General features: G+C 35.7%; 90 protein-coding genes and 1 tRNA gene (2 of these 91 running past the window's edge). 26 read left to right on the forward strand and 65 right to left on the reverse strand.

What is annotated here, in order from left to right; translation table 11 throughout:
• Positions 1–2168, reverse strand: the 5' portion of a protein-coding gene (locus ACSVH7_RS04960; RefSeq protein ID WP_438065583.1) for a tetratricopeptide repeat protein. 133 nt of this gene lie to the left of the window's left edge; 2168 of the gene's 2301 nt are visible here — the first part of the coding sequence; its start codon is at positions 2166–2168; its stop codon lies off the left edge, out of view.
• A gap of 1013 nt (positions 2169–3181) precedes the next feature.
• Between ACSVH7_RS04960 and ACSVH7_RS04965 the strand changes: the two genes are divergently transcribed.
• From ACSVH7_RS04965 to ACSVH7_RS05015, 11 genes are all read left to right on the forward strand, one after another.
• Positions 3182–4624: a metallophosphoesterase family protein gene (locus ACSVH7_RS04965; RefSeq protein WP_438065584.1), complete on the forward strand. Its 1443-nt coding sequence runs from the start codon at positions 3182–3184 to the stop codon at positions 4622–4624.
• 33 nt (positions 4625–4657) lie between these two features.
• A complete protein-coding gene (locus ACSVH7_RS04970) occupies positions 4658–7120 on the forward strand; it encodes a DUF5010 domain-containing protein (protein ID WP_438065585.1) in 2463 nt (820 codons plus the stop codon).
• Between the two features lie 231 nt (positions 7121–7351).
• Positions 7352–10252, forward strand: a complete 2901-nt coding sequence (locus ACSVH7_RS04975; RefSeq protein ID WP_438065586.1) for a DUF5010 domain-containing protein — start codon at positions 7352–7354, stop codon at positions 10250–10252.
• 409 nt (positions 10253–10661) lie between these two features.
• A complete protein-coding gene (locus ACSVH7_RS04980) occupies positions 10662–11519 on the forward strand; it encodes a metallophosphoesterase family protein (RefSeq protein WP_438065587.1) in 858 nt (285 codons plus the stop codon).
• Positions 11520–11597: 78 nt separating this feature from the next.
• Positions 11598–14012, forward strand: a complete 2415-nt coding sequence (locus tag ACSVH7_RS04985) for an Ig-like domain-containing protein (RefSeq protein WP_438065588.1) — start codon at positions 11598–11600, stop codon at positions 14010–14012.
• Between the two features lie 184 nt (positions 14013–14196).
• Positions 14197–17826, forward strand: coding sequence for a glycoside hydrolase family 2 protein (locus tag ACSVH7_RS04990; protein ID WP_438065589.1), 3630 nt, complete (start codon positions 14197–14199; stop codon positions 17824–17826).
• Positions 17827–17847: 21 nt separating this feature from the next.
• Positions 17848–19026 (forward strand): alkaline phosphatase, encoded by a 1179-nt coding sequence (locus tag ACSVH7_RS04995; protein ID WP_438065590.1) that lies wholly within the window; start codon positions 17848–17850, stop codon positions 19024–19026.
• A gap of 71 nt (positions 19027–19097) precedes the next feature.
• Positions 19098–20558, forward strand: coding sequence for a sialate O-acetylesterase (locus ACSVH7_RS05000; protein ID WP_438065591.1), 1461 nt, complete (start codon positions 19098–19100; stop codon positions 20556–20558).
• 176 nt (positions 20559–20734) lie between these two features.
• A complete protein-coding gene (locus ACSVH7_RS05005) occupies positions 20735–22135 on the forward strand; it encodes a sulfatase-like hydrolase/transferase (protein ID WP_438065592.1) in 1401 nt (466 codons plus the stop codon).
• 63 nt (positions 22136–22198) lie between these two features.
• Positions 22199–23797, forward strand: coding sequence for a sulfatase-like hydrolase/transferase (locus ACSVH7_RS05010; RefSeq protein ID WP_438065593.1), 1599 nt, complete (start codon positions 22199–22201; stop codon positions 23795–23797).
• Between the two features lie 8 nt (positions 23798–23805).
• Positions 23806–25737, forward strand: coding sequence for a sulfatase family protein (locus ACSVH7_RS05015; protein ID WP_438065594.1), 1932 nt, complete (start codon positions 23806–23808; stop codon positions 25735–25737).
• Positions 25738–26165: 428 nt separating this feature from the next.
• Here ACSVH7_RS05015 and ACSVH7_RS05020 read toward each other — a convergent pair whose 3' ends face one another.
• The 29 genes from ACSVH7_RS05020 to ACSVH7_RS05160 all read right to left on the reverse strand — a co-directional run bounded on the left by ACSVH7_RS05020 (position 26166) and on the right by ACSVH7_RS05160 (position 46629).
• Complete coding sequence (locus tag ACSVH7_RS05020) at positions 26166–26423, reverse strand: Txe/YoeB family addiction module toxin (RefSeq protein WP_438065595.1); 258 nt, start codon at positions 26421–26423, stop codon at positions 26166–26168.
• A 1-nt stretch (position 26424) separates the two neighbouring features.
• A complete protein-coding gene (locus ACSVH7_RS05025; protein ID WP_438065596.1) occupies positions 26425–26679 on the reverse strand; it encodes a type II toxin-antitoxin system Phd/YefM family antitoxin in 255 nt (84 codons plus the stop codon).
• 530 nt (positions 26680–27209) lie between these two features.
• Positions 27210–27533: a type II toxin-antitoxin system PemK/MazF family toxin gene (locus ACSVH7_RS05030; protein WP_438065597.1), complete on the reverse strand. Its 324-nt coding sequence runs from the start codon at positions 27531–27533 to the stop codon at positions 27210–27212.
• Positions 27524–27769 (reverse strand): AbrB/MazE/SpoVT family DNA-binding domain-containing protein, encoded by a 246-nt coding sequence (locus tag ACSVH7_RS05035; protein ID WP_438065598.1) that lies wholly within the window; start codon positions 27767–27769, stop codon positions 27524–27526. Before ACSVH7_RS05035 ends, ACSVH7_RS05030 begins: the two co-directional genes overlap by 10 nt.
• Before the next feature lie 343 nt (positions 27770–28112).
• Positions 28113–28406: a type II toxin-antitoxin system RelE/ParE family toxin gene (locus ACSVH7_RS05040; RefSeq protein WP_438065599.1), complete on the reverse strand. Its 294-nt coding sequence runs from the start codon at positions 28404–28406 to the stop codon at positions 28113–28115.
• Positions 28399–28650 carry a type II toxin-antitoxin system ParD family antitoxin gene (locus ACSVH7_RS05045; RefSeq protein ID WP_438065600.1) on the reverse strand — a complete coding sequence of 84 codons (252 nt, stop codon included), beginning with the start codon at positions 28648–28650 and terminating at the stop codon, positions 28399–28401. The genes ACSVH7_RS05040 and ACSVH7_RS05045 overlap by 8 nt, the downstream gene beginning before the upstream one ends.
• Positions 28651–29151: 501 nt before the next feature.
• On the reverse strand, positions 29152–29442 hold the full coding sequence (locus ACSVH7_RS05050) for a DUF3368 domain-containing protein (RefSeq protein ID WP_438065601.1): 291 nt from the start codon (positions 29440–29442) through the stop codon (positions 29152–29154).
• Between the two features lie 158 nt (positions 29443–29600).
• A complete protein-coding gene (locus ACSVH7_RS05055; protein WP_438065602.1) occupies positions 29601–29828 on the reverse strand; it encodes a UPF0175 family protein in 228 nt (75 codons plus the stop codon).
• 526 nt (positions 29829–30354) lie between these two features.
• Positions 30355–30654: a type II toxin-antitoxin system RelE/ParE family toxin gene (locus ACSVH7_RS05060; protein WP_438065603.1), complete on the reverse strand. Its 300-nt coding sequence runs from the start codon at positions 30652–30654 to the stop codon at positions 30355–30357.
• Positions 30654–30899 carry a type II toxin-antitoxin system ParD family antitoxin gene (locus tag ACSVH7_RS05065; RefSeq protein WP_438065604.1) on the reverse strand — a complete coding sequence of 82 codons (246 nt, stop codon included), beginning with the start codon at positions 30897–30899 and terminating at the stop codon, positions 30654–30656. Before ACSVH7_RS05065 ends, ACSVH7_RS05060 begins: the two co-directional genes overlap by 1 nt.
• 531 nt (positions 30900–31430) lie before the next feature.
• Positions 31431–31583, reverse strand: a complete 153-nt coding sequence (locus ACSVH7_RS05070; RefSeq protein WP_438065605.1) for a hypothetical protein — start codon at positions 31581–31583, stop codon at positions 31431–31433.
• Positions 31570–32154: a zeta toxin family protein gene (locus tag ACSVH7_RS05075; RefSeq protein WP_438065606.1), complete on the reverse strand. Its 585-nt coding sequence runs from the start codon at positions 32152–32154 to the stop codon at positions 31570–31572. Before ACSVH7_RS05075 ends, ACSVH7_RS05070 begins: the two co-directional genes overlap by 14 nt.
• 512 nt (positions 32155–32666) lie before the next feature.
• Complete coding sequence (locus ACSVH7_RS05080; protein ID WP_438065607.1) at positions 32667–33218, reverse strand: hypothetical protein; 552 nt, start codon at positions 33216–33218, stop codon at positions 32667–32669.
• Positions 33219–33410: 192 nt separating this feature from the next.
• The gene (locus ACSVH7_RS05085; RefSeq protein WP_438065608.1) at positions 33411–34028 is read right to left on the reverse strand and encodes a hypothetical protein; all 618 of its coding nucleotides are present in this window, start codon (positions 34026–34028) and stop codon (positions 33411–33413) included.
• Positions 34029–34187: 159 nt separating this feature from the next.
• Positions 34188–35033: a hypothetical protein gene (locus ACSVH7_RS05090; protein WP_438065609.1), complete on the reverse strand. Its 846-nt coding sequence runs from the start codon at positions 35031–35033 to the stop codon at positions 34188–34190.
• Between the two features lie 166 nt (positions 35034–35199).
• Positions 35200–36060, reverse strand: coding sequence for a hypothetical protein (locus ACSVH7_RS05095; RefSeq protein WP_438065610.1), 861 nt, complete (start codon positions 36058–36060; stop codon positions 35200–35202).
• A gap of 187 nt (positions 36061–36247) precedes the next feature.
• The gene (locus ACSVH7_RS05100; protein ID WP_438065611.1) at positions 36248–36667 is read right to left on the reverse strand and encodes a hypothetical protein; all 420 of its coding nucleotides are present in this window, start codon (positions 36665–36667) and stop codon (positions 36248–36250) included.
• On the reverse strand, positions 36657–36926 hold the full coding sequence (locus ACSVH7_RS05105; RefSeq protein ID WP_438065612.1) for a hypothetical protein: 270 nt from the start codon (positions 36924–36926) through the stop codon (positions 36657–36659). The genes ACSVH7_RS05100 and ACSVH7_RS05105 overlap by 11 nt, the downstream gene beginning before the upstream one ends.
• A 174-nt stretch (positions 36927–37100) precedes the next feature.
• Complete coding sequence (locus ACSVH7_RS05110) at positions 37101–37292, reverse strand: hypothetical protein (RefSeq protein ID WP_438065613.1); 192 nt, start codon at positions 37290–37292, stop codon at positions 37101–37103.
• 7 nt (positions 37293–37299) lie between these two features.
• On the reverse strand, positions 37300–38016 hold the full coding sequence (locus tag ACSVH7_RS05115; RefSeq protein WP_438065614.1) for a DUF3667 domain-containing protein: 717 nt from the start codon (positions 38014–38016) through the stop codon (positions 37300–37302).
• Between the two features lie 219 nt (positions 38017–38235).
• The gene (locus tag ACSVH7_RS05120) at positions 38236–38823 is read right to left on the reverse strand and encodes a hypothetical protein (RefSeq protein WP_438065615.1); all 588 of its coding nucleotides are present in this window, start codon (positions 38821–38823) and stop codon (positions 38236–38238) included.
• A 179-nt stretch (positions 38824–39002) separates the two neighbouring features.
• Positions 39003–39314 (reverse strand): helix-turn-helix domain-containing protein, encoded by a 312-nt coding sequence (locus ACSVH7_RS05125; RefSeq protein WP_438065616.1) that lies wholly within the window; start codon positions 39312–39314, stop codon positions 39003–39005.
• A gap of 4 nt (positions 39315–39318) precedes the next feature.
• Complete coding sequence (locus ACSVH7_RS05130) at positions 39319–39657, reverse strand: type II toxin-antitoxin system RelE/ParE family toxin (protein WP_438065617.1); 339 nt, start codon at positions 39655–39657, stop codon at positions 39319–39321.
• A 215-nt stretch (positions 39658–39872) separates the two neighbouring features.
• Complete coding sequence (locus ACSVH7_RS05135; protein WP_438065618.1) at positions 39873–40901, reverse strand: serine hydrolase domain-containing protein; 1029 nt, start codon at positions 40899–40901, stop codon at positions 39873–39875.
• 178 nt (positions 40902–41079) lie between these two features.
• Positions 41080–41550: a hypothetical protein gene (locus ACSVH7_RS05140; protein ID WP_438065619.1), complete on the reverse strand. Its 471-nt coding sequence runs from the start codon at positions 41548–41550 to the stop codon at positions 41080–41082.
• Positions 41551–42348: 798 nt separating this feature from the next.
• On the reverse strand, positions 42349–43059 hold the full coding sequence (locus ACSVH7_RS05145) for a hypothetical protein (protein ID WP_438065620.1): 711 nt from the start codon (positions 43057–43059) through the stop codon (positions 42349–42351).
• Positions 43060–43231: 172 nt separating this feature from the next.
• A complete protein-coding gene (locus tag ACSVH7_RS05150) occupies positions 43232–44812 on the reverse strand; it encodes an AAA family ATPase (protein WP_438065621.1) in 1581 nt (526 codons plus the stop codon).
• 192 nt (positions 44813–45004) lie between these two features.
• Entirely contained in the window at positions 45005–45796 is a 792-nt protein-coding gene (locus tag ACSVH7_RS05155) for a peptidase MA family metallohydrolase (RefSeq protein ID WP_438065622.1), read from the reverse strand.
• Positions 45797–45978: 182 nt separating this feature from the next.
• Complete coding sequence (locus ACSVH7_RS05160; protein WP_438065623.1) at positions 45979–46629, reverse strand: DUF4241 domain-containing protein; 651 nt, start codon at positions 46627–46629, stop codon at positions 45979–45981.
• A 377-nt stretch (positions 46630–47006) separates the two neighbouring features.
• Here ACSVH7_RS05160 and ACSVH7_RS05165 point away from each other — a divergent pair, with 377 nt between their 5' ends.
• Positions 47007–47555 carry a 3'-5' exoribonuclease domain-containing protein gene (locus tag ACSVH7_RS05165; protein WP_438065624.1) on the forward strand — a complete coding sequence of 183 codons (549 nt, stop codon included), beginning with the start codon at positions 47007–47009 and terminating at the stop codon, positions 47553–47555.
• 914 nt (positions 47556–48469) lie between these two features.
• Complete coding sequence (locus ACSVH7_RS05170) at positions 48470–48736, forward strand: hypothetical protein (RefSeq protein ID WP_438065625.1); 267 nt, start codon at positions 48470–48472, stop codon at positions 48734–48736.
• 660 nt (positions 48737–49396) lie between these two features.
• On the opposite strand, the gene ACSVH7_RS05175 is transcribed toward ACSVH7_RS05170, so the two are convergent.
• The 10 genes from ACSVH7_RS05175 to ACSVH7_RS05220 all read right to left on the reverse strand — a co-directional run bounded on the left by ACSVH7_RS05175 (position 49397) and on the right by ACSVH7_RS05220 (position 66367).
• Positions 49397–50350 carry a hypothetical protein gene (locus tag ACSVH7_RS05175; protein WP_438065626.1) on the reverse strand — a complete coding sequence of 318 codons (954 nt, stop codon included), beginning with the start codon at positions 50348–50350 and terminating at the stop codon, positions 49397–49399.
• 914 nt (positions 50351–51264) lie between these two features.
• Positions 51265–52176: a hypothetical protein gene (locus tag ACSVH7_RS05180; protein ID WP_438065627.1), complete on the reverse strand. Its 912-nt coding sequence runs from the start codon at positions 52174–52176 to the stop codon at positions 51265–51267.
• A 735-nt stretch (positions 52177–52911) separates the two neighbouring features.
• A complete protein-coding gene (locus ACSVH7_RS05185) occupies positions 52912–53403 on the reverse strand; it encodes a hypothetical protein (RefSeq protein ID WP_438065628.1) in 492 nt (163 codons plus the stop codon).
• 228 nt (positions 53404–53631) lie between these two features.
• Positions 53632–54135 (reverse strand): hypothetical protein, encoded by a 504-nt coding sequence (locus ACSVH7_RS05190; protein ID WP_438065629.1) that lies wholly within the window; start codon positions 54133–54135, stop codon positions 53632–53634.
• 176 nt (positions 54136–54311) lie between these two features.
• The gene (locus ACSVH7_RS05195) at positions 54312–55352 is read right to left on the reverse strand and encodes a tyrosine-type recombinase/integrase (protein ID WP_438065630.1); all 1041 of its coding nucleotides are present in this window, start codon (positions 55350–55352) and stop codon (positions 54312–54314) included.
• A gap of 1001 nt (positions 55353–56353) precedes the next feature.
• Positions 56354–58639, reverse strand: a complete 2286-nt coding sequence (locus ACSVH7_RS05200) for a GH92 family glycosyl hydrolase (RefSeq protein ID WP_438065631.1) — start codon at positions 58637–58639, stop codon at positions 56354–56356.
• 334 nt (positions 58640–58973) lie between these two features.
• Positions 58974–60251 (reverse strand): glycoside hydrolase family 71/99-like protein, encoded by a 1278-nt coding sequence (locus tag ACSVH7_RS05205; protein ID WP_438065632.1) that lies wholly within the window; start codon positions 60249–60251, stop codon positions 58974–58976.
• A 166-nt stretch (positions 60252–60417) separates the two neighbouring features.
• Positions 60418–61107 carry a DUF3823 domain-containing protein gene (locus ACSVH7_RS05210; protein WP_438065633.1) on the reverse strand — a complete coding sequence of 230 codons (690 nt, stop codon included), beginning with the start codon at positions 61105–61107 and terminating at the stop codon, positions 60418–60420.
• A gap of 163 nt (positions 61108–61270) precedes the next feature.
• Positions 61271–63166 (reverse strand): RagB/SusD family nutrient uptake outer membrane protein, encoded by a 1896-nt coding sequence (locus ACSVH7_RS05215; RefSeq protein WP_438065634.1) that lies wholly within the window; start codon positions 63164–63166, stop codon positions 61271–61273.
• A gap of 15 nt (positions 63167–63181) precedes the next feature.
• Positions 63182–66367 (reverse strand): SusC/RagA family TonB-linked outer membrane protein, encoded by a 3186-nt coding sequence (locus ACSVH7_RS05220; protein ID WP_438065635.1) that lies wholly within the window; start codon positions 66365–66367, stop codon positions 63182–63184.
• A 646-nt stretch (positions 66368–67013) separates the two neighbouring features.
• On the opposite strand from ACSVH7_RS05220, the gene ACSVH7_RS05225 reads away from it, so the two are divergent.
• The 3 genes from ACSVH7_RS05225 (at position 67014) to ACSVH7_RS05235 (ending at position 73483) form a co-directional block, all read left to right on the forward strand.
• Complete coding sequence (locus ACSVH7_RS05225; protein WP_438065636.1) at positions 67014–69563, forward strand: Kelch repeat-containing protein; 2550 nt, start codon at positions 67014–67016, stop codon at positions 69561–69563.
• A gap of 353 nt (positions 69564–69916) precedes the next feature.
• Positions 69917–72208 (forward strand): GH92 family glycosyl hydrolase, encoded by a 2292-nt coding sequence (locus ACSVH7_RS05230; RefSeq protein WP_438065637.1) that lies wholly within the window; start codon positions 69917–69919, stop codon positions 72206–72208.
• Between the two features lie 915 nt (positions 72209–73123).
• On the forward strand, positions 73124–73483 hold the full coding sequence (locus ACSVH7_RS05235) for a HepT-like ribonuclease domain-containing protein (RefSeq protein ID WP_438065638.1): 360 nt from the start codon (positions 73124–73126) through the stop codon (positions 73481–73483).
• A gap of 203 nt (positions 73484–73686) precedes the next feature.
• Here ACSVH7_RS05235 and ACSVH7_RS05240 read toward each other — a convergent pair whose 3' ends face one another.
• From ACSVH7_RS05240 to ACSVH7_RS05265, 6 genes are all read right to left on the reverse strand, one after another.
• Complete coding sequence (locus ACSVH7_RS05240) at positions 73687–75078, reverse strand: MFS transporter (protein WP_438065931.1); 1392 nt, start codon at positions 75076–75078, stop codon at positions 73687–73689.
• Positions 75079–75180: 102 nt separating this feature from the next.
• Positions 75181–76593, reverse strand: coding sequence for a glucuronate isomerase (gene uxaC, locus ACSVH7_RS05245; protein WP_438065639.1), 1413 nt, complete (start codon positions 76591–76593; stop codon positions 75181–75183).
• A 5-nt stretch (positions 76594–76598) separates the two neighbouring features.
• Positions 76599–77759, reverse strand: coding sequence for a mannonate dehydratase (gene uxuA, locus ACSVH7_RS05250; RefSeq protein WP_438065640.1), 1161 nt, complete (start codon positions 77757–77759; stop codon positions 76599–76601).
• A 21-nt stretch (positions 77760–77780) separates the two neighbouring features.
• Positions 77781–78605 (reverse strand): SDR family oxidoreductase, encoded by an 825-nt coding sequence (locus tag ACSVH7_RS05255; protein ID WP_438065641.1) that lies wholly within the window; start codon positions 78603–78605, stop codon positions 77781–77783.
• Positions 78602–79270 (reverse strand): bifunctional 4-hydroxy-2-oxoglutarate aldolase/2-dehydro-3-deoxy-phosphogluconate aldolase, encoded by a 669-nt coding sequence (locus tag ACSVH7_RS05260; RefSeq protein ID WP_438065642.1) that lies wholly within the window; start codon positions 79268–79270, stop codon positions 78602–78604. The genes ACSVH7_RS05255 and ACSVH7_RS05260 overlap by 4 nt, the downstream gene beginning before the upstream one ends.
• A 20-nt stretch (positions 79271–79290) precedes the next feature.
• Positions 79291–80298 (reverse strand): PfkB family carbohydrate kinase, encoded by a 1008-nt coding sequence (locus ACSVH7_RS05265; RefSeq protein WP_438065643.1) that lies wholly within the window; start codon positions 80296–80298, stop codon positions 79291–79293.
• 160 nt (positions 80299–80458) lie between these two features.
• Between ACSVH7_RS05265 and ACSVH7_RS05270 the strand changes: the two genes are divergently transcribed.
• On the forward strand, positions 80459–81463 hold the full coding sequence (locus tag ACSVH7_RS05270; RefSeq protein ID WP_438065932.1) for a LacI family DNA-binding transcriptional regulator: 1005 nt from the start codon (positions 80459–80461) through the stop codon (positions 81461–81463).
• A 126-nt stretch (positions 81464–81589) separates the two neighbouring features.
• Here the strand turns inward: ACSVH7_RS05270 and ACSVH7_RS05275 are convergent, their stop codons facing one another.
• Positions 81590–81826, reverse strand: a complete 237-nt coding sequence (locus tag ACSVH7_RS05275; RefSeq protein ID WP_438065644.1) for a hypothetical protein — start codon at positions 81824–81826, stop codon at positions 81590–81592.
• Between the two features lie 80 nt (positions 81827–81906).
• Positions 81907–83085: a THUMP domain-containing class I SAM-dependent RNA methyltransferase gene (locus ACSVH7_RS05280; protein WP_438065645.1), complete on the reverse strand. Its 1179-nt coding sequence runs from the start codon at positions 83083–83085 to the stop codon at positions 81907–81909.
• Between the two features lie 111 nt (positions 83086–83196).
• Between ACSVH7_RS05280 and ACSVH7_RS05285 the strand changes: the two genes are divergently transcribed.
• The 8 genes from ACSVH7_RS05285 (at position 83197) to ACSVH7_RS05320 (ending at position 88723) form a co-directional block, all read left to right on the forward strand.
• The gene (locus ACSVH7_RS05285; RefSeq protein ID WP_438065646.1) at positions 83197–83961 is read left to right on the forward strand and encodes a class I SAM-dependent DNA methyltransferase; all 765 of its coding nucleotides are present in this window, start codon (positions 83197–83199) and stop codon (positions 83959–83961) included.
• A 248-nt stretch (positions 83962–84209) separates the two neighbouring features.
• Positions 84210–84878, forward strand: a complete 669-nt coding sequence (locus tag ACSVH7_RS05290; protein WP_438065647.1) for a ZIP family metal transporter — start codon at positions 84210–84212, stop codon at positions 84876–84878.
• 201 nt (positions 84879–85079) lie between these two features.
• On the forward strand, positions 85080–85478 hold the full coding sequence (locus ACSVH7_RS05295) for a hypothetical protein (RefSeq protein ID WP_438065648.1): 399 nt from the start codon (positions 85080–85082) through the stop codon (positions 85476–85478).
• Between the two features lie 379 nt (positions 85479–85857).
• A complete protein-coding gene (murQ, locus tag ACSVH7_RS05300) occupies positions 85858–86691 on the forward strand; it encodes an N-acetylmuramic acid 6-phosphate etherase (protein ID WP_438065649.1) in 834 nt (277 codons plus the stop codon).
• Between the two features lie 41 nt (positions 86692–86732).
• Complete coding sequence (locus ACSVH7_RS05305) at positions 86733–86951, forward strand: DUF6095 family protein (RefSeq protein WP_438065650.1); 219 nt, start codon at positions 86733–86735, stop codon at positions 86949–86951.
• Entirely contained in the window at positions 86951–87523 is a 573-nt protein-coding gene (locus tag ACSVH7_RS05310; RefSeq protein ID WP_438065651.1) for a pentapeptide repeat-containing protein, read from the forward strand. The genes ACSVH7_RS05305 and ACSVH7_RS05310 overlap by 1 nt, the downstream gene beginning before the upstream one ends.
• Before the next feature lie 12 nt (positions 87524–87535).
• Positions 87536–87910 (forward strand): DNA topoisomerase IV, encoded by a 375-nt coding sequence (locus ACSVH7_RS05315; protein ID WP_438065652.1) that lies wholly within the window; start codon positions 87536–87538, stop codon positions 87908–87910.
• 45 nt (positions 87911–87955) lie between these two features.
• Positions 87956–88723, forward strand: coding sequence for a TerC family protein (locus tag ACSVH7_RS05320; RefSeq protein WP_438065653.1), 768 nt, complete (start codon positions 87956–87958; stop codon positions 88721–88723).
• A 56-nt stretch (positions 88724–88779) separates the two neighbouring features.
• On the opposite strand, the gene ACSVH7_RS05325 is transcribed toward ACSVH7_RS05320, so the two are convergent.
• The 7 genes from ACSVH7_RS05325 to bshB1 form a co-directional block, all read right to left on the reverse strand.
• The gene (locus ACSVH7_RS05325) at positions 88780–90453 is read right to left on the reverse strand and encodes a formate--tetrahydrofolate ligase (protein ID WP_438065654.1); all 1674 of its coding nucleotides are present in this window, start codon (positions 90451–90453) and stop codon (positions 88780–88782) included.
• Between the two features lie 120 nt (positions 90454–90573).
• Positions 90574–93273: a DNA gyrase/topoisomerase IV subunit A gene (locus ACSVH7_RS05330; RefSeq protein WP_438065655.1), complete on the reverse strand. Its 2700-nt coding sequence runs from the start codon at positions 93271–93273 to the stop codon at positions 90574–90576.
• Between the two features lie 11 nt (positions 93274–93284).
• Entirely contained in the window at positions 93285–94451 is a 1167-nt protein-coding gene (locus ACSVH7_RS05335; protein WP_438065656.1) for a PDDEXK nuclease domain-containing protein, read from the reverse strand.
• 82 nt (positions 94452–94533) lie between these two features.
• Positions 94534–94716: a hypothetical protein gene (locus ACSVH7_RS05340; protein ID WP_438065657.1), complete on the reverse strand. Its 183-nt coding sequence runs from the start codon at positions 94714–94716 to the stop codon at positions 94534–94536.
• 10 nt (positions 94717–94726) lie between these two features.
• Entirely contained in the window at positions 94727–96589 is a 1863-nt protein-coding gene (locus tag ACSVH7_RS05345; RefSeq protein ID WP_438065658.1) for a DNA topoisomerase IV subunit B, read from the reverse strand.
• 165 nt (positions 96590–96754) lie between these two features.
• Positions 96755–96828 (reverse strand) — tRNA-His (locus ACSVH7_RS05350).
• 77 nt (positions 96829–96905) lie between these two features.
• Positions 96906–97622 (reverse strand): bacillithiol biosynthesis deacetylase BshB1, encoded by a 717-nt coding sequence (gene bshB1, locus ACSVH7_RS05355; protein WP_438065659.1) that lies wholly within the window; start codon positions 97620–97622, stop codon positions 96906–96908.
• 686 nt (positions 97623–98308) lie between these two features.
• On the opposite strand from bshB1, the gene ACSVH7_RS05360 reads away from it, so the two are divergent.
• Entirely contained in the window at positions 98309–98953 is a 645-nt protein-coding gene (locus ACSVH7_RS05360; protein WP_438065660.1) for an endonuclease III domain-containing protein, read from the forward strand.
• Between the two features lie 126 nt (positions 98954–99079).
• On the opposite strand, the gene ACSVH7_RS05365 is transcribed toward ACSVH7_RS05360, so the two are convergent.
• The 10 genes from ACSVH7_RS05365 to ACSVH7_RS05410 all read right to left on the reverse strand — a co-directional run.
• Entirely contained in the window at positions 99080–99223 is a 144-nt protein-coding gene (locus ACSVH7_RS05365; RefSeq protein ID WP_438065661.1) for a hypothetical protein, read from the reverse strand.
• Positions 99224–99290: 67 nt separating this feature from the next.
• Positions 99291–99875: a sigma-70 family RNA polymerase sigma factor gene (locus ACSVH7_RS05370; protein WP_438065662.1), complete on the reverse strand. Its 585-nt coding sequence runs from the start codon at positions 99873–99875 to the stop codon at positions 99291–99293.
• A gap of 557 nt (positions 99876–100432) precedes the next feature.
• A complete protein-coding gene (bglX, locus tag ACSVH7_RS05375; RefSeq protein ID WP_438065663.1) occupies positions 100433–102718 on the reverse strand; it encodes a beta-glucosidase BglX in 2286 nt (761 codons plus the stop codon).
• A gap of 203 nt (positions 102719–102921) precedes the next feature.
• Positions 102922–104370 (reverse strand): MFS transporter, encoded by a 1449-nt coding sequence (locus tag ACSVH7_RS05380; protein WP_438065664.1) that lies wholly within the window; start codon positions 104368–104370, stop codon positions 102922–102924.
• Between the two features lie 81 nt (positions 104371–104451).
• Positions 104452–105705 carry a glycosyl hydrolase family 17 protein gene (locus ACSVH7_RS05385; RefSeq protein WP_438065665.1) on the reverse strand — a complete coding sequence of 418 codons (1254 nt, stop codon included), beginning with the start codon at positions 105703–105705 and terminating at the stop codon, positions 104452–104454.
• Position 105706: 1 nt separating this feature from the next.
• On the reverse strand, positions 105707–109108 hold the full coding sequence (locus tag ACSVH7_RS05390; protein WP_438065666.1) for a hypothetical protein: 3402 nt from the start codon (positions 109106–109108) through the stop codon (positions 105707–105709).
• A 79-nt stretch (positions 109109–109187) separates the two neighbouring features.
• Entirely contained in the window at positions 109188–110450 is a 1263-nt protein-coding gene (locus ACSVH7_RS05395) for a glycosyl hydrolase (protein WP_438065667.1), read from the reverse strand.
• A gap of 229 nt (positions 110451–110679) precedes the next feature.
• Positions 110680–112326, reverse strand: coding sequence for a family 16 glycosylhydrolase (locus tag ACSVH7_RS05400; protein WP_438065668.1), 1647 nt, complete (start codon positions 112324–112326; stop codon positions 110680–110682).
• Between the two features lie 11 nt (positions 112327–112337).
• Entirely contained in the window at positions 112338–113957 is a 1620-nt protein-coding gene (locus ACSVH7_RS05405) for a hypothetical protein (RefSeq protein ID WP_438065669.1), read from the reverse strand.
• A gap of 12 nt (positions 113958–113969) precedes the next feature.
• Positions 113970–115343, reverse strand: the 3' portion of a protein-coding gene (locus tag ACSVH7_RS05410) for a RagB/SusD family nutrient uptake outer membrane protein (RefSeq protein ID WP_438065670.1). 105 nt of this gene lie beyond the right edge of the window; the window shows 1374 of its 1479 coding nt (coding positions 106–1479); its start codon lies off the right edge, out of view — the gene reads right to left on this strand; its stop codon occupies positions 113970–113972.

Raw genomic sequence — 115343 nt, forward strand, 5'->3', positions numbered from 1 at the left:
GCTAGCGCATAGTACAATTCAGAAGCATAGGGAGTTATAGTAATCCCTTTAGAAATAACACGTTGGGCTTCTTCTATTTTTTGGGACTGCAATAACAACAAGCTGTAATTGTAGTAAAGCTTTGGATTTTTAGACCCCAAAAGCAGTGCTTTATCAAATGCAGCTACTGCGGCTTTGGGTTGGTTCATTTCACTATACAATAATCCTAAATTATAAAAGATCCGTTCATTTTTCGGGTCATTTTTAGCGGCCTTTACTAAGGAAGCTAAAGCCTGAGTATTATTCCCTTGCGCATTATAAACAGCCGACAAATTGAGCCAAGCATAATTCATTTGGTCATCTTTTTTCAGTCCTTTGAGATAATAAATTTTTGCTTTTTCTAATTCATTTGTTTTCATGTAATAATCCGCAAGCAAGACATTCCCCGCTGAAAAATCGGTTTGATAATGTAAAAACTGTACTAATTCGTTTTGAGCCGCTTTGAAATCACTTTGAAATGTAGCAGGCAATGTGGCTAAGGGAATCGACACAACCAAATCAGCGGCGGCAATGCGCACCGCTCTCACCTTATCCTTTAGCAAGGGAAACACGTGAGGCATCCACTGTTCGGGTGGAAAATTTTGCAGACTTCTGATGGATCGATAGCGTACTTGAGCCTCCTGACTTTTCAAACAAAACAATAGGGCTGCTACACTTTTGGGGGTTTGTATGGAGGATAGGTAAAAAGCAGCCGTAGCCTTTATTATTTGGGGAACTTTCTTACCATAAATTAAGCGTAAAAGATGGGGCTCACTCATCTCATTTAGCGCACTTCCGGGCACTAAATCTTCTGCGAAGTGGTAGGCTCTTTTTTCTCCATACCATTGTACAACGGTCTTGGCTAATTCGGCATTAGTTTTGTTTTTATGACAATTAGAACAAGCGTTGGGAGTACCATAGCGCTGGGATAAATCAGGTCTTGGCGCTTTGAAATTATGATCGTGTCTGTAATCATTTCCCATATAAAATCTGCCCGGCATGTGACAACTCACGCACTTTGCCCCTTCTCCATCTGTCGCATGAAAGGTGTGTTTTCGGGTATCATATTGAGAAGCTACATGGCATTTCGTACAGGTTTGATTTCCTTGACGCTTCAGTTGCGTGGTATGAACGTCGTGACAATCACTACATTTCACTCCTTTGTTATACATTTTACTTTGCAAAAATGAAGCATAAATATAATCCTCCTCTTTGATTTGACCATCTTCAAAATAATATTCTTTGTCGGGAATTTGCGGAATGTAATTATCTAACAATTCTGTACTTTCAATATGCGTAGGTGCGATTTCAGTGGCTCTAGCATGACAGGGAGCACACGTATTTATCTCTTCCTTTTGCGAAGAATTTTTGGCTAATTTTAGAAAACTCCCTTTCATTCGTTCTCCGCTTTGATAGGCGGCTCCTTTAATGTAGTCCAAATGAGACGCTCCTGGTCCATGACAGCTTTCACAACTTACATTGATGACATCAAAGGTAGTTTGATAGGAATCCGTAGCACTTGAATATTTTTTTTGAAGGTTCGTGGAATGACATGTAGCACACATTGTATTCCAATTTTGAGAATTCCCCGTCCAATGTAACCAATCATGAGAAGCAATTTTTTGCCCCGAATATTGATGGTACCACCTTTTTTTCTCGGTGTCCCAACTCACCCTCGGAACTTGCATTCGTCCACCAGGAAAAGCTACTAGGTATTGTTGTAATGGGGTAAAACCAAAAACATACTTGACTTCATAATCATGATTTTTGCCATCTTCCCCCTCGGTGTTGATGAAAAATTTAGTACCTTTTTTAAAAAAATGACTAGTAACTCCGTCAGCAGTATAAGTGCTAGTATTAAAATCCCCTTTTACCGTTTCAGGAGTGGGCAATAACATAGATTTATAATGATGGGAAGTCGTCCATTGTTGGTGTGTAGCACGATGACAATCGATACATTTTGAATCACCTACATAAGTGCCATGACTTGGCTTGATTGCGGTAAATACTTCGTAATTTGAAGAATCTTCCGTGTAAAATAAGTACCCTAAAAAAAGGAGTAGTAGTACTAAAAATAAACCTACATAGCCGTAGAAACGTTTCAAATTAGAGAGATTACTGTTACTGATTAATAAAGAAAACGCGACCAAAACCTGTTTTGAATAGTGCTTATTCCGATTTTTAGAGACATTCCATCCCGACAAATATTGATAAATTAATAGCTAAATGCAAATTATTTGTGGCTAAAATTGGTTAGTATTTTATTTCCCTAAAAAAGGTGTTCTCCAAAATAGCACTAAAATTCTAACCTCTTGCTATACAGGTTTTTACCCAAAAAAATCGGAATAAAAAAATTCCATCACTTATTGCTACCTAGAAACGCTTTTAGAAAAATGACTGTCTGCTAAGTGTACCACATTGCAACAATGGAACGCAAATGATACGGATTGTACTGATTTTCAATGATCAAGTAAATTAAAATTTATTTATTTTTTTAACCATTAAGGTAGTAAGGTTCATTAAGTCTATGAAATGAGCATGAACAAAAATTGGTCGCAACAACCAATGATGCTATGCGATTCGAGTGAAGCGAATCGGCGAAGCAATTAGATATGACCGCTAAAAAATAAATTTTACATATAGGAAAACTAAATTTTTCTTCTTCTCTTAATGGTAAAAAAAAAATTAACTGTCCGCTATCTGTACCACATTGCAACAATGGAACGCAGATGACACGGATTGTACTGATTTTCAATGATCAAGTAAATTAAAATTTATTTATTTTTTGAACCATTAAGGCAGTAAGGTTCATTAAGTCTATGAAATGAGCATGAACGAAAATTGGTCGCAACAACCAATGATGCTATGCGATTCGAGTGAAGCGAATTGGCGACAATTAGATATGACCGCTAAAAAATAAATTTTACATATAGGAAAACTAAATTTTTCTTCTTCTCTTAATAGTAAAAATTTTTTTATGACTGTCTGCTATGAGTACCACATTGCTACAATGGATTTTAAAAAAAAGTGCATTAGTAATTTGCTAAAAATTCCTTCAAAAAAAAATATTTTAATTAATTAAAGCCACATTAATTCATAATTAATAAAATTTTAACCCCTGCCCCTACTTTTGAGGGAAACATTACACAACAAAAGAAAACAATTGGAAACACTACACTCTTCTTATCCGGACACTAGTTATCAATCTTTTACACAAAAAATCAAGCAAATCTTATTGCTGTCAGGGCTCTCATTTTTGATTGGCTTTGCCACCTTTGACCTACAAGCCCAGCAGATCGTATATCCTTGGCGAGCCACAACTGCTATTGTTAAAACAGGAGATAGCTTTGAAATTTGGTTCAACGCTTCCGAAGGACAAAAGGTAACCTCCGTTATAGTACAAAGTGACTACGTAAGCTTACACCCAAAATTCGCTGTGGAAACTGCCAATTGGGAATATGATAGCACTTCACATAATACCTTTACTACCAAAATTAGGGTGACCATCCCCAAAAAAACACCCGCAGACCGATACACCATTCACCTCAACACCAATAAAGGAAGGGTAAGCTCGCCTGCCGCAGTTAAAATTATCACTAATTATGCCAAAAGATATTATGTTTTGCATCTCTCGGATATCCATGCGTTTCAAAATGGGTATCCTACTACTATGGCTAAACTAAATACCCTGATTGAAGTAGCCAATATTATTAATCCTGAAATTGTTTTCAATACCGGAGATAATTTGTACCGTCCCACTGAGGAACGCATGCAACTCCTTTTTGAAGGAAATAGTGCCAAAAATGAAAAAGGATTGAATGCCCTCACTGCAGCCCAATTTACAACCGTTGGCAATCATGATACCGATTTTGATCATGTTCCAGAAAACGGCTACTATACTGAAAAATCCAAATGGTGGAACCAATGGTGGGGTTTACAAACCCATCAATTTTCATATGACAAAGCGCACTACATGATTCTTAATAATGCTTGGGTGGGATTTGATCCTTCAAAACAAATTGAAGCAAGCGCAAAATGGGCACAAAAAAAGAGAAATCCCAAGCTATTGGTTGCAGCAGCGCATATTAAAGATTCCGAATTGCTGGACTTGGACCAACTTGTCCCACTAGATTTGGTTTTAGTAGGCCATAATCATCATATTGCCCATGAAAATCCACGCCTTTTCAATGCTAAAAAAATTGAATACATAGCCAATTCGATACGAGATCATGAAGCGTTCAATTTATATGAAATCACGAATAAAACTGGAAAAATCACCCCAATTGGTGGTCCTACTGCACAAATCAATTTTGCAACGGTAACCAAAAATGAGCAAAAGGAAACGGTATATCAACCCAAATTATCCCTAACCTATGAAAACCCTAATGACGGTAAGGCCTCGTTCAATACTGCTTCACTCAAAAATAGTTTCCCGTTTCCAATTCATGCCGCCCGAGTCCGATTTGTAATGCCATTAGGACACCACTATACGATCACAAACGGCCAAATAGTACAAGCTTTTGATGGCGATTCATTTCATATTGTTGATGTCGCTATGGACCTTCCCGAGCAAAGCAACCTTACTTGTACAATACAACAGAAATAATCTACAAACGCAACAGCCACTAAACTAAAAAAAATGAAAAAAAAACTACGCGACTTTATTTTCTTGTCCTTATTACTACTTTCGACCTCTATGTATTCTCAGGAATTAGGCGCTACTTTTGCATGGCATTATAAGGAAATGGAAGGTGGACATGACTACCAATACAACCAATCTATAGCCAAAAAGGGGTTACCAAACGACAATACCAATTGGTCTACTACCACGGAATGGTGGGAAAACATGGCGGAAGAAATTGACTACGCTGGATTAAACTACATAGCGCTACTCAGCAGAGGCAATCAACCAAATGCCCCTGATCGAGGGAATGGCAATCCAAAACATATCAGTAAAATGGTGGAAGCTATGGACAAAAGAGGCATCAACTCCTTCAAATTAGCCATTTTTGACGACTGCCCTAATTCATGGACGGGTAGTAAAAATTGGAACGAATCAGCAGGAGCTTCCTACAGCATGACTCCAAAATTTGACTGCAGCGTAGTAGACAACTACAAATACATTTGGGATTACAACTTAAAAGAAGCCATTGGACGCATTCCTGACGAACGTCGTTATAAAATTGAAGGACGCATGGTCATTTATTTTTGGTCGGTTAAAACGGTTTGGATGAGCAACATTCAAGGTAATCTCACCAAGATTTTAGACCATATTAAAACTAAATGTTTTGAAACCTATGGGATCTACCCCTATTTTGTGATTGATAGAGACTGGCTAGATGTTGATACGACTTTACAAACTTCACCCCTAGTAGATGCCGTTCACAACTGGTTTTCTGCAGGAGGAGGAACCTCCAGTACTTTGCAATCCTGGACCGACCTCAAGACCAATACGTTAAAAAAAACAGGAGTATGTGTCCCTGGTTTTAGCGCTCCCGATGATATTGATGGACGTCCATTTTTGGATCCAAGTATGGGAACTACATCCCCTAAAGATAATGGCGCCCGACTCAAATACGGCTTAAACACTACCGTAAAATCTGGAGCAGCACTAACTTTAGTTGAAGGATTTACCGATGCCGCTGAATCTGCCGCGCTATGGAGAAGCTCCGATGAAGGCCAATTGAAATATTATGACTACCCAAATCAACGACTCAACATCTTGAGGAGTTACAGCACTAATCCGTATCCGAATTTTCTAAAAATGGAAATAGAAGCTTGTGATTTTCATAAAGATGAAACGCCGGGTAACAGCGGTGGTGCCTTTTTGGATATAGGCGATTTGGATGTAGTGAAAAGCACTGATACCAAAGGCGGCTGGCAAGTAGTCAATACCCAAGCCAATGAATGGATGGAATGGCGAGAATTGCCGCTACTCAAAGAAACAAAATTTCAAATTCGATATAAATCTACCGCTCCCGCTTCGATTCAATTTGCGGTTGATGGCGTTGCGATTCCTCCAACTGCGCTTCCTTCTTCAGATGGCAATTGGACAACCCTAGATGCAGGAAATTATACCACACCTTCCAACAGTTTGCATACCGTTCGAGTTACCATTCTTTCGGGTTCCCCGGAACTAAATTACTTTACCAGAAGCAATGCAACGACGACAGTAATTCCGGTACAAAGTATTGCCTTAGTTCCTAATCAAGTTACGCTAGAACGCTTAGCTACCAAACCGCTAAACGCAATTGTTACTCCTGATAATGCTTCTAACACTTCGATTACCTGGACAAGTAGTGCTCCCGCGATAGCAACCGTTGACACAAATGGCGTAGTTACAGCTTTAAAAGAAGGAAGTGCCATCATTACAGCAACTTCAGTCGAGGGACAAAAAACAGCTACGGCACTGCTTACGGTCATCGCTTCAACAGGAACGACCTTGCAAGCAGAAGAAGCTGTTTTCAAAGGGCCAACTGTCGCTAACAATCAGCCTGGATACAATGGTTCTGGATTTCTTGACTTTGTAAATAATAGTGGCGATACTATAAAATGGGACTATACTGCCCCTGAAGAAGGCGCCTATACTATTGCCATTCGCTATGCTTTGCCCAATGGGGGCAGGCCGCTAGAATTAAAAATCAACAACATCGTGGTAGCAGCTTCGTTGAATTTTCCAGCAACAGGAACTTGGGCCACTTGGAACTACATCACAACTTCGCAGCTCTTGAAAGTAGGTCAAAATGAAATACAGCTTTCTTCCATTGGCCAAAACGGAGGAAACATTGATGAGATCATCATTACTAAAAACACAACGCTTGCCACTCCTATTATTTCAAAAAATGATGTAGAAAAATCATGTACTATGTACCCAAATCCTTATAAAGGTGGGCTACTTAATCTCCATTTGATTGGTTTTACAAATGATGAAACTATAAAAATTTCAGTAACTAATTCCATAGGACAGTTATGTTTTCAAACCATTGTTCCTTTTTTAGAAACTATTGGCATCGAGCTGCCATCCAACCTAAAGCCATCTTTATATTTCCTTTCTGTTGAAACAGCTACTGCCAAAATCATAAAAAAAATATTACTTTATTAATAGACTGAAATGAAAGTTGAACTAATTTTAAAACTTAGATTTTTTAAGAACATGACAGAAACAATGTAGCATTCACCCCACCCTATAGGCCTTGTTTACAATAGTGCTTTTTATTATTATTTGTTTTGTTCATCATTATCCATGTTTTAACCAACACCTTAATTTGAATGTAACCAACGGGTTATTTTATCCAAAAAAACTATAAATACCACAATCCTAAAACTTTAAATTATGAAAAAAACGTTTGTAAACATTGCTTTTTCAATGCTAAGCTTATTGGTAAGCACCGGATTTACTTTTGCACAAGATGTAGGAGCCACCTTTTGTTGGCAATACCAAGAAATTTATGGTGGCCATCGATCGTATGATTTCAATAAGTCGATTGTAACGGACAACCTCCCTACAACCACTATACCTGAGTGGGCAGGCATGACGCAATGGTGGGAAAACCTAGCAGAAGAAATTGATTATTCAGGGATTGATTTTATTGCCATGTTAAGTAGAGGCAATCAACCAAATGCCCCTGATCGAGGTAATGGAAACCCGACACATATTGCAAAAATGGTCAATGCGATGAACACTAGAGGCGTTACCAATTTTAAACTTGCCATTTTTGACGATTGCCCAAACTCTTGGACGGGAAGTAAAAACTGGAATGAATCTGGAGGTACTAATTATACCACTTCTATAAAATTTGATTGTAGCAATACGGCCAATTATAAGTATATCTGGGATTATAACCTCAGACAAGCTATAGCTGCAATCCCGGATGCTAAACGATATAAAATAGATGGCAGGATGGTAATTTTCTTTTGGTCAGTAAAACCCACTTGGATGTCAAATACACAAGGAAATCTCTCGAAAATCCTTACTCATATTCGAACCCAATGTCAAGTTGAATTTGGTTTTACCCCATATATTATTATTGATAAAGATTGGCTCCCTAACGACACTACCTTAAACACTACAGTAGTAGATGCTGTTCAAGGTTGGTTTTCTGTTGCCAATGCCATTTCTTATACGCTAGAAACGTGGAATGGTAAAAAAATTGGTGCGCTTTGTCCTGGATTTGGTAAACCTACTGAAACTACGGATTATTTAGATCCAAGTATGGGTACTTCAGATAATGGCAAACGACTCAAAACTGGACTTACTGCCACTGTGGGCTCTGGTGCTAGGACTACCCTAGTAGAAGGTTTTACTGATGCAGCAGAAGGAGCAGCATTATGGCGTAGTAATGACAATCAATATTATGATTACCCCAATCAAAGACTCAATATTTTGAGAAGCTTTTCGAGCACTCCTTATCCCGCAATACTTAAAATTGAGGCAGAATCTTGTGATTATAATTATGATTTATCGACTTCCAATACCGCCGCAACTTTTTTAAAATCAGGAAATTTAGATGTAGAAAAATGCACGGATGCCTTCAGTGGATGGAATGTTACAGATACTGAACCCAGTGAATGGATGGAATGGAGAGAATTGCCTTTATTAAAAAATACAAAATTTCAATTGCGATACAAATCCAGCGCCAGTGCCTCCATTAAATTTTCAGTCGATGGAGTGGATGTATCAACAATCAATTTACCCAACACTAATGGAAATTGGTCAACAATCGATGCTGGCAATTATAATACTACTAGTAATAGTGTACACACTGTAAGACTCACCATAGTAACTGGCACCCCTGACATCAATTACATTAACCGAGTAAATGGATATGTTGCTGTAACCAATGTGACGTTAACGCCTGTATCTTCCACAATAGTAGACGGTACTACCCTTCAACTGACCGCCACCGTTACACCTTCTAATGCAACCAATAAGAACATTACTTGGTCTTCTAGCACTCCTTCAGTAGCCACTGTAAATTCGGCTGGACTTGTTACTGCTATTACCCCTGGAACCACTACAATTACAGTCACTACTCAAGATGGAAGCAAGACTGACACTTCTAGTATTACAGTAATTACTACTTCCAATCCTCCTAAAACGCTACAAGCAGAAAATGCTAGCCTAAATGGTGCTACTATCGCTACAAATCAAACAGGTTATAATGGCACCGGATTTGTGGATTTTGTCAACGATACGGGAGATTATATTCAGTGGTCAGTTACCGTTCCTACAACAGATACGTATGAATTGCGATTTCGATATGCCTTGCCAAATGGTGGGCGACCCTTAGAACTAAAAGTCAACGGAATCGTAAAATTAGCCTCCATGGACTTCCCTGCAACTGGCTTATGGAACACATGGCAAACTATTGCTACCCACCAAATTTTAACAGCAGGTACTAACACCATCCGACTAACTTCAAACGGGAGTAATGGAGGCAATATTGATGAGTTAGTCGTGATTCCATATTTAGATGATTGTGATTCCTCAAGTGCATGGAACACTGCGAGCGCAAACACCTTATCCTATTATACAACTGACAAAAAACAAGGAACAGGCTGCTTACAAATGATTGGAAACGCAACGGAAGAGTTCAAGAAAGTATTCTCCCCTTCCTTTAATTCTGGAACCACTAGTACTAATGGCATACTCTCCTTTTGGTATTATATATCAGATGTAACCAAATCAGGGACTGTGTGGGTGGAATTAGGAAGTGGCGGTGTAGCTGACAGTAATGAATATAGTTGGGCACTAAGTGGTTTAACCAATGGTTGGAATAAAATAAATTTAAAAATAAGTGATGCTTCTGTTTTGGGTGCACCAAATCTCAATGCAATAAATTGGTTTCGCCTTTATAACTCAAAAACAGCAAGTATTACAACGAGAATCGATGCCTTACAAATCATCACAACAACTGTAGAAAATTCGCAAAAAAATGTAAATGCTAAAAATAAAGTTGAAACAAATACTACTGAACTTCAAAATCTATCGTTTGGAGCGTACCCTAATCCTTATATAAGGGGATTACTCACCATTAATTTAGGGAACTTTGACACTACCGTGGAAACGCATATTAGAATTACTAATAGCATCGGGCAAGTAGTATACGAAACCTTATCAAAAGGACAAAATGAAGTAGTTGTACAACTCTCCAATCATTTAGAAAAAGGTTTATATTTTGTAACCGCTACAAATGAAAACCAACAAAATGTTCAGAAATTACTAGTAGAATAATTTACAGCAAAACCCATACGAATACAAAGACCTTAAGTGGAACTGTTGCAGTATGGGTTTTTTATTGGTCACAATAGTCTCGCTAGGACAAAAAAGCGCAGTATTCACAGTGCTTTCTTTAAGACTTTGTGGCTTTGCGAGAAACCAATATAAAGTAGGACACTATTTTATTCTAATTACTTACTCCAGCAATAATTCATCCTTCCCTTATCAATTGTATAGTTTATCAAGCAAAAAAATGAAGTCGCCACAAAATAAAAAATATTAATGCCAAATTAAGAGTCTCGTTAAGCATTAATTAAGTCATTATTAATTGCAACCCTCTACATTTGGAGTATAATTTAATTAAGTGATGAGTCGCCATTTTTTCAAAAAAATTGACCAAAAATTGACCTGCAGGCTAGCAAAGATGATGTTTTGCTTCTTGCTTTTGAGTTGGTTTCCCTTTGTCGCTAAAGGACAGCAAGTCAAAATTCTAATCTTTGGTGATTCACAAAAAATTGTCAACGAAGCACCTTCAGATTATTTAACCGGAATGCAACAAGTACTTACGGATCCGCAAACTAATGATGCTGACTTCATCCTTCAAATGGGCGACCTAGTGGAAGACAACCAAATTGAAAATTGGAAAATTGTTCAACAAGCTTGGCGCAAGTTGGATGGCAAAATTCCTTATGTATTGAATGTAGGAAATAATGATGTATTTAGAGACCCAAAGGCAAAAAACTTCAATACATTTTTCCCTCTAAAAAAATACAAAAAATGGAAATCCTATGTCGATCATCATAAACATCACAACAATGTAGCGCATCGTTTTTTTAAATCAGGAAGCAAATGGTTAGTGATATCGTTACAATACGGCGCGGATAACAAAACCGTTCTTTGGGCTGAAAAATGGATAAAAAAAAGCGCAACAGAACGCGTGATTTTAATTTCACATGATGCAAATAGCAGTTCCAAAATCACACAACTCGGTTTAAAATACCCCAATGTAATCGCCGTATTAGCTGGACATACAGCGCGTTCTGGACCAACAGTTTTAAACAAAACAAATGGAAAACCTTTATTGTATTTAAAAACCTGCTTCCACGATAAAAAATTAGATCTCTATGGCTGCCATGTTTACTTCGATATTGAAAAAGGGACGATTTCTGGAAAATACTATGCCACAAATTATCAAAAATTTTGGGACAATGACTCCAGTATTGCCATAAACCATCCCAAAAGACCCATTGAAACAGAATGGTCGTTTACAGGTTTTAAATAAAAATGAATACCAGACATTAATTTTTCAAAAAACAATAACAACTATCATCTTTTGAATAACCTTAAACCAATAGAAAATATGAAAAGATACCTTTACGTAATGATACTAAGTTTTTGGAGTGCTTTCTCCTTTTTGGGGTACGGGCAAAATATAGTATATCCTTGGAGAGCTACTACTGCCATAGTAAAAAGTGGGACTTCCTTTGAAATTTGGTTCAATGCGCTCCCGGATCAAACGGTAGATAACGTGGTTTTAAAAGCACCTTATCAAAGTTGTGCAACTACTATCACTACTGAAAAAGGAAATTGGATCTATGATAACATGTCAGGTAAAAGCTATAATACTAAAATAGTAGTTACCGTACCTACTTCTACTCCAGCCGATCGATACGATATCGTACTTGCTACTTCAAAAGGCGAGGTAATTTCTTATGGAGGAGTAAAAGTGGTGAAAAATTTTCTGAACGAATATTATGTCATGCACCTCTCGGATGGTCATTTGTATCAAAACGGATATAATACCGATGTTTTGTTAAAAAGAAAATCTGCCATGTTAGACATCGCAAACATTATGGATGTTCAAGTACTTATTGAAACTGGCGATAACATGTACAATGTTAGAAATCATCCTGAAAGAGAGGAGTATTATTTTTTAGGCAATACCACACTCAATACCAAAGGGATGTCCAAAACAACTGCCGCTACTTTCTTAATTCCAGGAGATCATGAAGGCCTAAATGCCAACGATTTTGCTCAAGGTACCGCACTTCAAAACGCCACTTTTGTAAACGATTATTATGGCTTACAAAACTTTAACTTTCAATATGGAAATGGTCGTTTTATGTTGCTCAACAATGCTTGGGTGGTATCTGAAACCAATGCAGGGGAACATCAATACCAAATCGACAAGGCTATCGATTGGCTAAAAACTAATGGAAAGGGGGGTAATTTCCATTTAACCGCAGGACATGCCTACAACAAAATGCATCATAACATCGATGCATTCCAAAAACTAAGCTTGGTATTAGCTGGAGACAAACACAATATTTTTACCAACAATCCCTATTCTTTTACACCCGGAAGTGCGGCAATTGCTTACATCGCTGCTGCAATTCGAGATCATTTTTCATTTAATCTTTTCAAGGTAAATAACAGTAATGGTAGCTATACTACTCCTTCGGGGACCAATGCCTCCAATACGGTTTTGTTTGCAGGAACTAAAGATAATCCAGCCTCATGGGAGTCTAACTTAACCATCGCCTTTTCTACCCCAAATGACGGAAGTAGCGATACCAACAAAGCAACACTAGTGAATCGATTTAATTTTCCTATTACCAATGCCAAAATTCGTTTTGTAGTACCTAAAGGAAAAACGTATAGCGCCACTAATGGACAAATCGACCAAGAATTTGAGGGTACTCAATTTCATATCATTGATGTGATAAAAGACTTAGAACCCAACAGCACCACCGAAGTATATATTGCTCCGGGGCTTGGCATTGATTTATGTCCAAATGATCCCAATAAATCTGCACCTGGTACTTGTGGTTGCGGCGTACCCGAGGGAAGTTGCACCATTCCAGTAACGAACATCGCTATTAATCCTGTAAGCTGTAACTTACATCTGAATGTAACCCAACCCCTAATTGCAAGTATTACCCCTAATAACGCCACTAACAAATCCCTTACTTGGTCCTCTTCAAATCCTACTATTGCAAGTGTCAACGCACAAGGACTAGTTACTGGTTTAAGTGGAGGAATCGCAACAATTGAGGCTATTACGGCAGACGGAACCAAAAAAGCCAGCAGTACCCTTACTGTTATTCCAAGTAATACCGTCTATCAAGCCGAAGATGTTGAATACAAAGGCCCCGCACTAGTAACGAATCAACCCGATTATCACGGCACAGGTTTTTTAGATTTCACCAATGCCTCGAATGATTTCATCAAATGGACGGTATATGCACCAGCTGAAGGCAATTATGATGTGGCTTTTAGATATGCTGCCAGTTCAATTCGTGCTTTAAAACTCACTTTGAATGAGGTAGACGTACAATCATCTGTCGCTTTTCCATCCACAGGAAGCTTTTCCGTTTGGAACACTTACACTATCAATCTGCCACTAATTGCAGGAAACAACAGTATTCAATTGACCGCAACAGGAGCAAGTGGTGGTAACTTTGATGAATTGGTACTTTCCAAAACTCTTGGCAACAAAGCATTTTCTTCACCAAAAAACAATCGATCTGTCGTGATTTATCCAAATCCTTCTCAACATTCAAAAATTAAAATTGACTTTATAGGTTTTGAAAACGACAAAAAAACGACAATTCAAGTCGTTGCACTAAATGGCCAAATTATGTATGAAGAAACACAACAAAGCCCTACTCAGATTACACTTCCTCATTCCGATAAATTAGAAGAAGGCCTGTATTTAATTAGTGTAAAATCAGAAACTGTACATATCATCAAAAAATTAATCATACAGCACTAAAGTCTTTTTTGGGAATTGTGTTCCCCACGAAATAATTCTATATTGTAAACCACTACAACGATTTTATAAATAAGTAATGATCAATACATTCCACCATAAATTCCCTAAAAAAAGACGTAACGCTTTAATCCATTTGTTATTCAATGGCGATATACTTCAATGGTCGCCCTCTCAAAATGAAAAAATGAAAAAAAATTTATTTTCCTTAGTATTCCTTTTATTAGGTAGTGTTTTCAGCCCCATAGTCGCTCAAAATGAAACGCTAAACCAATCTTTTTCCGAGGCAACATTGCCACTAACCGTCATAGGTAGAGGAAATTGTTTGATAAAAGAGGGCGGTCTTCATGCGAAAGACGCTTATGTTGTATTCGGCAATAGCCAATGGAGGAATTACAGTGTTCAATTCAAAGCAAGGGCTCCAAAAAGCGAAGAACAAGTCCAAATTTGGGCAGGATTTAGAGCCAACAACCGCAACGATAGATATGTAGTAGGGCTTCGAGGAGGCCATCAAAATTCGCTCTATTTAAGTCGGATGGGATATATGGGCACCGATGAATTTCTAGGCTTAGCTCCTTTAAATTTCGAACCTAAACCTGGTATTTGGTATACTATAAAAATAGAAGTCTGCGGGAATCGTTTTCGAGTATTCTTAAACGATGACCTCATACCAGCGCTTGAGGTTGTTGACAAAAACAGTGCGCTTTGTCCAACGGGTGGCATTACCTTGGGAGGCAGCTGGATTACTACTGAATTTGATGACTTAACCATTACACCTTTAAGTGAAACTCATCTAGACCAAGTAGCATTTCAAGACAAGGCTAAAGCCATTCCCAAAGAACAAAAAGAAAAACAACGGGTAAGCGAAAGAAACACCTACAAAGCAATTAAGGTAGGGGAACTGCATCCGGATCGCACCGAAATCAGCATGGAGGGACAATGGTTATTCATGCCCGAACAAGAATTAAATGACAGCAAAGAAGGAGCCAATACGGTTGTAAATGATGAAAATTGGCACGTGATGACCGTTCCTAATTTCTGGAATCCCACCCGCATCTGGCTACATGGCGAATCCTTTGAAGGACATCCAAAAGGGGTTTCCGACGTGTATTTTCAAAAAGAAACCGATCGTTGTAAAAATTATACCTTTGATTACACGACCACTAAAGTAGCTTGGTACAGGCAATGGATTGAACTTCCGAATACCATCACTTCCAAACATTGCACCTTAGAGTTTGATGCCGTATCCAAAATTGCCGAAGTATATATAAACGGACAATTAGCAGGCTCTCACATCGGGATGTTTGGCAATTTCTCTGTGGATGCCAGTACGTTTTTACAACCCGGTAAAAATCTTATCGCTGTGAGAGTGGTTCGCGATTTCCTAACCAATATCGAAAATGGTGAAAAAATTGTAGATGTAGCAGTTACAGTCCCTGTGACCAATAATATGTTGAAAGATATCGCACACGGATTTTACAAAGAAGATCCAGCTGGAATTTGGCAACCTGTTAAACTAGTTTGTACCAATGCGCTGAAAATAGAAGACGTTTTCATTCAACCAACCCTCGCTGGAGGCACTTTTGAAGTGACCCTGAAAAACTATGGAAACCGTACTTTGAATTTCGCATTACAAACCACCATCAACGATAAAGAAACGGGGGGCAACTTACATTCGGCTACTCCCCTTCCCAAACTCACACTTAAAGCCGGAGAAGAACGCAAATTTTCTTTTACTATAGACCAACTCAAACCTAGACTTTGGACTCCTAATCATCCTAATTTATATGATTTCACATTCAAAATTGTTAGTAAAAATCAAATCGTAGACACCCAAAATATAGTCTCTGGTTTCCGAACTTTTGAAGCCAAAAAAGGGCATTTTTTTCTAAATGGCAAGCAATATTGGTTAAGAGGTGCAAATCATACGCCTTTTGCTTTAGCGGCTAACGATGCGCAATTAGCTACTACTTTCGCCCAATTAATGAAAGCGGCCAATATCGATGTTACCAGAACGCATACGGCTCCTTACAACGAATTGTGGATGAATGCTATGGATACCAACGGTATTGGGGTCAGTTATGAAGGCACTTGGCCTTGGTTGATGATCAAAAATTCTATGCCCGATCAAAAGCTAATAGACATGTGGGCTGATGAATTCATTGGTTTGGTAAAAAAATACCGAAATCACCCGTCAATACTGATTTGGACTGTAAACAATGAAATGAAATTTTATGACAACGAACCTGATTTTGAAAAAGCCAAAATCAAAATGAAAATCATTTCTGATGTCGTAAAAAGAATGCGAGCTATCGATCCTTCACGCCCCATCAGTTTTGATTCGAATTACAAACGCAACGAGAAAAAATTTGGTAAAGAATTCTTTACTACTATCGATGATGGCGATATTGATGATGACCACAAATACATCAATTGGTATGATTATTCTATTTTCAAACAATTCAAAGGCGAATTTCAAAAAAACGCCTACAACGAAGGCAGACCTTTGATCAGCCAAGAAATGTCAACAGGATATCCAAATGCAGAAACAGGTCACGCCACTCGCTTTTACAATTTGGTACATCAAAATCCACAAAGTTTAATTGGATACCAATCCTATGAATTTGGCAATCCACAAGCCTTTTTGAATGTAAATGCCTTTATTACAGGCGAACTTGCGGAAGCGTTACGACGAAGCAATGACAAAGCCTCTGGTATTTTACATTTTGCTTTGTTGACTTGGTTTAGAAATGTCTATGATGCACAAAAAATCGAGCCTTATCCAACCTATTATGCCATGAAACGAGCCTTGCAACAAGTGCTCGTCAGCGCCGAACTTTGGGGGAGAAATTTTTATGCCGGGAATAAAATCCCTACTAAAATTTGTGTAGTCAATGACCTTGAAAACGGAAGACCCCTGCAAGAATCAACACTACAATGGACTATTGAAACAAAGAATGGCGAAAAAATAGCGGGTGGCCAAGCAAAAATTCCTGCTGTAGCCCCTGCGACCCGACAGTGGATTTCCCCGGAAGTGGTGCTTCCCGAAATCCTTCCTTTTCCAAAAGGGGTTGCGGTACTCAAACTTAAATTACTAGAAAATGGAATCCCTATTTCTGAAAACGAATACGAACTAAACCTAGCAAGCCAATCATGGGCCGCATCAAGCATCGCATCGACCAAAAAAATTGCTTTGTTAGATTTTAATGGCATCAAAACTACACTCGATTTCTTACACATTCCGCATAAATTGTATTCCAACATTACCGCCTTACAACAAGCTAAAGCTGATCTTTATATCATTTCAGGCTTAGAGCTTAATAAAAATTGTAACGAATTGGATTTGCAATGGCTACGCCAAAAATTTAATAATGGAGCCAAAATTTTACTCTTAAAATCACCCGAAGCTACTATGAAACTATTTCCAGAATACATTACCGGATGGATTGTACCCACGGAAGGTGATATTGTAAATCTTGAAATACCCGAATCAAAAGTATTTGATGAAATTGGCCTTTTTGACGTGCGTTACTTTAATAACAATAAAAATGAATTGCCTACTGTTTGCAATGCAGCTTTCAAAATAAACCGAAGCCCCGAAGTTCTAGAACTAGCCAATCAAACCAAAATTCACGGTTACATCAATGGCGACATGCTGGAACGATCTAATTATGTGAAAACCATTAAAGGGTTTCCGCTAGTAAAAATCAATAAAGGTGGTCAAGCCATTCTTTCCGCAATGCATCTTGATAAATCCGAAACAGACCCTATTGCAGGCCGCTTGTTGGCTAATATGATACAAGATTTACTCCAATAAATTGCCTAATTCAAGTCAAACATGAAACGAGTAAAAAAGAGTCCATTCATTTTCTTAACACTAGTAGGTTGTTGCTTTACCAACCTACTTTGGGCACAAGAAGAATACAAAGACCCCAAGAACAAAAAAGGAACAGAAGTCTTTGAAGGAGGAGCGTCCTACCAAGTCAAACATTATCCACAAAAAACATTTTCAAAAACACCTAAAAACATCATTCTAATGATTGGAGATGGGATGGGCTTAGCGCAAATATTCAGCGGAATGACGGCTAATGGAGGACATCTTTTTTTGGAAAATTTCAAAAATATAGGGTTTTCAAAAACTGCCTCTGCTTCAAATTACACTACCGATTCCGCGGCAGGGGCTACTGCTTTATCCACAGGAGTTAAAACTTTTAATGGCGCTATTGGGGTGGACAATCAAAAACAACCGCTATCCCATATCCTAGAAAAAGCGATCAAAAAAGGACTCAAAACGGGTTTAGTCGCCACTTCATCCATCACCCACGCCACGCCCGGAGCATTCATTGCGCATGTGGATTCGAGAAAAAGCTTTGAAGATATTGCACTAGATTTTTTAAAAACCGATATTGATGTTTTTATTGGCGGAGGCAGAAAATACTTTGAAACCCGAAAAGAGGGTCGAAACTTGATTATGGAATTCCAAAATAAAGGCTACCAAATCGCATATAACCTTGAAAGTATTCGAAATACAACCTCGGGAAAATTAGTAGGCTTAACCGCTGCAGACCATAATCCCCCGATGCCCGAACGAGGAGAATTTCTAGAAATAGCCACCGAAAGTGCTTTACATCTTTTAAATCAATCCAAAAAAGGTTTTTTCTTAATGGTTGAAGGATCTCAAATTGATTTTAGTGCACATAAAAACGATACGCCGGGAGTCGTTTTAGAAATGCTCGATTTTGACAAGGCAATTGGTACAGCCTTAGCTTTTGCTGCGAAAAATCAGGAAACTTTAATTATTGTAACCGCGGATCATGAAACAGGAGGCATGACACTACTCAATGGTGATTTTACTACTGGAAAAGTGGAAGCAAAATATACTACAGGAGGTCATACTGGAATTGCCGTCCCAATTTTCGCTTATGGCCCCGGTGCAGCAGAATTTTGTGGTTTCATGGAAAATACGGATATCGCAAAAAAAATGATGCAATTGCTTTCACTAGAACAAAAACCTTGATTTTGAAAAAATACTTCTGATCAAAAATAGCATCCTTACTCTATGAAAAAAAACATTGAATTTCAAAAAAAATGAACAAACAAACTTCTAAAATATCCCTATATCTTTTACTCTATATTAGCTGCTTCACCACTGCTTATGCCAAAGTTCAGTTGCCTACTATCCTTTCTGATAATATGGTATTACAACAACTATCAGAGGTAAAACTATGGGGAGTATCCCAAGCAGGTAAAAAAATCAAAGTCACTACGTCTTGGAATTCCAAAAAATACATTTGTCATGCAGATGCAAAAGGCAATTGGATGCTAAAAATTAGTACTCCAAAGGCAGGAGGACCTTTCAATATCGTTTTTTCAGATGGTGAGGTACTTACTTTAAAAAACATTCTCATTGGCGAAGTTTGGTTTTGTTCGGGTCAATCAAATATGGAAATGCCGCTTCAAGGTTTTCCAAGGCAACTCACACAGGGAGGCAATGACGTGATTGCAAAAGCGAATCCAAAAATTCCGATTCGCATATTCTCAACGGATTCGAAAGAAGGGAAAACCATCAAACAATTTGCTAAACAACCCCAAAGCAACTGTGAAGGAGCTTGGGTTGAAAATTCTAGCGAAAACATTGCCAATACAAGTGCTACAGCATATTTCTTTGCTCAATACCTTCAAGAAGTTTTAGAAGTTCCCGTTGGCATCATCGTTTCTACTTGGGGAGGCTCGATGGTAGAGGCTTGGATGAGCCGAGAAGCAATTGCGCCATTTCAAGAAATAAATACAACCATTTTGGACCAAGAAAGTACGATCCAAAAACCAAATATGACTCCCTGCGTACTTTATAATGCTAAAATTGCCCCCTTAATTCCTTTCGCTATTAAAGGCTTCTTATGGTATCAGGGAGAAAGCAATTGCAACAATGCGGAAATGTATCGTCAACTCATGCCTGCTTTTGTCCAAGATTTACGTAGCAAATGGAATTTAGGGGTTTTCCCTTTTTATTTTGTTCAAATAGCGCCTTTCCAGTACGATCAGAGTAACGGAACCAAAGCCGCACGACTACGAGAAATTCAAGAGACCCATAGTCTTGTAATACCCAATTCCGGAATGGTAACTACACTTGATATTGGTAGTTTGAATTTCATTCATCCACAAAATAAAAAAATTATTGGAGAACGTTTGGCACTTTGGGCTTTGGGCAATACCTATGGCAGAAAAGGTTTTTTATACCAACCACCCGTATTTAAACAAATGGAAAAAAAAGAGCACAAAATCTATATTGATTTCTCCAACGCAACACGAGGAATTTATCCCATGTGGACCCAGTTAAAAGGGTTTGAAATTGCGGGTGAAGATCAAATTTTTTATCCTGCAAATGCTACTATTGAAACTCAATCAACTCGGCTTGCCGTTTGGAGCGAAGCCGTCACCGAGCCAAAAGCTGTGCGATATGCCTATAAAAATTACGAAGAAGCTAGTATTTTTGGTTTGTCGGGTATCCCAGTAGCCCCTTTCAGAACAGATGATTGGCCATTAAAATAAGATTAGACTCAAAAAATAAGTAAATCAAAATCAAATCGTTACAAAAAATAAAGTTCATCTTACAAAAAAGAAATAACGATAACTTTATTCTTATAAAAATTCACTTATTTATTGAATAATCTTAAGTAGTTTAGTACAATTACTCGTTATAACAATAGTTTAATAGCAACATTCGAATGAAAATATTTCTAACCTTACTTGTTTTAAGTAGCCTAATTTCCTTTCAAGGTTTTGCCTTTCAGGGTACTATTGCTCCCTTCAAAAAAAAGACACCACCCAATGTCATCATCATCTTAACAGACGATATGGGGTATGGTGAACTTTCGTGCTATAACCCCAAACAAGTCGCAACTCCCCACATTGATCGGTTGGCTAAAGAAGGAGCCCGATTTACAAATTTTTATGTACCCACCCCCTACTGCGCCCCTTCCCGAGCGAGTTTACTCACCGGACGATTTCCGCTCCGCCATGGGGTGCTTGAAAATCCAGCTCCTGATGCAAATATCAATGAGGTAGGACTCCCAAAACAAGAAGTCACCTTAGGCGAAATGTTTCAAAAAGCAGGCTATGCCACCCAGTGTATAGGCAAATGGCATTTGGGCCACCAACCTGAATTTCACCCACTACTTCATGGCTTTGATGGGTATTACGGAATGTTGTACTCCAATGACATGCGTCCCGTGCAGCTTATCGAAAACCACACGATTGTTAGTACTACAGTGGATCAAAATTGGCTCACCCAAGACTATACTCATAAAGCCATTGAATTTATTAACGCCCATCAAAACACTCCTTTTTTCTTGTATTTAGCCCATGCGATGCCACACAAACCGTTAGCCGCCTCGGGTGCATTTTACAAAGACGGGAATAGCAAGGAATTGTATGAAAGCGTCCTTAAAGAATTAGATTGGTCCACAGGAGCCATCATCGAACGTCTGGAAAAATTAAACCTATTTAACAACACCATTGTCATTTTTATGTCTGATAATGGACCTTGGTTTGGAGGGAATACAGGCGGATTAAAAGGAATGAAAGCGAACAACTGGGAAGGTGGCATTCGCGTGCCCTTTATTATGAGATATCCCAAAGCAGTCCAAAAAGGAAGTATTGCTACTACCCCCTGTTGGTCTTTAGACATAGTCCCCACACTGCAACACTTGACTACCCTACAGCAAGATCCAAAAATAAAATTAGACGGTCAAAACATCAGTGCTATTTTGAAAGGTAAAAAACAAGACCACGACCCTATCTTTAGCATGAAAGACCACAAAATCAAAACCATTAGAGTAGGCAAATGGAAAATGTACCTCTCAACACCCGATTTTTATCAAGAAATTGACCTAAAAAAATACAGTGATCCCAGAAAACCAGATGGAATTAGCATTATAGCGCCCCTTCAGCAAGCGTCACCAGAGGCCTATCCCGGAATAAAACCAAGAAGAATGCCAGGCGAAAGCTTTTTATTCGACCTTGAAAATGACCCGTACGAATCCATTAACTTGGCCGACAAACATCCTGAAATTATCAAAGAATTACTCGAAAAAGCTGCGTTATTTCAAAACACATTGCCCTTATAAGTCATTGCCCCACTAATGCCAGATCCTTTGAAAATCACAGTTAAAAAATTATTTAGCATCCTTATGAAAACACCACTGAAACATTTCCCCTTAGGCCTTTTGGCACTATGCTTTCTTTTGCAAAGTACCGCAAGCATTGGCCAGCAAAAGAAAAAACCAAACTTACTCTTCATCATCACTGACCAACAACGATTTGATGCCATGAGTGTCGCTGGAAATAAAATTCTAAAAACACCCAATATGGATCGATTAGCTAAACAAGGAGCGCGATTTAAAAATGCCTACTCTCCTAGTGCCGTTTGTGGTCCTTCTAGATCTTCTATATTAACGGGGACTACGGTTGAAAACAACGGTATGAAAGTAAATGAATATGCCTACGATTATAAGAAAGAGGGCCTTATGACCATGCCTACATTTGATGAAATTTTATCCGAAAACGGGTACCGATGCGAATACTACGGCAAATGGCACTCGCTAACTTCAAAAGCGAAGGTGTATAAAAATCCTCAAAAAACCGCTAAAAATGGAAAATCAATTTTTGGTCCAGAAGGTCAAACGCATATCTACATGGATTATTTAAATGAAAAATCACCAAAAAGGCCCCTAAAACCTGGCGAATTGTATGACCAAATTACCGAAAGACCATACAGAACCAATCCGTTAGATAAATTTCATGGTAAGACTTATGAAGAAATCAAGGAAAACAACTTGCGATTCATTCAGCCCGATTTAAATGGAGAATTGCTAATTGATAAGGAATATACCATGACGGCTTTCCAAGCCAAACAAACGATGGAAGCCTTAGAACGCCTCAAGGATTCAACTTTCAGCATTACCTGTGCTTTTCATTCGCCGCATGCGCCGATGTTACCCACCGCTCCCTATTACGACATGTATCCTGTAAAAGACATGCCTATACCTAAAAGTATGACGGATCAAATGTTGAATTCACCCTACAAAAAAACCAATGGCCGATTAGAACATCCTGAATATGCAGACCCCGAAAAAATAAAATACATGATTTCCAGTTACTACGGTTTGGTGAAAGAAGTGGATGATTGGGTGGGGAAAATCTTAGACAAACTCGAAGAACTTCATATAGCCGACAATACTTTGGTAGTTTTTACTAGCGATCATGGGGAAATGTTAGGCGCTCATGGCATGCGGGAAAAAAATGTTTTCTATGAAGAATCGGCTCACGTGCCTTTACTGCTTCGTTTTCCAAAAAAAATCAAAGAGAAAACTGTACTTTCAGGCTACACCTCGACCATCGACTTATTGCCTACTATTTTGGATTATTTACAAGTACAACCTCATCCATCAGATGGCACTAGTTTAAAAGGAATGATTGAAGGAACAGCTAAAAATCAAGGAAAATATGTCGTTCAAGAATGGGATTACAGAGGCGATACCGAACCCAATTATATGATAGTAAAAGACGGATGGAAACTGATTATTCCGTATACCGAAACCTCAAAAGTACTCAACGCTATGTACAACTTAAACAAAGATCCTTATGAAATGACCAATCTATTAGGCAACAATCCTGAACGAGAAAAATATACTCAAAAAGCCGAAGAGCTGAGAAACACCTTACTAGAATGGTTGAAAAAAAATAATTCCTCGCATACCGAAGGTGTCCAAAAAAGAAAATTAATCTAATGCAAAAAATGTCTTATTTTCAGCGTAATCGCAGCATCCAATTTTTAAAGAAGGTTGGAATCCTTTGGCTTCTTGGTACAGCAATCGCACTAGCTCAAAAAAAATCACCACCCAACATCATTATCCTATTAGCAGATGATCTTGGCTACGGCGATTTAAGTCATACAGGAGGGCTAACTCCTACACCACATATCGATAAATTATTCGAGCAAGGTATTGAGTTCACCAACTTCATGACCAATCCGGTGTGTACTCCAACTCGTGGCGGAATGTTAACGGGCTTGCACCCTTTACGCATCGGTGCGGGACCAGAAACCGGTGGGAATTTAGATCCAAATCTTCCAAACATGGGTAACTTTTTTCAAAAAGAAGGGTATCTTACAGGCCTCTTTGGAAAATGGCATAACAGCCCCTCGCCCAATCAAGTTGCAAAGGCACCAACAGTGAATCAATTTGGTTTTGATCGATTTGTAGGTTTTTATGCAGGTGCGGTAGATTACTTTTCGAAAGCATCGACAGGTTGGTTTCATGATGGGCAACTCAAAAATGAGGAACAAGAATACGCCACCGACTTGACTGCCAAGTACGCCATTGAATTCATGAATCAGGCCAAAGTAAACCATCGTCCGTTTTTGTGTTATATTCCGTTTCCAGCAGTACATGGTCCGCATGTGGTGAAAGAAGCACTGCTCAAAAGAGTTCCCGAAATCATTTTAAGCAAGGTCAAAGATCAAAAATCATATGATTTTTATCGGAAAGCGGTCATCAATATTCCCGAATGGAGAAAATTTAATGCCACCCTTTACAACGACCCCGACTGGTTGACAAAAGCCGAGAAATTGAGCAAAGCCGAGATCGATATGCTGTATTCAGCGATGGTTACTTCCTTAGATGACAATGTTGGACTCATTATGGATTACTTAAAAAATTCTGGTCTTATGGAAAATACTATCATTTTGTTTTTTTCAGACAATGGTGGCACAGAATATGCTGGAAATAACGCTCCTTTTAGAGGTGCGAAACACTCCTTGTATGAAGGTGGAATCCACGCTCCAGCCACCATGCTACTGCCAAAGGGAACGATAACAAATAATCCAAAAAAAGTGACAGAATTGTGTGGCTATCTCGATATATTTCCAACCCTAGCCGATTTGGCAAAAAGCCAACAAAAACTACCTAAAAATTTGGATGGCATAAGTATGGTCAAGAGGCTCAAGGGCACACAAAAGAAAAACAACCGCAGTTTCTATTGGAATTGGAGGGATCACGATGTCCTCCGAACACCCCAATGGAAATTGTTTCGCTACTATGACAAAGTCGAAGTATACAACATGACCAATGACCTAGCAGAAACTCAAAATGTGGCCGATGCCAATCCGAAAGTGGTACAACAACTCCTAAAAGAAATCGCCCTCGCCTCCAAGAAAACTGGAGTAGCCACAATGCATTTACCATTAACGATGAAGGCCACAGCTGCAAATTCGGTTCAGAATACCCTGGCGGTAACGCTCAACTTTATGACCGATTTAAAACAACAAACCCTAAAAATTCTCAAAAAAGAAGTTCCCATCCTAGCGGATTACTACCTAGAATATGATATAAAGGTGGCTTCACCTTCTCTTTTATCCTACTGCTATTTTAGTCCTTTGCGAGGCAATAACAGCGTTTTTAATGATAAAAACGGCATTAATTTAAACAACAAACCTTTGCAATCGCCTACAATTTGGGAGGGTGAATGGAAACATGTAGCGGTTGGATTAGGTAGTCTTTCTCCACTAACCATTAGTGATTTTGGTCTTACTTTTAAAGCCAATACCACAGGTGAAACTACCATCTACCTAGATAATATCCACATAAAAAATGGCAAAGGAAAAATAATTTGTAAGTTGTTTGAAGAAGAGGAAATGGTGACCAATGCTAGAATTGTACGTTCAAAATAAGGAGCGTAATTGATACCAAAAGCTATAAAAAAATGAGGACAACTTACAACTACCAAAGAACCAAAGATATGCTTTTAGGAAGACCAATTTTTAACATGCTCACCATTATGCCTGGGATTGAAAAGGTTCGCACGAATTAAAAGAAAACAGCGCTATGACAAATACAACTTTATTAACCGTTAGGTTCACACAGTTTTACATTTTGCAGTTAATTTAAAGGAGTTACATCGAATTAATGAGTTACCATTAATAGCATTTGTTTTTGCTTAATCCCCAACTTTTGCAACTGATCCCTGAATCCTCTTGAAAATTACAAAATCAGTTTACGATAACCCCATAATACTGGAAGTTGAGCGGTTCCGTTCAACACGGGTTTGTTTGTTCGGCTTGCAGCCGCAATGAAATCCTAGCTGTTAGCGGTAATAATATTAGTCGTAATGATGTCTACATTTCAATATTTGAATTTCATCATCGATAAACCTGTAAATTAATCGATGTTCATCATCAATTCTTCGTGACCAAAATCCAGCATACTTGTGTTTCAATGGTTCTGGCTTTCCTATTCCTTCAAAAGGATTTCTAGAAATATCTTTGAGTAGGTCATTTATTTTTTTGATTTTCTTCTTGTCAATTTTTTGCCAATACAAATAATCTTCCCAAGATTCATCAACAAAGATATATTTCATTTTATTCCTCAATTAAGTCTTTAGAGAATGACTTACCACTCTTAAATTTATCAATAGCAGAATCTAACCTACTTTCGTTAGTTCTGTTTGATAATTCATAATTTGTTGCAATTAGTGAATTATATTCTTCAAGTGAAATAACAACAATCCCTGAATCCTTTCCACGATTAATAATCAGAGTTTCAAAGTTTATTGCTACTCTATCAAAATAAGATTTAATATCTTTTCTGAATTCTGAAATATTGGTTACTACCATAATTATTACAATTTGTACAAATGTATGTACAATATTTTGATTTTACACTGTATTCGTCAGATTATCACAGCTAACGTCAGTCTGTGAAAAAACTCCGTCTGGTTCGTAGCAAACAAAAAACTGTCATTAAAACAGGGTCTTTCGTATATTTAAATATACAACACATCCAAGGAATCTCCCGCCAACAATTACAAATAGATAGTTTAGAAGATAAAATTACTCTTGATAATCCGGTGCGTTTTATCGAAGTTTTAGTAGTGACCTATTTTAAATACGACCATTACTTTGAAACGACTAAAACAACGAGGGTATCAATCCTTAACGGATGTCTACATCGTACTTGACCCATCATCCCGATTTTTCTTCAGGACGAACCGCTTGCTTTATCCTGAGCAAGGTCGAAGGGTTCGGTGGTGTATGAAATGCGTTGTTTATTTTTATAGGGATTTCATGATACCGCTTCGCTAAATTGATAGGCGCAATCCATTAGTTTCTAACAGAGCCGTCTACACGATTACCAGCCGTTATCTTTAATCTACATAAGTTTCTTTCAGAACTTCTTTTACTTTTGAAACTTCTTTTTCAGCCAAATTCCCAAAAACTTTTGTTATTCTTTGTCTGTCAATAGTTCTGATTTGGTCCAATGCAATTTGGCCTGTGGTATCGTTGTGTAAAATTTCAACTCTTGTCGGATAAGATCTGGAACTGCTAGTCATAGGAGCTACAACGATTGTCTGTAAATATTTATTCATTTCGTTAGGAGAAATGATAACACAAGGTTGTGTTTTTTTTATTTCACTTCCAATCGTTGGATCCAGATTGACTAAAACAATTTGATATTGTCTTAACTCCATTCTTCAAATTTTTCGTCATCAAAAATGTCGTTAATCAGCAACTTGTCTTCCCCGTTTTCGTGCATTTTCTTAAATGATTTTTCCCAGCCTTTTCTTGGTTCAGATTTGGGTTTCAAAATTATGTAGCCTTTTTCAAGAATTAGTTCGACTTTATCTGTGATATTATACTTTTCGAGTAAGGTTTTCGATAAACGAATTCCTCTTGAATTACCAATCGGAATAACTGAAATGTCCATAACTTTTATTTTTTTTGTATACACAAAGTTATTACAATTTTTCAGAAACTCTAATCTTTAGCCGTTTTTTTCAATGGCTGCTAACGTCAGTCTGTTAAAAAACTTCCGTTTGGTTCGTAACAGTTATAACATTGTTATTTGAATACGACCATTATTTGAAACGATTAAAAAAACGAGGGTATCAATCTCTAACCAATTTATACATCAAACTTAACCCGTCATCCCGATTTTCTATCGGGACAAACCGCTTGGTTTATACTGAGCGAACTTGAAGGGTTCAGTGGTGTGAGAGGCGCACCCGTTAGTGTCAAGGGGTTTCGTTACTCCATTGTGCGAAATTTACTTATAGTCTGCTTTTTAAATCCATCATTCCATGAAGAATTCTCGTGATTTCTATTTCGCTCTTTGATATAATTGAGTAGAATATAATATGTTCACCTGATTTAAAACCAAAAATTCCTTTTGTTACTAAATCATAGTTTCTACCAAGTTCTGGATTATTTGCTAAATCATCACATGATGCCATAAGCAAATCATAATACTTTTCAGCTTGTGTTTCAGACCAAGTTTCGATTGTATAATCCCAAATTTCAGATAAGTCATCAACAGCTTTATTTGTTAAATAATATTTAGCCATTTGATTTTTTTCTTGCTTTTAAAACGTTAAGATGTTTTTTAGCATCAAAATCTACAGCACGTCCACTTTCAATTCCATCATTGATCGCTTTTCTTAAAGCTATAATTTTATTTTCCTCATCTTCTAAAAGGCGAAGACCAGCTCTAACAACTTCACTTGGGTTATTGAATCTTCCATCATTTACACTGTTTTCGATAAAACTTTCGAAATGTTCACCAAGCGATATAGAAGTATTTCGTCCCATAATTTTTTTTAGCTAAGTTACCAAAAAATGGTAACTATTCAAATTAAGACGTATTTTTTTGGAATCTCACATAACATTTTTCTGTAAAAAAACTTCCGTTTGGTTCGTAACAAATATAACAAAATAGCGTTATTAAAAACAGGATTTTTCGCATGTTTATATATGCAACTTATCCAAGGAATTTACCGCCAACAATTACAAATAAATAGTTTATAAGACAAAATTACTTTTGATACCCCCAATAAGTTTTAAAGAAGTCTTTGCTTGGAAATAACCAAAAATCCATTCCCTATGAAAGTTAGTTTTATGGGTAATAACGGAAAACACTTCAAAACCAAACTGCTATCCACTCCAAAAAAAAGAGGATCTGAATCCTCTTGAAAATTACAAAATATTTTTACGATAAACCCATAGTACTGGAAGTTAAGCGATTCCGGTCAACACGGGTTTCATTGTTCGGCTTGCAGCCACAACGAAACCCTAGCTGTAAGTGGCTGGTTTTTATTCGTTATTCAACTTTAGTATTTCATCTATAATACTGTTAGATATTCGGAAATTCGTTAATAACAATTTATCAATTAAAGCCTTAACTTTTGGTATAATGGACATTTGTTTAGCTTTGTGTATTACTCCTAATGCTCCAGTTGTCTTAAGTTTTAATTTTACAGCTAATTTGCGAGCTTTGAGGTCATCCAATAATAATGTAACATCTTCAAATTCCGAAGCTAATGCAATTGCACTTGCTTCGCCACGGTCTACTTGAGTTTCCAAAAACCTTTGATATTTTTTCATCAGTTACTGATTGTACAGTTATCCAATCTGGTAATTTTTCTCCGAATTCTTCAGCAATTTCAGGAGTAGTTATAAGTTCTTCATAAACATGTTTTAAGATATTTAGTTCATTTATTTTATGAAGAATAATTAGAGTGCTTGTGTCGGAAATTACTATTTTATGCATTTGCTATATCTGATTGTAAATCATCAATTGACTTACTAAATATTGAAACACCATATTTTCCAAGTATTTCTATGAATGCTCTTTTGGTTAGTCCTGCTATTTCTGCAGCTTGCCCTGCAGATAATTTTGCATCTTCATAAAGTTTTGACGCTATTATCATTGAAAAATCGTAATCTTTCAAATCAACACTATCGGGTATATTTACTTGTATTGTTCTCATAATTTCACTTTTTTTCAAAAGTACAAAAATAATAAACGATAAGTTTTATTGTGCGCTTTTTTTGCTTGCCAGTAACTTCAGTCTGTAAAAAAACTTCCGTTTGGTTACGAACAAATATAACAAAAAGCCACTATTAAAACAGGATTTTTCGTATATTCAAATATGCAACAAATCCAAGGAATTTCCCGCCAACTATCACAAATAAATAGTTTAGAAGATAAAATTACTCTTGATAATCCGGTGCGTTTTAATAAAGTTTTAGCTAGGAAATAGCCATAAATCCATTCCCTGTGAAAGTTAATTTTATGGGTAAGGGTATTTATGCTTAATAGTGAAGGTAAACACTCAAAAAACATACTTTCTCTTAGTCCCAAAAAAAAGAGGATCTAAATCCTCTTGAAAATTACAAAGTCTTTTTACGATAGCCCCATAGTACTGGAAGTTGAGCGGTTCCGTTCAACACGGGTTTCATTGTTCGTGCTACGAACGCAACGAAACCCTAGCTGTTAGCAATAGCTTTTTTTATTTATTCCGCTAATCGGTTTTCAATATCCATTCTTTCGTGTAAAACTCTAACGACTTCAATTTCATTTGTTTTGTCTTTTTTAAAGAAAATTAAATGTGATTTTACTTTTGAGTAACGATATGATTTTCTAATTTTCCCAAAGTCACGAGCCATATCTAAATTATCGACGATATATTCAATTTCGTCAATGATTAAGTTATAATATCGATCTGCTTGTTCAACAGACCAATTTTCTGCCGTATAAATCCAAATATTATTAATATCTTCTAATGCCTTTTCACTAATTATATACTCTTGCATTATTTTTGAAAATTTGCTTTTAGCATTTCAAGATTTTTATTGCGGTCAAAATTTCTGATTTTACTACTCTTTTCACCAATTTCTAGTTCATTGATTAGAGATTTTGTCTTAGTTTCTTCTTGCTCAAAAACTCTTAAAGCAGTTCTAACAACTTCACTTACCGAACTATATTTTCCTGTAGAAATTTGTTCATTAATAAAGTTTTCAAAGTAGTCTCCTAATAATATTGATGTATTTCGTGCCATGATTTTTATTTTTATCAAAAATACCAATAATTGGTATTAAAGTCAAATTTTTCCATTTTTTTGGGCAAAAGTTACTGCTAACGTCAGTCTGTGAAAAAACTTCCGTTTGGTTCGTAACAAATATAACAAAATAGTGTCATTAAAACAGGATTTTTCGTATATTCAAATATGCAACACATCCAAGGAATTTCCCGCTAACTATTACAAATAAATAGTTTAGAAGACAAAATTACTCTTGATAATCTAATACGTTTTAATGAAGTTTTAGCTAGAAAATAGCCAAAAATCCATTCCCTATGAAAGTTAATTTTATGGGTAAGGGTACTTATGCTTAATAGTGAAGGTAAACACTCAAAAAACATACTTCATCTTAGTCCCAAAAAAAAGAGGATCTAAATCCTCTTGAAAATTACAAATTCTTTTTACGATAGCCCCATAGTACTGGAAGCTAAACGGTTCCGTTCAACACGGGTTTCATTGTTCGTGCTACGCACGCAACGAAACCCTAGCTGTTAGGCGATGTACTTATTTTTATTCAGGCTTTATTTTTACGATTTTATTATCACGCAAAATAACAAGTTCACTATTTTTAATTTTCTTAAATTCTAATAATTTTTCATATACTTTTTCAAGTCCTTTTAGAATTTTATTTTTCTCTTCTATTTGAGTTTCAATTGTTGTCATAGTATTTTTTTAAAAGGTTGAACTTTTCTTGGTTTGTAATATTAAGAACCCCATCAATTTGCTTGTCTGCTAAAAGTTCGTGTTTTCCTTCGGAATTATCAAATATTAATGCTCCATCAACTATTGGAAGATAGATATCAAATAGATTTTTAATTCCATTAATATATCTTCTTTCAATAACTTCGGGTTGAATATTATGACCGCCTTCTGAAACTCTTGATTTTACACGTTCCTTTGCTAAATCAATGTTTTGAAGCCAAAAGAATAATAATGTTACTCGGTATCCTTTTGCTTTCGCTTCGATAATTTTATTTTTATAACTTTTAGTAGCTAATGTAGTTTCAAATGCAAAATTTTCGTTTTCATAAAGTAATTCTTTTATTCTGTTTAACATTATTCTCCCTGATTCAAACGAAACTTTTTCAGGTTGAAAAGGAGATAAGCCTTTTGCTATTTCGTCTGCATTTACAAACTCTTTACAATCCAAAATTTCTGGTAAAATAGTAAAGGATGCAGTAGTTTTTCCTGCTCCATTGCAACCGGCAATTATGTATAGTTTCTTATTGCTCATAAACGCAAATTTACGAATTATTTTGATTGCTTTTTCGTCTATATTTTTTTCGCGCGTATATCGCCTAACGTCAGTCTGTGAAAAAACTTCCGTTTGGTTCGTAACAAATATAACAAAACATTGTTGTTAAAACAGGATTTTTCGTATATTTAAATATGCAACACGTCCAAGGAATTTCCCGCCAACAATTACAAATAAATAGTTTAGAAGATAAAATTACTCTTGATAATCCGGTGCGTTTTAATAAAGTTTTAGCTAGGAAATAGCCAAAAATCCATTCCCTGTGAAAGTTAATTTTATGGGTAAGGGTACTTATGCTTAATAGTGAAGGTAAACACTCAAAAACCATACTTCATCTTAGTCCCAAAAAAAAGAGGATCTAAATCCTCTTGAAAATCACAAAGTCTTTTTACGATAACCCCATAGTACTGGAAGTAGAGCGGTTCCGTTCAACACGGGTTTCATTGTTCGTGCTACGCACGCAACGAAACCCTAGCTGTTAGTGGCTGGCTTTATTTTTCTAAATGTATTTGAAAACCAATTCCAATCATAATTGTATTTTCCTTCAATTCACTATTTAATTTATTTGAAATATAATCTAGTGTTAATTCTAGGGCTACGCTGCTATTCAAGAAAACTGCGGTACCAGCTTTACATCCGTAACCGTTATTGTGAAATTTTCCTGTATCATTTCCATCCTGAGTTTTTCCGCCACCTTGATAATAATAGTAATTTCCTTGTAAAAATAGATTTATTTGTTTGTCAGTTTTTAAAAAATAATATCGAACGAATGGACCAACTCCAAAATACTGGTATTTTTCATTGTAAATATTATCATAAGTATAGCTTAAACCAATTCCACCAGCTACTTTGTCATAAAAGAAATAACCAACATTCGGTGAAATCGAAAATATAGTTCTTTCATCATAAGGCTTAGTTCCTTCTGATAATTTTTCAGTTTTCGTTGTTTTAAAATTACCACTTCCACCAACTAACCAATTATTTTTAGTTATTTGAGAATATGATAATGAGGTAAAAAATAAAATAATTGTAAAGATTTTCATTTTTGTTTAATTTAAATTAGGTTCCTGAATTCTTCGTTTCTGCGATAAGCTTGCTGGTAACGTTCTGGTACTACAGCGGGTTTGGGACTAATTTAAGCCTATTTTCGGATTTGCCAAATCATCCCAAATACAAAACCAACTTTTCATTAAGCCAATTGCCCAAATCCGTTGTAGCTGTTGGGCAATCGTATTTTATGACATTAAGCAAATGTTAGTTTTGTAATAAACGCCGTTATTTTTCGACTTAAAGTTTCCAATTGAATCTATTTCAACTTTTATTGATTCTTTTTTTTCAGGACAACTATTATATTTCATCATATATAATTCAAAACCATTATTGGTTTTCTTAAATGAACCAGCTTTTTTTTCTTTAGGATCGAACCACAAATCATATATTTCCGAAATAAGTATTGCTTCTTCAATATTATCAATTTTTCCGATGAATTTTTTTAATTCAACTTCATTTGTAACATAATGAACATCGTCATTTTCAATAAATGCAATATATGAAAAACAAGAACTGGGTAAACATCCATTAAAGAAACCTGATTCAGGAGGATAAAAAGTATAATTATTTTTAATTAATGTATCGCCACATTTTTTAATTATCTCAGTTTGTCTATTATATAAATCAGGCGTAAATAAAACATATTCCCAATAAACATATTCTTTATTAGGTTTTATATGTTCAATTAATTTATTTCTATTTTGATATTCGTTACTAATTTTAGTAAAACCCTTTTCAATTCGAATAGAATTCTTACCGCAAGAAATCAAACTAAGAAAAATTATTAACAATATTTTTTTCATTCCTTTTTGGTTTAATATGTTGCCCAACGTTCTGGCACTACAGCGGGTTTGGGACTAAATTAAGACCATTCTTCGGATTTGCCAAATCATTCCAAATACAAAACCAACTTTCCATTAAGCCTATTGCCCAAATCCGTTGTAGTGGCTGTTATGCGACGTTTATTTGAAGTAATCGTATTCGTATCTATATTCTTTCAAGCCGGATAATGAATATATGTTTTCAGCGTATTTTTTGATTAAATCATTTTCTAAATATTCAAAAACTTCATAATTTCCATTTATTTCTTTCCCGTTTTCTAAATCAAATAATTCTCTTTTGATTAGTCTATTTTTCGAATCATAATAGTAATTGTTCCCATTTTGACTATTAGTCTCCTTATAAATAATTTTCACTATTCGATTTTTTTCGTAAGTTGAATTTGAAGAAAATCTTAAATTCTCGTTGTTATAAGATTCTGTTTTAATTTCATTTTTGTTTTCGTCAAAAAAGGAAATATTTTTTCTATTTTTTAGAAAATCTCCATTTATTAACGAAATTATTTCATTCCCGTTGTTACGCTTTTCATATATTGTTGTTTCAGACATTTTGTTGTCAACATACATTATTTCTTTGTTCTTAAAATTCGAGTCATCATAAAAAAATTGAAATATTAAATTACCTTTTTCATCTTTAATATTCATAAGGTTTTGATTTTTATCATATTCCTTTATCCATATTGTTGGTTCTTTATAAGAGGAATGTGTGGATATTTTTTTAATTAATTTTCCATTTTCATTGTAAGTATTAGTTTCTGATATTTTTAAAAATACAGCAGAAGTGAAATTGTCCATTGACTTGAATAAAAGATTACCTTTTAAATCATATTTAGATACCGAAACTAGATTGTCTTTGGAATCAAAAATTCTTACTTCTTTCACCTTATTTTTTACAATAGTACTATCCGTATTAGTTTGGCAAAATGAGTTAAAAGTTATAAAAATTAAAAAAATCAGGTTGAATTTCATTGGTTTTTTTGTTAAATGTCGCATAACGTCTTGGCGCTTGGCGTGGTTGGGGAATAAAGATGCGTGATTTTTCGGTTAAACACAAATTTTACAAATACAAAACCATCTTTAAATTCAGCCTAAAACCCCAATCACGCCAAACGGCTGTTATGTGATGTGCCTTTTTTTATTGATATTTCTCTTTAAATTCATTCATTTCAAGAAGTTCAAAAGTCTTCGAATTTGATTCTACATTGCATCTTTTTAAATAACTAATCGAAACTTTTCCATCTTGTTTTTTTATAAAGCATTTATTAACCATAATTAGTTCTAATTTGTCTGCAACTCTTGGATGTAAAGCTACACACAAACCAATACCAGCACTTCTGACGCTTGGATATAATACACCATCAACTCCTGTTTCAGAAATTAATTTAGTAAATAAAGAGGAAATATAATATTCGTGATTGTTACCTAATTTTACATCTTTAGAAAATTCAGTTGCTAAAAATTGTAAATATGCCAATCCTTTTTCTTTTAATTCAGGATTACGTTCAATGGAATCAATATAATCTTTTTTAATCTCGTTTAGATAATCAATAGTATACTCTTTTGTTGGGTCAAAAATTGTAGCTAATGTAATTGGTTCTTGAACTTGCCAAGTTCCTAAAGTTACTATTCTTTCACCTTCTGGAATTGTATTATCTCTCAAAAGTTCACTCGTCTCGCAACAAGCAGTCATTCTCGTATATCCAACATCATCAATTGTATAAGAATCTTTTAATACAGAACCATAGAACATTGTATGGTCTGGTGTACTTGCTCGCAAATATTCGTTATTAAATTCTTTAGGAGCATACGACATTCTTTTTACAGTTGAAAAATCTGGTTCATTGTCTTTATTTCTTTGTACACGTTCAAAAATTTTACCTTTTTTGTAATCTGTCCTCATTATTGGCAAAGGACCAATTTTGTTAAGTAAAGCATCAATTTCGGCAATTGAAGCTGTGGATAAATCAATTGCTTTTAATTTTTGTAGGTTTTCCATTTAATATTATTAAGTGAATTCTTCTTTTTTTTAGGCATATCACATAACGTCCCCGCGCTACAAGCAGTTTGGGACTAAATTAAGCCCTATTTTCGGATTTGCCAAATCTCCCAAATACAAAACCAACTTCAAATTAAGCCAAATCCCCAAATTGCTTGTAGCGTGTGTTAGCAGCTGGTTTTTATATTTACTCAGGTTTTATGTTAAATGTATTTCCTAATGCTGATGCTGTTACTGAAAATTTCACACCAAGTGATAATAAAGTGCCAAATGAACCCATAACTGCCATTAATAAACCACCAACAACTAAAAGTCCAAGTTTTGAAGTTGGTTCTGGATCAGCAATTGCAAGACCAATTATATAAATTCCCGCACCTGATATTCCAATACTTGCTAAAACACTTACTATTTGTTTCCAAGGAATTCCTTTCGATTTTGCTCCACGAATTAAATTTACTGCTGATTTTAAATCTTTCTCTGTTAACCCAATATTTGCATCGTCAATAAGTGAGAATGGATTTTTTTCTGAATATTGTTTTATAGCAATTTCAAGCCAATCTTTGTTTGAAGTTTTTATTATCATGTTTTCGCTATTATTAATCTTCATCAATTCCATTTGGAAACATCATATTCAATTCAGCATCTTCATCATACAAGTCTAGCTCGTTTTTGATTTTATTTAATTTCTTTTTCAATGATGACATTATTTTCTGCTCAATTTCTTGAAATGGATAATCAGATAATCTATTAAATTTTTCCAACGAGTCGTAATATTTTTGGTCAATATTATCTCCAATAGAAGTTTCTAAGCTTAATTCTTCTAATTTTTCAATTTCTAATTTTAAATCATGAATTTCGTTTTTCATTTATATTTTCGTTTTAGTTTTTTCGGTAAACTAGCTGCTAACGTTCTCGCGCTACAAGCAGTTTGGGATTAAATTAAGCCCATTATTCGGATTTGCCAAATCTTCCAAATACAAAACTAACTTCAAATTAAGCCTAATCCCCAAATTGCTTGTAGCGTGTGTTAGTGGCAGTTTTTATTTTTCAGTTGTTTTTTTCAAGTCTTTTATGATTAGGTAAATTGATATTATAAAAACAACTATATAAAGAACATCTAAGGCAGGTTCTTTCAGCGTTAAGTTTTTAAAATCAATGTGCTTAACTAAAGTCAAGCCTAATGTAAATGCAATAAATACAAAAAACCAATTCATTCCTTTTTTATTGTCCATATTTTAATTAATGTTTGATTATTAGGTCTGTTAAAGCCCCAACTATAATAACTGCCAATGCAAAAGTTAGCATACCAAAAATGTAAGCAAAAAAAGCTTTAAAGTAAGATGAAATTTTTGTTTTGTCAAAAAATTGTCCAACTGCCCAAGTTGTGTAAATAAATCCAACAATTTCTCCATGGAGCTTTAAGTCTGTATGTGTTATCCCTCGAATAATTCCAAAAACTGAATAAATCAACATTACTATTCCCATAACGAAACAGAGAAGAATTAGTATTTCAAATATGTTGTATTTGTGCTTTGTGAAAAAAAGTTTTGTCCACAATGCTATGAATACTCCCATAATTATATTCGAGTACCCTAAATGCCCTTGTGTCCATTTAAAAATTTTATTTATTGTAGATTTATCACCATCTAAATAGCCTAAATAGCCATCTTGTAAATGAAAATAGTGATTACACAATGAGTAGATCAATGAAGTTACAATAATGAAAATGATTGGCTTTACAATTCTTGTTCTGTTTTCAGTAAGATAATTTTTTACATTTAGTCCTGGATTTGTAATTAGTTCTCTAATCGTATATAAAATTCCACGCTCAAAATGCAAAACGTGTTCAATTTCATGAATTATGTAATGTCCATCAATTCTTTTAAGATTAGTAGGTTGTCCACAGTCGGGACAAAATTTTGAATTTATTTCTTTATTACAGATCTTACAGTCCATTTAATTAGTTAATTTATATTGTCAATTTATATTGTCAATTTGTTGGTTTACGGTTGGTTCGGCAAAATTGCCACTAACGTTCCCGCGCTACAAGCAGTTTGGGACTAAATTAAGCCCTATTTTCGGATTTGCCAAATCTTCCAAATACAAACCTATTTTTCCATTAAGCCAAATACCCAAATTGCTTGTAGCGTGTGTTATGGGCAGGCTTTATTTGTTCTATTCTATTGATATAATTTTTTTCACTTCATTGTTTTTTAAAGTTTCAAAGAGGAAATATTCAGACGAGAGAATTTTCCCGAGCTCAAAATGTGAAACTATTATGTCGTCACGATTTATAAAATCTTTTCCATTCTTTTCAAGGATAGAATTAATTTTTCCATCATAACTTGTAATAATTTTTTCCAGTTTCCAACCTTCATTTCGGTCATAACGATAAATTTCTAAATCTAATTTATTGTTCGCATTTAAATAAACAACAAAGTTTTGAATACGATAGTATTCTCCAGAATGGTCTGCTTCAATTATTACCAAATCTTTACTGTCGATTTTTTTATTCAATATTTTCAGAAAAGTATATCTAATTGAATTTCTGTTAAGTTGACTTTCATCCTTAATTTCCCAATATGCAAATCTTGCTTCAAGGCGATTTTTCGCATAATTCTGTTCTGTTAAAGTTTCATTAATAGATTTTAGTGAACTAACCGTTTCTTTATTCCAATTAATAAACAATTCATCCGTCTTTTCTTGACTGTTTGTTACTATTGGTAAAAAAGAAGCAACTATAATCAATAGAATTGTTTTCATAACTGTTTGTCATTTTTTGGTTTCCGTTAAGCTTGCCCATAACGTTCCCGCGCTACAAGCAGTTTGGGACTAAATTAAGCTCATTCTTCGGATTTGCCAAATCTTCCAAATACAAAACCAATTTCAAATTAAGCCTAATACCCAAATTGCTTGTAGCGTGTGTTAGGCGATCGGCAATTTTAGTGTATTGCTACATTCTGATTTAGTAATTCTACATTAAAATTAATTTTGGCATTTAAGGCTTTAAAGACTTTAATAATTGTGTCAAATCTTGCGTCAGTTAAGCTATTCTCAATTTTTGAAATTTGAGCTTTTTTTACTCCAACTAATTCTCCTAATTGTTCTTGTGTCAAATTTCGTTCTTTACGAATTTGTTTAATTGTTTGGCCAATCAAGTCAATTTTCAATTCGTTTTCAAAATTTTCTCTATTTGTTGTTCCTTTTTTTCCAACGAATTTATCTGTTACTTCATCTAAACTATATGTTTTCATAATCTTATTTCTTTTCGTTAAAATATTTTACTCTTAATGATTCTGCTCTTTCAATTTCTACTTTCGGGGTTTTGTCCGTTTTCTTAATAATTCCGTGAGTAGAAATCACAACTGTATCTTTTATATCTGTTTTATCCCAAAAAGCAAAAAGTCTTAAATATTGCTTGTTGTATAGAGTTCTAAATTCCCAAATCTCACCTTCGAGTTTTTTGAATAATTCATTATCGTTTACGCTTCTCGATTTCCAAATATTATAAAGTATTTTTTCTCTAGATTTTGGGTCTAGATTTTCCAAAAACTCTAAAACTGGTTCAAGAAATTCAACTTTAAATTTATAATCCATTTTTCACTAATCTTAATTTTCTGTAAAGATATAAGTTTCCTTTTCAAGAAACAAATGTTGTTGGTTTTTTTCTGTTGCTCGTTGCTGTCGCCTAACGTTCCCGCGCTACAAGCAGTTTGGGACTAAATTAAGCCCATTATTCGGATTTGCCAAATCTTCCAAATACAAACCAATTTTCCCATTAAGCCAAATCCCCAAATTGCTTGTAGCGTGTGTTAGCGGTAGTTTTTTTGCTCTTCTCTAATTATTTTTAAAATTTCTGTATGATAAATAAAAGTCCTTTTTAAATCGTCAGTATCATATGCTATATTCTCTAAAACGATTATGCTTGTTTTTGTTTTTGGAAAATAATAGCTCATTGAAACAAAACCAGGAGCAAAACCAGTTTGCCCTAATTGTAGAATATTATCTTTTGTATCGATTGTTATTCCGTAGCCATATTCGGTATTTCCAAATATTGGATGATTTCGAACAGCTCCTTTTTGTTTAGTTTCTAACATCTTCATTGTCTTATTTTTCAATAGTTTTCCATTATAAAATAAGTTATTCCAAATATTTAAATCTTCTGCTGTCGATATGAAAGAACCCGCAGCAACATAGTTTTGAAATGTTTCAGTTTCAAATTCAATTTTACCCTTTTCAATTTCCGTATATCCTTTAACCAAATTATTATATTCTTTAATATCCGGATGGAAGGTATTTTTCATTCCACATTCTTCAAATAAGTTCTTTGAAAGTTCTGAAAATGATTTCCCTGAAGTTCTTTCAATTATTTTAGCTAATAAATTATAGCCAATCTGTGAATAGGAATATTGCGTTCCAATTTTAAAAGTTGTTGGTTTGTCTAATTGAGTAATACCGTGCATATGTGTCAACAAATGATGTATTGTAACTGTGTCTGCCCAACTTTGTGTTAATTCAGGTAAATACTTATGGATTGGTGAAAATAAGTCTATGTTTCCTTTGTCAAATTCTCGAAGCACTAAAACTGCAGTAAATTGTTTACTGATTGAACCAATTACAAATTGGTCATTCGGTTTTAGAGGTTCTTTTTTGTCAATATCATAATAGCCGTATATTTTCGAATATTTTGTCCTTCCTTTTTGGGAAATAAGAATTATTCCATTAAAAGGTTTTGTCGTTTTAGCTGAAATTAAACGATCAATTTTTTTCTCTATCTTACTTTGTTGTCCAAAAGTTACAATAGTTGTATTAAAAAAAATGAGTAATAATATGTATTTCATTATTGTCCTTTGAGTTTCCGTGTTGTTCTAAAATTACCGCTAACGTCCCCGCGCTACACGCAGGCTGGGTTTAAAGATGCGTATTCTTTCGGTTAAAAACAAATGTATCAAATACAAACTATTTTCAAATTAAGCCAATTGCCCAGCTTGCTTGTAGCGTGTGTTGGCAGTAGTATTTTTATTTAAATCGTTCTATTTTTATTATATTATTATTTTCATCGTAATGAACAATACTATCAAGATGATATTTTTCATTTGCTGGAATTGGATATTCTTCGGTAGTTTTGTCAACACTTGATGAATATTCTTTTCGGTTTTCATATGTTATTTCTCTTATGCGATGTTCGTTTTTATTATATTCCCAAGTTCCAATAACTGGTTCTTTTGAAGTCATTTTAAAAAACACTAAAAAAGGAATTGGAGTGCAAAAAAGGAATAATAATAAGTTCCAATTTTTAAGCTTTATTTTGTCTTTATAAATTATTATTCCTGTTATTATTCCAAAAATTATCCAACCAATGAAAAGGAAAAACATATAACCAAGTGAAGCACTTTCATTACTTTTTACAAGTAACCAAATAGCAACTGTAAATAAAGAATAAATTACAGATATTGTTAAAAGCTTTAAATTTGGATTGTTTTCATTCATTTCTGTGGTAATATTACTGCCAACGTTCCCGCGCTACAAGCAGTTTGGGACTAAATTAAGCCCATTATTCGGATTTGCCAAATCTTCCAAATACAAAACCAATTTCAAATTAAGCCTAATGCCCAAATTGCTTGTAGCGTGTGTTAGCAGTAGCTTTTTATATTGGTTTTGTTATTAGAAAATAAATTATCGCTATGACTAAAAATGATAAGATTAAGTATAAAATTTGGTTAGCTATGTTTTTCATCTTTCGGTTTGTGATAAATGTCAAAATTAAAAGAGTGATAAATGAAATAAATATTGTTTGATAGAAAAATAAACACGCCCAAGGATTCCCGTCTGAATTAATTCCAATTTGCCCAAACATGCGTATCAATAATTCATTCAAACAAATTAATAAAACACAATAAACTAATGTTTTAAAATAATTACGTTCGATATTTCTCTTTAAAATTAAAATTATTGGGATGAAATAATAGCCACTCATTGTAGCAATCATATTTTGGTATTTTATTGAAAGTAATCCAAAAAACAATACGATTGCAAAAGTCACAATATGGTAAACATTTATTTTATAATATTCAATTTTTGAAGTACTATCCACTTTCTGTTGCGTTAGGTTCTTGAATTCTCGTATTCTGCGTTAAAGTTACTGCTAACGTTCTGGTACTACAGCGGGTTTGGGAACTAAATTAAGATTTATTTTTCGGTTATCACTAAACTACCAAATACAAAACCATTTTCCCATTAAGCCAATTGCCCAAATCCGTTGTAGTAGCTGTTAGTGGCTGGGCTTATTCAGCTTTCCAATTCTTCCCATTCATTTTTGTCTGGAATCATTCTTAAATTTCTAAATTCATTAAAGTCTTTAAAAAAATCAGTTCCTGGAAATCCATCAATTTCCTTTTTACCTTTCCAGGTCAAATGAATAACAGCAAACTGCTTTTCAAAGTTTTGATTTCTAACTTCAAATAAAACATCATCATCAGATTTATATTTACAAAGTGCAGAAAATTTAAAATCGGAAAGTTTATGTTTTTCTTGTTTAGGTTTTAAAAAATCAAACATAGATTTTTCTTCCAAACCGATTTCTTTACTTAATTCTTCTTCAAAACCAATTTTTTGATTTATTGTAATATCTTCCCAAGGCTCTTCAATAAAAAGGTTGGAAGAGTTTTGTAGAGAAAAAAAATCTAATACATCTCTGTCAATTCCCGCAATATCAATTCGCTTTGGTTCGTTAGGTAAATCAGGATTATCCTCAAACGTATAACCACCAATTGGATAAAGAAAATAGCCATTCTCTAATTGTACATTAAATCGCAAAGAACTCCATTTTTTATAATCAGGTTTATTTGCTTTCCAAAATTTCCAAACAGATTTTTGTATGTATTTAAAATAATTTTCGGTTGGAACAAATTCTCCAAATATGCAACCCATATTTTCGTCTCCGATTTGTAAGTCGGTTGTTCCTATAAATAGTTTATTTGAATATATTTTTGCTTTCAACGTTCTCTTTTTTTAGCCTTGCCACTAACGTTCTCGCGCTACAAGCAGTTTGGGACTAAATTAAGCCCATTATTCGGATTCGCCAAATCTTCCAAATACAAAACCAACTTCAAATTAAGCCTAATACCCAAATTGCTTGTAGCGTGTGTTGGTGGCTGGCCTTTATTATGTTTTAGTCGCTCTGTTCAGAAAAATATTTAACAGTTTTGATTAGAAAATCAGTCAAATCAGTTTTCAATTTGTTATATTCAGGTGATAATTTGAAAGCTTCATAGCATAAATTTAAAGCTTGGTTTGAGTCAACTGCTAAACCTAAATTTACCATTTCTTGAAATAATGCATGATGGTCTGAATAATTTAATGCAGTAGATAGTTGCGGATTGGGAGAATTATTCAAATAAGATTTTACTAGAAACTTTTCAGGTGCAGTATATGGATATAAAAAAAACGAATGTTCGGTTGGATGATTGTGATATGATGAATACTTTGGGTCATTTTTATAATCTCCATCAAAGACACAACAAAATCCCATTTTTAATCTCATTTGAGGAAAATTTCTCTTATGTCTTTCGTAATCATTTTTCACTTGGTCAATTGGTCCAGATACAATTATATTTACTAGACGATCAAAATGTTTATGCGTAAGATTTATTGAGATAAGAATATTTTTAATGATAAATTCTGCCTCAGTATCTTCACAATATAACTGTATCAATGGATAAGCTTTTGAATCCATTTTTGAAAACGAAGCATTTACTGAAATAGATGAAATTGCTTGATATTCTCCTAATGGATTTTTATCAATAAATTTTCTTGATTTTTGTGGAAATGCTGATAATAATGAAGGAGAATGAGTTGTAATAATAAATTGTTTTTTATGATGCCAAGAAACATATTGAATAACATCTGCTAATCTTCTTTGAATACTTGGATGAATCCCAGCTTCTAATTCATCTATGATAATTAAAGAATCTTGAGGAGCTTCAAAAATATCAACTAAAATATTTAACAAAGATTCTTCACCTGACGCTGCGTTATAACTTGAATAAGCCTCATTTACCAATAAATCAGTAGGTTTTATTAAATATGCAACTTTATTTATATGTGAACCAATTCTATAAATTTCTACAGGATTTGGAATTTCAAATACATAATTAAAGGCTTGTTCAATGTCTTCAATTAATCTTATTTGTTGAACATTTACAATTTTACGAAGTAAACTATTCGAAAAATTCCTTGCTGGTAATAATCTTTCTAGATCGATTAATCTAATATGCTTATCTTTAATTTGAGCGTTCATTCTATTAGCATCATTACTAGACTTTCCTAGTCCAGTCCACGAACGTTTTGTAGCAGCTCTTTTACCAATACCTTGTCTATTATCTACTCCAACTCTCCAAAAAAGTTCGTACGAATAACTTCTTGTAGCTGATTCATATGAAGTAAAATTCAAAACGTCTCGCCAAGTATGTCGTCTTAAAACAGTTTCTGGTTTCGTTGCATCATACTTCATAAAATTTTCGTGACTACAAGCTATAAGTAATAATAAACTAGTCTTTCCAATTTTATTTGTTCCTGAAATAACTGTTATTGGATGGTCTAAACTAAAATCTAGATTACTGATGTGTCTAAATTCATTAACTTTAATTCTATTCAGAAAAAACCTAAAACTATTTTGTGCTCCAGAAAATGTAGTTGGGTTGTAATAAAGTAATTTATTTTTTGCAGAGTCAATATTTTGCAGATTCAACATATATGTTATTATTTATTATGATTTTCTCCGATTCTGCGGTAGGCTTGCCACCAACGTCCCGCTACTACAGCGGGTTTGGGACTAAATTAAGCCCTATTTTCGGATTTGCCAAATCATCCCAAATACAAAAACAACTTTCCATTAAGCCAATTGCCCAAATCCGTTGTAGTAGATGTTAGCGGTTCGTTGCTTTTAACATCCTTTATTAAATTCCTCCCAATCAAAATTTATATCTTGTGGATATTTTTTATTGATATAATCTTTTAAAGTATTTTCTAAAGTCTTTGAGTCAATTCCGTAGATTTCGTTTAGCTTTTCATACCCGCTTTTCCAAAGTTCTTTAAATTTAGATATTCCATAGCTATCAATTAGAAATTTACAAATAAAAGCACTTTGAGTGTAAGCAATCATATCAGGGTTTGCATAAAAATCTTCGGATAGTTTATCGATAGAAATCAATTTATTACTTTGAATAAAATATTTATAGATTTCTTCTAACGAGTATTTAAAGCAAGTCCCACCAGAATAAGTTGCTAAACCTTCATTCATCCAAGTTAATGAACTATCTGGAGTACCCCATTTATACATCGTTATCATATGCATCATTTCGTGTTTTATTGGTGAACCTTTGTCTTTAAGCAAAGTGAAAAAAACATCTCTGTCGGGATAAGCCAAACCTTGAGCAACCATTCCTCCATATTTTAGCATTTCTTTTTTTGATTTTAAAAATTCAATATCCATTTTATTATTGAATTCTGTTTCCTGAATTAGTTTTAAATTTTCTTCAATTGCTTTTTGACATTCTTCAATTGCAAGATTTCTACGCGGAATTTCAACTTCAGATGGGAATATGTAAGTTATATTGTTTATAGTTTTAGTTTCTGTAACAATTTTGTTCCAAGTTTCATCATTTGTTTTTTTTTGTGCACTACAACTGTAGAATGATAAAATTATAAGTAAATAAGTAAGTTTTCTAGTATTCATTTTTTAATTGATTATGTATTTATGCGGTTTCTGCGATGCAATGACCGCTAACGTTCCCGCGCTACACGCAGGCTGGGATTAAAGATGCGTAATCTTTCGGTTAAAAACAAATGCATCAAATACAAACTATTTTCAAATTAAGCCCATTGCCCAGCTTGCTTGTAGCGTGTGTTGGCGGTAGGTTATTTCTTCAGTTCGGGTAATTCTACAACGAAGAAATCGATTATTAATGATGTGATTTTTCCATTTGCATCAATTCCCCAATATGCTGGATATAAACCATCGCCGTAACCTGATTGAAACATTGGGATATTTAATTCTGTTTTAGGAAACTTATAATTAATCCAATTCCCAACATCTTTTGGGTCATTTTTATTAACTGCATTTTTTTTAAATTCAGTTTCAAAAAAATCATCATAAATATTTTTGGTTGAATCATTTTCATAAAATTCCTTCTGGAATTTATCATATTCTAAACCTGTTTTATAATCAAAAAAGCTTGCTAAACCTGCATCAACAGGAAAACCAAAAAAGGAATCATCTTCTTTTAGTTCACTGCTGTTTTCATTTTCTCTTAATGCAAGAATCCATTTAACGGCTTTTTTGTCAGTGATTTCCAATTTTGCCAACGCAAATCTATCTCCCGATTTTTTTGTTTTAGCTATATAGATTTTCATTGGATAATTCCCAGGGTTTACAATTTTAGATAAGGGAATTAGTTCTGTATAGACCAAAGGGTCACAAACAATTATTCTTCCAGTTGGTAAATTTAAATTTCCAATATTCAGTAGTGAAATTTCAATATCGTCAATTTTTTTATTTTCTAAAATCAAATTATAGTCAACAATTGATATGATTCTTTCTCATTATTTGAGCTTTTTTCAATTGATTTTTGAATTAAACTTTCATTTTTAGGTTCAACCTTTTTGGTCTGCGAATTACAAGCAAATAAATTAATTATTAAAGAACTGAATATTATCTTTTTCATTTGGTTGTTGTTTCCTATTAGTTGTTTATGGACGGTTAACTTACCGCCAACGTTTTGCAGCTACACGAGGTTTGGGTAAAAGAACTCCTAAACTTTGGGTTAATTACTAACCTTAAAAACACAAAACAATGTTTAAATTAAGCCTAAAACCCAAATCTTGTGTAACTGCTGTTATGGGCTGTTTATATTTTCAAAACGAATTTAATAATTAAAACTAAAAAAATGTCAAAAACAAAAATTTTCTTCGACACCGAGTTTACAGGATTACACCAAAAAACAACTCTTATTTCTATCGGATTAATTTCCGAATGTGGTAAAAAATTCTATGCTGAATTAACTGATTACGACAAAACACAAATTGATGATTGGTTACAAGAAAACGTAATTAATAATCTTTATTTGTCTGAAAATGAAAATGATGCAAATTTAGATGATTGGAAAATAAAAGGAGATTCTGATGATGTAAAAGCAGGATTAGAAGTTTGGTTATCTCAATTTGAAGCAGTTGAGATTTGGTCTGACTGCTTATCTTACGATTGGGTTCTATTTAACCAAATTTTCGGACACGCATTTAATATTCCGAAAAATGTGTATTATATTCCTTTTGATATTTGCACACTTTTTCAAATGCAAGGAATTGACCCTGATATTTCAAGAGAAGATTTCGCTAAAGATTATTTAGTAAAAGTTGCATATCAATCAGGTAAAAAACATAATGCGATGTGGGATGCTTTCGTTATTCGTGAATGTTACCGTAAACTTTCTGCTTAAATAGCCCATAACGTTCCCGCGCTACACGCAGGTTGCCGATTAAGGCGGGTTAATATTTCGGTTAATTACTATTTTTTACAAGTACAAGACAATGTTTAAATTTAGCCTAATGTGGCAGCTTGCTTGTAGCGTGTGTTATGCTTCGTTGTTTTTTGTCGGATATACTTGTCAAATTTACTATATTTTTTGTACGTTTGGAAAAATTCACAAGATGTTAGATAAATTTATAGAATACAGCGAGTTTATAAAAGTAAGGCTATCAATAGTAATTATTCTACCGTTTTGGTACTTAATTTTATACTTATTCGATAATAATTTTTACACAAAATCAGACTTAATCTTAAAAGTTATAGTATGTTTTTGTATAACTCTTCCAGCATAACTGATACACTCTGTCGGTACACATCTATATAATGACAGATATAAAAGAGAGCTAAAAGATGTAGAAACTACGTCTGTTGTTAATCTAACACTTTGGGTCTCTATCCTAATAATTATAAATTACACTTGTAAAAAATATATTGGTTTGTATACTTCTGTCTATTTTCTAATACTTTATTTTCACGCCTTACCTCTTTTATTAACGGCGATTTTGCTTTGTGGAGGAAAAATAAGAGAAAAAGAAACGAAATAATTAAGAAAGCGTGAATTTTAATAACTAGATTGTTCGAAAAAAAATCTTTTATATCTAAGTATTCATTTTTTGTAATCACTGTAATTTTCTGTTTTTTCAACGTCTGCTTTTTTACAATGAAGCATAACGGCTGACGCTACCAGATGTTCAGGATTAAGTATGCCTAAACTATAGGATTATTACTAATACTTACAGACACAAACGAATTATTAAATTAAACCAAATGCCTGAATAGATGGTAGCGTATGTTATCACTTCGGCTTTTTAACACGAAATAATTATGACATTAAATGAAACTTATTGCGATTTAGTTGATAACGACGAAGGCTTTGACAATCAATTATTAGCAGATAGATGTGAAATAATAGCACATAAATATGCAATTAAATTTGCTAGAATGCATGTTGAAAAAGCTTTAAAACAAGCTAGTGAACAATTCAAAATGAAAATTAGAGATAACGTTCACGAATTAGATATGAATGATGATTGGATGGAAGTTGATAAGGAATCTATTTTAAACGCCTATTCTTTAGACAATATTGTGTAAGCTGAGTGATAACGTTCCCGCGCTACACGCAGGCTGGGATTAAAGATGCGTATTCTTTCGGTTAAAAACAAATGTATCAAATACAAACTATTTTCAAATTAAACCAACTGCCCAGCTTGCTTGTAGCGTGTGTTACAGGAGGCTTGTTTTGTCGAAATTACCATTAAACCGCAAATTTTTCACGCTTCTGCTGACAAAATCCAATTTTCACGATTCTGCTTTTTGGTTCGCAGTTTTCAACTTGTTATTTTTTAATTTATCGTTCCAATTTTGGCTACTTTTTTGGTTTTCTGTTTGCGGATTCCAACTTTCACACTTTTTATCGTTAGAGTAGGATAGTTCCAATTTTCACGCTTCCAATTTTCACACTTCCAATTTTCACGCTTCTGTTTTCCAAGTTTCAATATTTTACGTTTCTGTTGGCACATTCCAATTTTCACGCTTCTGCTTTGTCAATTTCTTGCGGAAACAAATGCTTATTTTCAAATTGGAATTGTCTGCGTAATTTCGGCACAAGTCTCCTGTAACGTTCTCGCGCTACAAGCAGTTTGGGATTAAGGAAGCCAAATCTTCGGATAAACACTAATTTATCTGATACAAGACCAACTTTAAATTAAGCCAAATACCCAAATTGCTTGTAGCGTGTGTTGGCAGTAGTAGTTATTCCAATACATTTGCACATTCATTGATCGAGTATTCATTACTTCTTGCCATTGTATTATGAAAATTAATTACAATTTGTTCTATAATATTTAAATTTTCAAAAGTTGTTAACGTTGGTGGAAAAAGTTTTATGTAATCAGCAATAAATATACTAAACATAAAGAATGAAATTTTTAAATTGAAATTTGTCAAATCAGGAAATGCTTCATTTCCTTTTTCAAACATACCTGCAAACTGAAAAACAGATACGTTCGATGGATGAGAATAAAGTGAAAAATAAGTGTAAATATTTGGAAGTAAAGTTTCTTTTATCCCCATTAATTTTACACACTCTTGCCACGAAATTAAGTTTACTGCCAAACCATCAAAAAACATTTGATACTCTTTTGATTTTAATTGATTTTCAATCTTATTTTGATTTTTTAAGTCAAGTTTTTTGAAAAGTTCAGTTTCTCTTATATTATTAGCGAGACTTTCTATTTCTACTTTTTCATTTTCAATTTTTTCTTTATTTTCCACTGTTTGACCAACAGCTTCAAATCTCTGTCTATATTTTAATCCAGCACTTACCCAAAGCCAATACATAATATTTTTTTCATCATCAGTTTCGGGTTTTAAATAAACTAAATTAAACATCGCTACTGTTTCAAATATATTTCGAACAAGAGATGCTATAATTGTTGGGTCAATAATGTTATTTAGATGCCATCCTGATGCAGATTCATATGAAACTCCAGTAATTGCTTTCTTTAAATTCATTGCTTTTGTCATCATCATTTGATTAACAATTTTAGCTTCGTGCATTTTTTGGCTTTCAGCATTTTCATCTTGATGATTCTTTATAGTTTCAAAAAAGAAGTTTATATAAATGTCTAAAAGTTCATTACAATCATTTAAATTTTCACAAATTAGAAGTCTTTGACATTCATTCTGTAGTTCCTGTTTCGTCATATTTGTGGATTCTGTGTTACTATTACTGCCAACGTTCTGGTACTACAGCGGGTTTGGGTTCTAAATTAAGATTTATTTTTCGGTTGTCACTAAACATCCAAGTACAAAACCATTTTCCCATTAAGCCCAATGCCCAAATCCGTTGTAGTAGCTGTTATAGCCAGTTTTTATTTCTCCGAGTAAAGTAGTCCCCATTTTCCTATTTGCATTGTCTTGTTAAATGTTTGTCCAACTTGATATGGTTCTTGAACTTTTAGGTCTATTATTCTGTCAAGTTGTTGGTCTTGAATTTTAATATAATGTTTTGTTCGTCCCTTGCTTGTCAAAGTATAGTAGTCAACAATTTTTGCGTTTAGATTTATTGTCTTGCTGTCTCCAATATATGCGTTGGTCAAAATTATCATTGAAAGCGTTGTCCCGATAAGAATTCCGGTCATTGCTAAAGTCAAAATGAATATTCTGAAAATTGTCCGAAGTTGTGTCCATATTTTTGATTTATCTTCCTTTTTCTCGTGTTGTCTAATAAACCTTAAATAAATGAAGTAACAACTCGGTGTCATAGCAACGAGAATTGGTAAAGCGAAATATTTCATTGTCCAAATTGTCGCAATGTCAACCTCAATAAAGTCAAACGAGGTAGATGATAGAACAATTGTCAGAATACAAAGTCCGAGTATAGAAAAGAAAATGATTTGAAATTGTCGTGTCGTCATTGGTTACTTTGGTCGTTCTAAAATTGGCTATAACGTCTTGCAGCTTGGCGATGTGGCGGATTAAAGAAGCCTAAACTTTCGGTTAAACACTGACTTTACAAGTACAAAACTAATTTCAAATTAAGCCTAGAACCCGCCATATTGCCAAACTGCTGTTAGCCGTTCGTTGTTTTCTTTAATTCGTATTTTATACTTTATTAATCAATATAATTTCGATTTACTTTTTTTTACTGCTATGATTTGCTTCCCATAATCATTATATGTAGATATAGTAGTTTCTTCTATTTCCCAATCATCGTAATTATTTATATCTGTTTTTTTAGATAAGTGATAATCATCCCCACCTTCTGATTTTTTAAATTCATAAATAATTTCCCCTCGACCTCCTGCACCTGACATACCTGAATGTGTTATGGTTTTGTTTTTATAATCAATAATTGTATAACTATATGCGTCTGCGCTTGGGTTACCATAGTAGAATCCTGAAAAATTAGAAAATGGCTCTTCAGTCATTTCTCTAAATTCTAAATTATCATAGTCTGGTGTTTTGAATAGTTTATTTTGTGAACCACCTTTTTCATATGTTTCAGCATAAGTCAGAATAAGTTCGTCTTTATCATCAAAATCTACATCTTGAAAAAAGAAAGGAATGTATGTATATCCGAAACCTTCTTCTTCTTTAGAGGTTCCTACCTTTTCAAATTTCGGTTTTATATATTTAGAGATTTGTGTAAAACTTTGGTTTTTTATAAATTCACCATCTTTAACAGTAATATATTTTAAATTTTCTTTATCAATATCTATTGTAAATTCAGGGTGTAAAACCCAAAATATTTCTTTAGTTTTAACATCTTCAAAAGTTAGAATTGCAGGGCCAATAAAATCTCCAGCACTTACTTTATTATATGCATCATTTTTTTTTCTAATTATCCATTTTGCACTTACATTGTAACCCTTAATTGGGGTTGAATAATTAATTGTAATTTCATTATTTTTCTTGTCAATATTATTTTTGGCACTTTCAAGTTGGTCACTAATAGATTCATTTTTGTTCTGTTTCGAACAAGAAATTAAAGTTATAAATAAAAATAAAAATAAAATTGTGTTTTTCATAGTTGTTTTTCTGTTGTTAATGAATTCTATTTTTGGTTATAAAATTGGGTTAAATTACTGATTCTGCGGTACAATGACGGCTAACGTTCTCGCGCTACACGCAGGCTGGGATTAAAGATGCGTATTTTTTCGGTTAAACACAAATTTTCCAAATACAAAACCATTTTCAAATTAAGCCAATTGCCCAGCTTGCTTGTAGCGTGTGTTAAGCGGGGGTTGTTTAGTCGGAATTACTATTAAACCGCAAATTTTTCACGCTTCTGTATTTCGTTTTACTATTTTCAATTTTCACGTTTGCTTTTAGTTTTCTGTTATTTGGTTCCAATTTTCACGTTTCCTTTTTCCAAGTTTCTATTGTCAGATTCCAATTTTCACGTTTCCAATTTTCACGCTTCTGTTTTCCGAGTTTCTGATTTTCCACTCCAATTTTCACACTTCTGCTTTTCAGGTTTCAACTTTCCAGCTTCTTTTGGCGCTTCCAATTTTCACGCTTCAGCTTTGTCAATTTCTTGCGGAAACAAATGCTTGTTTTCCAATGGATTTCTTCTGCGTAATTTCGGCTTTCAACTCCCGCTTAACGTCCCCGCGCTACACGCAGTTTGGGACTAAATTAAGCCCTATTTTCGGATTTGCCAAATCATCCCAAATACAAAATCATTTTTCCATTAAGTCAAATGCCCAAATTGCTTGTAGCGTGTGTTATAGGGCGTTTTTTCTGTTGAGTTCAATTGTCGATTAAGCATAGCCATTAATGTACAAGTCAAATAGTTCATTTTTGTCAATGTTGAATTTTACGTTCCAATAATAACTTCCACCGTCATCCACCATTTTTTGGTCTGTTAACCAACGTTCAGTATCGTCTTTGTCTTTGGACCAAAAACAGTTAATAAGCAGTATTCTGTTACCATTTTTGTCTATATAGCCAAAATATTGCCTCTTGTATTTTTTAAGCTTTTTATGAATTACGGGTGTTGAAGATTGATTTACTAATTGTTTGTTTATAATCTTCAAACTATTTTGTAATTCAATTTCCGCCTTGTCAATTTCTTGTTTTGTTGGAGTAAACCGTTTTCCAGGAATAAGCCCAAAATAATTAGCGGGAAAAATTGCTACGTCAAAATTTTTGGTTTTATAGTGGTCGGCTTTTTTAAAGATTGTGTCTGATTGTCCGAAACTCTTGAAAGTCGTCAGAAGTATAATTATCAAAACGGTTAATGTTCTTTTCATTATTTCGGTTTCTTTAAAATGCCCTATAACGTTCCCGCGCTACACGCAGGCTGGGATTAAAGATGCGTAATCTTTCGGTTAAAAACAAATGCATCAAATACAAATTATTTTCAAATTAAGCCAATTGCCCAGCTTGCTTGTAGCGTGTGTTATGGGTTGCTTGTTTTAGTCGAAATTACAATTAAACCGTAAACTTTTTAAGTTTCTATTGTCAGATGCCAACTTTTTTTATTTGTTAACGATAATTTGATTTCTTTCGTCAATAATTATTCTGGCATCCAAATCTAAAATTTCATTATTCGTTTTTGGGTCTTTTTCGACTTTAAAAGTATAAAACCAAGTTTCTCCTTTGTCAAACGAAATCAGTGCTAAACCAGCTGTAAATTTCACTTTCTTTTTAGCGTCTTCCATTTCCAGACTGAAAGGAATACTACATTGTAGTTGATTTTTATAATTAATTATTTCAGAGTTTTTCCCAAATGAAATGTTTGTGACTTTAACTCCTTTTGCTTCATAATTTTTACTCAATTCCGTTAGTAAGAAAACTAAATCTTGTTTTGTTTTCAAATATTCGATTAGTTTTGGTGTTGCAAAATCTGAAAGTGTTTCAAAATCTTTTTCTAGAAACAATTCTCGAAAACTTAAAGTAGATTTTTCAATTTTATCTGATAAATTTTGTCCATTCATTATTAATGGAAATATGAATAATAATAGACAAACGTAGTTCTTCATTTAGATAGTTTTTTTAGTGAATACAAGTTCCTGATTGTTTTCTCCCGCGTCATTTCGGCACAAGTAACCCATAACTAATATATAGGCGAAACAAACTTTCGTATATACACCCAAATTCGGGTAGATAGGCGAAAGTTTGTTTCGCTTTATTGTTTTTCAAATATATTATTTTTTTCTTACAAATCATCGAAAGGACTTTTTATTTGTTGCAAACTTTTCGTACTAACGTGCGTGTAAATTTCAGTAGTTTTACTACTATTATGTCCTAACAATTCTTGGATGTAACGCAAATCGGTACCGCTTTCTAACAAGTGCGTAGCATAACTATGCCGCAACCAATGCAAAGTAGCGGGTTTAACGATACCTGTTTTCTGTAGCGCTTGTTTGAGTATGAGTTGCAAACTTCTAGCATCATATGGCTGTCCTTTGATTTGTCCTTCAAATAAATACGTGCTTGGCTGATACATTTTATAATACTCCCGCAGCATGGCTAATATTTTGGGAGATAATGGCGCAATGCGATCTTTCTTACCTTTGGCATTTTTGATTACTACTATATTTCGCTTGGAATCAATATGTACAGGGCGCAAGGCTAATAATTCACCACAACGCAACCCGCAACTATAAATCAACGAAAGCATCATTTTATGTTTGATGTTACTGTGGGCGTTTAAAATTAATTTTACTTCTTCTTTACTCAACACATTAGGAAGTACTTTTTCTCGCTTCGGACGGTGAATTTTATCGACCAGCATCTTAGTATCTCGAATGGTTTGAAAAAATAATTTAATAGCGTTCACTAGCTGGTTTTGATACGAAGCTGATAATTTATTTTCCAAAATATACTCGTTGTTGTACACAATTACATCCTCATTGGTGATAGCAGTTATTGGCTTTTCGCGGTAAAACACCAAAAAGGATTTCAATGCTTCGCTATAGGTAGTTATGGTGCTTTCGCTGTACCGCTTCGAACGCATCCATTGTTTGAATTTTTCAATTTGTTCCATTCCCTCTTGAGAAGGAAGCGTTACAGTAGTAACAATTTTAAACCGAATCCGATTCTCAAAGGTGTCAGGCAAATGCCAAACACCCAAGGTCTGACTCCATCGGGCACCTTCGAGTTCCTTGATTCGGTTGATTAATTCGGCATTTTTTTCAAAATAAACGGCTATTCGTTTTTCTTTTCGGTGGCTGATGATTGCGGCTTTCCAGTGCATAAGGCTTATAATTAGAACGTTAAAGATAGTTAAAAAAGGGATTAGTGATTAGTACTTAGTCCTTGTAAAAGTTCAATGAATTTAGTAAAAGATAATTTGACAATCCATTACTTGTACCAATAATAAAAATGGCACGCAGATGACGCAGAATTAAACGGATTTTTATATATAAATCAGCGAAATTCCGTACCATTCGTGTCCTCCCTGTTCCATTGCTGGCACATATAGCGGACAGTCATAAAAGATAAAGACTAATTTTTTCTTTCAACCTTACCTATTTTTTAATTCAAAAGGAAGAACTTTTTAATTTCTATACAGCATTATAGGAAAAGATGTAGGGAAGTTTATCCTTTTCTATAGGGAAGTTTTGTAAAAGATGTACAGTGATTATAAATAACAACAGTATCCGCAAAAAAAAGGATAGGGATTAAAGTTAATTGTCATCACGAAGTTGCATAAAACCTAGTTAACTGCAACGAAACGCACTATCCATCTTCATTCACTTATTGGTTCAAAAAAATTAACCGCAAGGGGCGCAAAGAATTACGCAAGGAACGCAAAGGAAACCTTCAATGTCCTTAAATGCCTTAAATGGTTCAAAAAAATAACCGCAAGGAACGCAAAGATTCTTAATTCTCTTAATGCCCTTAATGGTTCAAAGAAATTAACCGCAAGGAACGCAAAGAAATACGCAAGGAACACAAAGAAAATCTTCATTGTCCTTAAATGCCTTAAATGGTTCAAGAAATTAACCGCAAAGAACACAAAGAAATACGCAAGGAACACAAAGAAAATCTTCATTGTTAAACGGTTTTTTTGTCATTCTGAGGAACGAAGAATCACATAATATGAACAGCTAGTGCGATTCCTCCTCTGTCGGAATGACAAAATCAAAAGCCGCTTTCCTTAACTTAATGACATTGGGCTCACGCCTACTACTTTTAAAAAAAAATGAGGAATTTGACGAATCAAACCCCTCACTCTCACAATAAAAAAATGGTTTACTTTTTAGTAACGGCTGTAACCGCCATTTGAGCGTAGGCTGGTGAATTAGTCCCCCACAAGAGATTGGGTTTGTTTCCCATAGTCAATTCCAAAATTCCTCCTTTTTGTAAGACTTCATGAGAAAACCATGGCGTATCAAGTGGCTTACCATTCAAAGTAGCCGATTGAATGTACTTGTTGTCTTCAGCATAATTTTTAGCAATAACTTCAAAAAATTTACCCTGAGCCAATTGAATTCGGGCTTGAGCAAATACGGGACTCCCAATAGAATAAATAGGAATTCCGGGGGTAACGGGATAAAACCCTAATTGTGAAAAAACAACAAAGGCAGATAGCCCTCCCCCATCTTCATCTCCGGGAACGCCCATCAAGTCGTTGCGAAACCATTCCTGCAATAATTGACGGATATACTTTTGGGTTTTCCACGGTTGTCCCGCGAAATTATACAAATAGGGTATATGCAATGAAGGTTCGTTCGCCATTGAAAATTGTCCCACATTACCAGAGTGATCCGGTAATTGCGCATAAAATTCAAATTTGCTTTTTCCTAAAGCTTTTGAAAACATACCGTCTAGATTTTTGGTAAATGCCTCATTGCCTCCCATCAATTGAATCAAATCAGGAATATTATGTTGTACATCCCAACGATAAATCCACCCGTTATTTTCGCCATAATATTTTCGAGCGCCCATACCTCCGGAATTAACATAATCAAAAGGTTGGATAAAATGGCCATTTTTGTCTTTTGGATGAAAAAAATGCGTGTCGGGATGGAATAAATTTCTGTAATTAAAGGAGGCTTTCTTGAAGTACTCGGCGTCGGCGGTATTTCCTAATTCACTAGCCAATTCTGATAAACACCAGGCATCATAAGCCGTTCCCAAAGTCACCGCTACCGGTTGTCGACTTTCAAACGTATGTACTTCAGGAATCGTCTCTTCTTCCCCAATAGCTAAGGCCGGGAAATATCCGTTTTTTTTGTAAAAGGCGTCCAACTCCCCCGCTGCTAATCCGGACCACGGCGCCAATGTTTTATTTTCAATAGCACCTTTACTGGCGGCATAGGCTTTTTGAACATCAAAATTTCTTAGTCCTTTTTTATAAGCATCCACAATTGAAGCAATACCATGATTCGAATTCATGCGGCGGCTATCGCCTGTTATTTCTGGAAATGTGGGTAACCACAACTGATCCATTTGTTCTGCCATGAGCACAAAAGAATTCAAGATATCCCCTTCTACTTTTGGGTCAAGTAGTACTCGAAGTGGGTGCTGAGCGCGATACGAATCCCAAATCCAATCGTCTGTATAAAAAGGCCTTCCCAGATCTTGGTGTATTTTTTTATCAAAGGCACTGTAATACTTTCCGTCCTCTGAAATACAAACGGAGCGTTCAAAACAACGATATAAGGAGGTATAGAAAACGGTTTTCTCGTTAAGAGTCCCCCCGCCTACTTTAATTTTTCCTAAAGACGCATTCCAAATTGCGCGACCTTCTTTTTGCACTTGAGTCAGTGTTTTAGCTCCAATTTCTCGGGCTACATTTTGCTTGGCTTGTTGCACACTCTGAAAAGAAATACCATATTGAGCTTTCAACGTTTTGGTATTCTTAGGAAAATGCAAGACCAAATTAGCATTCGTTCCCGTGGAAGTGGAAGCCGAAACCAGTTGTTGGCCTACCAAGCTAGACACCACTGTGGGTTTTTTCTCTAATATCAAGTACAAATACACTTTGGTCGATTTGTCAATCCATTGAAATCCGGAAAGGGCTGTGCCGTCCCAAGTTAAGGCTCCTTCTTTTGAATTTAGAATAAAATAAACCGGCGCCTCTTTTTCAAATGAAAATTGATATAAGGCAGATTGATGAGACACCCCAAAATCAACAGTTGTTTTTTGTTCATCCAAATAAACTTGATACGAATAAGGCTTGATTTTTTCTAAATCATAGCTGTACTCCATCACCGGGCTCATCTCTTTTTCCGAACCTTGAAAAGTGCTAATATTAAAAGCCGAACTCCCTCTATGACTCGTGACCACCACAGGAAGGCCTTTTAAAACTACACCCGTATAATCTTTTCGCTCAGGATATACACGAAGCATACTATTAGGCAAATGAATAGTGGGGTAGGTAGGAACTAACAAATGACTAATATTCCCCATATAAGGATTGACATAATCCACAGGATCTAGGACAGTTGTAGTCTTTCTTGCATTTTGTGCCTTTCCAAAAATGAAGCATAGCAACATGGAACAGACTACATATTTCTTTAATTTAATTTTCATAGAGTTGATGTATTTATAGGTACTCTTCAGAATTATTGTATTGTACTAAGTAATTAGAATAAAATAGTGTCATGCTTTCTACTAATTGCTCGCAAAGCCGCAAAGAAAGCGCTGTGAATACCACGCCTTTGTGTCTTAGCGAGACTATTGATGGGTAAATTTCTAGCGAAATAGTATAAGTCGAAATCGGAATTAAATACGACAAATTATATTGCCAAAACTTAACATCCACTACGCCTTACAAAATAGCCGTTAGATACTAGTAAAAGAGAGGCCGTAGCGCTTCAATGAACTACCTTTCAAAACTACCTTAGTATTTTTTCGCCAAGAGCGGTTACCTTTTGGGTTTTAGGTCTGTAAATTGTTTTTGTTGATGGAACCAAAGCGCCCCTTGTCCGGTGAGCCACAAATAATAATCTGTGGGCAAATCATTCTCAATTCCGATAAATTTCTTGCCGCTGTTACCATTTAATGGCACGTCTTTCTGGTTCAGCACTTTATAAATGGCTGTGCCTTCGTCAATTTCATCAAACATGGCTACATACAACGCTTGTGCCCCTTGTTTTTTGGCTCCTGCTATTTGCATCCACAAAAAATCTCCATTTTCCCTTGGAATAGCGTTATAACTTGACTGGTCGTTTTTTAAATTTCCCCAAGAAAAACCGGGAAACACCAGAGGGATATAATCTACTCCATTTTTTTGAGTCCAAGCGATATCTTGAGCAATCATCGTAGCATCATAGGTTTTCAAATGATATCGGCCCACAGCCCAAGGCATGATCAGATCACATTTTTTAATCAATTCAAGCAATAATGGGTTTTTCTCCGTGTCTTTTCCTAACGTTCGCCAATAATAGGGCACACCCAACAGTAATGCGATATGGGGATCTGTTTTCTTTAGCGCCGTCACCAAAGACTCCACATCGGCGGTACTATACTTCCGTTTATCATTAAAACCTACGCCCCAAATGGACACTAGCGGTCGGCCGTTATGGTGGAGATAGGTTGGATTTTCAGTAGCATCAAAAAGATGAAACACAGCTTGCAATTCTTTTAAATCACTAGCAACCCACATCAAATCAGCAGCAGTACACCCACTTAAATCATACATGATACTAATGGCTCGGTTGTATTTTTTGGCCGACTTTAAAGCGTTTTCCAATACTTGGTTGAAGTGTCGTTTTCCATTTTTACTACTTGCTTTTATTTCAGTCACAAAGCGTTGCATATGAACGCCATCAATGCCATATTCCTGCATCCATTTAAAATGCAAATCAATAGTAGCCGCATCATAGGGACTATACAAATAGGCTTTTTGACCATCAGCAAACACAAAAGGAGATGGATATTGCACTGTATATTCACGCATATCGGGCCAAAAATCAATAGTGGAACACCCGGGTTCAAAACCACATTTGCCCTCATAATGATGCCATCCTCTTTGGGAAGCGTCACCTTGAGCCGCAAACCATCCTTGATAGCCCGCCATCACTAATTGATCATAGGACGTATACCTGAGTTCATCCGGATGGGCACTACCCTTTTTAAGCCCTTGATTTGTATGATTTTGAGCCCATAAACTAGCCGAAATACCCGAACTAATACAGAACAATATTGGGAGTAAATCCCCCCTCCTACTTTTGAATATTGATTTCAAATAACACATAAAATCCCGTTAAAATGATTGAAATAATCTAAAAAGCCCTAACTGACTCCCTTCATCCTAGCCTTCGTTACTATAAACAAGCCTGCTAAGATGAAAGTAACAGCAGCAGCAATTATAGCGTGAAAGACACTACAGTTGGTGCATAATTAGACCTAGATTCAGGAGCTACGGTTACCGCACCCACTCTAAAGTAATAGGTTTTTCCTTTTACAAAACTGGCGTTATTCAAGGTTTCAATTTCAACGGTGTAGATTTTATCCGCCACCGCTAAAGCGTTAAGAGTGATTTCTGTTCTTGCGGTTTGCATAAACTCACCCACATTAGGATCCCTATGGGCATAGAGTCCATATTTCTTCACTACATCAGCCGTGGTTTGTTCCATTTTAAAAGAAGCAACAATTTTTGTTCCTACCTGTTCAATCTTAGCTTCATTGAGTCTTAAAAAAGGTTTTACGGTAAAATCAAGATTCGTTCTCCCCTCAATAAGCACCTCTTGAGCCGCTACGGTTTGAAAATTGGTTCTCACAGGTTGCACCATATATTTATTAGCAAAAAGTCGGCTATTTTCGTAGTTCCCACTATTTTTTACCACTAAGTTTTGGGGCGCCACATTGACATATCCATTTTCTCTAAGCTCAATAATTGATCCTTGAATGATATCTTGCGGTACCAACTCGCCTGTTTTTTCATCAATTATTTTACCGTATAACCCAGATGTTGGTTCTTTTAGATTATCCAATTCACAAGAAGTAAAGCCTTGAAAAACTAAAAGTAGCGTAATAATTCTTAAATATTTGTTCATGATATTTTGTATTAGGTGTAAAATTTAGGAAACCATTCCAAAAGATTCCTTGACTTTGAGTGCCACAGTATCGGTTGCGCTCACCAAAAATCTGTTGTATTAGATTTTCAAAATTGTTTTTCTAAGGAAACCTAAATTTTACACTTTGGGTTAAGTCTCTTGTTTAGTATTGAGGATTTTGAATTAATCCGTTTAATGCAATCCCCGGTATTTCCTTATAATAATATTTACTCAAGAAAAGTTGGTTATTCATATTCAAATTAGATCTAACAAAGATGTATTTATAAGGAGCAGTACCTCTTAAATCTAACATGGGAATTAATGCTTTTTGTCTCACATTATTGAATTTCTCTTGATATTCTCTTCTTCGAATCAAATCCCAATACCTTTTATTTTCAAAAGCCAATTCAACAGTTCTTTCTCTAGTCACGTTTGTTACCGTTAATGGAATTGTAGTAGTAAATGCGGCTCTTCGTCTAGTAGCATTCAAAGCTGTTGTTGCTTTGGCTACATTGCCTAAACCACTTTCGGCTACTGCTTCAGCGTAGTTGAGTAAGATTTCAGCATAACGCATTTCCATAAAATCAGTGGTGCTTTGATTCCAGCCATTCACTACCGGTTTTGTACTCAAGAATTTTTTGAAAGAAAAACCTGTTTTGGTATGATCAGAAGCCAAAGGGGCAAATCCTGAAAAATTAAACGGATTAGAATCACCAAAAACATAATAAGTTGACGCTCCAACAGTCACACTACCTGTAGTAACCAAGGTTCCGGCAGGATTAATTAACCCTCCTTGAATTGTAATGGTCACCCCTTTGAATTGCGACCCCGGAACAATCACTGTGGCAAACAAACGGGCATCTTTACCCGCAAAAATATCCTGCGGTTTATCAAATTTAAGATAGGCTTTAGTTTTTACAAATCCGTTGTAATCATTGATATTATCAGCAACAGCCGTAACAATAGGAGCACTAACTCCCGGATTAGCATAGCTTTCATAGGTATCCACAAATTCTAAGGTAGGATTCATTCTTCCCGGACTTGGCCATCCATTTTTTAACTGATTAGGGCTGTACCAGATATCATAATTGTTACCTGTTCCATTCCCGGGTATGGTGCGTCCTTTGATCAAAATAGCCTCAGAGGTTAGTGCCACATTGGGGTTTTCAAACATAGATCTAATATTTTCAGTAGCCTCTTCAGCAGTGGCGGGAGTAGGCTTGTACAATGAAAATTTGTTAGAATCCATAATAGCCGCCGATGCGTCGATACAAATTTGGTAATATCTTGCAGCATCTATAGGGTCTAATCCCACCAATTTAGCATCTACTGCCGGTCCGGTCATTGGGTTTTTGGAGCCAAATTTAGCAACCGAGGCCGCATGCAAGGCTGCTCTAGACATTAATCCATAAGCGGCCCACTTCGAAGCTCTTCTACCATTGACATCATAATCTAAAGCTTTGGCAGCTACTTCACACTCAGAAAGAACGAAATCCCAGGTTTCTTTTTCTGTATTTCTTGGAACTTTTAAAGCTTCTAAATCTCCAGTAAATGCTTGAGCTTGTTTGATAATTGGCACTCCTCCATAGCGTTTAACCAATCCAAAATAAGCAAAAGCTCTTAAAAAAGAGGCCTCTCCTAAGTACAAGGCTTTTTGCTGGTCATTTACTTTCAAAGTAGGTACAATTTCAATAAAAAGATTGATATCTCGAATCAATTTATAGGCATCTCCCCACCAATTGTAATGACTTCCCGTGATAAAACCTGGGGCATTCAAATTAGAATGCGTGGCCGTACCGGTAAACATCTCACTACAAATTCCATTATTATTCGGATTCGATTCATTATAATTAAATCCTTGTGTTGGGAAAAAAGTCAAATCTTCAATGGGTAAGCGGTTGTACAAATCCGCCAAATATAATTGTGTACCTGCAGAAGTAGCAAAAACTTCGTCTGGTGTAAGTTTGTCTCTTGGCTCTAAATCGAGAGCGTTGTCACAGCCTACTAGAATCAGTAGCACAAAGAGTGACCATAATTTCATTTGTTGTATATTTTTCATTTCTTCTATTTTGTATTAAAAACTAACGTTAACGCCAAAATTGTAAGTAGTTGAAATAGGATAAGTAAATCCTGCATTGGTATCTCCTTCTATTTTTTCTGGATCAAAAGGCTTCACGAACTTATCAGCTAGAGTAAATAAGTTAAAACCATTGGCGAAAAAGCGCAATTTTGTAAGTCCAAGATCTTTCATAAATTGTTCTTTACTATTGAAAGTATAGCCAAACTCCACACTTTTCAATCTCGCATAAGAAGCATTTTTGCGCCACACCGAACTTTCTTTGTAAATACCACCTACATCAGCCAATAACCTTGCTGCCGGCCATTTTCCGGGTACCCAAGCACTATTCGGATCAAATTGATCTTCTTTATGCCATCTATCAAAGAAATATTCTGGAGAGTTTCCGCCATTAAAAGCCAACACTTGTCCATAAACGCCATCAAATCTCAAAGTATAACGAGCCGCACCTTGTAGCAGCATATTAAAATCAAATCCTTTATAACTAGCATTAATATTCAAACCAAAAAACATTTTAGGAGACGAATTATAGAATAAAGGTTTTTGGTCTTGACCGTCAATGATACCATCGTTATTTAAATCTTCATATTTAAAATCACCCGGTAACTCTCTGTTGATATTTCCGTTAGCTCCATTCTGTAGGGCCGCATTTAAAATTTCTTGTTCGTTTTGAAATTGTCCTGCATAAACATATCCTGTTTCAAAATCGTTCCAACGATGCCCTTTTTGGTTCAAATAACGCTGCATAGAATTGGTAAACGCTTCTCCCTCGACATGTTTGTTCATCGTTCTTGAAAAAGTAAAGTTTCCAGACACATCATATTTGAAAGCATGATCGTTATTTTTATAACCTAATTCCAATTCGAAACCTTGAGTACGATTACTATTCAAATTCTCTTGAGGCAATACGCCTCCGTAGGTATTGGGCAAAGCCACACTCACCTTTGCAGGAATACCTTCTACCAATCGGTCAAAAACATCCGCCGTTAAAGTCAGTTTATTTTTCCATAACCCTACATCAATTCCTATATCGGCAGTAGAAGCTGTCATCCACGTCAAATTAGGATTAGCGGGAACAGGCGTACCTACTCCGTTGATCAAAGTACCATCGGTAAACTCATACGATCCCCCTGTCCCTAGTGTATAACCATTGATGTATTGAAATGGATCGCCCTCAGGTTGCGCGGTTACACCATAGGAACCTCGAATTTTTAAATTAGAAAGAAAACTTTCCTCGGTATTCATAAATTTCTCTTTAGAAACTACCCATCCTAAAGAACCCATGGGATAAAACCCCCAACGGTTTTCTGGAGAATAGCGATACGATCCCATGTAACGTCCTGCTAATTCTAATAAATATTTGCCTTTGTAATCATAATTGACTCTTCCAATATAGGATAAATCAGCAGATTCACTTCGGATACCATCACTTTCTTGGCCTAATTGATCGGCATAACGGATTTCATCTTTAGTATAAAAATCTTTGTATAATTTTTTAAGAGAAACATCCTGTTTGTTGAACAAATTTTCTTCTACGACAAGTACGGTGCTTACATGATGGTTCTCATTTAACTCCGGCTTATAGTTAATATAACCTTGTAAAGTCGTTGAATTACTGTTATTCGTTCTGTAAGAAATACTTCCCGTTCCTGCACGCATTTGAATCGGTTTGTAAATTCCTAACACTTTGTCATAAGTATAGACCGTATAGGATTTAGAGAGTGTATTGGCTACAAAATTATTAGCATCATAGGACGCTGAACCTTTGATAGACATCCCTTTAATAAAAGGTACTGTATAAGTTAATGCTAAAGTAGACTGTAAATTTCTATATACCTCCTCACCATATCCGGTAATATCGCGATCAGCTAACACCGCAGGATTTTGATTTCCTGGCGTTACTACCCCGGGATAAAGAGGATTATTATTCGCAAAAGGACGGTCGATAGGCACACTAGAACGGGTACCTTTAAAGATGTTAAAGAAACTATCCCCAGGTTGTTTTTTGAAATCATATCGGCCTCCAATTAACAATTGCGCTTCAATGTTTTTGGTCAATTTTGCTGTTAGATTAGATCTTAAGTTGAAACGCTCATATCCAATATCATTACTTTTTAATAAGCCTTCTTCATTCACATACCCTAATCCGATAAAGTAATTAATGTCTTCATTACCTCCGGATGCGGAAAGATTTTGTTGTTTCTGCATGGCGGTTGATTTGATAGCAGTATCATACCAGTCAGTACTTTCATATCCCGGTGCACCAATACGATACTTTTGAAGCTCCTCTTTAGTGTAAAATGGAACCCCTCCTAACGGTCGGTTAATTTGTGCATCGTTAAAAATCTCTGCATATTGCCCAGCATTCATCATGGTAGGAATATCAGTTGGCGAGGTAAATCCGATAAACGAGCTATATTCGAAAGTAGTTTTGCCTTTATTTCCTTTTTTAGTGGTAATTAAAATAACCCCATTGGCGGCTCCTAATCCATAAATGGCCGCTGAAGCATCTTTCAAAACTGAGATACTCTCAATGTCATTTCCATTGATTCGCTGAAATTCATCACCACTACCACGTCTAACACCATCAATAATATAGATAGGATTTCCAAATCCTCTAATATTTATGGAGTTATCAAAAGTCCCGGGTTGTCCTGAATTCTGACGAATGTTAAGTCCCGCTACTTTACCTTGAAGTTTCTGCGCTATACTTGAAGAGGTGGTCGTTTGAATAGCCGCTCCTTTAATGTTAGAAACCGATCCCGTGATGGTTTCCTTTTTTTGCTTGGCATATCCCACAACCACTACTTCGTTCAAATTTTTATATTCTGTTAGTAATGTAATGGCAACAAAACTTTCTGAAGTAAGCTTTTTAACTACACTTGTATACCCAAGGCTACTCACTTGGATAGAAGCAGTAGTAACTGGGATTTTAAATACAAACTTACCATCAAAATCAGTGATAGTGTTCACTTTTGTGCCCATAGCTGAAATGTTCGCACCGGGTATGGGTAAATTAGAAGCATCTACTACTTTTCCGGAAAGCGTGATTAAACTTTCTCGTTTATCGTTCTGTGCATAAATAGTTGTAAAACTAGTTACAAGGAGTAAGCTAAGAAAGGCTTTTAACCCCCTAATAGTCCTTTTGCTTGGTTTTGGTTTTGGTTTCATTAATTGTCTCATAAATTTTTAAATCATAAATTGATACTTTAAAATAGTCGGTTAGTCCTGTTTAATCGTTTTTGTCATGTGGGCTCTTTTGCTAGATTAATAATTGATTTCTTTTTTTTTATTTATTTAGCAAAGAACACCTCGAGGTCTTAATTTTAAAATAATAAACAGTAAATAATCGATTAATAAACCATTAATAACTTCATTAATGAAAAAAAAATTCCTATTTCCATTTTAAAGTGGTCCTATTTTGATAAAAACAAAAAATAGCAGCACTGTTTTTACGGAAATAAAAAAAAACATATCACCTATACCCATTTCTACCACCTCATAATTTAGCCTGGTTTCTGTAGCTGCAAAAAAAAATAGGCCATTGAAAACAATATTGCTTTTGAACACAAAATTGATTTCCAATAGGTTACCTATTTCATCAATTACTTTTAATTCTTTAACAACTATACTAAAAAAAAGAAGATATCAAAGCCCCTTTTTTTACAGTATTAGGATTTAAATATTATGCACATTTAAGCATAAATTTTTATAGAAAATTTAAAAATTGATTTATATTCGCAGAATGGAATCATCGTCTAAACACCTAATTTTATTAAAAAACCCAAACTATTTAACTTGTTAAATTAAAAATCTGTTTTCCAAATCGATGAAAAAAACACTACTCTCGTTACTTCTTATAACCTTTCATTTTATCCATTCAAACGCACAAGAAACGTTTGCAGATGGCTTATTCTTTACCTCAAGAGAGGTAATACAAGACAAACGCACCTCCTTAGTTTTGTCTCCTACCAAGCCCCTTACCTTTACTAATGGATTTGAGTTACAATTTGAAGTCAGCTTTAGAAAAAAAGAGGGCTACTATGGTAATATTGTTAAAATTCTAGGGAATAAAGAATTTAATATCGATTTGATTTGCAGTTTTGACGGTGCCAATAATACTAAGTCTCCAAGTTTTGTATTAGTGGTCAACAACACCATTGTTCACGCCTTTAAATGGAACGAAATTCCCTCTATTTCAAAACAATGGAATACTTTCGATTTATCCCTAAACCCCAAAAACAGCACGATTTCCTTAGCGATTAATGGAATTAAGAAAGTAAAAAAAGTACCCACATTATCCCACATTGATTCGTACGACATTGTTTTTGGCAAAAGCAACCTGACCAACTTCAATACCACTGATGTGTGCCCGATGAGTCTGAAACACGTTAAAATCTTCGAAGACAAAAAATTAGCCTATAATTGGGTTTTAGGAAAACATTTGAAAAATAATGCGGTCTATGACGAAATCAACAAGGCCGAAGCCACCACTTTGAATCCAAAATGGCTTTTAGATCAACATTTGAAATGGAGCGCCGTAAAAAGTCTCTCGTTTGACCATCTGCTAGGTTCCACTTTCGATGATACGAACAGTAAAATTTTCTTTATTGATACCAAGGCTGTCTATACTTTTGACATCAAAAATCAAGAATTAGACACACTCAATTACACGAACAATCCGTATCCTTGCCTTGATAATACGTTTATTTATAACCAAGCCACAAAAGAAATCTGGTCATATTCCTATCAAAAAGGCATCCTCTCTCGTTTCGATTTCAAAACAGCGTCTTGGTCTGAAAACACCACAGTTTGTTCGGAGCCAGATTTATGGCATCACAACAAAATGATTGATCCAAACTCAGGAAACCTCATCACTTTTGGCGGGTATGGTCATTATAATTACAAAAATGCTTTTCACACTTTAGACCTAAAAAGTAACACCTGGAAAACCAACAAAACAAAAGCGATTGAGCCGAGATACTTAAGTGCTGCAGCCTTATACAACAAAGATTCTTTTTTGATTTTTGGAGGTTTTGGAAGTACTTCAGGTAGTCAAGCAGTGAATAGTCATCATTTTTACGATTTATATCAAGTGTCGTTTTCAGACTTCAAAGTGCATAAACTTTGGAAAAAAACGACTATAGAAAACGCTCCTTTTGTACCTGTAAGTTCTCTAGTAGTAGACAACAACAAACAACATTTCTACGCTTTACTGTACAACAACAACACTTTTAATACACAAGTTAGATTGGCTCGTTTTGGTATTAAACAGTTTGAGATGACCCTGTTTCCTGAAGCCTTCCCCTATCAGTTTTTAGATATAAAATCAAATGCTAGTTTATGGCTTGATACCAATACGGCCAGTCTTTATGCCATTACAATTAACGAAAACAAAGCAAACCTTCACTCGCTCGCTTACCCCCCTTTACTAGCCAAAGAGGTGTTTCAGGAAGAAGCAACTCCTTGGAGCTTCCCACTTTTTATAGCTATTATCTTCCTTGGCTTTGCGGGTGGGGGCAGTTACATTTATCTCCAAAAAAAGAAGCTAAAAACAGCACCTGCTGAAACCTCAATCGAGTCTAAGCAAGTCATACAAGCAGAAAAAGAACAGATCGTATCACCGTCAGTGGAACCAATTGCTGAAATTGCTTATACTAAAATAAAAAAATCTGCCATTTACTTGTTTGGAGGATTTGAGGTTTTTGATCAAGAAGGCAAAGACATCTCGGCCCAGTTTACTCCTACTTTAAAACAACTCTTTTTGTTGATCCTCTTATCCAAAACAAAAAGTCAAAAAGGAGTGAGTTCCCATAAAATGATCGAAAATTTATGGCAGGACAAAACCGAAAATAGTGCCCGAAACAATCGTAATGTAAATCTGAGCAAACTTAAAATTTTGCTTGAAAAAATTGGAAATATTGAAATTAAAAATGAAAACAACTATTGGTCAATTCATTTTGAAGAGGAGGTTTTTTGTGATTATTTTTATGTGGCTAGTCTGATTCCAAAAATTAAAAACAACACTTTAGACGAGAGTGAAATCGCACCATTGTTAAAACTCATCGAAGCGGGCGAAATTTGTCCGGATTTTCAAAATGAATGGATTGATCCTTTTAAAGTAGACATCGCAAACAACATTATTGAAGCCTTGGAAATCCTGTCGAAAAATCAAAGCAATTTGCAATTATTGGAACTCATAGCCAACCGTATTTTAAATTTTGACCCCTTAAATGAGGAAGCCATTATCATCAAATGCAAATCCTTGTATGCTATGGGAAAAAAAAGTCTATCTAAGCAATCGTATGATGATTTTTGCAGAGAATACCATCATTTATTAGAGGCAAAATTCAATGTCGCCTTCAAAGACATCGTTTAGTGCCCTAACGAAACACCCCGTTTTTGATGGAATTCGCTGAAAACTAATATAAATACATCGTCAACACAATTCGATGTTTGAATGCAGAATATAGCCAAAAAAGTACTAGCCAACCAGCAAAGTTTGAATAGAAATGCTATAACTTCATACCTTTCTTGTCTATGAAAATCGTAAACGTTGGGATATTTCTCAAAAAAAACTTCCTATGCAATACTTATAGCATACATTGCCGTGTTTGGTATAAAAATTACTATCCGGACTTATATTAATCCTTAATTATGTTGTTGTTAAGTAGAATTTAAGTCCAAATTAAGTGGCGCTGCTTTTATTTGTGGTCTAATAAAAAGCGTCCTATGAAAACCCTTTTCCACAACCTTATCCTTTCATTTTTACTGTATTCAGGAATCCTAATCGCTCCTGCCCTTTCCGTACAATCACAAGACTACGCAAAATATGTAAACCCATTTATTGGTACGGGAGGACATGGCCATACCTTTCCTGGCGCCACCGTACCTTATGGCATGGTACAATTAAGCCCCGACACGCGGACACAGGGCTGGGATGCTAGCAGTGGTTATCATTATTCTGACAGCTCAATTATTGGCTTTTCTCACACGCATTTAAGTGGCACAGGCATTGGCGATTTAGGGGATATTTTATGGATGCCTTTTTCGGGAAATGTACAAGTCACACCGGGTACTTCAGAAGACACTACTGTAGGATATCGTTCGGAATTTAGCCATAGTGATGAAAAAGCCTCTCCGGGATATTATGCTGTTTTCTTAAAGAAATACGGTATAAAAGCTGAATTAACCGCCACTTCAAGAGCCGGTTTTCATAAGTACACTTACACCAAAAATGGGCCTTCAGGGATAATCATTGATTTGGCGCACACAATCTTTACAGATAAAAATCCGGAACACGAAATTCGTATTTTGAATGACCACGAAATTCAAGGATTCAAAAAATCAGGCGGATGGGCCGAAGCACAACAAGTTTTTTTTCACGCCAAGTTCAATAAGCCTTTCAAAGCCACTTTTTATGAAAACGGGAAAGTAGTACCTCCCGCAACCAAAGCGCATTCCAAAAACCTACAACTTGTCTTGTATTTTGACCTTCAAAAAGGAGAAGAAGTCCTCGCCAAAGTAGGGATTTCTTCGGTGGACAATGAAGGAGCTAAACGCAATTTACAATCAGAAATCCCTTCTTGGAATTTTGAATCTATTCGACAAAAAGCCTATGCGTTATGGGAAAAAGAATTAAGTAAAATCAAAGTTAAAGGTGGCACTGACAATGAAAAAACCATTTTTTACACGGCCTTGTACCATACTTCAATTTGTCCAAACCTAGCCAATGATGTCGATTTTAGATATCTCGGAATGGACAAACAAATTAAAAAAACGAAACGAAAGCCCGTGTATACCGTTTTTTCATTATGGGATACCTTTAGAGGAAACAACCCCTTAAAAACCATAACCGATCCAGAAATAGCAGCCAATTTCATCCATTCTTTACTGCTAAAATATGAAGAAGGTGGCGTTTTGCCGATGTGGGAATTAGAATCCAATTATACAGGTTGCATGATTGGATACCATGCCGTTTCTTTAATAACCGATGCTTACCAAAAAGGAATTAAAAACTTTGATCTTTCTAAAGCCTATAAAGCCATGGTAGGTTCAGCCAATTACTCCAGAACAGGGATACTTTTCCCTTCTGAAGACGTAGAGCGAAGACTCATGCCAAAAGCCAAATTGTACAATGAAATGTACGGATTTATTCCATCCAATTTAGAAAATCAATCGGTTTCCAAAGCATTAGAGTACGCTTACAATGATTGGTGCATCGCTCAAATTGCCAAAGAACTTGGAAAAAAATTAGACTATCAGAAGTTCATGGAACGCTCCAAACGATTCACCCAATATTATGATAAAACAACCGGTTTTATGAGAGGTAAAAATACAGAGGGTACATGGAGAACTCCCTTTGATCCTCAATTTTCTATGCACAATGCCAACGACTATACAGAAGGAAATGCCTTTCAGTGGACTTGGTTTGCCCCTCACGATGTAGCCAATTTAATAGCATTGATGGGAGGTAAAAATTCTTTTATTACCAATCTTGACCGCTTGTTTTCTAGCAGTTCTGAATTAACCGGAGGTAAAGTTTCTGAAGACATTTCGGGATTAATCGGACAATATGCACACGGCAACGAACCAAGTCATCATATAACCCATTTGTACAACTTTGTAGGAGAACCGTGGAAAACACAGAACCTCACCGATAGTATTCTGAAAAATTTGTACTTTAATGACCCCAATGGCATTGCCGGGAATGAAGATTGTGGCCAAATGTCAGCATGGTATGTGTTGAATGCCATGGGTTTCTATTCTTTTTGCCCGGGAAACCCTGAATATTCCATCAGTCGCCCTATTTTTGATGAAGTATCCATTGCACTGACTCCAGGGCGCTATTTTACCATCAAAACCAAAAACAATAGTCCTCAAAACAAATACATCCAGTCGGCAAAACTCAACAACGAAGTCTTACCTACACCCTTTTTTAATCACAAAGCAATAGTTGAAGGAGGCACTTTAGAATTTGAAATGGGAGATACAATTCGTCCAAATGCCTTTGCTACAGATTGAAAGTAGAATCTCATTGATCATTGGCAACTGCATTTCGCAGTAAGAGGTAGAATGCAATAGAAACTGAACTAACCCTATAGTAATAAATTACCCGTTGGGTGAAATTCAAATAATTTAAAACTACGCTAAAAATAATTGCACCTAACCACTAGAGTTCGTTGCAGCTGCAAGCCGAACAATGAAACCCGTGTTGAACGAAACCGATTACACATCCGCCAACCTACCCACTTATCGTAAAAAAAATAGAGGGGATTTCAAGAGGCGAGTTAACCACTTTTTTGTGGAGTGCTAGCGGTTTGCTTTTCAAGTGTATTCGTCACTTTGGAGCATCAGTGGCCTTACCCCTAAAATAATTTTCACAGGGATTTGGTTCTTAGTTACAGTGAAGCAACAACTTCAATAAAACGAGCTAGATTTTAAGAATGATTTTGCCCTCTGAACTACTTATTTGTAGTTGCAGTTGAGAAATTACTTGGTGGTATTGTGCCGTAAAAACAAGAAAAAACTTGTTGTAATAAAAGATTTTGGTATGTTTATTCGCAATGTAATAGAAGTTTTTTCAGAGACTGATGTTAACACTAGTTTTCAAAAGACAAACTTTTGTATATTTGAATAAAAAGTTTCAAATGACCACTAAAGATGACATATTGAAAACACTGAAAGCTAATAAGTTAAAGCTTTCTAAATTTGGCATTCGAAATGTTGGTTTATTTGGTTCGTACATTCGTAATGAACAGTAAAGTGGAAGTGATATAGATTTACTAATTGATTTTGAACCTGAAAAAGAAAACTTTGACAATTATATGGCTGTTTACGATTTATTCGAAAAAATATTCAAAAATGAAAAAATCGAGCTTGTAACAAAAAATGGGCTAAGTACGTATATCGGTCCGAAAATCTTAAATGAAGTTCAATATGTCTAAAGAGCCGAAAGAATATCTAAGACATATTCAAGACGAATGCTCACACATAATTTCTGTTAGTGAAAAATTGGTATATGAAGATTTCTTAGAAGACGAAACTTTGAAACGTGCTGTCGTTAGAAGTTTAGAAATTATTGGAGAAGCTACAAAGAAAATCCCTGCCGATATCAAAGTAAAATGGAATACAATTCAATGGAAAAATATGGCTGGAATGAGAGACAGATTAATTCATGACTATTTGGGAGTTAATTATGCCATCGTTTGGGATGTAATGAAAAATAAAATTCCCGATATGTTCAAAACAGATTTCAGAATTCCTAACCGAAGAATAAAAACTAGTACTAACAATTAGATGCTTCGTTGCGAACATAGTACGAACAATGATTTTAAATCATTGTATATCAAAACAAATAATACCCCATGAACTAAACTCCTGTTGTATAGTCTGTCCCGATTCATAGCGGGAGAACCTATTACACCTTCATCAGCTATGTTCTTATCACATAAACAATATGGAGGATTTCAAGTGTCGAGTTAGCCACTTTTTAGCCCAACTTAACACACTATAGGCTCATATTTGGGCACCAATAGTTTCATGATTCCCCACCCTAAAAGGTACGCTACAGAACAGAGAGAAAATATAATAAAATACCCTGCTTCGATCCCTTTAAAACCAAACAAAACAAGTTGCTTTTCCTCAGTATAATCAAAAAGTAAGCCTGAGCCTTTATTGATAATTGTTGCTCCAATTCCGCCAGCCAAACCACCAATACCTGTAATGGTCCCGATGGCATGTTTGGGAAACATGTCACCAACAGTCGTAAAAATATTAGCCGACCAAGCTTGATGCGCCGCCCCAGAAATGCCAATAATACCCACCGGTATCCAATACGTAAAGTGTCCTAAAGGTTGTGCAAACAAAGCCAATACAGGAAAAAAAGCAAAAATCAGCATGGCTTTCATCCTGCCTTCATAAGGGTTCATGCCTTTTTTTTCGACAAAGTATGTCGGCAACCAGCCTCCTAGGATAGAAAGCAAAGTAATCAAATAAAGAACAAATAAAGGAAATGCCGCTGCTGCCGCCTCCATTTTATAGACTGAACTCAAATAAGCGGGGGTCCAAAACAAGAAAAACCACCAAACGCCATCGGTCAATAGTTTTCCCATGATAAAAGCCCAAGTTTGCCGATATTGGAAACAGTCTCCAATGGAAAACAAGCGAGCGTGTTCCGCATTTTGGTCAGGACTACCATTAATTTCCTTTTCATCTTGTTGGATATAGGCTAGTTCTTCCTTGGTGATATTCCCGTTTTTTTCTGGCTTTTCATACATTAAATGCCAAAAGAGCATCCAAACAAATCCCAAGAGGCCAATACTGACAAAAGCCATTTCCCATCCGTACGCTTCGGCAATAAAAGGAATAGAAACCGGAGCTACCAGTGCGCCAATAGTAGCGCCTGAATTAAAAATACTAGTCGCAAAAGCACGATCTTTTTTGGGAAAATATTCTGCCGTAGCTTTGATTGCAGCTGGAAAATTACCTGCTTCCCCCAACGCTAACACCCAACGTGAAAGTATGAACAAAGTCACGCTAACTGAAACAACCAGCCCAGTATCTCCCACGGTTTTGAGACTCGCTTTAGAAGCTTGAAAGCTAAATTGCCAAATACCCGTAATCCATCCTGAGGTGATGATACCACAAAAAGCATGCAAACAAGCACCAAACGACCATATTCCTATAGCCCAAATAAATCCCTTTTTAGTGCCCAATCGATCCACCAATCTCCCTGCAAACAACATCGATAAGGCATAAAATATAGAAAACAAAGCCGTTATATTTCCGTAATCATTGTTGGTCCAATGAAACTCAGGGGCTATAAAATCCTTCCAAGTTAAAGAAAGCACTTGACGATCCAAATAGTTAATCGTTGTGGCAAAAAATAACATCCCACAAATGGTCCATCGGTATTTACCTTTAACTGCTGTTGCTTTTGTGATGGCTTGACTTGCATTGTCACCAATACTTATTTCGCTAACTTCCATACTGTATTAAATTCTTTTGTAATTAAAATAACGAGCTGCATTGTGATAACAAATAGAAGATACTAAGGCACCGACCATTGTAAAGTCCATAGGTAATTCTTTTTTTTCCATTTCTTCCCCCAAAAGATTACAGAGGATTCTTCTAAAATATTCATGTCTAGGAAAAGAAAGAAAACTTCTTGAGTCAGTGACCATACCCACAAAATGAGATAGTAACCCAAAATTAGACAGCACATCGATTTGATTTTCTATTCCTTTTTTTTGATCCAAAAACCACCAGGCTGCTCCATATTGCATTTTTCCAATTTGCCCATCATCATTGAAATTCCCCAGCATCGTCGCCATCATTTCGCTGTCTTTAGGATTCAAGTTGTACACGATGGTTTTAGCTAAACTTTTAGTAGCACTTAATGCTCCAAAAAAACCGCTCAAAGCCGGGGCAAAAGAAAAATCGCCAATAGAATCAAACCCTTGATCTGCACCAATAGATTGCCACATCATTTGGTTAGTATTGCGAATAGCGCCAATATGAAACTGTTGCACCCAACCTTTCGAATGATTCATTTCTGCTAAGGCAATAAGTAGTGCCGATTGGTATTTTCTTATTTCTTTTTTGGATAAATGTTCGCCCTGCATGGCTTTTTTAAAAATTTTTGATACCTCATTTGAAGTGGTCTTTTCAAAATACAGCGTAGAAAGACCATGATCTGAAATTCGACAGCCTACTTCATGAAAATAAGTATGCCTTTCATGTAAAGCCTTTACTAAACTCTCATAAGAAGTTATGGCATATCCAACAACTTGTTCTAGTTGAGCTATCCACTCCAAAAAGCCCTCATTAGTAAGCTGCAACGCTTTATCGGGTCTGAAAGAGGGAAGCACCTGAATTTCAAATCCTTGTTCCTGCAGTTTTTGATGGTATTGTAAATCGTCTATCGGGTCGTCTGTCGTGCCGATAAAGCAAACATTCATTTTTCGTAATAAATTCTGAACACTATAGTCCTTCTGTTGTAGTAAATCTCCAACTTTAGCATAAATACTTGCCGCAGTGTCGGTATTGAGTACTTCCTCAATATCAAAATAGCGCTTTAGTTCTAAATGCGTCCAATGATACAGAGGATTGCGAAGCGTATAAGGAACCGTTGCCGCCCATTTGTGAAATTTATCAAAATCACTAGCGTTACCTGTTATAAAATGTTCGTCAATACCATTAGCACGCATCGCTCGATACTTATAATGATCGCCTGTTAACCAAATCTGAGTTAAATTATCAAACTGTCGGTCTTCTGCAATGTCTTTGGCAGACAAATGACTATGATAATCAAAAATAGGCTGATATTTAGCGTAGTCCACATACAATGTTTTGGCGGCATTCGTATGCAGTAAAAAATCATCCGTAATTATATTTTTTGCCGTCATTTTTTCTAAAATAAACTTTTCTCAATTCCCATGGCTAAGCCTCTTAATTCCGCCAAACCTCTTAAACGCCCAATGGCCGAATATCCAGGATTGGTCTTTTTATTCAAATCATCTAACATTTGATGCCCGTGATCAGGACGCATTGGGATGCATCTATTTGTTTCTTTTTGCTTTTTCAGAATTGATTTAACCACAGCATACATATCCACATCGCCTTCCAAGTGATTCGCTTCAAAAAAATTACCAGCTGCGTCTCGTTGTGTACTCCTTAAGTGGATAAAATTCATTTTAGCGCCATGACGATCAATAATGCCTGCTAAATCATTTTCGGCCAGTACACCATACGAGCCCGTACACATACAAAATCCATTTGAAGGAGAATCGACCACACTTAATATTTCCTTTAAATCAGCCTCAGTACTCACCACCCTTGGCAATCCTAAAATGGAATACGGTGGGTCATCCGGATGAATGGCCATTTTAACCCCCACACTTTCGGCTACAGGTATAATTTCTCTTAAAAAATAAAAGAGATTTTCTTTTAACGCATTGGCGTCAATACCTTCATACCCCTGAAGTACTTTTAAGAAATCCGAAACGGTGTAAGACTCTTCCGCTCCTGGTAAGCCTGCAATAATATTGTGTTGTAATTTAATTGTATCGGCTTCAGAGAGTTGTTCGAATCTAGCTTTGGCTTGTGTCCTTTGAGAGGCCGTATAGGTACTTTCTGCTCCTGGTCTTTTTAGAATAAACAATTCAAATGCCGCAAATTCGGTTACATCAAATCGTAAAGCTTTAGAACCATCCGGCATTTCATACGATAAATCAGTTCTAGACCAATCCAAAACAGGCATGAAATTATAACAAACCGTATGTATTCCGCAGGCGGCTAAATTGATGATACTTTGTTTGTAATTTTCAATGTAGTGTAAATAGTGACCCGATCTTTTCTTAATCTCCTCATGTACCGGAATACTTTCAATAACCGAGAGGGTCAATCCAGCGGCCTCAACTTCTTTTTTTCGTTTCATGATTTCATCCACCTCCCAAACCTGACCATTGGGAATGTGATGTAATGCGGTTACAATACCTGTTGCGCCAGCTTGTTTTGCAGCGGCTAATTGAACGGGATCATTAGGCCCGTACCATCTCCATGTTTGTTCCATAATTTTTTTAGTATTGAATGATTAAACGCCGCTATATGCACTAAAACCGCCATCAATTGGAATGACTACTCCAGTTACAAAAGAGGAAGCAGGATCACATAAATAAAGAGTAGTGCTGATTAAATCCTCGGGTTCGCCAAATCGTCCCATTGGGGTTTGCGCAATAATGGTGGTTCCCCTTGGAGTTAAAGCCCCATCAGAATGGGTTAATAAACTTCGGTTTTGATCCGTCAAGAAAAATCCGGGTGCCAAAGCATTAACTCGGATACCTACTTTAGAAAAATGTACCGCCAACCATTGCGTAAAATTGGAAACGGCCGCTTTTGCCCCACTATATGCTGGTATTTTTGTCAAAGGAGTAAAAGCATTCATGGAAGAAATGTTCAAGATACTACACTCTTTTTTCCCAATCATATCTCTAGAGAAAATTTGGGTAGGCAATAATGTCCCGATGAAGTTGAGGTTAAAAACAAACGAAATGCCCTCAGCGTCCAAATCAAAAAAAGTCTTAAACCCCTCGGTGGTGTTAAGAAGATCTTCTTCATGCAAGAACGACTGAGAGGTTGTTCCCAAAGGATGGTTTCCTCCAGCCCCGTTGATTAAAATATCGCAAGTGCCTAATTGTACATTAATTTGTTTTCTGGCCGCTTCCAACGATTCTTTTTCCAACACATTGGCTACAAATCCAATCGCTTTTCCTCCTGCTGCATTAATTTCGGTAGCGATGGCATCCGCCGCTTCTTTTTTCAAATCCAATACGGCTATTTGATAACCATGTTGGGCTAAAGCTTTTGCCAAAGTACCACACAGAATACCTCCTGCTCCTGTTATTACTACTGTTTTCATTTACTTGTTTTAATGGTATGAATGGTTTCTACTACTTTTCTGGTTGCCTGCTCAAGGGCAGTAAATTCTTTTCTATTCATTAAGTCCTTACTTATTAATTGGCTTCCCATTCCAACAGCACTTACCCCTGCTGTGAACCAAGCCTCAATATTTTCTTTATTTGTGGTTACTCCACCCGTTGGCATGAATGCAATTCCAGGAAACAAGTCTTTAATCGCGATCAAAAAATCGGTTCCGATGCAGTTACCAGGGAATAATTTAATCAATGTCATACCTGCGTTTTCTGCGGAAATAATCTCGGTGGGCGTCATACAACCCGGAACATACAAAACCGATTTTCCGAAAAGGAAAGAAGCCACCTCTGGTAGAAAACCAGGACTGATAAAAAAATCTGCTCCAAGAGCCAAATAGTCTCGAACCTGTTGCAAATTTTTCATGGTCCCAATTCCTATAAACAAATCAGGCATGCTATCATTGCGCACTTGCAACAGCTCTTTAAAATTATGCCTTGCCCTATCGCCTCGGCTTGTATATTCAACCACCCGAATACCTGATCGGTATAAGGCTTGTAGCACTGCTATTGAAATCTCTGCCTCCTCATGATAATAAAGAGGCAACATTCCTTGCCCAAGGATGGTGTTGATTATGTTATCTTTTGTATTCATTAGTGTAGTATTCATTACTATTATCTAGCCACTCGACTCCCTGAGGCGCCATGCAAAACGGCTAAAACTTCTGCTTCGGTAGCCCAGTTAAAATCTCCAACTATGGTATGCTTTAAAGCACTTGCCGCTATGGCGAAATCAACTGCTTTTTGAGGAGAATCTGACCACTTATTAATTCCATGCAGTAATCCGGCCATGTAAGCATCCCCAGCACCTATCCGATCAACAATAGGCGAAATACTATAACTTTTGGACTCATAAAGTATGGTTCCATCCCATAATAAAGCACTGATGTCGTTTGAAGTAGCGTTGGCATTCCATCGCTTGGTAGTCGTAATTATTTTCAGTTTTGGAAATTTTTGTTGCCACAACTGAAACACCTCTTGATCGGAAGTACAAGCTTCAACAGGTAGGCCTAATACAGGTTCAGAATCTTCTATCCCTCCTAATAACACATCGCAATACTGCACCAAATCGGGCATGATTTCATATGCTTTCATCCCGTAATTCCATAAAGTCGGCCTGTAATTCAAATCGGCTGATATGGTCAGCCCCAACTCTTGAGCCACTTCTAAAGCTTCTTTACATAAACAAGCTAAATCAATAGACAAGGAAGGCGTAATTCCTGACCAATGAAACCCAGTCGCGTCTTCAAAAATCGAATGCCAATTGATTACGCCTACTTTTAGAGTAGCGAAAGCAGAAAACTCCCTATCATAGATTACTTTTCCAGAACGCAAAGAAAATCCGGGTTCATAATAATACAAACCCATTCTACCATCCAACTCTTGATTTGCTACTTCAATTCCGCTTTGTTGAAGTGTTCGTAAAGCTTTTTCACCTATAACAGATGGAGGCAATGCTGTGATCAATCGTGTATGCCAACCCAACCTAGCTAAAGAAGCCACAACATTGGCTTCAGCACCTCCAAATCCAAGATCAAATGTCGACGTTTGTTCTAATTTCAAACCATTTGGCGGGGTCAATCGCATCAAAACTTCACCTAGTGTAATTATTTTTTTTGTCATATTTATCGTATTCGTGTGCGCACACGTAATACAAATATACCTAAATTTAGTTCCTAGCCAACCTTTTATAAAAAAAATATAAAAAAGTTTTTCTATGCAAATAAAAAGTAACTTTACCGCTTAAATTCAAAATAACTACCTTATCATCACTATCAAAAAAATAGCTGAACTTGCTCAAGTGTCCGTTGGCACCGTAGACCGTATTATTCATAATAGAGGTCAGGTAACTCCTGAAAATATTGAAAAAGTACAGGCAATCATAAATGAATATGGTTATGTAAAAAATGTAATGGCTAGTAATTTGGCACTGAACAAAAAGTATCGATTTGCCGTTTTTTTACCCAAAAGTGATACGATTGAATACTGGAAAGCACCTTTAAACGGTATCCAAAAAGCAGCCCAAGAATTGACCATTATGGGAGTAGCCTTAGAATATTACTTTTTTGACTTTAATGAAGACGCCTTTGTTCAAGCGGCGCAACAAATACTAATAGCAGATCACGATGGTTTGGTGTTAGCCCCAATTTTTCAAGAAGCCGCACGATCATTTTTAGAAAAATACCAAGAAAAAAATACCCCAATTGTTTTAATTGATTCCAACTTACCTGGACTAAAAAATGTTTTTTATGTGGGTCAAGACTCCCATAAAAGTGGGTATCTCGCAGGAAAACTGACAGGGTATGGATTACAACCTAATGCACACATTCTAATTCTTAAACTCAAAAGCATCAACGAAAACACCAATAGAAACAATGTATTTATCCAGAGAATACAAGGTTTTCGCGATTATTTTAAAGAAAAAAAAGCCAATCACAACTTTACTTTATTCGAAACCAATAGCATAATTGAATCCAAAGAAGTTGTCGCCCCGTCATTATTTGAGGGTATAGATGCAGTATATGTTCCCAATTCAAGAGTGCATTTCGTGGCTCGTTTTTTTGAACAACACCATATTACTTCTGTAAAATTAATTGGGCACGAACTATTAAAAGAAAATATCGAGTACCTGCAGAAGGAGCGAATCGATTTTCTTATCCATCAAAAACCAGAAGAACAGGGATATTCAGCCATTCAATTCCTCTATAAAAAAAAGGCAAGCCAAGAAGAAAACAAGGAGGTGATTCCTATTCCAATTGAAATTATTGTAAAAGAAAATTATTACTAAACCCTTTAAGAAAAAGTAACAAAGAATAAAAAACCGACTTTGATGATAAGTATTGAAACAAAAAAAGGCCCAAGATCCATCGATCAAAGGCCTATTTTTGTTTAGGGCTTAGTTGCTGCAAAAAAATTATCCTATTTCTCTAATGCCTTTTAAAAAAATCCAAGACATGAATAGTTTTTCGCCGTCTTTGGTTTTAGCCGCTTGAAATTTAGGAGACAAAATAGTTCCTACCACAAAAGCAGTTAACGGTATCCAAAAATCAGTCAAAGGGGTAAATCGAGCTACCAAATAGCGAAAACCAATAAATAATATAGCAAAACAACCCAATTGATATAAAAATGCTCGTACTTGTAATTTTGTCATTTCAACCCCCTATCCCCTTGAGGGGTATATCCTATTAGGAGTAAATAGGTTTTTAAATTAAATAAGCTTTATGGAGAACATTATACTTCCCCTTCAGGAGTGAGGGGACTTTGAAACTTAGTTCTTTTACTTCCTTCATACATTTCGTATTTCACCAAACGTGCTTCTAAACTAGCATTAAACAATTTGATTTTTCGAGAGGGTTTTAAACCTACAAATTTCAAAGCGTCTAAGTTCGCGGTAATAAACCACGCATTGGTACCTGGATAATTTTTCTTCAAAGTATCGCCAATGTTTTTGTAAAATTCCTCCATATGAATATCCAATCGCTCATCATAAGGCGGATTGAATACCATATGTAATTTACCTTCAGTAGTTTTCTCGGTATCAAAAAAGTTGTCTTCAAAAACCGAAACGTATTCGTCTAAATTGGCATTACGAATGTTGTCTTTGGCTTTTTGAACCGCACTTGGCGCTTTGTCATAACCTTTTATCGTATAATGAAACTCTTTTACTTTTTTCAACAAACTATCCATGATTTGATCAAACAATTCGTTGTCCCAATCTTTCCATTTTTCAAAAGCAAATTCTTTTCGGTTGATGTTAGCCGGAATATTACAAGCAATCATGGCAGCTTCCGCTAAAAAGGTTCCAGAACCACACATCGGATCCAAGAAATGACCTTGTCCTTCCCAACCTGATAATAATAAAATACCCGCTGCTAAAACTTCATTAATAGGAGCAATATTCGTAGCCGTTCTGTAACCCCGTTGGTGTAACGAATTTCCAGAAGTATCGAGTGCCACCGAAACTTGGTCCTTACCGATATGAATATTAATTCGTAAATCAGGGAAAACTTTGTCAATGCTAGGACGTTGCCCAGTACGCTCCCTAAATTGATCCACAATGGCGTCTTTACATTTTTGAGACACAAACTCGGAATGATTAAAATGCTCCGAATGCACCGTAGCATCAATCACAAAGGTTTGATTAGCATTGATATATTTTGACCAATTCACACCAGCAATACCTTTATATAAAGCGGCTTCATTTGTAGCTCTAAAAGAATAAATGGGTTTTAACACCTTTAAAGCAGTACGTAAAGACAAATTAGCCTTGTACATAAATCCCTTATCGCCTTTAAAACTCACCATTCTAATGCCTTGCTCTACCTCTTGAGCGCCTAATTGTCGCAGCTCTTTAGCCAATATTTCCTCAAAACCAAAAAAGGTTTTGGCTATCATTTTAAAATTCTCCATCGTAAGCTAAATTCCTATAATTAAATACCAAATTCCAAACGGTTTGAAATAGTATATTTTCTGCAAAAATACACTAAATTTGCCGGACTCAAATTAATTGAAAACGAATAAATGTCTGAAGACCCAAAAACCGTCATACACAACCGAGAGCTTACTACCAAAAATTGGTTTACTTCTTGGTTCGATTCTCCGTACTATCACATACTCTACAAAGAACGCAACTATCGAGAAGCGCAAGTTTTCATGGATAACCTGACGCAATATCTCAATTTACCCGAAAAGGCAAAAGTCCTAGATTTAGCCTGTGGTAAGGGTAGACATGCTATTTATTTAAGTCAACTCGGTTACCATGTCTTGGGTGCTGATTTATCCGAAAACAGCATTGCGGAAGCTCGTAAAAACAGTACTACAAATTTATCATTTGAAGTACATGACATGCGCGAACCTTTTTCAGAAAAATTTGATGCGATTTTCAATTTATTTACCAGTTTTGGTTATTTCGAAGATGAGGTTGATAATTTGAAAACCTTAAGAGCCATCAAAGAAAGCTTATCTGAAAACGGATTTGCAGTCATTGACTTCATGAATGTAAATCAAGTAATCGAAACCTTAGTACCTGAAGAAATCAAAACGGTAGATCAAATCGATTTTCACATCAAAAGATATCTAAAAGAAAGACATATTTACAAAGAAATTTCTTTTGAACATCACGGAGAATCATATCATTTCACCGAAAAAGTGAGCGCTTTTAGTTTGAAAGATTTCGAAAATATGATGGAGGAAGCAGGGATCTACTTGCTGGATATTTTTGGGGATTACCAACTCAAAAAATTTCACAACACAAATAGTGAACGATTAATTATGATTTTTAAATAATTTTGGAAGTTTACTTCAAAAAACAACCAATATCAGGGCGTTCGCATTTAAAAAAGCTAGCCACGAATTACACCAATTGTCACTAATTTTTTACCGAACTTAAATTTGAATTACACTAATTCAATTTGTTTTTAAAAATTCGTGAAATATAAATAGTCACAATTAGTGTTTGTTCGTGTAATTCGTGGCGAAACTTTTAAAAGCGAACGCCCTGAACCAATATTCAACTTTAATCTATACAATAAAAAATGAATTACCTTTTGCCTTTAATCGCAGTAATCCTGGGCTATGTCTTGGCATTGGTCTTCCAACCCAAAAATAAATCCAATTTAAAACTTTTATTGGCATTTAGTGGCTCTTTTTTACTATCCATTACCGTTATTCATCTTTTACCTGAGGTGTATGCTACAAAAAATACCTCCATTGGTCTCTTTATTATGACAGGAATTTTATTTCAAATTGTTTTGGAATTTTTTTCAAAAGGAGCCGAACACGGACACGTTCATGGGCATGAAAAAATGAAACAAATGCCTTGGCTATTGTTTATAAGTCTATGTATTCATGCTTTTTTAGAAGGATTCCCGGTGGGACATCATCACGATTTAGCCATCGGAATCGCCATTCATCATTTACCCATTGCAATTATTCTGAGCACTTTTTTCGCCCAAGCACAACTCAACCCGAAAGTAATTTTTGTCTTCATGTTAACGTTCGCCATGATGACTCCTCTTGGAACCTTGGCTTCAGACTACAGCCCCGAATTACAACAATACACTACCGAAATTACCGCTATAGTCATCGGAATTCTGTTTCATATTTCTTCCACTATCATTTTCGAAAGCAGCGAAGGACACAAATTCAACGTAGCTAAAATTTCCATGATTGTATTGGGAATTTTATTAGCCATAGTACTATAAATATTTCTGTAACAGACCATTAAGCATTCAACAAAAAGCATTTCATCTGAACAATTAGCTATTGAACTGATTTTTTTGATGGTATGCCGTATTTGAATTTTCTTTGAAATCAAATTGGGAATCAAAACTACTTTTTTCATAGTCATTCAATTATTTCTTACTAATCAAATGTAGCTGTAACTAATTTAAATACTGTTTGTTATGTTTAGTTTGTTTCAAAAAAAATCCAGAGAATTTTCAAAAACCGAAAGTCATATTTATGGTATCATCACAGAATTATTAAAAAGAAACACTACTGATATCCATTGTGATGAATTGGGAAGAAAATATTATTTGAGTAATGAAGAACACCATATCCGAGTTACAGTTTTCGGCAACGAATATGTAATCAGAATCACCAACACTCATGATTCAATAGCTGAAAAATATGACGATTTTCTTGTGGACAAAATATTAGTAGCCGTAAGAGAAGAAAAGCAAAAACGAATGGATCTGATTTGCGGTTCCATTTCAGATAGTATTGAAAATATGGCCGAACGTTTACATAACACCTTAACAGCATCCTCAGCAAAAGATCCTGCAATCATAAAAGTTGCATAATTGAACTAAACCACTAAAGACTGAGAGTTCATAGGTTTTGTTGACCAAACTCAAAGGCTATAAGGTTCGAATTTATTTTAATCTTAGGTTCGCAAATTATTATACATAGCCATCTTTTAAAATCTGCGAATCTGCGGTGTTACATGTTTAGAAATTAAAGCGCAATACACTGAAAGTTCATAGTTGTAATCTCTACATGATATCAATAAAGCATTAATGCTATTTCCAACTGAATTTTATTAATCGTTATTGCATTGCTGCAGTAACGAAATTCGCAGGTACTTTCATTTTCATTGGCACACTATTTTATCGTATTGCGACCCCTATTTCACTACTAAATTTTACTATCTTTGATGCCTTCAATTTTCAAAAATTAGTCATGGCGTTTATAAAAACAACAGAGCAACCATCGAATTATGATAACCTAGAAAAAATGTCTTTAACAGAGATTTTAACTAGCATTAACAAAGAAGACGAAACTGTACCCTTAGCCGTTGCGAAAGCAATACCACAAATTGAAAATTTAGTGAGTGAAATAGTAACTAAAATTCAATCTGGAGGGAGACTTTTTTACATTGGAGCTGGAACTTCTGGTAGATTAGGCATATTGGATGCCTCAGAATGTCCACCCACTTTTGGGGTTTCGGCAGATCTTGTTATAGGAATCATTGCAGGTGGCGATCAAGCCATTCGAAATGCTGTAGAAAACGCCGAGGACAATCCTGAGCAAGCTTGGATTGATTTAATGGAACACAAGATCAATTCTAAGGATGTAGTAATTGGGATAGCCGCTTCTGGAACCACACCTTACGTAATTAGTGGGCTGCAAAAATGCAATGAAAACGGCATTAGCACAGGAAGTATTTCGTGTAATGCAGGGAGCCCTTTATCACAAACTGCCAAATTTCCAATTGAAGTAATTGTTGGACCTGAGTTCGTAACCGGAAGCTCAAGAATGAAAGCGGGAACTGCTCAAAAATTAGCATTAAACATGATTACCACCTCAACCATGATTCAATTAGGAAGAGTAAAAGGTAACAAAATGGTCGACATGCAATTGAGCAACGCCAAATTAGTGGATCGTGGAGTAAAGATGATCATGCAAGAAATACCCGTATCCTACGAAAAAGCATCCGAATTATTAGCCAAATACGGAAGCGTTCGAAAAGCGGTAGACAATTTCACCCCTACACCTCTCACCTCTAATTGCTAACTTCTAATTTCTAACTTCAACCTTCACACCTCCCACTTTAAATGACTAACAAAGATTTTTTGGCCAAAGGAATCAAATATTTATCAGGTGCTTTGCCGTTGTTATTTATAGGTCCATCCGTGATTTACAATGCCTTTATGAACCAGCATACTGCCTGGCATTATTTGGTGCTCGGCATAGGAATCATAGCTTGTTTGGCTTCGATGTACTTAATCTTCACAGGCCTTAGATGGATTATGAAAGCTTTATTCAACGACTAATGGAAAATCTAATAAACGTTCAGAAAACCTTCGAAAAGGTCATCGCTGTGGATCAAAAAATAAACCATCGCGAGTTTGAAGATTGCGTGTTTAAAAACTGTGATTTCTCCAATAGTGATTTAAGCAACAACACTTTTATGGATTGCGAGTTTATAGACTGCAATTTATCTATGGCGCAACTTGCAGGGAGTAGCTTAAAAACTGTTCGTTTCAAAAACTGCAAACTCTTGGGCATTCAATTTCATGGATGTGATGATTTTTTATTCGATGTGGGGTTTCAAGATAGCGTGTTGGATTATGCTTCTTTTGCCAATAAAAAAATGCCGAAAACCCAATTTTCAGGCTGTTCGCTGAAAGAAGTCACTTTCATTGGGACACAACTGAACAATAGCGTCTTTGATAATTGCAATCTCGATCGCGCCATTTTTAATGATACCCAATTGGCAGGTGTCGATTTTAGAACTGCATATAATTATTGCCTTGATCCCGAATTCAATCCGATGAAAAAAGCTAAATTTTCAACCCAAGGAATTGTGGGTCTTTTGGAAAAATATGATATAAAAATTGAATAAAAACAATCACTAATGCAACTAAAAAAACTGCTCTACCTAGTCCCTTTTTTATTTTTAATTTCTTGCTACAACGCAGAGCGCAACTGCTCCGATTTTAAAACTGGAAAATTCAAATTTGAATACGAAGTAAATGGCGTCAAAAAAACAACTGTTTTTGAGCGCAAAGACAGCATCGAAATTGAAACTTTTGAAGGAAAAACCGATACCGCAACGATCCGTTGGGTCAATGATTGTGAGTATGTGCTACAAAAAAAACATCCCAAAAACATGGCCGAAGAAAAAGCCATTCAAATGAAAATTTTGACTACTTCAAATAATTCCTATACCTTTGAATTCAATATAATTGGATCTGATGACAAACAAACTGGAACAGTAACCAAACTTTAGACCCTGAGTTTCTTCTATTAATTTCAACCTCAAACTAAAACTCCTATGGAAGTGTTTTTAAATCCTGATGCTTGGATTGCCTTATTGACCTTAACTTTTTTAGAAATTGTTTTAGGAATAGACAATATTATTTTTATCTCAATAGCCACAGGAAAATTACCTGAAGAAAAACGTAAAAAAGCCACCAAAATTGGAATGTTTTTGGCCATGTTCATGCGAATCGCCTTGTTATTTGGGATTAATCTATTAATTCAAATGAAAAAACCTTGGCTTACTATCGATTGGGGGTGGTTACAAGCCGGAATTACAGGGCAAAGCATTATTTTACTCTTAGGTGGATTGTTCTTAATTTACAAAAGCACCAACGAAATCCGTGAAAAAGTAGACGAAAAAGGGCACGAAGAAAAGGAACTCGGAAAAGCCGCAACAAAATCTTTTCAAAGTGTCATTTTGCAAATCATTATGATTGATTTGGTCTTTTCATTCGACAGTATTTTAACGGCGGTAGGAATGACCAATGGTGTTCACGGGGCGATTTACATCATGATTACTGCTGTAATTGTCTCAGTTTTCATCATGATGCAATTCGCTGTTCCTGTGGGTAATTTTGTCAACAAACATCCTTCTATTCAGATCTTAGGTTTATCCTTTTTGATTTTAATTGGTTTTATGTTATTGACTGAAAGTGCCCATTTATCCCATGCGTTAATCTTCGGAAGTCACGTCACACCAGTACCTAAAGGCTATTTGTACTTTGCCATTTCATTTTCTCTGTTCGTTGAAATATTGAATATGAAAACTAAAAAGAAATAAAAAAGAGAGGCTGTATTTTCTACTAAATACAGCCTCTCTTTTTTTTTCTACTAATGCTATGACAAGCCCGAAATCACCCCATCATCATCAATATCAATTCTAGTAGCATTAGGGATTTTGGGCAATCCAGGCATGCGCATCACCTCTCCTAGTAATGGAATAACAAAACCAGCGCCACTGGCAAATTCAAATTCCCTCACGGTGACCGTAAATCCAGCGGGACTTCCAATCTTTTTCTCATCATCAGAGAAACTAGCCGGTGTTTTGACCATACAAATTGAAAAATGCTCAAAACCTAATTCTATAATTGTTTTCAATTGTTTTTTGGCCTTTGCTGAATATTCTACCGAACTAGCGCCATAAATCTCGGTGGCAATAGTCTCAATTTTTGATGCTATAGTTGCCGTTTTGACATACAAAGGTTGGTAATTCGCACTTGTTGTCGTGACTTGATCTACAATGGCTTGAGCCAATTTTTCGGCCCCTTTGCCACCATCAGCAAATGCCGTGCTCACTACAGCGTTTGCGCCTTTTTGAGCACACAACGCTATAAGTAGGTGGTATTCTTCTTGGGTATCCGTAGGAAAAGCATTAATACAAACCACGGGTTGTATACCAAACTTTTGGATATTCTCTATATGTTTTTCTAAATTACAAAAGCCATCTTTTATAGCGTTAATGTTGGGTTCTTTACATTCTTCTGCTGATAAACCTGCATGATGTTTGATAGCTTTTAGCGTGGCAACCAAAACTACGGCATCAGGTCGTAATCCGGATTGTTCGCATTTGATATGGAAAAATTTCTCAGCACCCAAATCAGCTCCAAAACCCGCCTCTGTAACTACATATTCACCCAGAGAAAGTCCCATTTTGGTAGCAATCACAGAATTAGTTCCTTGTGCAATACTAGCAAAAGGACCTCCGTGTAAGATTGCTGGATTTCCTTCGATAGTTTGTACCAAATTAGGCTTAATAGCCTCTTTCAATAAGGCCGCCATGGCTCCTACCACGTTCAAATCTCTAGCAAAAACGGGTTGACCCTCCACTGTTTTTCCCACATAAATATTCCCTAATCGTCGTTTCAAATCAGCGATACCCTCCGCTAAACATACAATCGCCATAATTTCAGAGGCAGGCGTAATATTGAAATTTTCCTCACGCATCACGCCGTTTCCTTTGGCACCAACACCAATGATGATCTGACGCAACGCACGATCATTCATATCCATAACACGTTTCCAAACTATCGATTTAGGATCTAAATGTAAGTCAGAGGAACCATGATGCAGATAATTATCAATGATAGCAGACAGTAAATTATTAGCCTTTTCAATAGCTGAAAAATCGCCGGTAAAATGAAGATTGATGTCCTCCATGGGCAATACTTGAGCATAACCTCCACCGGCGGCTCCTCCTTTTAAACCAAAAACAGGTCCCAAAGAAGGTTCTCGTAAAACCGCAATAGCCTTTTTACCAATTTTATTCAAACCATCCGTCAAACCAATAGTCATGGTTGTTTTCCCTTCACCATATTTAGTAGGCGACATGGCCGAAACCAAAATTAATTTACCTTTAGCTTCTTTTTGAAGCAATTGCAAAGGCAATTTGGCCTTATATTTCCCATACAATTCCAAATCCTCTTCCTGGATGTTAATGGCATGTGCAACAGCTTTAATTGATAAAATCTTACTTTTCTGGGCAATTTCTATATCGGAAGGAAATAAACTCATGATAAATTAACGTTTTTTTTATTTTATTTACAAAATTAAACTATTCACTACAATTAAAATACGATAAAAATCAGGTTTAAAAAAAACCGTTCCCTTTTAAAATTGGAAACGGTTTTTGAATTATTCTAAAGACAAGGTAACTTGCCCATCATCTTCTAATTGAATATCGTCATCATCTAGTGGATTACTTTCTAAAGTGGCTGCTACTACTTCTTCAGGCACTTCATAAGGCAAAGGATCAAGCAAATTTACTTGTTTTAACTTATCAGAAGTGAGCTGATTACCTAAGGCCTTAAAGCCTTTTACCGTAATAAAACTTTCAATGTCTACCACTTGATTTTCTTTTTGAATACCTTTCACTTTAGCAAAAATCAATTCGGCAACCGGACGATAATCCGTGGCCACAATTTCTAATTTTGAATTGGGATGATCCGTAATAAACGATTCTTCTTTATTCTCGACCTCCACCAAGAAACGTTTCAAAAAGTAGCGTTCTTTTTCGCCATCAAAATAGATAGCAGAAATCGGTTTTTTAGGATTCCATTTCTCTAAAACAATCATATCTTCATCAAAATGAGTAGACAGTTCAGGAATAATAACCTTCAGTTTTCCGGTTTGAGCAATGACTAATATTTTGTCGCTTGGTCTAAATTCGCCCAATAACTCGCCTCTTCCATCTACATTCAATCGCTGTACGGTATCGTCAAACCAAACTTTTCTAGGTAATAAAGTAGAAATACCTTTCTCTTTTAATTCGATTTTTTTGATGGGATATTTAGTAACCAAATTTCCTTTAGAGGCCCTTCCTTTAATGGCTAAATTGGCAAAATCAATATCAAATTTCAATTTTTTAATGCTGCCTACTTGCCGCAGTATAATAGTAATTACCTCAGCTTCACCATTTGGATTACATGAAAAATACAATATTTGAGAACCTGCTGTAGCATTGGTCAAATCATAGGCTTTATCTCTGGTAACGCCCGAAACATTGAATCGTTTAATGTAAGACGGACCCGATTTTCCGTCACGATAAATCACATTATAAATCGTACGTTTATCGCCTTTATCAAAAATAGCAACGTGAATAATGTCTTTACCCACAAAAGTTTTCGCATCGACTTTGGTAATCATCATTTTACCATCACGCAAAAACACAATCACGTCATCGATGTCGGAACAATCCACTACATATTCATCTTTTTTCAGGCTCGTTCCCACGAATCCTTCTTCGCGATTCACGTAAAGTTTGGTATTACGCAAAACCACTTTAGTCGCTTCGATATCATCAAAAATGCGGAGTTCGGTTTGACGTTCTCTTCCTTTGCCGTATTTTTCTTTAAGTTTGGAAAAATAAGCTATCGCAAAATCGATGATGTGATCCAAATGATGTTGCACTTCCTTCATTTCATCCTCTAATTTCGCAATGAAATCATCGGCTTTATCCGAGTCAAAACGCGTAATACGAATCATTGGGATTTGCGTTAGTTTTTGCAAATCATCGTCGTTTATTTCTCTTACAAAGGAGGCTTTAAAAGGCTCAAAACGATCGTACATATATCGGTACAGCCCTTCTCTATCGGAGTACAATTTAAAGTCAATATACATTTCTTCTCGAATGAATATTTTCTCCAAAGTAGCGAAATGCCATTTATTTTTCAACTCCTCTAATTGAATTTCGAGTTCTTGACGCAACAAATCTACAGTACGATCGGTCGAAATTTTCAACATATCCGAAACCCCAATAAAAAGCGGTTTGTTATCTTCAATCACACACCCTAATGGCGCCACAGACGTTTCGCAAGCCGTAAAAGCAAACAAGGCATCGATGGTTTTATCTGGAGAAACACCCGGGAAAAGATGGATTAAAATCTCAACCTCGGCAGCAGTATTGTCCTCGATTTTCTTGATTTTGATTTTCCCTTTTTCATTCGCTTTCAAAATACTTTCAATCAAACTAGAGGTATTCGTCGAAAACGGAATTTGGGTAATCACCAAGGTATTTTTATCCAACTGCGCTATTTTCGCTCGTACTCTCACGCGTCCTCCACGCATTCCGTCATTATAATTGGACACATCAGCAATTCCTTGAGTCATAAAATCTGGATACAACGTAAAGGGTTTTCCTTTCAGAATTTTAATCGATGCATCTACTAACTCATTGAAATTATGAGGTAACACTTTGGTAGAAAGCCCCACCGCAATTCCCTCAGCACCTTGTGCCAAAAGCAAAGGAAACTTAACAGGAAGATTGTTCGGTTCTGCACGACGACCGTCATAGGACACGCCCCAATCTGTAATTTTAGGAGAATACAATACCTCTAAGGCAAATTTGGACAAACGTGCCTCAATATAACGAGAAGCAGCTGCGCCATCGCCCGTCAGAATATTACCCCAGTTTCCTTGGCAGTCAATCAATAAATCTTTTTGACCAATTTGTACCATAGCATCGGCAATACTCTGATCCCCGTGAGGATGGTATTGCATAGTGTGTCCCACCACATTTGCTACTTTGTTATAACGACCGTCGTCTAATTCTTTTAACGAATGCATAATACGGCGCTGCACCGGCTTGAATCCGTCTTCGATCGCGGGTACGGCACGTTCTAAGATTACATACGAAGCATAATCCAAAAACCAATCTTTGTACATTCCTGTAACTTTGGTAATGGTATCGTGCTCGTCTGCATTATTTTCGTAAAAATGGTGCATCCCACTTGAAGTCGCTATATCATCGAACCCTTCTTGATCATTGGCATCAAAACTGGCGTCGTTGTTTTCGTCTTCGTTCGGAAGGATGTTATCTTCTTCTTCGTCTTTCATTTATGATATTTTTAATCGATATTTTGAAAAGATTTTACATCGTTTTTAATTAAGTCTTTAAGTTCATCTTCCGTTGGAAGTTGCAATTTATATTTGCTAACAAAAACTTCTTGTGATAATCCACCCGTAGCATAATGAACCAAAGCAGCATCTCTTTGACTGCATAAAATAATACCTATAGGAGGATTATCATTTTCTGTCCTTTCATTTTCTTTGAAATAATTCAAATAAAGATTCATTTGTCCGGCATCTGAATGGTCAAACTCTCCGATTTTCAAATCAATTAATATATGGCATTTTAATATTCGATGATAAAAAACTAAATCAATTCTGTAATGCTTGTTATTGAATGAAATTCTTTTTTGTCTCGCTTCAAAACAAAATCCACGTCCCAATTCTATCAGAAATTGTTGCAAATGATTGATAATACTTTGTTCTAAATCATTTTCTGAATAAGTCGTTATTTCAGGAATATTCAAGAATTCTAAAATATAGGGACTTTTTACTATATCAGAAAAAGCATTAAAATGATCATTTTTGACTTTATCTAAAAGTAATTCTTTATTAGTAATCAAACCAATTCGCTCGAAAAGCAGTGAATTAATTTCTCGTTGAAGTTGTCTAACCGTCCAATTGTTTTTTACAGTCTGGATTTCATAAAAACTCCTTTGCAAGGCATTTTCTATTTTAATGAACTCCAAAATATGTGTAAAACTTATTTTGCTAATAAATAAACTAGGATTTTCAACTGCAATAGATTTTACTTCTTCTCTACTTTTAGATTGTTCAATTACTGAATGTCGAATTGCTTTTTTTTCTAAATTGAATTCTCCAATCAGTGATTGGAGAATTACAAACTTTTCATTTTCAATATTTTGAAACTGCTCAGTGACTAATTGAATAATTGAGGGATAGGTCAAAAAGAAGTTTTTAAAACTATGCAACATCATAAAGGACATACCCTTTATGTTTTTCTCTTTTAATTTTTTTGCTAAATTCTTATATATTTTTTCACCATATTCAGCCCTATCTTTTCCCTTTTGTTCAATTTCAAACAAGTACATACCAATCAACCAATTACGCAATGTATAAGCATAATTGACCTGGCGATTAGCGTAATCGCTGAAATAAGAATGAATATTCTCTATTTGAATTGATATATTTTCAATGTCTTCCATTAAACAGAAACAAAATTTTACTATTGGAACTTTATCTAGTTGGAGTCATTTGTCACAACTAAAAAAGTTAAATTGAAGTTCACTAAAAAGCATACTTTTCTTTGCAAATATGTTCTTCTGTGGTCACCCAATTTCCGTTTTTGTCTTTCACTTTTTTGGTAACTATTCCACATTCTTTATGATCATTGCTTCTGATAATAAAAAATGTCCCACCAAAACCTAGGGCAAAAGCTAAAATAAGGAGTACTAACGTTTTTTTATTCATTTCTAAAATATTACTCTTTCTCCATCACATCCAAATCTACCTTCAAGTTTTTGATGATAAACTCTTGTCGGTCTGGGGTATTTTTACCCATATAAAACGACAATAATTGCTCGATTGAGGTGTTTTTATCCATCATAATAGGATCCAATCGGATGGTTTCTCCAATGAAATTTTTGAACTCATCTGGCGAAATTTCCCCGAGTCCTTTAAATCGAGTGATTTCTGGTTTGGGTTTTAATTTTTCAATGGCATCCCTGCGCTCTTCATCAGAATAGCAATAAATGGTTTCTTTCTTGTTTCGAACCCTAAAAAGTGGCGTTTGTAAAATATACAAATGCCCTTCTTTGATTAATTCAGGGAAAAATTGCAAGAAAAAGGTAATCAACAACAAGCGAATGTGCATTCCATCGACATCGGCATCGGTGGCGATTACAATATTGTTGTAGCGCAAGTCACCCATATCTTCTTCGATATTCAATGCCGCTTGCAACAAATTGAATTCTTCATTTTCATACACAATCTTCTTACTCATTCCGTAAGAATTCAAAGGCTTTCCACGCAAACTAAAAACCGCTTGTGTATTCACATCACGCGATTTGGTAATCGACCCAGAAGCCGAATCTCCCTCGGTAATAAACAACGTACTTTCTAAATATCTTGGATTTTTGATGTCTGGTAAATGCACGCGACAGTCTCTCAATTTTTTATTGTGTAAACTGGCTTTTTTTGCACGGTCTTTCGCTAATTTTCGAATGCCTGATAATTCTTTTCGTTCACGCTCAGCCTGTAGAATTTTTCGAAGTAACAAATCGGCAGTTTCTGGATTTTTATGCAAAAAATTGTCTAATTTATTTTTCACAAAGTCATTCACAAACGTTCTCACCGATGCCATTCCTGGCTCAGAACCCATATCGGTAGAACCTAATTTGGTTTTGGTTTGGGATTCAAAAACAGGTTCCATCACCTTGATACTAACCGCACTAACGATTGATTTACGAATATCTGAAGGTTCAAAGTTTTTGTTATAAAATTCACGAATGGTTCTAACCACCGCTTCTCTAAAAGCGACTAAATGCGTACCCCCTTGCGTTGTATTTTGTCCGTTTACAAATGAATGGTATTCCTCGCTATATTGCGATTTACTATGGGTCATGGCTACCTCAATATCATCCCCTTTAAGATGAATAATGGGATACACCATATCTTCCTCGGCAATATTTTCATCTAATAGATCTTTCAATCCATTTTCAGAAAAATATTTTTCGCCGTTATAAATTATCGTTAATCCCGTATTTAGGTAGCAATAATTTTTGAGCATTTTTACGATATACTCATTTCTAAATTTATAGTTTTTAAAAATGGCTTCGTCTGGGATAAACGTAACTTTGGTTCCTTTACGCTTGGTGGTTTCGATGATATCTTCTTCCAAAACCAAATTTCCTGCAGAAAATTCGGCTGCTTTTTGCTTCTCATCACGAACCGATTCTACTCTAAAATAATTAGACAAAGCATTTACTGCCTTGGTACCAACTCCATTCAATCCTACCGATTTCTTAAACGCCAAAGAGTCATACTTTCCTCCTGTATTCATTTTAGAAACCACGTCGATCACCTTACCTAAAGGGATTCCACGACCATAATCACGAACCGCAACCGTTTTATCTTTAATGGTCACTTCGATAGATTTTCCGGCGCCCATTACAAACTCATCAATACAGTTGTCTAATACTTCTTTTAAAAGAATATAGATACCATCATCGGGTGATGAACCGTCTCCAAGCTTTCCGATGTACATTCCAGGACGCATTCGGATGTGTTCTTTCCAATCGAGTGAACGTATATTGTCTTCGTTATAAGTATTTTGCTCAACCATAAACCAATTTTGGATTTTTATGCAATATAGTACATATAACCAAAAAATGAAAGGTGATCATTTGCTATTTTACAAATTGCTTTGATCCCCGATAATCCCAAACTTAGGCTGCAAAATAGTACGCACAAAAAAAGCCTTGAATTTCTTCAAGGCTTTTATTTTTTGGGTGGCTGACCGGGTTCGAACCGGCGACCCGCGGCACCACAAACCGCTACTCTAACCAGCTGAGCTACAACCACCATTTTTGCTTAGCGGTTGCAAAGATAGAACAATAGTTTGCTTTTGCAAAGGTTTTTTCAAAAAAAATACAATAAAATCATTTCAAATCACTTAAACTATTGACTGCCAAATATCTTTCCACTGTGAAACCTTCAGCATGTTCTACGCCTGTTAAGCGACCTAAATCGCGGGAACGGTAATTTAGGCTTTCTAAAAAGTTTTTACTTGATATGGGTGACTCCGGTTCCTTAGAATTCGGATCGTAAAATTGAGACCCATAGGCTAAAATGGAGGCTGTTTTTTGTGCTTCAAAACCGGAAACGTCTACCACAAAATCAGGAACAATGTTTTTCCATTGGATGTAATGGTAGACTACTTTTGGGCGCCAAGCCTTTTGCAATGCACCTTCGAACGTAGTTTCAATACGAACCAAACCGGATAAAAAGCAAGCATCCGAAACGAGTTGACTTCCTTTAGCATGATCAATATGCCGGTCGTCAATAGCGTTGCAAATCACTATGTCGGGTTGGTATTTTCGGATCATTTTTATGACTTCGAGTTGGTGTGCTTCATCATTAACGAAGAAGCCATCTCTGAATTTTAAATTCTCACGTATGGAAACGCCTAATATTTTGGCTGCCGCCGCTGCTTCTTGATCCCGAATTTCAGCAGATCCGCGCGTACCGAGTTCGCCCCGAGTAAGATCCACAATACCAACTTTTTTACCTAAGGATATTTCTTTTAAAATCGTTCCTGAACAACCTAATTCTACATCGTCTGGGTGTGCGCCAAAGGCTAGTATGTCTAACTTCATGTTTGTCTAATTTTATGGGTAAAGATACTAAAAAAAGTGTTTTGGGTTTAGAGCGATTGCTGTGTTAACAGGGCATTCGCTTTTAAAAATATCCACCACGAATTCACTAATGAATCACGAATTAAAATGTGTTTTAATGACACGAATTATTAATGTTGCTGGAATTCGTGACATTCAATTTCAGTTTCGATGACAATTAGTGTCAATTGGTGTAATTTGTGGCTAACTTTTTTTAAATGCGAATCCCCTGCTGTGTTAAAAGCGTAGCCAAACGTTCGTTTTTAAATCCCTATACGTCTTATACTCCTAGTATGCCCCAGATAGTAGTGAAAAGCCCGGACTGAAAAACCGCATTTTTCTTGCCCCAAAAGAGCGACCAACGGAAGCTCCTTTTGGGGCTTAGAAAAATACGGTTTTGAGGGAGGACTTGTAACGGATAGCTGGATTAGGCACATTATAAAAAATAAACTACTTTTACTTTTAGTTTTTACTTCGAATTGAGTGGATTAAAAAATGGGGGGGGTGTTTTTTGCCAATAGGAAATTTAGGTATTATTTTTTAACTTAATTTCCCTACACATTAAGTTCCAAATTGAATTTAATTGCTACAAAAAATTAAAGAAATGCTACTTATAAGAAATTATATTTATAAAGGATAAAACCTTACTTTTTATAAAAAACAATGCTATGACCAAACAGGAGAAAGTTGCCTTTGTAATTGAAACTTTACAAGATTTATACCCTACGATTCCTATTCCTCTTGATCACAAAGACCCTTACACGCTGCTTATTGCGGTGTTATTATCTGCACAATGCACGGATGTTCGAGTGAACCAAATCACGCCTATTTTGTTTGCTAAGGCGGATAATCCTTATGATATGGTGAAGCTTTCGGCTGAAGAAATCAAAGAAATTATTCGTCCTTGTGGTTTGTCGCCAATGAAATCTAAAGGCATTTACGGTCTCTCAGAAATTTTGATTGAGAAGCATAACGGCCAAGTACCACAAAGCTTTGAACTGCTAGAAGAATTACCGGCGGTGGGACACAAAACGGCTAGTGTAGTGATGTCACAAGCTTTTGGAGTGCCTGCTTTTCCGGTAGATACGCACATTCATAGATTGATGTATCGATGGAATTTGAGCAACGGAAAAAACGTGGTACAAACAGAAAAAGATGCCAAACGCTTGTTTCCAAAAGAGCTATGGAATGATTTGCACTTACAAATTATTTGGTACGGTAGAGAATACTCCCCTGCTCGAGGTTGGAATCTTGAAAAAGACATTATTACAAGAACTATTGGCCGGAAATCGGTGGTGAAAGCACAGGTTTAGATTGGAAAATTGAAAGATTGAAAGATTGAAAGATTGAAAGATTGGAAAATTGAACTAAACTATACATTACAACGAAAAAAAAGCAAAAGGCTACTAATTATAGTCTTTTGCTTTTTTTCGTTGGTATTAATTCTTAACGAATTCAAACGATGCGTGTGCTGTTTTCAGTACCGTTAATGCTTTAGAATAATTTAATAAAAAAGAAACGATTTCTGGTTTTGGCTTCATTTCTTTATTTTTGTCCTTTTTCTTAGCGTAAAGTTTTGCCATATCCTTCAATAATTATGAGTTAAAAAACTATTATTGAAGAGATAACGACAAAAAAGTATTTTTAGTATTAGTTGGTCAATACAATTTGGTGTTTTTCAATAACTTTTCTCAAATTAAGTAAGGCATAACGCATTCTACCTAGAGCAGTATTGATGCTTACTCCTGTTGTTTCTGAGATTTCTTTAAAGCTCATATCTTGGTACATTCGCATCATCACGACTTCTTTTTGATCCTCAGGCAATTCCTCTATAATACGGCGCAAATCCATCTCGACTTGGGCTTTAATTAACTGATTTTCGATGGTTAACGAATCGTCTGTCATGATAGAAAAAACAGAAAATTCTTCCGTGTCTCGATAAAGAGGCATGCGTTTGTTTTTTCTAAAATGATCAATAATCAAATTGTGAGCAATTCGCATTACCCAAGGTAAAAACTTTCCTTCTTCAGTGTAGGAAGTAGATTTTAAGGTTCGGATTACTTTGATAAAAGTGTCTTGAAATACATCATTTGCGATGTCGCGATCAGGGATTTTAGAATAAATAAAACCGAATATTTTAGATTCGTGACGTTTTATTAATTCTTCTAGTGCTGCCTCATTACCTGAAACATAATCTTGCACTAAAGATGCATCGGTAAAGTGTTTGATAACCATAGTCATACTTTTTAGCTTAGTTTTAATTTGGGGAAATTCTCTAAAAAAGTAGTTTTGGACTATAGGCTTTATAAAGTTTTGGTTAGTTAATGCATCAAATTTAACAAAAATTTATCTAGATAGCCAATGTTTTAGGGATTTTTTTATGTTTTTTTTTGATCAAAATAAAAAAAGATGTAAATCTGAATTGAGTCTGCGAGAGAATAAGTAGATAATGGCTACCATTAAGAGATTAAGAAAATTAAGTTTTCAATTTTATAAAACTCACACGATTCAGGATTGGGTTTAAAAAATTTAACCGCAAGGAACACGATGATTTACGCAAAGGACGCAAAGGAAAAACTTAAATGACCTTACATGCCTCATATGGTTTAAAAAATTTAACCGCAAGGAACGCAATGATTTACGCAAAGAACGCAAAGGAAAAACTTAAATGACCTTATATGCCCTAAATGGTTTAAAAAATTCAACCGCAAGGAGCGCAATGAAAAAATCCGTTGCACGTTATTAAAACGAACAACGGATTTCAATAAAATAGTAAAAAAACGTTCCTTTTGTTACTGGACTAATTGAAAATCGGCTTGTAGTGTTTGCGCTGAATTTCCACCCACAAATACTTTAAAATCGCCTTTTTCGGTTTCCCATTTATTATTGGCGGAATAGAATTCCAACAGTTTTTCATCAATGGTAAAACTCACTTTTTTAGATTCATTAGGTTGCAATTCTATCATTTCAAAACCTTTTAGCTCTAATACTGGGCGTGTTCCTGTAGCAACCAAGTCACGAATGTATAACTGAACCACTTCTTTACCTGCAACTTTGCCGGAGTTAGTTACTGTGACCGAAACTTCGATTTTTTCGTTGGATTTAAAAGTGGCGGCAGATAATTTCATATCTGAATACTCAAATTTCGCATAACTTAAACCGAATCCAAAAGGATAAAGTGGTGCATTTTTTTCATCATTATAATGGGACCAAAATACTGTTCCTGGATCTAAAGCATACGGGCGACCTGTGTTTTTATGGTTATAATAAATAGGTACTTGACCCACATTTCTTGGAAAAGTCATGGGCAATTTTCCGCTTGGATTGTAATCGCCATATAGCACTTGAGCAATGGCATTGCCACTTTGAGTCCCCAATTGCCAGGCTTCCACAATCGAAGGAATGTTTTCATCTGCCCATGGAATAGCCAATGGGCGGCCATTTTGAAGTACCAAAACTATGTTTTTATTCACAGCATAAACAGCTTCTAATAATTCTTGTTGTACACCAGGCAAACCAATATCAGCTCTGCTTCTTGCCTCTCCAGATTGCATTCCGTGTTCTCCTAAAACCATCACCACAACATCCGCTTTTTTGGCAAGATCAATAGCTTCTTGAAAACCACTTTTATCGGTAGTGTTCACGAGCGCTTCAAAAGGAAATTTAGGTTGTTCGGTTACCACGAGAGCTCCTTGGGCATAGGTAAGTTCGTTGCCGCTATAGGTTTTCATCCCCTCCAAAAGAGACACCGCTGTATTTTCGTCAGCGGCCAAACGCCAATTTCCTAATGGACTCGTTTTATCCGCCGCTAAAGCGCCAATCAAAGCAATCTTTTTTCCTGATTTTTGAAGCGGTAAAAGGTCATTGGTGTTTTTTAGCAAAACAATAGACTTTTTAGCCATATCCAAAACCGTATTTTGAAATTCCGATTTACCCACTGTGGCTGCTTCATGAGCTTCGTCACAGTATTTGTAGGGATCATCAAATAATCCTAACAAAAATTTGGTTCTTAAAATTCTTTTTGCAGCATCGTCAATGAGGCTTTCTTTTACTTTTCCTTCTCGTACCAATTCTGCCAAATGATCAATATAAGCATAGGATTCCATGTCCATATCAGATCCGGCATTGATAGCAAATTCAGCAGATTGCTTTAAATCTTTGGCATACCCATGATTTTGCATTTCAAGAATAGAGCCCCAATCAGACACTACAAAACCAGGAAAAGCCCAGTCTCCTTTTAAAATTTTTCGTTGTAAATAAGGATTTCCGGTGGCAGGAACACCATTGAGTTCATTAAAAGAGTTCATGAAAGATAAAACCCCTGCTTCAACTGCAGCTTTAAAAGGAGGTAAAACGATATTATGCAAAACAGCTTCTCCAATATCCACAGTATTGTAATCTCTTCCTGCTTCTGAAAAAGCATAGCCTGCAAAATGTTTGGCACAAGCTAAAATATTTTTATTAGAACTAAAATCGCCTTGAAATCCTTCAATTCTAGCTTTGGCAATTAAACTTCCTAGATAGGGATCTTCCCCAGCGCCTTCCATCACGCGTCCCCAACGGGCATCTCTCCCTACATCCACCATAGGAGCAAAAGTCCAATTGATTCCAACAGCTCCTGCTTCTTCTGCCGCCATAGCTGCTGAGGCTTTTATGGCTTCTAAATCCCAACTGGCCGACTCCGCTAACGGAATAGGACTGATGGTTTTATACCCATGAATGACATCAAAACCAAATAAAAGCGGAATTCCTAAACGAGTTTCTTCTACGGCAATTTTTTGCAAAGCACGCACGTCTTTTACGCCTTTTACATTAAGCATGGAACCTACATACCCTTTTTTTAGATCCTCATATTTTTTGGCGGCTTTGCCTTCTTGAGGCTTCGGCCCTGTTACATCCCAAAATCCATTGTATTGATTGAGTTGCCCAATTTTCTCCTCAAGCGTCATTTTTTTTACCAAAGCAGATACTTTTTTATCAAGACTCACGGCGGTATATTTTGTTTTATTTTGAGCCCAAACACTTGTCGTTTGTAGTATCACCCCTAATAGTAAACCGAGTATTTGTTTTTTTATCATCTTCGTTTAGTTTTAATTAATAATCCGTTTTGTGCATCAAAAAAGGAACAGCCCACTCTTTTTCAAAAAGTAGCAATACATACTTTCTTTTTTTTTACATAATGCAAAAAACAATACCTAAAAGTGTAAGTATTGTTCTTTTTACAAATAAAGTCTAAAAATAGAATTATTTTACTTGTTCTGGTACAAAATAATGTTAACTATCATTGTTCCGAAACGTTTAAAATTGTTGTTTGTTCCCTCTTGTTTAAAGCTGCTTTAATTTCTCTTGCTTTTTCTTCAGACAAATCATAATCCCTCATAATCCACATGGCGAGTAGTGTCCCAAACATTGGAATCCCAGAATAAAAAAGTCGTAGTCCAGTAATTGCCGTATCCGTTTGAGTCGCGGCATCAGGATCAAAGCCCACTAAGGTCATGATTACGCCAGTCAACAATCCGGCTATCGCAAAGCCAAATTTGACCATCCACCAATAGATCGCACCAAAAATACCTTCTCTGCGCTTGCCAGATTGTAACTCATCAACATCACATACATCTGCCGTCATCGACATCATGATGGTAAACAAACTGCCAATTCCAAAGGAAAAGAAAGGAAGCGCTATGAGAAACAAATAAGGTTTTCCCGGAACAAATAAGAACCACAATAAGATATACCCCAAAATCGAAATACCTTGCGAAATCATGAAAGCATCCTTTTTTCCCATTTTCTTAGACAGCCAAGCCACTATTGGAATCACCATAAAAGTAGTAGCCAAAGCGCCAACACTGCCAAAAAGCGTAGGCCAAATTCCCGCTTCAGCAACATCGCCATTAAACAAATAATACACGACGATAAAAAAGGAGAAGCTGGCCACCGTATTAAACGCATTAAAAATCAAAAACGTTGCCAAACATAATTTTCTAAAGGGAACGCTCTTGAAGGCTTCCTTGAAACTTGAGATAATCGTTTTTAGACTTTCTTTCAGGTTATTCATAGTAAGTGGCGTAAAACTAGTTTCGTTGACGGTTGATTTACTTGTAATAAAAACAGCCGGGACCATCGCCAAAATCATACAAGAAACCCCTACCCAAATGGCCAAGGTTCTGGTAGCCGTATCGGCATTAGGAAACCACTTTTGATCGTACATAAATACCCAAAACCAGGGCGCAATCACCCAAGCCCATTGTCCTATCCATTGAGAAACTGCCATAATGGAAGTGCGTTCATGAAAATCATCGCTCATTTCGTATCCCATTGCGACATAAGGAACACTAAAAATAGTTAGGCCCAAATAGAAAAAGAAGGACCAAAACAAGAAGAATAAGAAATTAAAATTCAAGCCGTTTTCTCTGTAAAGTTGCCACATAATGACAAACGAAATTCCCATAATAATAGCACCCATAAAAACATAATGCCTTCTTCTGCCCCATTTTGATCGGGTATTGTCTGAAATAAATCCCATAATAGGGTCTAAAAAAGCATCAAAAATTCGGGGTAAAAAGAATAATATTCCCCACATCCAAGCGGGAAATCCTAAATCCTGTACTAATACTACCATAAAAATTCCTAGAGCTGCCGGAAACATTTGATTGGCTAACATGCCCAATCCAAAAGCTATTTTTTGTCCCATAGCTACTTTATTTACAGGGCTGGTATCATTATTTTTCATAAAATTTATTTTTTGAAATACGTTAGCACAATCTTTAGCGATGCACTTGTAAAAATTGATTAGTATTCATTTTATTTGAAATTATTGTATCATCGCAGGTGTTTTTACATCGAGCCAAAGTGCTTTTGACTCCCCTTGATACGTTTTTGTAATGGGTTTTCCATCTCGAGTCAGCTCCTTAAAAGCCCCCTTATCCACTATATTCCACAACGCGTACTTAGCCTGACCTTGAAGATTGATTAATCCAAAATGATTTTCAGACCCCAACGGATTCTTACTATCTTTCCATTGTTCATCAAAAGCTTCAAAGTAAAAAAGAGCTATTCCGTTAGCATTGCTCCAATCTCGCATTACTTGATAATAGACTGCTGCTTTGTACTCATCGGTAGCTTTCGAGCCTGTTGCGCCATAAAATTCATTTGAAATCGAAGCCCATCCCGTCTCCCCGATATGAATAGGTTTATTGATTCCTAAAGATTCCATGTACTTCTTAACAGCAGTATATTGTGCAATCGCATAATCACGAGCGCGCAGCATGGCTTTGTCAATTTTTTCTTTTTCAGAAAGTGTTGCATCCTCTTTTAGAATTCCCCAAAATTTTGGATTATAATGCGTATCATGCATTGGATAAGTATGTAGCGAGATATAATCCACTGCTTTCATCAACTGGGTCAAATCGGCTACGTGATACTCTTTGTCACCTCCGCCCCAAGACGCAAAATTATCTGAACTAGTAATCCAAACGTCTTTTGGAAGTTGGTCATTTTGCTTTAATTCTTGCAAATGATTCACCCATTTCAAAATAATACTGGGTGCTACATAATAACTTGTGGCCCATTTGACCATCGCCTCGTTTCCTACTGCGATTATTTTGACGATATCAGGATACTCATTAGTCAAACGAACCGCTTCTTTGATCTCTACCGCATTTCTTTCACTATCTTGATTTCTAACAAGGGGTTGATTTGTCCATGAATTTTTACAATCTATCCAAGCACCAAGCATGACATACATTTCAAACGATGGGTTTTCATTTTTCAACAATCGAATAGCTTTTAACATATTCGAAGTTTCGGTATAATGCACATTGTACGTTCTGATCACTTTAATGTTCATCGCTGAAAGAATCCTCATATCGTCCACGATTTGTGCAACAGTAGGTACATTTTCACGCGTATTGGAACGATATCCGCCATAACAAATGGCTTGATAATCGGGGTTTCCAAGGATGGTCGCCGCTGTAACTTCCTTATTTACAGCAGCTGTAAAATCTTTACAGCCACTAAAAACAGTTATCATTACAAGCAATCCTCCAAGTAGTTTAGCTTTTATCATCTTAAAAATGTTTTAAATGCACCGTAATTGAATGAATCGCTCCTGTTCGTTGGAAAATTTCTTGGCTCCATTCCTTTCCTAAAGAAGCCGAATGAATACATTCAACTTTGCCATCATTACATTTCACTTCTAAGAAATTTTCATCCCCTAATTGATAAATCACAGGTACATTACAGACTGTAAAAGCAAGACTTTTGGGCGACAATGTCAAAGTATAAGGAAGACTGCTACTATCATAAAACAGTACCGCTTCAGCTTCTTGTAAAAACTGATTTTTATCTAAAAAAGTAGGTTGAAAAAACAAAACACCTTCTTCAACAGTAACCCCTAGCTCGCCTTTTCTGGTCAAAATATCCTCTTTAACTTGTCCGGTCATACCGGGTTGTTGTGCCCCACGGTGAGAAGGGGTGTGAGAATAAGGATCGGTAGTAAATGCGCCATATAATTTGGTCGTTTTATGTACACCAATCCCCTCTTTAACGGCCGCATAATGCGAAGTCAATGTTGCTACTAAATTGGATTCTTTTTGGGTCTCGGTAGCTTTTTGCAGTACTTCTTGAACTGCCAAATGCAATTTGGAAATCATATGCCAAAAAGTAGAGCCTAAGCCTTCATAACCAAAGAATGTTCCTGATCTACCGGTGAAGGCTTTGTGATTGAATACTTCTTCGAAAATATGAAGAATCATCTCAGATTCTTGAGCGACCAAGGCACTATATTTTTCATTTTTATGTAATTGTTCTAAGGCTTTCTTTACATCATTGGCATTATGGAAATTACCATTAAAGTGATAGATTCCTTTGACATCTTTGTTCAAAATAGTTCCATTTCCTTCTGCTACTAACTGAGATAACAATTGGGATTGCTGTACTTTTTCGGAAGGAATACAATTTTTTTCTAAAAATTTAGGCAAGTCTTTGTTGGGATACAATATGTAAGTATATTGATCCTCACGATATAAGGCGCTATTTCGTAACGCATCGATAGTTTGCACTGCTGCTTCAGTGGTTAAATATCCTGAACTTAAGACCGCCACTTGTCCTTCAAGCATCTCGCTTAAATAAGAAACCGTAACACCATCTTGAACAACTTCCATCAAATTATAAGCATGATACAAGTGATCTGGACGCTCATTCGCTTGGATAGTGTGATCTAAAAAGCGCAAGGTTAAAGCCGTGAAATCTTTGATATCTGCAATAGCCACCGATTGTTTTTGTCCCGAAAATCCAAAACTGTAAATATGCAAACGGTATTTTGAAGCCGATTCTCCTAAACCATCTAAGATTTCTTTACGTTTTTGATCGTTGATTGCACCTTCAAGAGCACTTTCATTTTCGATAAAACACTCTGAAATACTTTCAAAAAACTGAATTAACTCGTTCGATAATTTGATACTTTCTCCAGAATAATTGGAAAGCATCGTACCAAAAGAAGTCATAAAACGGCGCAAGTAGTAAAGAGTAACCATAGAAACACCATTACCCACCAAAGCATTATTAGCATCATTCCACTCCGGACGTTGGGTATTCATCCAAATACCGCCTTCTGGAATAAAATTAGACAACTTAGCCAACAGTGTGGCTAGCATTTTTTCGATGAAATTTACATGATGAATGTTGTTTTTAGAAGTCACCAATAAAGCACCATCCGCTCCTAGTAAAGCTTTGCGTTCGTGAATTCTTTTTTCCCAAGCATGACTATAAGCAATAGTATCTTTTGGATTCTTCAAAATGTCTTGGTAGGGCTTGATGGTATAAGGAACGGCAGCATACACAAAACAATCTTTATCAAAATACGATTGCAATCTTCCAGGATAATAGTTTTGGATAAATTCTAAAAACTTTTGCAAATAAATAATTTGGTGATCCCCCCAATAACCAATGTAAGACCAAGGATTATCAGCTTCGATGGCTTCCCAATCAAAACCACTTTTGGTCACTCGATACGGGTTGTATCCATCAAAAGTAGAAGCATTCAAGAATTTATGAATCATCCCTTCGATAAAGTTGGGATACGAATGCGACAATGCTTCCCAGTTTTGAAAAATATCTCTCCAGTTGCCTTCGTAATCTAAGACTTTGGAACCATCAATTTCGTTGCGCGTATTGATGGAAAATTTGTTCCAAGGACGGCTTGGATCGCCGTGGCGACGACTAAATTTAAGCGGTAAATATTCTGTACAAAGACGCACTAGATCTTGATCTGTATGATTTTGAATGCGCTCTAATAATTCGATATAATTAAATTCTTTGGCTAAATTCTCAAAAAAGGAGCTGTTTTTAGCAAAAACTTCGGCGTTGGCTTTTTCAAAATAAGCCACAAAATCAGTTTTTTCAACTTGATAATTTTTATCAAAAATACCGCCACGCATACAATTGAAAAGCACATTTGAAAAATGACGTGCATCGGATTTTTTGTCCGCCGTATATTGCAATCCATCGGCTGCAGCAGTAAGAGCCATTAATTTTTGAGTACCAAGAAGTATATCTTCTTTTACTTGATTTTCAAGAGAAGCTTCAGTTTGAATCGCTTCGCAAAGAGCTACCACTTGTGCTTGATTTTGATTCACATTGGCAATAAACCTCCAATTCACAGTCGTTGTAGCAGCTAATTGAAGTTCGCTCCCAACAAAATAAGCCCCTTTCTCACCTTTATTATCCGTTTCTGCGGTTAGTTGCTGTCCTTTTCTAAAAGCAGGCAGTTGTTTAGAAGATAATAAATAGGTAGGATTTTCTAATCCGATGGACCATACTATATTCGCCTTGAGCGCCTCGCTAGGTTCCGCCTTGTCTACAATAATCGCACTTAAAGCAAAAATGCCTAAGCCACTTTCGGTATGCAATTCACTTCTTTTATAAGCATCAACCAAATTACTAGTGCTGTTTTGCAAATCGCTACCCACACCATAAGGGATGATATTTTGGAGGCCGTCCAAAACCTTGATATCGTAACTCTTATTGGAATTATTGATGAGGGTAGATTTTTTCACAAATCCAAAACGGTCGCTTGAACTCCATTCGTAGCGAAAAACAAGTTCTAAATCTTCCTGTATTTCTTCAAAAATGATCCTGTTACCGTAAAAACTTTTGTACAAATTTCTAGTCAAATGGTACGTATCGTTGAAACGTTCTGTAAAAGGTTCCCAAACCATCGTTTTTTCATCTAAACGAATTTGAAAAATGGTTTTACTCCCAGTAATATCAGCAGATTCGGTTATTTTATCATCGGTGTAATAAGGAAAAAGGGCATATTCAGCATTTTTTCTACCCGCTGAAAGTCCGCCATTACTCGATATAAACAACCAATGATCAGAATCGCTCACCATGCTCATCAAAAAAGGTCTCAAAGCATCGCTATTTTCAATTTTATAATATTTTTCTCCTTCTAATGCAACTAGCTTCATCTTATATTATTTTTCTATTTATTTTTATTTATTTTACACTGAAATACCACGAACATTTCATAGCATTCTTTGAGTACTTTTATTTCATTTTAATGTTTTCTAGGACCATTGCCTCAAACTTTTTTTGCAATTTAGCAACCGAATTTCTTTTGCGATAAGGATCTATTTGATGGACCTCTTTCAAGAGATAATAGGCTAATCTTGGATATAAAGGATACACTGCATCATCAGAAGCTTTGCCTTTAGCACAAATCCCAAACCATTCTTCATTCATATTATTCTTCCCTTTTTCAAAGTCAAAAAGGTAGCCACCATTGGCCCATGAAGCGGTGCTATCATGAATATCCAAATTAATGGTTTGTCCCATTTTCCACCAACCATCACTAAATTGAAAGGTAAAACCTCCTATAGAATTTTGGCTTTTTCCGAGTCCTGCAGCATTTTCATAAATTTCGTTCCAATTGCCTTTTAGAATTGCCGCTTGTGCCTTTTGATCTTCTTTTTGTGTAGTAGCATTAAAGGCATCTGAGCCAAATTCAGTCAACAAAACTGGTTTTCCATATTCGTTGTTTACTCGTTCATATAAGTCTCCAAAAGATACGCCTCGGTATACATTGATGCCCAAAATATCAACAGCTGGACATGCTTTTGCCAACTCGTTTAAGAATAATAAGTCTCCATTACAGATGGCAACTGGATGATTCATATCATTTGATTTCATCGCCAATGCTGCTTCATTAAAAAGTTGGTACATCGCTTTGGCCAGTTTAGTCGATTTTTTATCGACCACAGGAATGTCTTCTGTTTCTGCACCTTGCCAAAAAAGCCCGAAATTATTTTCATTTCCTAGCAAATACAGCAACAATCCTTTGGTGTTTTTGTACTCTGAGACTAATTGTTGGACTTCGTTCAAAAGTGTTTCTCTCACTTTTGGGTCTGCATAGTCCGTATTGGACGTCCAATTCCCATCTATTGCAACGCCATATCGCCCAAAAGAGTGATTGAGCATGGTATAAATTCCAAAATTAGTATATATGTATTCGATCCATTTTTTTGGAATGCCGGTATAGACTCTGATGGTGTTTACCCCCATATTTTTGAGTAAGCCCATTTCATGATTCAAGGCTTTTTGAATAAAATCCTCAGATTGATGCCATAAAACGTAGTCATAATTTTTTCCAATGGGATAATAATCCCAATTCATCCCCTTGACCATGAAATTTTCATTATTGACCTTAAGATAAAATCCGTTTTTGGATGGAGTTACGGCCACTTTCTCGCTTTGAGAATAGGTGATCATTGAGAAAATAAAAACTATAAATACTATACTATTTTTTTTCATAAAATTTTAAATACTTGCTTTGAATGCTTTGTTCAATACCTAATAGCATTGAAAAAACCATTTAAAAAAAGAGAATGAAGGTGAAAAATGAACTACTGATTTATAGAAGAATCTCTTCAAAAAACACTAAAAAGCTTTGAAAACCTCATACTACTAAAAAGGGATATAAAAAATCAAGTAACGAGTAGGTTGTGATGATCCTACTCGTTATTGATTTAAAAGTAAGGGATTATTGATAGACTTTTATGTAATCCACTTCCATGGTAGATTGAGTGAAAGAAGGGTCAACTGGTCCTCCTAAACCTCCACCCATAGCAAGGTTTATGATCAAGAAAAAATCTTTATTATAAACGGTTGCAGGACTATTGTCTAAAGAATGATACAACTTATCATCCACATACATTTTAATAGAAGTGGCTGTCCAAATGGTTTTGTACACATGAAACTCAGTGGTTGGGTTGGCAATAGTAGTTTTACCTACAATAGCACCTCCTCCAGAATTTCCAGGAAAATGGAAGGCTCCGCTTATTTCGCTTGGATTTTTTCCAACATATTCTAAGAAATCAATTTCTCCACAATTAGGCCATCCTACTGTTTTAAAATCCTGACCTAGAGACCAAACGGCTCCCCAAGTTCCAACGCCTGCAGGCATTTTAGCTCTAAATTCTACTTTACCGTATTTAAATTTGAATTTATCTTCAGATTTAATTCTAGCAGAGGAATAGCCAGATCCTTCTTTGATCGCAGTTATTTTCAACATTCCGCCTTCTACCTTAACGTTTTTAGCATCTGAAGTATAGGATTGAAGTTCGCCATTACCCCAGCCACCCGTGCCAGTTCCTAGATCGTAACTCCAGTTAGCCGTATTGGGTGCACCAGCTGTATCAAAGTTATCTTCCCAAACTAATTTGGTAAAATCATCTGCAGGCACCTGAGAAGGTTTAGTTGTAGTAAGTACTAAATACCAGGCAAAACCAGGCTCATTTCCTTGTACAAAACGAACATACATTCTGTTTTCAGTAATAGAAAGAATTTCAAATTGAGTAGCTCCTGCATAGTAGCCAATGAAACCTGCATCTGAAATATTCATAACGGTTCCGGTTGTTTGCGTGGCCGCTTCTTTATTTTTGGTTACTACCGAAGTAGAGGGTGCTAAAGATACGATCTTAGTACCAGCTGTACTAAAGGCAAAACACTGATCATCGCCTCCGTTGGTACCACCACCTACACTTTTGTAGGAATTATGAAAGAAAGTATTCCCTTTATTATCTTGCTTATATTCAATTTTACCATTCACTAAGGCAAAACTAAATTCACCATCATAAAAGCAAGTAGCTGCTTTTTCAAATGGCCCTGCTGAATACCATGCTGGGTAATAATTTTGAGTTTGATCACTACTATTTGGACCGATACCAAAATGTGCATTTTCATTAGCTGCAATGTACCATGTTTTACCAGCTGCCGTTCCTCCAGTAAGTAACTTAGTTGATTTTTCGTCACTAAAATTACTGAACACTTTTACATCTACAGTGGTAGAAGAAGTTACACCACCCTTTCCGTTAGCAATTACAGTTACAGTATAGGTATTGACTCCTACAACACTAAACCCATGTTCCGTTTTTCCGGCGGGTGCTACTTCCGTAATTCCATCCCCATAAACGTATTTATAAGAAATCGCATTATCGGCTTTTGCGGTAAATTTCACAATTCCAGAACCGTCTCCGTCGGGTGCTTGAGCTGTTTTGCCCACTATATCAAAAGTGACAACCAAGTTACTTGGTGCTGCTATCGAGCCAAACTCAACGTTATCGTCTTGACAATTTACTAAGAGTAGTAAGCTGAAGAGCGCTATTATATTAAAAAATATTTTTTTCATGTCCTTTTTAATTAATTAGATTGTTTGATATCATCAAAATAATAGATTCCCGCTGCTCCAGCCGTACCAAAATTGGGGAATAATGCTACTTTATTATATTTGTGAGCAGCACTAAACGTATTGGAAGTAGTTAAATCAAAACTCAGAATTTGCCAAGCATTGGCTACAGTAGCGGTTGCTTCTACTTCTACGAAAATAGTTGGATTTCCATTACCATCTTTTGGTGAAGTAGTGTCTTCCATTTTGAATAGAATTTTAGAACCCGCTTTTGGAGACCAAACCGCAACTTTTATTATTTTGCCTTTGGTTAAGTCTACTACAGCATCCAATTCCATGGCAGCACCAGCCCATACTTGAGCTCCTGCTGTCTTCTCAATTTTAAGTACTGTATTCGAAACATTTACACCTGTTTTATCAGGATTAGCCACTACAGAAGATGGAATTGGCCCAAAATCAGATGCTCCAAAGCCTACCCATGTGTACTTTAAAGAAGTAGATTCAAAATCTATTGGCATCACATTCAATTGACTAGGCGTTTTATAGAAATAAATATTATCTATAAATACTGATCCTTTTCCGGAAGGTGTTCCTTCATACTTGAATTGAAAAATATCTTTCACCGTTAATCCTTGACTCGTGAAAGCAGTAATAGGAATTTCGATACTGGTCCATTGACCCGCTACCAAATCTTTAACTACTGGTTTTTCACCACTCGTTTTACTGATTAAGAAAGTAGTAAATTTTTGAACGTCAGCGGTCCAAACATCCATATGAAGAAACTCCATGCCCGACACATCAACACTATTTGCAAATTGAGTACCTTGATAACTCAAGTTAATGTAATTTAATATTTTATCTCCATTCAAATCAAACTCAGTAGCAGCATAACCCGCTTGAGATTGTCCCCAATAGGGAAAGAAGTCAGTACCCGCTAAATTGGTATATTTGGCAGAATAAATAGAAATCACATCTCCGGCTTGACGGTTCGGAGGAGTAGGTGCAGAAGCAAAAGGTTTATTGACTTCAGTTACTGTAAAATCTTTTGAAAATTCAGTAGTTTGAATAGCTGCACTTTTAGATACCACACGGATTTTGTAAACCCCAGGTTGATTGTAAGTGTAAGAAACGGATTCTCCATTATTCCCCGAAATCGGATCTGGTTTTCCGGCTTCTCCAAAATAGACATCATAAAATAATGCGAAGTCGGCTTTAGCGGTTACAGTAACTTTCTTAGAAACTTGTGCATCATTTTCAATAGTCACCACTAAATTTTCTGGCGCTTTAAATGAAACTACCACTTTTTGAATGGTTTCAGTTTTACCACCATTTAAAGTTGTTCCAACAATTTTAGCATCGTAAACACCTTCTTTATATTTGTGATCTACCCTTGCTCCTGGGGCTACATAAGCCGGTGCAATAGTTCCGTCTCCAAAATAAATTTCATAGCGAGTTACGCCTTCACCACGGGGTATAAATGTTACCAAGCCTGTATTGTCTTGTGTAACGGTGGTCAGAGCTGATACGTTTTTTGGATTTTCCAAACCACTGAGATCAACCAGATTATTCTCGTTAGTACAACCCAACAATAGGGCTAGTACTAACATATTTATTACATATACTATTTTTTTCATAATATCGATTTTTTAATATCCAGGGTTTTGTTCCCAATTTCCTCCAGAAAACTGAATTTCTTCGATCGGTAATGGGAAAATTTCGTTTTTACCAGCTTTAAAGTTAGGTATCGTTCCTGCTGCTTTTTCGGTACGCACTAAGTCGAAAAAACGATGTCCTTCGCCTAATAACTCTAATCTTCTTTCCTTAAAAATAAAATCAGTTAAAGCTGCTCCAGAAGCAGTAATTCTGTGGTTGGTGTCTCCAAAAGCACGATCACGAACTTGATTCAAATAGCCTCTTGCTTTCGCATCATCAAGTCCACCACGATTGTAAGCTTCAGCAGCCATTAATAAAACATCGGCATAACGAATGGCTCTGTAATTGTTTGGATTGGTTAAGTTTAAATCACCTGCGGCATTGCTACTACGTTTTCTTGGCAAATATTTTCTATTAAAATAACCTGTGTGTTCGTTTCCTTTTCCAAAGGTTGCACCAGTACTAGCTGCCCAAGCTTCGATATCCAGAATGGCAACACCTCTTCTACCGTCACCGGCTTCATAAGCGTTAAATGCTTCTTTAGTAGGAACATTAAAGCTAAATCCCGAAGTAAACAGGTCGCCAGAGTAGTTTCTAATTCCATTAAAACCAACGGCAACGTTACCTTCACTACATTGCAAACAACCAAATCCTGCTCCTTCAATGTCCGTATATTGCACTTCAAAAACAGACTCTTTGTTGTTTTCACCTGCCATTTCAAAAATAGAATTGTAATCTGCCACTAAAGAATAAGCACCTGAGGTCACTACAGCATCAAGCGTTGAAGCTGCTTGAGCATATTTATTTTGAAACAAATAGGCTTTTCCAAGTAAAGCTAAGGCAGCACCTTTTGTGGCTCTTCCTTTTTGAGAAGGGACTGCAGCTAAATTTTGAGATGCGTAGATTAAATCAGATTCAATTGCGGCGTACACTTCTTCTTTGCTAGCTCTTTTGATGGTTTTTTCATCTCCAATTTGAAAACGAGCCTCCCCTTTCATTGGAATGCCTCCAAACCATTTTACCAATTCAAAGTGGTAATAAGCTCTTAAAAAACGAGCTTCAGCAATAATTTGTTCTTTTCCTACGAAATTAGTTTTGTCTTTAAACTCTAAGATATAATTGGCTCTTTGCACACCGGCAAACATCCAATTCCATAAATCACGTAAATTGGTGTTTACAGGAGTATGAATCATATCATCTATCTGTTGGAAACCGATAACGTCGTTTGGACTTTCGCCACCAGCCAAGGTGTTATCTGAGGCAATTTCTCCCAAAATAACATTGACATAAGACGATTGTAATAAATCATAAGCCGCAATTAAGGCTTTGTCATACTCCGCTTTTGAGTTGAAATAATTCTCTGAATC

This window comes from Flavobacterium sp. TSSA_36 (genome assembly GCF_051547165.1).
GTDB lineage: Bacteria > Bacteroidota > Bacteroidia > Flavobacteriales > Flavobacteriaceae > Flavobacterium.

Excerpts from the sequence above, each read along its gene's own strand:
- ACSVH7_RS04970 (WP_438065585.1), top strand. The coding sequence starts at position 4,658 with ATGAAAAAAAAACTACGCGACTTTATTTTCTTGTCCTTATTACTACTT.
- ACSVH7_RS04975 (WP_438065586.1), top strand. The coding sequence starts at position 7,352 with ATGAAAAAAACGTTTGTAAACATTGCTTTTTCAATGCTAAGCTTATTG.
- ACSVH7_RS04980 (WP_438065587.1), top strand. The coding sequence starts at position 10,662 with ATGATGTTTTGCTTCTTGCTTTTGAGTTGGTTTCCCTTTGTCGCTAAA.
- ACSVH7_RS04985 (WP_438065588.1), top strand. The coding sequence starts at position 11,598 with ATGAAAAGATACCTTTACGTAATGATACTAAGTTTTTGGAGTGCTTTC.
- ACSVH7_RS04990 (WP_438065589.1), top strand. The coding sequence starts at position 14,197 with ATGAAAAAAAATTTATTTTCCTTAGTATTCCTTTTATTAGGTAGTGTT.
- ACSVH7_RS04995 (WP_438065590.1), top strand. The coding sequence starts at position 17,848 with ATGAAACGAGTAAAAAAGAGTCCATTCATTTTCTTAACACTAGTAGGT.
- ACSVH7_RS05000 (WP_438065591.1), top strand. The coding sequence starts at position 19,098 with ATGAACAAACAAACTTCTAAAATATCCCTATATCTTTTACTCTATATT.
- ACSVH7_RS05005 (WP_438065592.1), top strand. The coding sequence starts at position 20,735 with ATGAAAATATTTCTAACCTTACTTGTTTTAAGTAGCCTAATTTCCTTT.
- ACSVH7_RS05010 (WP_438065593.1), top strand. The coding sequence starts at position 22,199 with ATGAAAACACCACTGAAACATTTCCCCTTAGGCCTTTTGGCACTATGC.
- ACSVH7_RS05015 (WP_438065594.1), top strand. The coding sequence starts at position 23,806 with ATGTCTTATTTTCAGCGTAATCGCAGCATCCAATTTTTAAAGAAGGTT.
- ACSVH7_RS05020 (WP_438065595.1), bottom strand. The coding sequence starts at position 26,423 with ATGAAATATATCTTTGTTGATGAATCTTGGGAAGATTATTTGTATTGG.
- ACSVH7_RS05025 (WP_438065596.1), bottom strand. The coding sequence starts at position 26,679 with ATGGTAGTAACCAATATTTCAGAATTCAGAAAAGATATTAAATCTTAT.
- ACSVH7_RS05030 (WP_438065597.1), bottom strand. The coding sequence starts at position 27,533 with ATGGAGTTAAGACAATATCAAATTGTTTTAGTCAATCTGGATCCAACG.
- ACSVH7_RS05035 (WP_438065598.1), bottom strand. The coding sequence starts at position 27,769 with ATGGACATTTCAGTTATTCCGATTGGTAATTCAAGAGGAATTCGTTTA.
- ACSVH7_RS05040 (WP_438065599.1), bottom strand. The coding sequence starts at position 28,406 with ATGGCTAAATATTATTTAACAAATAAAGCTGTTGATGACTTATCTGAA.
- ACSVH7_RS05045 (WP_438065600.1), bottom strand. The coding sequence starts at position 28,650 with ATGGGACGAAATACTTCTATATCGCTTGGTGAACATTTCGAAAGTTTT.
- ACSVH7_RS05050 (WP_438065601.1), bottom strand. The coding sequence starts at position 29,442 with ATGAAAAAATATCAAAGGTTTTTGGAAACTCAAGTAGACCGTGGCGAA.
- ACSVH7_RS05055 (WP_438065602.1), bottom strand. The coding sequence starts at position 29,828 with ATGAGAACAATACAAGTAAATATACCCGATAGTGTTGATTTGAAAGAT.
- ACSVH7_RS05060 (WP_438065603.1), bottom strand. The coding sequence starts at position 30,654 with ATGCAAGAGTATATAATTAGTGAAAAGGCATTAGAAGATATTAATAAT.
- ACSVH7_RS05065 (WP_438065604.1), bottom strand. The coding sequence starts at position 30,899 with ATGGCACGAAATACATCAATATTATTAGGAGACTACTTTGAAAACTTT.
- ACSVH7_RS05070 (WP_438065605.1), bottom strand. The coding sequence starts at position 31,583 with ATGACAACAATTGAAACTCAAATAGAAGAGAAAAATAAAATTCTAAAA.
- ACSVH7_RS05075 (WP_438065606.1), bottom strand. The coding sequence starts at position 32,154 with ATGAGCAATAAGAAACTATACATAATTGCCGGTTGCAATGGAGCAGGA.
- ACSVH7_RS05080 (WP_438065607.1), bottom strand. The coding sequence starts at position 33,218 with ATGAAAATCTTTACAATTATTTTATTTTTTACCTCATTATCATATTCT.
- ACSVH7_RS05085 (WP_438065608.1), bottom strand. The coding sequence starts at position 34,028 with ATGAAAAAAATATTGTTAATAATTTTTCTTAGTTTGATTTCTTGCGGT.
- ACSVH7_RS05090 (WP_438065609.1), bottom strand. The coding sequence starts at position 35,033 with ATGAAATTCAACCTGATTTTTTTAATTTTTATAACTTTTAACTCATTT.
- ACSVH7_RS05095 (WP_438065610.1), bottom strand. The coding sequence starts at position 36,060 with ATGGAAAACCTACAAAAATTAAAAGCAATTGATTTATCCACAGCTTCA.
- ACSVH7_RS05100 (WP_438065611.1), bottom strand. The coding sequence starts at position 36,667 with ATGAAGATTAATAATAGCGAAAACATGATAATAAAAACTTCAAACAAA.
- ACSVH7_RS05105 (WP_438065612.1), bottom strand. The coding sequence starts at position 36,926 with ATGAAAAACGAAATTCATGATTTAAAATTAGAAATTGAAAAATTAGAA.
- ACSVH7_RS05110 (WP_438065613.1), bottom strand. The coding sequence starts at position 37,292 with ATGGACAATAAAAAAGGAATGAATTGGTTTTTTGTATTTATTGCATTT.
- ACSVH7_RS05115 (WP_438065614.1), bottom strand. The coding sequence starts at position 38,016 with ATGGACTGTAAGATCTGTAATAAAGAAATAAATTCAAAATTTTGTCCC.
- ACSVH7_RS05120 (WP_438065615.1), bottom strand. The coding sequence starts at position 38,823 with ATGAAAACAATTCTATTGATTATAGTTGCTTCTTTTTTACCAATAGTA.
- ACSVH7_RS05125 (WP_438065616.1), bottom strand. The coding sequence starts at position 39,314 with ATGAAAACATATAGTTTAGATGAAGTAACAGATAAATTCGTTGGAAAA.
- ACSVH7_RS05130 (WP_438065617.1), bottom strand. The coding sequence starts at position 39,657 with ATGGATTATAAATTTAAAGTTGAATTTCTTGAACCAGTTTTAGAGTTT.
- ACSVH7_RS05135 (WP_438065618.1), bottom strand. The coding sequence starts at position 40,901 with ATGAAATACATATTATTACTCATTTTTTTTAATACAACTATTGTAACT.
- ACSVH7_RS05140 (WP_438065619.1), bottom strand. The coding sequence starts at position 41,550 with ATGAATGAAAACAATCCAAATTTAAAGCTTTTAACAATATCTGTAATT.
- ACSVH7_RS05150 (WP_438065621.1), bottom strand. The coding sequence starts at position 44,812 with ATGTTGAATCTGCAAAATATTGACTCTGCAAAAAATAAATTACTTTAT.
- ACSVH7_RS05155 (WP_438065622.1), bottom strand. The coding sequence starts at position 45,796 with ATGAATACTAGAAAACTTACTTATTTACTTATAATTTTATCATTCTAC.
- ACSVH7_RS05165 (WP_438065624.1), top strand. The coding sequence starts at position 47,007 with ATGTCAAAAACAAAAATTTTCTTCGACACCGAGTTTACAGGATTACAC.
- ACSVH7_RS05170 (WP_438065625.1), top strand. The coding sequence starts at position 48,470 with ATGACATTAAATGAAACTTATTGCGATTTAGTTGATAACGACGAAGGC.
- ACSVH7_RS05175 (WP_438065626.1), bottom strand. The coding sequence starts at position 50,350 with ATGACGAAACAGGAACTACAGAATGAATGTCAAAGACTTCTAATTTGT.
- ACSVH7_RS05180 (WP_438065627.1), bottom strand. The coding sequence starts at position 52,176 with ATGAAAAACACAATTTTATTTTTATTTTTATTTATAACTTTAATTTCT.
- ACSVH7_RS05185 (WP_438065628.1), bottom strand. The coding sequence starts at position 53,403 with ATGAAAAGAACATTAACCGTTTTGATAATTATACTTCTGACGACTTTC.
- ACSVH7_RS05190 (WP_438065629.1), bottom strand. The coding sequence starts at position 54,135 with ATGAAGAACTACGTTTGTCTATTATTATTCATATTTCCATTAATAATG.
- ACSVH7_RS05195 (WP_438065630.1), bottom strand. The coding sequence starts at position 55,352 with ATGCACTGGAAAGCCGCAATCATCAGCCACCGAAAAGAAAAACGAATA.
- ACSVH7_RS05200 (WP_438065631.1), bottom strand. The coding sequence starts at position 58,639 with ATGAAAATTAAATTAAAGAAATATGTAGTCTGTTCCATGTTGCTATGC.
- ACSVH7_RS05210 (WP_438065633.1), bottom strand. The coding sequence starts at position 61,107 with ATGAACAAATATTTAAGAATTATTACGCTACTTTTAGTTTTTCAAGGC.
- ACSVH7_RS05215 (WP_438065634.1), bottom strand. The coding sequence starts at position 63,166 with ATGAAAAATATACAACAAATGAAATTATGGTCACTCTTTGTGCTACTG.
- ACSVH7_RS05220 (WP_438065635.1), bottom strand. The coding sequence starts at position 66,367 with ATGAGACAATTAATGAAACCAAAACCAAAACCAAGCAAAAGGACTATT.
- ACSVH7_RS05225 (WP_438065636.1), top strand. The coding sequence starts at position 67,014 with ATGAAAAAAACACTACTCTCGTTACTTCTTATAACCTTTCATTTTATC.
- ACSVH7_RS05230 (WP_438065637.1), top strand. The coding sequence starts at position 69,917 with ATGAAAACCCTTTTCCACAACCTTATCCTTTCATTTTTACTGTATTCA.
- ACSVH7_RS05235 (WP_438065638.1), top strand. The coding sequence starts at position 73,124 with ATGTCTAAAGAGCCGAAAGAATATCTAAGACATATTCAAGACGAATGC.
- ACSVH7_RS05240 (WP_438065931.1), bottom strand. The coding sequence starts at position 75,078 with ATGTTATTTTTTGCCACAACGATTAACTATTTGGATCGTCAAGTGCTT.
- uxaC (WP_438065639.1), bottom strand. The coding sequence starts at position 76,593 with ATGACGGCAAAAAATATAATTACGGATGATTTTTTACTGCATACGAAT.
- uxuA (WP_438065640.1), bottom strand. The coding sequence starts at position 77,759 with ATGGAACAAACATGGAGATGGTACGGGCCTAATGATCCCGTTCAATTA.
- ACSVH7_RS05255 (WP_438065641.1), bottom strand. The coding sequence starts at position 78,605 with ATGAAAACAGTAGTAATAACAGGAGCAGGAGGTATTCTGTGTGGTACT.
- ACSVH7_RS05260 (WP_438065642.1), bottom strand. The coding sequence starts at position 79,270 with ATGAATACAAAAGATAACATAATCAACACCATCCTTGGGCAAGGAATG.
- ACSVH7_RS05265 (WP_438065643.1), bottom strand. The coding sequence starts at position 80,298 with ATGACAAAAAAAATAATTACACTAGGTGAAGTTTTGATGCGATTGACC.
- ACSVH7_RS05275 (WP_438065644.1), bottom strand. The coding sequence starts at position 81,826 with ATGACAAAATTACAAGTACGAGCATTTTTATATCAATTGGGTTGTTTT.
- ACSVH7_RS05280 (WP_438065645.1), bottom strand. The coding sequence starts at position 83,085 with ATGGAGAATTTTAAAATGATAGCCAAAACCTTTTTTGGTTTTGAGGAA.
- ACSVH7_RS05285 (WP_438065646.1), top strand. The coding sequence starts at position 83,197 with ATGTCTGAAGACCCAAAAACCGTCATACACAACCGAGAGCTTACTACC.
- ACSVH7_RS05290 (WP_438065647.1), top strand. The coding sequence starts at position 84,210 with ATGAATTACCTTTTGCCTTTAATCGCAGTAATCCTGGGCTATGTCTTG.
- ACSVH7_RS05295 (WP_438065648.1), top strand. The coding sequence starts at position 85,080 with ATGTTTAGTTTGTTTCAAAAAAAATCCAGAGAATTTTCAAAAACCGAA.
- murQ (WP_438065649.1), top strand. The coding sequence starts at position 85,858 with ATGGCGTTTATAAAAACAACAGAGCAACCATCGAATTATGATAACCTA.
- ACSVH7_RS05305 (WP_438065650.1), top strand. The coding sequence starts at position 86,733 with ATGACTAACAAAGATTTTTTGGCCAAAGGAATCAAATATTTATCAGGT.
- ACSVH7_RS05310 (WP_438065651.1), top strand. The coding sequence starts at position 86,951 with ATGGAAAATCTAATAAACGTTCAGAAAACCTTCGAAAAGGTCATCGCT.
- ACSVH7_RS05315 (WP_438065652.1), top strand. The coding sequence starts at position 87,536 with ATGCAACTAAAAAAACTGCTCTACCTAGTCCCTTTTTTATTTTTAATT.
- ACSVH7_RS05320 (WP_438065653.1), top strand. The coding sequence starts at position 87,956 with ATGGAAGTGTTTTTAAATCCTGATGCTTGGATTGCCTTATTGACCTTA.
- ACSVH7_RS05325 (WP_438065654.1), bottom strand. The coding sequence starts at position 90,453 with ATGAGTTTATTTCCTTCCGATATAGAAATTGCCCAGAAAAGTAAGATT.
- ACSVH7_RS05330 (WP_438065655.1), bottom strand. The coding sequence starts at position 93,273 with ATGAAAGACGAAGAAGAAGATAACATCCTTCCGAACGAAGACGAAAAC.
- ACSVH7_RS05335 (WP_438065656.1), bottom strand. The coding sequence starts at position 94,451 with ATGGAAGACATTGAAAATATATCAATTCAAATAGAGAATATTCATTCT.
- ACSVH7_RS05340 (WP_438065657.1), bottom strand. The coding sequence starts at position 94,716 with ATGAATAAAAAAACGTTAGTACTCCTTATTTTAGCTTTTGCCCTAGGT.
- ACSVH7_RS05345 (WP_438065658.1), bottom strand. The coding sequence starts at position 96,589 with ATGGTTGAGCAAAATACTTATAACGAAGACAATATACGTTCACTCGAT.
- bshB1 (WP_438065659.1), bottom strand. The coding sequence starts at position 97,622 with ATGAAGTTAGACATACTAGCCTTTGGCGCACACCCAGACGATGTAGAA.
- ACSVH7_RS05360 (WP_438065660.1), top strand. The coding sequence starts at position 98,309 with ATGACCAAACAGGAGAAAGTTGCCTTTGTAATTGAAACTTTACAAGAT.
- ACSVH7_RS05365 (WP_438065661.1), bottom strand. The coding sequence starts at position 99,223 with ATGGCAAAACTTTACGCTAAGAAAAAGGACAAAAATAAAGAAATGAAG.
- ACSVH7_RS05370 (WP_438065662.1), bottom strand. The coding sequence starts at position 99,875 with ATGGTTATCAAACACTTTACCGATGCATCTTTAGTGCAAGATTATGTT.
- bglX (WP_438065663.1), bottom strand. The coding sequence starts at position 102,718 with ATGATAAAAAAACAAATACTCGGTTTACTATTAGGGGTGATACTACAA.
- ACSVH7_RS05380 (WP_438065664.1), bottom strand. The coding sequence starts at position 104,370 with ATGAAAAATAATGATACCAGCCCTGTAAATAAAGTAGCTATGGGACAA.
- ACSVH7_RS05385 (WP_438065665.1), bottom strand. The coding sequence starts at position 105,705 with ATGATAAAAGCTAAACTACTTGGAGGATTGCTTGTAATGATAACTGTT.
- ACSVH7_RS05390 (WP_438065666.1), bottom strand. The coding sequence starts at position 109,108 with ATGAAGCTAGTTGCATTAGAAGGAGAAAAATATTATAAAATTGAAAAT.
- ACSVH7_RS05395 (WP_438065667.1), bottom strand. The coding sequence starts at position 110,450 with ATGAAAAAAAATAGTATAGTATTTATAGTTTTTATTTTCTCAATGATC.
- ACSVH7_RS05400 (WP_438065668.1), bottom strand. The coding sequence starts at position 112,326 with ATGAAAAAAATATTTTTTAATATAATAGCGCTCTTCAGCTTACTACTC.
- ACSVH7_RS05405 (WP_438065669.1), bottom strand. The coding sequence starts at position 113,957 with ATGAAAAAAATAGTATATGTAATAAATATGTTAGTACTAGCCCTATTG.